The organism is Streptomyces sp. NPDC012466, assembly GCF_042955215.1.
Classification (GTDB): Bacteria; Actinomycetota; Actinomycetes; order Streptomycetales; family Streptomycetaceae; genus Streptomyces.
The window spans coordinates 505010-620352 of record NZ_JBIBEQ010000001.1 but is presented as its reverse complement, the minus strand read 5'-3'; the positions used below and the strand labels follow the sequence as shown (position 1 = coordinate 620352).

The 115343-nt window shown below is 72.0% G+C and carries 98 protein-coding genes and 2 pseudogenes (2 of these 100 running past the window's edge); 52 read left to right on the top strand and 48 right to left on the bottom strand.

What is annotated here, in order from left to right; genetic code table 11:
* Together ACFY9E_RS02810 and ACFY9E_RS02805 are read right to left on the bottom strand one after the other, a co-directional pair.
* Positions 1–399, bottom strand: partial view of a toxin-antitoxin system, toxin component gene (locus ACFY9E_RS02810; protein ID WP_390980263.1) — the 5' portion only. The gene continues 132 nt to the left of window position 1, outside the view; only the first 399 of its 531 coding nucleotides appear in the window; it begins with the start codon at positions 397–399; its stop codon lies off the left edge, out of view.
* A gap of 32 nt (positions 400–431) precedes the next feature.
* Positions 432–1091, bottom strand: a complete 660-nt coding sequence (locus ACFY9E_RS02805; protein WP_390978697.1) for a helix-turn-helix domain-containing protein — start codon at positions 1089–1091, stop codon at positions 432–434.
* 238 nt (positions 1092–1329) lie between these two features.
* Here ACFY9E_RS02805 and ACFY9E_RS02800 point away from each other — a divergent pair, with 238 nt between their 5' ends.
* The 7 genes from ACFY9E_RS02800 to ACFY9E_RS02770 all read left to right on the top strand — a co-directional run bounded on the left by ACFY9E_RS02800 (position 1330) and on the right by ACFY9E_RS02770 (position 7488).
* A complete protein-coding gene (locus ACFY9E_RS02800) occupies positions 1330–1989 on the top strand; it encodes a hypothetical protein (protein ID WP_390978695.1) in 660 nt (219 codons plus the stop codon).
* A gap of 70 nt (positions 1990–2059) precedes the next feature.
* A complete protein-coding gene (locus ACFY9E_RS02795) occupies positions 2060–3214 on the top strand; it encodes an FAD-dependent oxidoreductase (protein WP_390978693.1) in 1155 nt (384 codons plus the stop codon).
* Positions 3211–3537 (top strand): 2Fe-2S iron-sulfur cluster-binding protein, encoded by a 327-nt coding sequence (locus ACFY9E_RS02790; protein WP_390978691.1) that lies wholly within the window; start codon positions 3211–3213, stop codon positions 3535–3537. The genes ACFY9E_RS02795 and ACFY9E_RS02790 overlap by 4 nt, the downstream gene beginning before the upstream one ends.
* Positions 3516–4880 carry an FAD-dependent oxidoreductase gene (locus ACFY9E_RS02785; RefSeq protein ID WP_390978689.1) on the top strand — a complete coding sequence of 455 codons (1365 nt, stop codon included), beginning with the start codon at positions 3516–3518 and terminating at the stop codon, positions 4878–4880. Before ACFY9E_RS02790 ends, ACFY9E_RS02785 begins: the two co-directional genes overlap by 22 nt.
* Positions 4877–5767: a dihydrodipicolinate synthase family protein gene (locus ACFY9E_RS02780; protein WP_390978687.1), complete on the top strand. Its 891-nt coding sequence runs from the start codon at positions 4877–4879 to the stop codon at positions 5765–5767. Before ACFY9E_RS02785 ends, ACFY9E_RS02780 begins: the two co-directional genes overlap by 4 nt.
* A gap of 5 nt (positions 5768–5772) precedes the next feature.
* Entirely contained in the window at positions 5773–6774 is a 1002-nt protein-coding gene (locus tag ACFY9E_RS02775) for a proline racemase family protein (RefSeq protein ID WP_390978685.1), read from the top strand.
* Positions 6775–6816: 42 nt separating this feature from the next.
* Positions 6817–7488, top strand: coding sequence for an FCD domain-containing protein (locus ACFY9E_RS02770; protein ID WP_390978683.1), 672 nt, complete (start codon positions 6817–6819; stop codon positions 7486–7488).
* Positions 7489–7656: 168 nt separating this feature from the next.
* Here ACFY9E_RS02770 and ACFY9E_RS02765 read toward each other — a convergent pair whose 3' ends face one another.
* The 7 genes from ACFY9E_RS02765 to ACFY9E_RS02735 form a co-directional block, all read right to left on the bottom strand.
* Positions 7657–8463, bottom strand: a complete 807-nt coding sequence (locus ACFY9E_RS02765) for an ATP-binding cassette domain-containing protein (RefSeq protein ID WP_390978681.1) — start codon at positions 8461–8463, stop codon at positions 7657–7659.
* 20 nt (positions 8464–8483) lie between these two features.
* The gene (locus ACFY9E_RS02760) at positions 8484–9248 is read right to left on the bottom strand and encodes an ABC transporter permease subunit (RefSeq protein ID WP_390978679.1); all 765 of its coding nucleotides are present in this window, start codon (positions 9246–9248) and stop codon (positions 8484–8486) included.
* A 50-nt stretch (positions 9249–9298) separates the two neighbouring features.
* Positions 9299–10072: an ABC transporter permease subunit gene (locus ACFY9E_RS02755; protein WP_390978677.1), complete on the bottom strand. Its 774-nt coding sequence runs from the start codon at positions 10070–10072 to the stop codon at positions 9299–9301.
* The gene (locus ACFY9E_RS02750; RefSeq protein ID WP_390978675.1) at positions 10069–11034 is read right to left on the bottom strand and encodes an ABC transporter substrate-binding protein; all 966 of its coding nucleotides are present in this window, start codon (positions 11032–11034) and stop codon (positions 10069–10071) included. The genes ACFY9E_RS02755 and ACFY9E_RS02750 overlap by 4 nt, the downstream gene beginning before the upstream one ends.
* A 143-nt stretch (positions 11035–11177) precedes the next feature.
* On the bottom strand, positions 11178–12113 hold the full coding sequence (locus tag ACFY9E_RS02745; protein ID WP_390978673.1) for a 2Fe-2S iron-sulfur cluster-binding protein: 936 nt from the start codon (positions 12111–12113) through the stop codon (positions 11178–11180).
* A complete protein-coding gene (locus tag ACFY9E_RS02740) occupies positions 12110–12292 on the bottom strand; it encodes a hypothetical protein (RefSeq protein WP_390978671.1) in 183 nt (60 codons plus the stop codon). Before ACFY9E_RS02740 ends, ACFY9E_RS02745 begins: the two co-directional genes overlap by 4 nt.
* On the bottom strand, positions 12289–13359 hold the full coding sequence (locus ACFY9E_RS02735) for a Rieske 2Fe-2S domain-containing protein (protein WP_390978669.1): 1071 nt from the start codon (positions 13357–13359) through the stop codon (positions 12289–12291). The genes ACFY9E_RS02740 and ACFY9E_RS02735 overlap by 4 nt, the downstream gene beginning before the upstream one ends.
* 342 nt (positions 13360–13701) lie before the next feature.
* Between ACFY9E_RS02735 and ACFY9E_RS02730 the strand changes: the two genes are divergently transcribed.
* The 5 genes from ACFY9E_RS02730 to ACFY9E_RS02710 are packed head-to-tail and all read left to right on the top strand — an operon-like array spanning position 13702 to position 28490.
* Positions 13702–15153: a hypothetical protein gene (locus tag ACFY9E_RS02730; RefSeq protein WP_390978667.1), complete on the top strand. Its 1452-nt coding sequence runs from the start codon at positions 13702–13704 to the stop codon at positions 15151–15153.
* A 24-nt stretch (positions 15154–15177) separates the two neighbouring features.
* Positions 15178–19107, top strand: a complete 3930-nt coding sequence (locus ACFY9E_RS02725; protein ID WP_390978665.1) for a hypothetical protein — start codon at positions 15178–15180, stop codon at positions 19105–19107.
* A complete protein-coding gene (locus ACFY9E_RS02720; RefSeq protein ID WP_390978663.1) occupies positions 19100–22696 on the top strand; it encodes an AAA domain-containing protein in 3597 nt (1198 codons plus the stop codon). The genes ACFY9E_RS02725 and ACFY9E_RS02720 overlap by 8 nt, the downstream gene beginning before the upstream one ends.
* On the top strand, positions 22693–25911 hold the full coding sequence (locus ACFY9E_RS02715; RefSeq protein ID WP_390978662.1) for a hypothetical protein: 3219 nt from the start codon (positions 22693–22695) through the stop codon (positions 25909–25911). The genes ACFY9E_RS02720 and ACFY9E_RS02715 overlap by 4 nt, the downstream gene beginning before the upstream one ends.
* Positions 25908–28490, top strand: coding sequence for an ATP-binding protein (locus ACFY9E_RS02710; protein ID WP_390978660.1), 2583 nt, complete (start codon positions 25908–25910; stop codon positions 28488–28490). Before ACFY9E_RS02715 ends, ACFY9E_RS02710 begins: the two co-directional genes overlap by 4 nt.
* Before the next feature lies 1 nt (position 28491).
* Here ACFY9E_RS02710 and ACFY9E_RS02705 read toward each other — a convergent pair whose 3' ends face one another.
* The gene (locus tag ACFY9E_RS02705; RefSeq protein ID WP_390978658.1) at positions 28492–29775 is read right to left on the bottom strand and encodes an MFS transporter; all 1284 of its coding nucleotides are present in this window, start codon (positions 29773–29775) and stop codon (positions 28492–28494) included.
* A 169-nt stretch (positions 29776–29944) separates the two neighbouring features.
* Here ACFY9E_RS02705 and ACFY9E_RS02700 point away from each other — a divergent pair, with 169 nt between their 5' ends.
* A complete protein-coding gene (locus ACFY9E_RS02700; RefSeq protein WP_390978656.1) occupies positions 29945–31996 on the top strand; it encodes a phosphocholine-specific phospholipase C in 2052 nt (683 codons plus the stop codon).
* On the opposite strand, the gene ACFY9E_RS02695 is transcribed toward ACFY9E_RS02700, so the two are convergent.
* Both ACFY9E_RS02695 and ACFY9E_RS02690 read right to left on the bottom strand, forming a co-directional pair.
* Complete coding sequence (locus ACFY9E_RS02695) at positions 31986–32933, bottom strand: hypothetical protein (RefSeq protein WP_390978654.1); 948 nt, start codon at positions 32931–32933, stop codon at positions 31986–31988. The genes ACFY9E_RS02700 and ACFY9E_RS02695 overlap by 11 nt on opposite strands.
* On the bottom strand, positions 32930–33769 hold the full coding sequence (locus tag ACFY9E_RS02690) for a phosphatase PAP2 family protein (RefSeq protein ID WP_390978652.1): 840 nt from the start codon (positions 33767–33769) through the stop codon (positions 32930–32932). Before ACFY9E_RS02690 ends, ACFY9E_RS02695 begins: the two co-directional genes overlap by 4 nt.
* Before the next feature lie 167 nt (positions 33770–33936).
* Between ACFY9E_RS02690 and ACFY9E_RS02685 the strand changes: the two genes are divergently transcribed.
* The gene (locus ACFY9E_RS02685) at positions 33937–34545 is read left to right on the top strand and encodes a TetR/AcrR family transcriptional regulator C-terminal ligand-binding domain-containing protein (RefSeq protein WP_390978650.1); all 609 of its coding nucleotides are present in this window, start codon (positions 33937–33939) and stop codon (positions 34543–34545) included.
* Positions 34546–34706: 161 nt separating this feature from the next.
* Here ACFY9E_RS02685 and ACFY9E_RS02680 read toward each other — a convergent pair whose 3' ends face one another.
* From ACFY9E_RS02680 to ACFY9E_RS02665, 4 genes and pseudogenes are all read right to left on the bottom strand, one after another.
* Positions 34707–35924, bottom strand: coding sequence for a hypothetical protein (locus ACFY9E_RS02680; protein ID WP_390980262.1), 1218 nt, complete (start codon positions 35922–35924; stop codon positions 34707–34709).
* Between the two features lie 351 nt (positions 35925–36275).
* Positions 36276–36356 (bottom strand): annotated as a pseudogene (locus tag ACFY9E_RS02675) (DUF2510 domain-containing protein); the annotation flags it as partial.
* Positions 36357–36409: 53 nt separating this feature from the next.
* Positions 36410–37564, bottom strand: a complete 1155-nt coding sequence (locus tag ACFY9E_RS02670) for an anhydro-N-acetylmuramic acid kinase (protein WP_390978648.1) — start codon at positions 37562–37564, stop codon at positions 36410–36412.
* A 32-nt stretch (positions 37565–37596) separates the two neighbouring features.
* Positions 37597–38901: an MFS transporter gene (locus ACFY9E_RS02665; RefSeq protein WP_390978646.1), complete on the bottom strand. Its 1305-nt coding sequence runs from the start codon at positions 38899–38901 to the stop codon at positions 37597–37599.
* Between the two features lie 180 nt (positions 38902–39081).
* Here ACFY9E_RS02665 and ACFY9E_RS02660 point away from each other — a divergent pair, with 180 nt between their 5' ends.
* Positions 39082–41766, top strand: a complete 2685-nt coding sequence (locus ACFY9E_RS02660) for an AAA family ATPase (protein WP_390978644.1) — start codon at positions 39082–39084, stop codon at positions 41764–41766.
* A 1-nt stretch (position 41767) separates the two neighbouring features.
* On the opposite strand, the gene ACFY9E_RS02655 is transcribed toward ACFY9E_RS02660, so the two are convergent.
* The 8 genes from ACFY9E_RS02655 to ACFY9E_RS02620 all read right to left on the bottom strand — a co-directional run bounded on the left by ACFY9E_RS02655 (position 41768) and on the right by ACFY9E_RS02620 (position 48416).
* Positions 41768–41917 (bottom strand): hypothetical protein, encoded by a 150-nt coding sequence (locus ACFY9E_RS02655; protein ID WP_390978642.1) that lies wholly within the window; start codon positions 41915–41917, stop codon positions 41768–41770.
* 9 nt (positions 41918–41926) lie between these two features.
* Positions 41927–43042 (bottom strand): 3-oxoadipate enol-lactonase, encoded by a 1116-nt coding sequence (pcaD, locus tag ACFY9E_RS02650; RefSeq protein WP_390978640.1) that lies wholly within the window; start codon positions 43040–43042, stop codon positions 41927–41929.
* Positions 43039–44343: a 3-carboxy-cis,cis-muconate cycloisomerase gene (gene pcaB / locus ACFY9E_RS02645; protein ID WP_390978638.1), complete on the bottom strand. Its 1305-nt coding sequence runs from the start codon at positions 44341–44343 to the stop codon at positions 43039–43041. The genes pcaD and pcaB overlap by 4 nt, the downstream gene beginning before the upstream one ends.
* A complete protein-coding gene (pcaG, locus tag ACFY9E_RS02640) occupies positions 44340–44945 on the bottom strand; it encodes a protocatechuate 3,4-dioxygenase subunit alpha (RefSeq protein ID WP_390978636.1) in 606 nt (201 codons plus the stop codon). Before pcaG ends, pcaB begins: the two co-directional genes overlap by 4 nt.
* Positions 44946–44951: 6 nt before the next feature.
* Positions 44952–45725 carry a protocatechuate 3,4-dioxygenase subunit beta gene (gene pcaH / locus ACFY9E_RS02635; RefSeq protein WP_390978634.1) on the bottom strand — a complete coding sequence of 258 codons (774 nt, stop codon included), beginning with the start codon at positions 45723–45725 and terminating at the stop codon, positions 44952–44954.
* Between the two features lie 92 nt (positions 45726–45817).
* Positions 45818–47020: an acetyl-CoA C-acyltransferase gene (locus ACFY9E_RS02630; protein ID WP_390978632.1), complete on the bottom strand. Its 1203-nt coding sequence runs from the start codon at positions 47018–47020 to the stop codon at positions 45818–45820.
* Complete coding sequence (locus tag ACFY9E_RS02625; RefSeq protein ID WP_390978630.1) at positions 47017–47661, bottom strand: 3-oxoacid CoA-transferase subunit B; 645 nt, start codon at positions 47659–47661, stop codon at positions 47017–47019. The genes ACFY9E_RS02630 and ACFY9E_RS02625 overlap by 4 nt, the downstream gene beginning before the upstream one ends.
* Positions 47661–48416, bottom strand: coding sequence for a 3-oxoacid CoA-transferase subunit A (locus ACFY9E_RS02620; protein WP_390978628.1), 756 nt, complete (start codon positions 48414–48416; stop codon positions 47661–47663). Before ACFY9E_RS02620 ends, ACFY9E_RS02625 begins: the two co-directional genes overlap by 1 nt.
* Positions 48417–48622: 206 nt before the next feature.
* Here ACFY9E_RS02620 and ACFY9E_RS02615 point away from each other — a divergent pair, with 206 nt between their 5' ends.
* Positions 48623–49087, top strand: coding sequence for a MarR family transcriptional regulator (locus tag ACFY9E_RS02615; protein WP_390978626.1), 465 nt, complete (start codon positions 48623–48625; stop codon positions 49085–49087).
* Between the two features lie 23 nt (positions 49088–49110).
* Here the strand turns inward: ACFY9E_RS02615 and ACFY9E_RS02610 are convergent, their stop codons facing one another.
* Positions 49111–50091 carry a DUF3048 domain-containing protein gene (locus ACFY9E_RS02610; RefSeq protein ID WP_390978624.1) on the bottom strand — a complete coding sequence of 327 codons (981 nt, stop codon included), beginning with the start codon at positions 50089–50091 and terminating at the stop codon, positions 49111–49113.
* A gap of 204 nt (positions 50092–50295) precedes the next feature.
* Here ACFY9E_RS02610 and ACFY9E_RS02605 point away from each other — a divergent pair, with 204 nt between their 5' ends.
* Positions 50296–51486 carry an alcohol dehydrogenase catalytic domain-containing protein gene (locus tag ACFY9E_RS02605; RefSeq protein ID WP_390978622.1) on the top strand — a complete coding sequence of 397 codons (1191 nt, stop codon included), beginning with the start codon at positions 50296–50298 and terminating at the stop codon, positions 51484–51486.
* 13 nt (positions 51487–51499) lie between these two features.
* Here the strand turns inward: ACFY9E_RS02605 and ACFY9E_RS02600 are convergent, their stop codons facing one another.
* Positions 51500–52564, bottom strand: coding sequence for an ATP-dependent DNA ligase (locus ACFY9E_RS02600; RefSeq protein WP_390978620.1), 1065 nt, complete (start codon positions 52562–52564; stop codon positions 51500–51502).
* Between the two features lie 74 nt (positions 52565–52638).
* Between ACFY9E_RS02600 and ligD the strand changes: the two genes are divergently transcribed.
* Entirely contained in the window at positions 52639–53670 is a 1032-nt protein-coding gene (gene ligD, locus ACFY9E_RS02595; protein WP_390978617.1) for a non-homologous end-joining DNA ligase, read from the top strand.
* Here ligD and ACFY9E_RS02590 read toward each other — a convergent pair.
* A complete protein-coding gene (locus tag ACFY9E_RS02590; protein ID WP_390980260.1) occupies positions 53657–55804 on the bottom strand; it encodes an OmpL47-type beta-barrel domain-containing protein in 2148 nt (715 codons plus the stop codon). The two genes, ligD and ACFY9E_RS02590, sit on opposite strands and share 14 nt — an antisense overlap.
* Positions 55805–55845: 41 nt before the next feature.
* Complete coding sequence (locus ACFY9E_RS02585) at positions 55846–58326, bottom strand: ThuA domain-containing protein (protein ID WP_390980258.1); 2481 nt, start codon at positions 58324–58326, stop codon at positions 55846–55848.
* 188 nt (positions 58327–58514) lie between these two features.
* Here ACFY9E_RS02585 and ACFY9E_RS02580 point away from each other — a divergent pair, with 188 nt between their 5' ends.
* Together ACFY9E_RS02580 and ACFY9E_RS02575 are read left to right on the top strand one after the other, a co-directional pair.
* A complete protein-coding gene (locus ACFY9E_RS02580) occupies positions 58515–59492 on the top strand; it encodes a multicopper oxidase domain-containing protein (RefSeq protein ID WP_390978614.1) in 978 nt (325 codons plus the stop codon).
* A 95-nt stretch (positions 59493–59587) separates the two neighbouring features.
* Positions 59588–60625 (top strand): substrate-binding domain-containing protein, encoded by a 1038-nt coding sequence (locus tag ACFY9E_RS02575; protein ID WP_390978612.1) that lies wholly within the window; start codon positions 59588–59590, stop codon positions 60623–60625.
* 55 nt (positions 60626–60680) lie between these two features.
* On the opposite strand, the gene ACFY9E_RS02570 is transcribed toward ACFY9E_RS02575, so the two are convergent.
* The gene (locus ACFY9E_RS02570; protein ID WP_390978610.1) at positions 60681–61466 is read right to left on the bottom strand and encodes a VOC family protein; all 786 of its coding nucleotides are present in this window, start codon (positions 61464–61466) and stop codon (positions 60681–60683) included.
* 223 nt (positions 61467–61689) lie between these two features.
* On the opposite strand from ACFY9E_RS02570, the gene ACFY9E_RS02565 reads away from it, so the two are divergent.
* Positions 61690–61935 carry a WhiB family transcriptional regulator gene (locus ACFY9E_RS02565; RefSeq protein WP_390978608.1) on the top strand — a complete coding sequence of 82 codons (246 nt, stop codon included), beginning with the start codon at positions 61690–61692 and terminating at the stop codon, positions 61933–61935.
* A gap of 127 nt (positions 61936–62062) precedes the next feature.
* Here ACFY9E_RS02565 and ACFY9E_RS02560 read toward each other — a convergent pair whose 3' ends face one another.
* From ACFY9E_RS02560 to ACFY9E_RS02545, 4 genes are all read right to left on the bottom strand, one after another.
* A complete protein-coding gene (locus ACFY9E_RS02560) occupies positions 62063–63040 on the bottom strand; it encodes an acyl-ACP desaturase (protein WP_390978606.1) in 978 nt (325 codons plus the stop codon).
* Between the two features lie 190 nt (positions 63041–63230).
* On the bottom strand, positions 63231–64007 hold the full coding sequence (ddaH, locus tag ACFY9E_RS02555) for a dimethylargininase (protein WP_390978604.1): 777 nt from the start codon (positions 64005–64007) through the stop codon (positions 63231–63233).
* Between the two features lie 415 nt (positions 64008–64422).
* On the bottom strand, positions 64423–66711 hold the full coding sequence (locus ACFY9E_RS02550; RefSeq protein WP_390978602.1) for an ATP-binding cassette domain-containing protein: 2289 nt from the start codon (positions 66709–66711) through the stop codon (positions 64423–64425).
* 10 nt (positions 66712–66721) lie between these two features.
* Positions 66722–68347 (bottom strand): ATP-binding cassette domain-containing protein, encoded by a 1626-nt coding sequence (locus ACFY9E_RS02545; protein WP_390978600.1) that lies wholly within the window; start codon positions 68345–68347, stop codon positions 66722–66724.
* Positions 68348–68656: 309 nt separating this feature from the next.
* Between ACFY9E_RS02545 and ACFY9E_RS02540 the strand changes: the two genes are divergently transcribed.
* Both ACFY9E_RS02540 and ACFY9E_RS02535 read left to right on the top strand, forming a co-directional pair.
* The gene (locus ACFY9E_RS02540) at positions 68657–69316 is read left to right on the top strand and encodes a GPP34 family phosphoprotein (protein ID WP_390978598.1); all 660 of its coding nucleotides are present in this window, start codon (positions 68657–68659) and stop codon (positions 69314–69316) included.
* A 332-nt stretch (positions 69317–69648) separates the two neighbouring features.
* Entirely contained in the window at positions 69649–70479 is an 831-nt protein-coding gene (locus ACFY9E_RS02535) for an isocitrate lyase/phosphoenolpyruvate mutase family protein (RefSeq protein ID WP_390978596.1), read from the top strand.
* A gap of 1 nt (position 70480) precedes the next feature.
* On the opposite strand, the gene ACFY9E_RS02530 is transcribed toward ACFY9E_RS02535, so the two are convergent.
* On the bottom strand, positions 70481–70897 hold the full coding sequence (locus tag ACFY9E_RS02530; protein ID WP_031135075.1) for an SsgA family sporulation/cell division regulator: 417 nt from the start codon (positions 70895–70897) through the stop codon (positions 70481–70483).
* Between the two features lie 257 nt (positions 70898–71154).
* Between ACFY9E_RS02530 and ACFY9E_RS02525 the strand changes: the two genes are divergently transcribed.
* Positions 71155–72249: a WD40/YVTN/BNR-like repeat-containing protein gene (locus ACFY9E_RS02525; protein ID WP_390978594.1), complete on the top strand. Its 1095-nt coding sequence runs from the start codon at positions 71155–71157 to the stop codon at positions 72247–72249.
* A 70-nt stretch (positions 72250–72319) separates the two neighbouring features.
* Complete coding sequence (locus ACFY9E_RS02520) at positions 72320–72643, top strand: plasmid stabilization protein (RefSeq protein ID WP_390978592.1); 324 nt, start codon at positions 72320–72322, stop codon at positions 72641–72643.
* A gap of 10 nt (positions 72644–72653) precedes the next feature.
* On the opposite strand, the gene ACFY9E_RS02515 is transcribed toward ACFY9E_RS02520, so the two are convergent.
* Positions 72654–72947 carry a YciI family protein gene (locus ACFY9E_RS02515; protein ID WP_107453970.1) on the bottom strand — a complete coding sequence of 98 codons (294 nt, stop codon included), beginning with the start codon at positions 72945–72947 and terminating at the stop codon, positions 72654–72656.
* A gap of 61 nt (positions 72948–73008) precedes the next feature.
* On the opposite strand from ACFY9E_RS02515, the gene ACFY9E_RS02510 reads away from it, so the two are divergent.
* Together ACFY9E_RS02510 and mmpA are read left to right on the top strand one after the other, a co-directional pair.
* Entirely contained in the window at positions 73009–73701 is a 693-nt protein-coding gene (locus ACFY9E_RS02510) for an endonuclease V (protein WP_390978590.1), read from the top strand.
* Between the two features lie 104 nt (positions 73702–73805).
* A complete protein-coding gene (gene mmpA / locus ACFY9E_RS02505) occupies positions 73806–73952 on the top strand; it encodes a morphogenic membrane protein MmpA (protein WP_390978588.1) in 147 nt (48 codons plus the stop codon).
* 4 nt (positions 73953–73956) lie between these two features.
* Here the strand turns inward: mmpA and ACFY9E_RS02500 are convergent, their stop codons facing one another.
* Positions 73957–75135 carry a saccharopine dehydrogenase NADP-binding domain-containing protein gene (locus ACFY9E_RS02500; protein WP_390978586.1) on the bottom strand — a complete coding sequence of 393 codons (1179 nt, stop codon included), beginning with the start codon at positions 75133–75135 and terminating at the stop codon, positions 73957–73959.
* A gap of 91 nt (positions 75136–75226) precedes the next feature.
* On the opposite strand from ACFY9E_RS02500, the gene ACFY9E_RS02495 reads away from it, so the two are divergent.
* The 4 genes from ACFY9E_RS02495 (at position 75227) to ACFY9E_RS02480 (ending at position 80322) form a co-directional block, all read left to right on the top strand.
* Positions 75227–75607 carry an MmcQ/YjbR family DNA-binding protein gene (locus ACFY9E_RS02495; protein WP_390978584.1) on the top strand — a complete coding sequence of 127 codons (381 nt, stop codon included), beginning with the start codon at positions 75227–75229 and terminating at the stop codon, positions 75605–75607.
* A gap of 110 nt (positions 75608–75717) precedes the next feature.
* Entirely contained in the window at positions 75718–76863 is a 1146-nt protein-coding gene (locus ACFY9E_RS02490) for a CoA transferase (protein ID WP_390978582.1), read from the top strand.
* 11 nt (positions 76864–76874) lie between these two features.
* Complete coding sequence (locus tag ACFY9E_RS02485) at positions 76875–78089, top strand: acetyl-CoA C-acetyltransferase (protein ID WP_390978580.1); 1215 nt, start codon at positions 76875–76877, stop codon at positions 78087–78089.
* Positions 78090–78123: 34 nt separating this feature from the next.
* Complete coding sequence (locus ACFY9E_RS02480; protein WP_390978578.1) at positions 78124–80322, top strand: 3-hydroxyacyl-CoA dehydrogenase NAD-binding domain-containing protein; 2199 nt, start codon at positions 78124–78126, stop codon at positions 80320–80322.
* Here the strand turns inward: ACFY9E_RS02480 and ACFY9E_RS02475 are convergent.
* A complete protein-coding gene (locus tag ACFY9E_RS02475; RefSeq protein WP_390978576.1) occupies positions 80308–81030 on the bottom strand; it encodes a MerR family transcriptional regulator in 723 nt (240 codons plus the stop codon). The genes ACFY9E_RS02480 and ACFY9E_RS02475 overlap by 15 nt on opposite strands.
* A 218-nt stretch (positions 81031–81248) precedes the next feature.
* Here ACFY9E_RS02475 and ACFY9E_RS02470 point away from each other — a divergent pair, with 218 nt between their 5' ends.
* Both ACFY9E_RS02470 and ACFY9E_RS02465 read left to right on the top strand, forming a co-directional pair.
* On the top strand, positions 81249–82715 hold the full coding sequence (locus ACFY9E_RS02470; protein WP_390978574.1) for an amino acid permease: 1467 nt from the start codon (positions 81249–81251) through the stop codon (positions 82713–82715).
* A 42-nt stretch (positions 82716–82757) separates the two neighbouring features.
* Positions 82758–83237 (top strand): macro domain-containing protein, encoded by a 480-nt coding sequence (locus tag ACFY9E_RS02465; RefSeq protein WP_390978572.1) that lies wholly within the window; start codon positions 82758–82760, stop codon positions 83235–83237.
* A 21-nt stretch (positions 83238–83258) separates the two neighbouring features.
* Here ACFY9E_RS02465 and ACFY9E_RS02460 read toward each other — a convergent pair whose 3' ends face one another.
* Entirely contained in the window at positions 83259–84146 is an 888-nt protein-coding gene (locus tag ACFY9E_RS02460) for an arginase family protein (protein WP_390978570.1), read from the bottom strand.
* A 477-nt stretch (positions 84147–84623) separates the two neighbouring features.
* On the bottom strand, positions 84624–86156 hold the full coding sequence (locus ACFY9E_RS02455) for a M1 family aminopeptidase (RefSeq protein WP_390978568.1): 1533 nt from the start codon (positions 86154–86156) through the stop codon (positions 84624–84626).
* Between the two features lie 211 nt (positions 86157–86367).
* Between ACFY9E_RS02455 and ACFY9E_RS02450 the strand changes: the two genes are divergently transcribed.
* From ACFY9E_RS02450 to ACFY9E_RS02440, 3 genes and pseudogenes are all read left to right on the top strand, one after another.
* Positions 86368–88323 (top strand): Xaa-Pro dipeptidyl-peptidase, encoded by a 1956-nt coding sequence (locus ACFY9E_RS02450; RefSeq protein WP_390978566.1) that lies wholly within the window; start codon positions 86368–86370, stop codon positions 88321–88323.
* Positions 88320–89605, top strand: a pseudogene (locus ACFY9E_RS02445) (M14 family metallocarboxypeptidase). The gene ACFY9E_RS02450 and the pseudogene ACFY9E_RS02445 overlap by 4 nt, the downstream one beginning before the upstream one ends.
* Positions 89606–89690: 85 nt before the next feature.
* Positions 89691–91415, top strand: a complete 1725-nt coding sequence (locus tag ACFY9E_RS02440) for a BCCT family transporter (RefSeq protein ID WP_390978564.1) — start codon at positions 89691–89693, stop codon at positions 91413–91415.
* Positions 91416–91517: 102 nt separating this feature from the next.
* On the opposite strand, the gene ACFY9E_RS02435 is transcribed toward ACFY9E_RS02440, so the two are convergent.
* A complete protein-coding gene (locus tag ACFY9E_RS02435; RefSeq protein WP_390978562.1) occupies positions 91518–92468 on the bottom strand; it encodes an FAD-dependent oxidoreductase in 951 nt (316 codons plus the stop codon).
* Between the two features lie 66 nt (positions 92469–92534).
* Between ACFY9E_RS02435 and ACFY9E_RS02430 the strand changes: the two genes are divergently transcribed.
* Together ACFY9E_RS02430 and ACFY9E_RS02425 are read left to right on the top strand one after the other, a co-directional pair.
* Complete coding sequence (locus ACFY9E_RS02430; RefSeq protein ID WP_390978560.1) at positions 92535–93557, top strand: oxidoreductase; 1023 nt, start codon at positions 92535–92537, stop codon at positions 93555–93557.
* Between the two features lie 29 nt (positions 93558–93586).
* Positions 93587–95227 (top strand): ATP-binding cassette domain-containing protein, encoded by a 1641-nt coding sequence (locus ACFY9E_RS02425; RefSeq protein WP_390978558.1) that lies wholly within the window; start codon positions 93587–93589, stop codon positions 95225–95227.
* On the opposite strand, the gene ACFY9E_RS02420 is transcribed toward ACFY9E_RS02425, so the two are convergent.
* From ACFY9E_RS02420 to ACFY9E_RS02405, 4 genes are all read right to left on the bottom strand, one after another.
* Complete coding sequence (locus ACFY9E_RS02420) at positions 95224–95772, bottom strand: putative glycolipid-binding domain-containing protein (protein WP_390978557.1); 549 nt, start codon at positions 95770–95772, stop codon at positions 95224–95226. The two genes, ACFY9E_RS02425 and ACFY9E_RS02420, sit on opposite strands and share 4 nt — an antisense overlap.
* A gap of 107 nt (positions 95773–95879) precedes the next feature.
* Positions 95880–98303, bottom strand: a complete 2424-nt coding sequence (locus ACFY9E_RS02415) for a helix-hairpin-helix domain-containing protein (protein WP_390978555.1) — start codon at positions 98301–98303, stop codon at positions 95880–95882.
* Between the two features lie 99 nt (positions 98304–98402).
* Entirely contained in the window at positions 98403–98534 is a 132-nt protein-coding gene (locus ACFY9E_RS02410) for an LPFR motif small protein (RefSeq protein WP_252100478.1), read from the bottom strand.
* A 66-nt stretch (positions 98535–98600) separates the two neighbouring features.
* Positions 98601–99476, bottom strand: coding sequence for a hypothetical protein (locus tag ACFY9E_RS02405; RefSeq protein WP_390978553.1), 876 nt, complete (start codon positions 99474–99476; stop codon positions 98601–98603).
* A gap of 114 nt (positions 99477–99590) precedes the next feature.
* Here ACFY9E_RS02405 and ACFY9E_RS02400 point away from each other — a divergent pair, with 114 nt between their 5' ends.
* Positions 99591–100550, top strand: coding sequence for a DJ-1/PfpI family protein (locus tag ACFY9E_RS02400; RefSeq protein WP_390978551.1), 960 nt, complete (start codon positions 99591–99593; stop codon positions 100548–100550).
* Positions 100551–100585: 35 nt separating this feature from the next.
* Positions 100586–101221 carry a DJ-1/PfpI family protein gene (locus ACFY9E_RS02395; protein ID WP_390978549.1) on the top strand — a complete coding sequence of 212 codons (636 nt, stop codon included), beginning with the start codon at positions 100586–100588 and terminating at the stop codon, positions 101219–101221.
* On the opposite strand, the gene ACFY9E_RS02390 is transcribed toward ACFY9E_RS02395, so the two are convergent.
* Positions 101208–101963, bottom strand: a complete 756-nt coding sequence (locus tag ACFY9E_RS02390; protein ID WP_390978547.1) for an enoyl-CoA hydratase-related protein — start codon at positions 101961–101963, stop codon at positions 101208–101210. The two genes, ACFY9E_RS02395 and ACFY9E_RS02390, sit on opposite strands and share 14 nt — an antisense overlap.
* 218 nt (positions 101964–102181) lie before the next feature.
* Between ACFY9E_RS02390 and ACFY9E_RS02385 the strand changes: the two genes are divergently transcribed.
* Complete coding sequence (locus ACFY9E_RS02385; protein WP_390980256.1) at positions 102182–102688, top strand: ATP-binding protein; 507 nt, start codon at positions 102182–102184, stop codon at positions 102686–102688.
* Between the two features lie 21 nt (positions 102689–102709).
* Here ACFY9E_RS02385 and idi read toward each other — a convergent pair whose 3' ends face one another.
* From idi to galE, 3 genes are all read right to left on the bottom strand, one after another.
* Complete coding sequence (gene idi / locus ACFY9E_RS02380; protein ID WP_390978546.1) at positions 102710–103303, bottom strand: isopentenyl-diphosphate Delta-isomerase; 594 nt, start codon at positions 103301–103303, stop codon at positions 102710–102712.
* Between the two features lie 264 nt (positions 103304–103567).
* Positions 103568–104506 carry a cation diffusion facilitator family transporter gene (locus ACFY9E_RS02375; protein ID WP_390978544.1) on the bottom strand — a complete coding sequence of 313 codons (939 nt, stop codon included), beginning with the start codon at positions 104504–104506 and terminating at the stop codon, positions 103568–103570.
* Between the two features lie 148 nt (positions 104507–104654).
* The gene (gene galE / locus ACFY9E_RS02370; RefSeq protein ID WP_390978542.1) at positions 104655–105626 is read right to left on the bottom strand and encodes a UDP-glucose 4-epimerase GalE; all 972 of its coding nucleotides are present in this window, start codon (positions 105624–105626) and stop codon (positions 104655–104657) included.
* Positions 105627–105904: 278 nt separating this feature from the next.
* Between galE and ACFY9E_RS02365 the strand changes: the two genes are divergently transcribed.
* From ACFY9E_RS02365 to hpnE, 11 genes are all read left to right on the top strand, one after another.
* On the top strand, positions 105905–107719 hold the full coding sequence (locus ACFY9E_RS02365) for a DUF5941 domain-containing protein (protein WP_390978540.1): 1815 nt from the start codon (positions 105905–105907) through the stop codon (positions 107717–107719).
* The gene (locus tag ACFY9E_RS02360) at positions 107716–108468 is read left to right on the top strand and encodes a sugar phosphate nucleotidyltransferase (protein ID WP_390978538.1); all 753 of its coding nucleotides are present in this window, start codon (positions 107716–107718) and stop codon (positions 108466–108468) included. The genes ACFY9E_RS02365 and ACFY9E_RS02360 overlap by 4 nt, the downstream gene beginning before the upstream one ends.
* On the top strand, positions 108456–109517 hold the full coding sequence (locus tag ACFY9E_RS02355; RefSeq protein ID WP_390978536.1) for an iron-containing alcohol dehydrogenase: 1062 nt from the start codon (positions 108456–108458) through the stop codon (positions 109515–109517). Before ACFY9E_RS02360 ends, ACFY9E_RS02355 begins: the two co-directional genes overlap by 13 nt.
* Positions 109495–110274 carry a CDP-alcohol phosphatidyltransferase family protein gene (locus tag ACFY9E_RS02350; protein WP_390978534.1) on the top strand — a complete coding sequence of 260 codons (780 nt, stop codon included), beginning with the start codon at positions 109495–109497 and terminating at the stop codon, positions 110272–110274. Before ACFY9E_RS02355 ends, ACFY9E_RS02350 begins: the two co-directional genes overlap by 23 nt.
* 5 nt (positions 110275–110279) lie before the next feature.
* Entirely contained in the window at positions 110280–111152 is an 873-nt protein-coding gene (locus ACFY9E_RS02345; protein WP_390980254.1) for a glycosyltransferase, read from the top strand.
* A 106-nt stretch (positions 111153–111258) separates the two neighbouring features.
* Positions 111259–112188, top strand: coding sequence for an ABC transporter permease (locus tag ACFY9E_RS02340; RefSeq protein ID WP_390978532.1), 930 nt, complete (start codon positions 111259–111261; stop codon positions 112186–112188).
* Positions 112181–112960, top strand: a complete 780-nt coding sequence (locus tag ACFY9E_RS02335; RefSeq protein ID WP_390978530.1) for an ATP-binding cassette domain-containing protein — start codon at positions 112181–112183, stop codon at positions 112958–112960. The genes ACFY9E_RS02340 and ACFY9E_RS02335 overlap by 8 nt, the downstream gene beginning before the upstream one ends.
* A 359-nt stretch (positions 112961–113319) precedes the next feature.
* A complete protein-coding gene (hpnC, locus tag ACFY9E_RS02330) occupies positions 113320–114222 on the top strand; it encodes a squalene synthase HpnC (RefSeq protein ID WP_390978528.1) in 903 nt (300 codons plus the stop codon).
* Complete coding sequence (gene hpnD, locus ACFY9E_RS02325; RefSeq protein WP_390978526.1) at positions 114219–115169, top strand: presqualene diphosphate synthase HpnD; 951 nt, start codon at positions 114219–114221, stop codon at positions 115167–115169. The genes hpnC and hpnD overlap by 4 nt, the downstream gene beginning before the upstream one ends.
* Entirely contained in the window at positions 115166–115300 is a 135-nt protein-coding gene (locus tag ACFY9E_RS02320) for a DUF6380 family protein (RefSeq protein ID WP_390978524.1), read from the top strand. Before hpnD ends, ACFY9E_RS02320 begins: the two co-directional genes overlap by 4 nt.
* Positions 115297–115343: the beginning of a hydroxysqualene dehydroxylase HpnE gene (hpnE, locus tag ACFY9E_RS02315; RefSeq protein WP_390978522.1), read on the top strand. The gene runs 1366 nt beyond the window's last position; 47 of the gene's 1413 nt are visible here — the first part of the coding sequence; it begins with the start codon at positions 115297–115299; the stop codon falls past the right edge of the window. The genes ACFY9E_RS02320 and hpnE overlap by 4 nt, the downstream gene beginning before the upstream one ends.

Sequence of the window (115343 nt, the reverse complement as noted above, 5' to 3'; positions counted from 1 at the left end):
CTCGGCCTCCTTCTCGTCGTCGAGGTCGAAGCGGGTGCGCGCGGCGACCTTCAGCACGGTCGCCTGGAGGTCGGCCCCGTCGTCCAGCAGCCGGGCCGCGACGGCGGCGCCCCCGACGTGGTGGGAGCAGTGCCCGGCCTTCATGTGCCACAGCTCGTGGCCGAGGATCACCAACTGGTGTTCGGGAGCGGTGCGTTCCTCGATCACGACGAGGTCCTGCTCGGCCATGTCGAGCCAGAGCCCGCTGGCGGTCCCGGGCGGGAAGGCGGCCGTACGGAAGAGGACGGGGCGACCGCGGCGTCTGCTCATGCCGTCGCACAGGGCGGCGTACAGCTCGTCGGGCCGAGCCGGCGCGGGGAGGGTCAGCTCCGCGACCAGCTCGCCGCACAGGCGGCGCATTTCCTTACCGATGCCCACAGTTCTCCCCACGGTCACGACTCGGGCCGCTTGACGCTCTCCAGGAGCATGTCCAGCCACTCCGCGACCTTGTCGCGGTGCTGGTCGGTGGGCAGTTGCGCGGCCCGCCAGGCGATGCCGCGCACGCCGTGGTCCTGCAACAGCCGCTCCAGCGGGTCGTCCGCCGCCGCGGTCGCCTCCCGCTCGCGGTCGGCGAGCTTCTGCAGCAGCTCCTGCTCGGTGTGCTGGAGGGCGCTCACCAGCGCCTCGGGGTCCTCGGCCGTCAGGAAGCCGGCGTGCACCCGGAAGAACCGCTGGAGGGCGTCGCAGTGCTCCATGGTCGGCCGCCGGTCACCGTTGATGAGGGCGCCGGCCTGCTGGCGGGACATGCCCGCGCCGTCGGCGATCTCCTGCTGGGTGTACTTGCGGCCGTTGGGCTTGAGCCGGGTCCGGCGCAACAGGTCCAGGCGCTGCAGGAACCGGGCCTGCACATCGGGCTCGCCCGCGGGCCGGCCGCTGAGCAGGGCCTTGACCACCGGCTCCGGGACCCCGGAGGCGACGGACAGCCGGCCGGTGTCGAAGACCTCGGCGTGCGGCACGCCGAGCCGGTCGGCGAGCGCGGTGACACGGGAGACGACGGCCGGTAGCACGGCCGTACGCGTGGCGCTCGGACCCTCGACGAAGCCACCCGTCACCGACAGATCTCCTACGTATCTCACAGGCTTCTCACAAGTGGATGCCGTGACCTACCCCGGCGTGAACTTCCCGGAGCGTAGCCGGTGCTTCGAACTCACATCCAGGTCTCGCCACAACTGTGGCCAATTTCAGCCGTCAACAGGCATGAAATGCCACGATAGTTGACACGCCTCAGCTCGGGGCAGCAGGATCGGGGCGCCGCGTCAAGGCCGCACAGGCAAGAGGGGTGACCTCCCGATGGCATATCAGGCAGGAGGGCAGCGGCCGGCACCGCGGCCCGTCCCCGAGACTCCCGAGGCCCAGGCCTACCTGGACGACTACGCCGGGCTTCTCGAGGGTGTCCCCTTCCCGTCGCTCGTCGTCGACCACTGCTGGGACGTGCTGCTGACCAACGGCGCCTTCCGGTCACTTTTTCGCGAGGTCGGCCCCCACCCGACGGCCATGCCGGACGACAACTTCCTCAGGTTCGTGCTGTTCCACCCCGACGCCCCCACGGTGCTCGGCGAGCACGAGGCGAGCTGGTGCCTGCCGATGCTCGCGCACTTCGCACGGACCGTGGAGAGCCACGGCCCCGAGCACGGCCTGCAGGCCATCCGCCGCGACATCGCCCAGGACCCGATCATGGAGGCCGCCTACCGGCACGGCCTGCCGCACTGGATCCGCGCGGTCGGCGAGGACGCCGTCGAACAGGACGGTGCCGTACGGCCGCTGCTGCACCCCGATCCGCGCCGCGGTGCCACCGAATGCCGGGTCGTGGTCGAGACGTCCAGGACGCTCGAGGAACTGGGCTGCGCCCGGGTCACGTTCGTCCTGCGCGAGGCCCGCCGGGCTCCGGCCCGGGAGCGCCGCACCCGCCGTACCGCCTCTCACCTGAAGGTCGTCTCCGCGGTCGACTGACCTTCCCCGTGCGTCCGCCCGCCCTCGCGGCACCCTTCCCCGCTTCTGTGGTGTGTGACATAGTACTGACGTGAGCGAGTCGCTGACCTGCGATGTCGTGGTGGTCGGAGCCGGTGTGGTCGGCGCCGCCGCCGCACTGTACGCGGCCCGGTCGGGCCTGGACACCGTCGTGGTGGACCGGGGCCCGGTGGCCGGCGGGACGACCGGAGCGGGGGAGGGCAACCTCCTCGTCTCCGACAAGGAACCCGGACCGGAACTCGAACTGGCCCTCCTCTCCGCCCGGCTGTGGGCCGATCTGGCCCGGGAGGGGCTGGGAGATGCCGTCGAGTACGAGGCCAAGGGCGGTGTCGTCGTCGCCGCTACCGAGCGGGCACGGGCCGGGCTGGAGAAACTCGCCGCCGAGCAGCGCGCGGCCGGGGTCGAGGCGGTCCCGGTGCCGCCCGACCGGCTCACCGACCTGGAGCCGTACCTGACCCCCGGCCTCGCGGGCGGCGTGCACTACCCGCAGGACGCCCAGGTGATGCCCGCCCTCGCTGCGGCGCACCTGCTGCGCGCCTCGAAGGCCCGGGTGCTCACCGGGTGGGAGGTGACCGGGGTCCTGCGTGGAGCGGGCGGTGCGGTGCGCGGCGTGCGGACCGGCCGGGGCGACCTCCACGCGCCCGCCGTCGTCAACGCGGCCGGCACCTGGGGCGGCGAGGTGGCGGCCCGCGCCGGGGTGAGCCTGCCGGTGCTGCCCCGGCGGGGGTTCGTCCTGGTCACCGAACCGCTGCCGCCCCGCATCCGGCACAAGGTGTACGCCGCCGACTACGTGGCCGACGTCGCCAGCGACTCGGCGGCGCTGCAGACCTCCCCGGTGGTGGAGGGCACCCCGGCCGGGCCGGTCCTCATCGGCGCCAGCCGCGAACGGGTCGGCTTCGACCGGTCGCTGTCCCTCCCGGCGCTGCGCGCGCTGGCGGCGGGGGCGACAGGGCTCTTCCCCTTCCTCACCGGAGTCCGGGCCCTGCGGACGTACGCCGGCTTCCGGCCGTATCTGCCGGACCACCTGCCCGCGATCGGCGCCGACCCGAGGGCGCCCGGGCTCTTCCACGCCTGCGGGCACGAAGGCGCGGGCATCGGCCTGGCCACCGGCACCGGGCACCTCGTCGCGCAGGTGCTGACGGGACGGACCCCCGACCTGGACCTCGGCCCGTTCCGGCCCGACCGCTTCACCGAGGAGGCCGAGTGAACCCGCTGGAGCTGGCGGGGGCCAGGCCCGGCCCCGCCTTCACGGTCACCTTCGACGGGCGGCCGGTCGAGGCGCTGCCCGGGCAGACGGTCGCCGCCGTGCTGTGGACGGCGGGCGTCACCTCCTGGCGCACCACCAGGGGCGAGGGCCGTGCGCGCGGGGTGTTCTGCGGGATCGGCGTCTGCTTCGACTGCCTGGTGACCGTCAACGGCCGCCCGAATCAACGGGCCTGCCTGGTGCCGGTGCGGCCCGGGGACGTGATCGGCACGCAGGACGGAACGGGCCACGAGGAGGGGGGCACATGCCGACTGACCTCGCGGTGATCGGCGCCGGACCGGCCGGGCTCGCCGCCGCCCTGGCGGCCTCCGCGCGCGGCGTACGGGTCACGCTCGTCGACGCCGCGGCGCAGACCGGCGGACAGTTCTACCGGCAGCCCGCCGCCGGACTCGGCGCCGGGCGGCCCGAGGCGCTGCACCACCGGTGGCGGACCTGGGAGCGGTTGCGGGACGGGCTCGCCGCCGGCGCCGTACGCGTGCTGACGGATCACCACGTCTGGAGCGTGGAGCGCACCCCGGACGGCTTCACCGTGCACGCGCTGCTCGGGCCGGAGCAGGAGGAGCCGGCCGAGGTGCCCGCCCGCGCCGTGCTCCTGGCCACCGGCGGCTACGAGCAGGTGCTGCCCTTCCCCGGCTGGACCCTCCCCGGCGTCGTCACGGCCGGGGGAGCCCAGGCCATGCTCAAGGGCGGGCTCGTGGTGCCGGGACGCCGGGCGGTCGTGGCCGGCACCGGGCCGCTGCTGCTGCCCGTGGCGACCGGACTCGCGGCCGCCGGCGTCGAGGTCGCCGCCCTCGTCGAGTCGGCCGGCCCCGGACGCCTCGCCCGCCACGGCCGGGCCCTGGCCGGCAAACTCCCGGAAGGCGCCGGATACGCCGCCCGGCTGCTGCGCCACCGCGTGCCGGTCCTCACCCGCCACACCGCCGTCCGCGCCCACGGCGACGACCGGCTGACCGGTGTCACCGTCGCCGCCCTCGACGCCGACGGGCGCGTCCGGCCCGGCACCGAGCGACACCTGCCCTGCGACACCCTGGCCGCCGGCCACGGCATGCTCCCGCACACCGACCTCGCCGAGAGTCTCGGCTGCCACGTCGACGGGTTCGCCGTGGCCGTCGACACCGAGCAGCGCACCGACGTACCCGGCGTGTGGGCGGCCGGGGAGGCCACCGGCATCGGCGGCGCCGCCCTCGCCCTGGCCGAAGGCCACATCGCCGGCCGCTCCGCCGCCGCGCACCTGCGGGGCACCGTCCCCGACCCCGCTCCCGCCGCCCTCACCTCCCGCACCCGGCTCAGGCGTTGCGCCGCCGCCCTCGACGCCGCCTACACGCCACCCGCGCACTGGGCCGAGCAGATCACCGACGACACCGTGATCTGCCGCTGCGAGGAGGTCACCGCCGGGGCCGTGCGCGAGGCACTGCATCTCGGAGCGGGCGACGAACGCACCGTGAAGCTCCTGACCCGGGCCGGCATGGGCTGGTGCCAGGGCCGGATGTGCGGCACCGCCGTCGCCGGTCTCGCCGGCTGCGCCCCCACCCCGGCCAAGCGCCCGTTCGCCCGTCCCGTACCGCTCGGCGTCCTCGCGCGCCAACACCCCCAGGAGGGACTGTCATGACCGATCACCGCCCCTGGCGCGGCGTCCTCGTCGCCACCGCGCTCCCGCTGGACGACGGCCTCTCCGTCGACTACGACCGGTACGCCGAGCACTGCGCCTGGCTGGTCGAGAACGGCTGCGACGGTGTCGTACCGAACGGCTCCCTCGGCGAGTACCAGGTGCTCACACCCGAGGAGCGGGCCCGGGTCGTCGAGACGGCCGTCGCCGCGATCGGCGGGGAACGCGTGATGCCGGGCGTCGCCGCGTACGGATCCGCCGAGTCCCGCCGCTGGGCCGAGCAGGCCGGCGAGGCGGGCTGCCACGCGGTGATGCTGCTGCCACCGAACGCCTACCGCGCCGACGAGCGCTCCGTCGTCGCCCACTACGCCGAGGTCGCCGGGTCGGGCCTGCCGGTCGTCGCGTACAACAACCCGATCGACACCAAGGTCGACCTCGTGCCCGAACTGCTCGCCCGGCTGCACGGCGAGGGGCACATCCAGGGTGTGAAGGAGTTCTCCGGCGATGTCCGCCGGGCCTACCGGATCGCCGAACTCGCCCCCGAGCTGGACCTGCTGATCGGCGCGGACGACGTCCTGCTGGAGCTGGCCGTGGCGGGCGCCAAGGGCTGGGTGGCGGGCTACCCCAACGCGCTGCCCCGCGCCTGCGTCGAGCTGTACCGCGCCGCCGTCGGCGGCGACCTGGACACCGCGCTGCCCCTGTACCGGCAGCTGCACCCGCTGCTGCGCTGGGACTCGCGGGTGGAGTTCGTCCAGGCCATCAAGCTGTCCATGGACCTCGCCGGCCGCCACGGCGGGCCCTGCCGCCCGCCCCGCACGGCGCTGCCGCCCGAGCAGGAGGCGGCGGTGCGCGCCGCCACGGAGAAGGCCGTCGCGGCCGGATTGAGCTGAGGATCATGCGCAGCAGACTCGTCCTGCACGCCGTCGACTCTCACACCGAGGGCATGCCGACCCGGGTGGTGACCGGAGGCATCGGCACCATCCCCGGCGCCACCATGAACGAGCGGCGGCTGTGGTTCCGCGAACACCGCGACGACGTCAAACAGTTGCTGATGAACGAGCCGCGCGGTCACTCCGCCATGAGCGGCGCGATCCTCCAGCCGCCGACCCGGCCCGACTGCGACTGGGGCGTCGTCTACATCGAGGTCTCCGGCTATCTGCCGATGTGCGGGCACGGCACCGTCGGCGTGGCGACCGTGCTGGTCGAGACCGGCATGGTCGAGGTCGTCGAGCCGGTCACCACCATCCGGCTCGACACCCCGGCGGGCCAGGTCGTCGCCGAGGTGGCCGTCGAGGACGGGGCCGCCAAGGCGGTCACCCTCCGGAACGTGCCCTCCTTCGCCGTCGGCCTCGACCGCGAGGCCACCCTCGCCGACGGCCGGACGGTGACCTACGACCTGGCGTTCGGCGGCAACTTCTACGCCATCCTGCCGCTGGAGCGGTTCGGCCTGCCCTTCGACCGGTCCCGCAAGGACGAGATCCTCGCCGCGGGCCTGTCCCTCATGGCCGCCGTCAACGCCGAGGACCCGCCCGTCCACCCGGAGGACCCGTCCATCCACGGCCTCCATCACGTCTACCTGGCCGCCCCCGGCTCGACCGCCCGCCACTCCCGGCACGCCATGGCCATCCACCCCGGCTGGTTCGACCGCTCGCCCTGCGGCACCGGTACCAGCGCCCGCATGGCACAACTGCATGCACGCGGCGAACTCCCGCTGCACACCGAGTTCGTGAACGAGTCCTTCATCGGTACCCGGTTCACCGGCAGGCTGCTCGGCACGACCGAGGTCGCCGGCCGCCCGGCCGTGCTGCCCAGCTTCACCGGACGCGCCTGGATCACCGGCACCGCCCAGTACCTGCTCGACCCCGACGACCCGTTCCCGGCCGGCTTCGTCCTGTAGACCGGCCCGCGCACCCCGACCACGAGAGGAACCCCGACCGTCATGGCCCCGCAGCACACCCCCGCCCTGCCCGTGCTGGGCAGCAGGAAGCCCAGCCACCGGGAGCGGGTCGCGGACGCGCTGCGGGCCGCCCTGATCGCCGGCGAACTGCGGCCCGGCGAGGTCTACTCGGCCCCCGGTCTCGCCGCCCGCTTCGGCGTCTCCGCCACACCCGTGCGCGAGGCCATGCTCGACCTGGCCAAGGAGGGCCTGGTCGACACCGTGCCCAACAAGGGCTTCCGCGTCACCGCCGTCTCCGAGCAGCAGCTCGACGACTACACCCACATCCGGGCACTGATCGAGATCCCCACCACGGCCGAACTGGCCCGCACGGCCGACCCGGTGGCCCTGGAGGCGCTCCGCCCGGTCGCCCGGGAGATCGTCACCTCCGCCGCGGCCGGCGACCTCATCGCCTATGTGGAGGCCGACCTGCGCTTCCACCTCGGGCTGCTGGCGCTCGCGGGCAACGGCCATCTCGTCGACGTCGTACGCGACCTCAGACGCCGCTCCCGGCTCTACGGGCTGACGGCGCTGGTGGAACAGGGACGGCTGGAGGCGTCGGCCGAGGAACACCTGGAGATCCTCGACGCGCTGCTCGCCCGCGACGAGGAGGCCGTACGGGCCGTGATGAGCCGGCACCTCGGACATGTCCGGGGCCTGTGGGCCGCACCGTGACCGGTCCGAGGCAGGTCCGAGGGCAGGACCCGACCGGCTCTGCGCACGACCACCCAAGCCGCTTGCACTGTTTGCGCTACGTGTGGCACCGCGCCCCTGCCCGACGGCACCGGCCTGCGCCGCCCGCGGCTTCAGATGACGGGCAACACCGGTTGGTCTGGCGCCAGTTCAGCGAGGTGGAGGCGTATCCGTCCCGACCGCCTCGGACGCCCCGCGCTTCGCCACCTGGATCTGCTCGTACACCCGGGTCCGCAGCTCGGCGAAGCGCGGGGCCACGCGCGTGTGCACCTGGTCCCGCTCGGCCGGCAGATCGACCTTCAGCTGCTCCTGGACGACGGTGGGGGAGGCGGACAGCACGATCACCCGCTCACCCAGGTACACGGCCTCGTCGATGTCATGGGTGACGAACAGGATCGTGATCCCGCGCTCCCGCCACAACAGCCGTACGAGGTCCTCCAGATCGGCCCGGGTCTGGGCGTCCACCGCCGCGAACGGCTCGTCCATCAGCAGCACCTCCGGCTCGTACGCCAGCGCCCGCGCGATGGCCACCCGCTGCTGCATCCCGCCCGACAGCTGCCACGGATACGCCGTCGCGGCATCCGCGAGCCCCACCGACTCCAGCGCGTCCGCGACCAGCGCGCGCCGCCGCCCCCGGTCCAGCTTCTTCTGCTTCAGGGGCAGTTCGACGTTCTGCCCGACCCGCATCCACGGGAACAGGCTGCGGCCGTACTCCTGGAACACGAACGCCATGCCCCGCGGCGGCCCGTCCACCGTGCGGCCCGCGAGCCGCACCTCACCGGCCGTCGGGGCGAGCAGACCGCCGACGCACTTCAGCAGGGTCGTCTTGCCGCAGCCCGACGGTCCGACCAGGCAGACCAGTTCCCCCGCCGCCACGCTGAAGGTCAGGTCGCGCACCGCCTCCGTCCGCCGCCCCGCACCCTCGTAGACCTTGCGCAGGCCGTGTACGTCGAGCATGGACCGCCCTTTCGCGAGGTTCACGGGGACCGCCGGCCGGCCTCGCGCAAGCCGTGGTACCAGCCGAGCACCCGCCGCTCGGCCAGCCGGAAGAGGACCGAGAGGAGGAAGCCGAGCAGACCGAGGAGCAGGATCCCGGTCCACATGTCGGGGATGGCGAAGCCGCGCTGGAACTGCACGATGGTGAACCCGAGGCCGTTGCTGGCCGCGAACATCTCGCTGATCACCATGAGGATGATCCCGATCGACAGGGCCTGGCGCAGCCCCGCGAAGATCTGCGGGCTCGCCGAGCGCAGCACCACGTCCCGCAGCCGGGCCACGCCCGTGACGCCGTAGGAGCGGGCCGTCTCGGTCATCACCGGATCGACCGCGCGGACGCCCTCGACCGTGTTGAGCAGCACCGGCCACACACAACCGCTCGCGATCACCGCGACCTTCATCGCGTCGCCGATGCCGGCGAACAGCATGATGACCGGCACCAGCACCGGAGGCGGCACCGCCCGCAAAAACTCCAGCACCGGCTCGCACAGCGCCCGCACCCGCCGGCAGGAGCCGATGACCGTGCCGAGCGTCACCCCCACGACGGCCGCCGCGCCGTACCCCGCCGCGAGCCGCAGCACGCTGGGCACCACGTCGCCGCGCAGCCGCTCGCCCGTCCAGACGTCCGGGAAGGCGCCGAGGACCGTCCGCAACGGCGGCCAGTAGACATTCGTGCTGCCTGCCGACGCCACCCACCAGACAGCCACCAGCACAGCGGGCAGGGCGAGCGTGAACAGCACCCGCATCAGGGCCCTCCCCCAAGCTGTCGACATCGCTCGACCAGGGGGGACCCCCATCACACCGCCACCTCCCCGCGCACCGACTGGTGCCAGGCCAGCGCCCGCCGCTCCACCGCCCTCGCCCCCACGTTGATCAGCAGCCCGAGCACCCCCGTCACCACGATCAGCGCGTACATCTCCGGCACCGCCTGTGAGGTCTGTGCCACCGCGATGCGGGCGCCCAGCCCCGGGGCGCCGATGACCAGTTCGGCGGTGACGGCGAGGACCAACGCCACGGCCGCGGCCAGCCGCACTCCGGTCATGACGTACGGCAGCGCCGTCGGCCACAGCACGTGCCGGATCCGCGCCCAGGTGCCCAGGCCGTACGAGCGTGCCGTCTGCTCCGCGACCGGGTCGACGTCCCGCACGCCGTACAGGACCTGGATCAGCACCTGCCAGAACGAGGCGTACACGACGAGGAGCAGCACCGAGCGCAGTTCCGTGCCGTACAGCAGCACCGCCAGCGGGATCAGCGCGACCGACGGGATGGGCCGCAGGAACTCGATCGTCGAGGCCGTCGCCTCGCGCAGATACGGCACCACGGAGATCACCACGCCCGCGACGACACCCGCGCCCACCGCGACCGCCAGGCCCAGCGCCCAGCCGGTGAGGGTGTCACCGAGCGCCGACCAGAAGGCGCTGTCGGAGAGTTCCCGGCCGAGCGCCTCGGCGATGCGGGCGGCCGGCGGGAAGTAGTCCTCGTCGACCAGACCGAGCCGTGGCACCGCCTCGCCGAGGAGGAGGAACACCGCGAGCCCGGCCGCGCCGAGGGCCGCGTCGGCGCCCCTCACGGCAGCAGCTCGTCCAGGTCCGGTGCCTTCTCGAACAGGCCGTCCCGCTCACCGAGTTCGGCCAGCCGCTCGATCGACGGCCGGTCCGGTTCGGCCGGGTAGCGCGGCAGGGTCAGCTCCTTCAGCAAGGTGGCGGGGATCTTCGTGTAGGTGGTGAGGATCTGCCGGACCTCCTCCGGGTGGCTGTCGGCGTACCTCAGCGACTCCGCGGTCGCCTCCTGGAACCTCTTCACCAGGTCCGGGTTCTTCGCGGCGTACTGCTGGGAGGTGAAGTACATGGCCACGGTGAGGTCGGGTGACACGTCGTAGAAGTTCGACGCGATCTCCTTGCCGCCCGCGGCCTTGACGGTGGCCAGGGCGGGCTCCGGGGTGCAGGCCGCGTCGACCTGCCCGCCGTCCAGCGCGGCCGGCATCTGGTCGAAGGGCATCTCGACGAACTCGACCTTCGAGGGGTCGCCGCCGTCCTTGCGGACGGACTCCCTGATCGAGGTGTCGCAGATGTTGTTGAGGGTGTTGACCGCCGCCTTCCTGCCTCCCAGTTGCTTGGCGGAGGTGAGCGGTGAGCCCTTCTTCACGGTGATGGCGGCGAAGTCGGCGCCGCCCTCGCCCGTGGAGGCGGCACCGTTCGCCACGGCCTTCACGGGCATGTTCTTGGACCGGGCGACCAGCAGTGACGTGGTGTTGCTGAAGCCGAACTGGAACTGGCCGGACACGACCCCGGGCACGATCGCGGCCCCGCCCTGGGCCGGCGACAGCTCCAGCTCGATGCCGCGGTCGGCGTAGAAGCCCTGCTTCTCGCCCAGGTAGAGGGGGGCGACGTCCAGCACGGGGACGACTCCGACCTTGACGGTGGTGGGGCCGGACGAGCCGGCCTTGTCCTGCCCGCCGGAGTCGGACGAGCCGCAGGCGGTGACGGCGGCCAGGACGGACAAGGCCGTGAGGCCGACGAGCAGACGACGCATGGCTCCCCCGGTGGGACCGGCTGAGGTGCTCCGACAGGCTGTGCGCAGGCAGTACGGAAGTGCTCAGCCGGGAACCTAGGGCCCACCCGGAGCCATGGTCAATGCACGTGCGGTGAAGGCTTGTTGAAAGCGGCACCTTCGGGTCAGAGGTCCAGCACCAGCCGCCCGCCGCGGCAGCGGGACACACAGATGAGCATGGTCTCGCCCGCCGCGCGTTCCTCCTCGGTCAGCACCGAGTCGCGGTGGTCAGGCTCTCCCTCCAGGACGTCGGTCTCGCATGTGCCGCAGGTGCCCTCGGTGCAGGAGTACAGCACCTCGACCCCGGCGGCGCGCACCGCGTCCAGCACGGAAACGCCGGGCTCCACGGTCAACGCCCGTCCGCTGCGCGCGAGTTCCACCTCGAAGGCGGCGTCCTCGCCCGTCTCCCGTTCCTTCGGCCGGAATCGTTCGACCCGCAGCACCCCGGACGGGCAGCGGGCCTCGACGGCGTCCAGCAACGGCCCGGGGCCGCAGCAGTAGACGAGCGTGCCCTCGGGCAGGTCCTCCAGCACCGGCGCCAGGTCCAGCAGCCCCGTCTCGTCCTCGGGCGCGATCGTCACCCGGTCGCCGTAGCGGGACAGTTCCCCGCCGAACGCCATGGAACCGCGGGTGCGCCCGCCGTACAGCAGCGTCCACTCGGCGCCCGCCGCCTCGGCCGCCGCCAGCATCGGCAGGATCGGGGTGATGCCGATGCCCCCGGCGACGAAGCGGTAGCGAGGGGCGGGCTCCAGGCGGAAGTTGTTCCGCGGTCCGCGCACCCGGACTTTGGCGCCCGTGCCGAGCTGCTCGTGCACATGGGCCGAGCCGCCCCGCCCGGCGCTCTCGCGCAGCACCGCGATCCGCCAGGCCGACCGGTCCGCCGGATCGCCGCACAGCGAGTACTGCCGCTCCAGGCCGGGTGCGAGCACGATGTCGAGATGGGCGCCCGGCTCCCAGGCCGGAAGCGGCTCGCCCAGCGGATGGCGCAGGGTCAGGGCGAGCACCCCGTCGGCCGCGATCTCCCGCCGCTCGACGACGAGTTCGGCCTCGTAGACGCTCATGAGCTGTTCCCTCGCGGCTCGGCCCCGGTCACGTGCCCCTGCGGATGGGCGAGCATCCACTCCCACATCTCGACCGGGTCCTGCGCGGTGTGCTCACGGCCGCAGTGGCACGTGCCGTGCAGGACGTCGGTGCCGGGCAGCCAGGCGATGCGGTAGATCTCGCCGGTCGGAGCCGTCATCGGACCTTCTCCACGGGCTTCTCGCCCTGCTCCACCAGCCGGGCGAGGATACGGCGGGCGGCCAGGCCACCGGTGTCGATGTTGATGCTCAGCTCCTGGTAGCCGGTGCGTTCGGTGCCGAGCGTCTTCTGCAGCAGATTGAGCGCGGTGACGTCCTGCATCACCACGGTGTGGTTGTTGCCCCGCAGGAACTCGGTGACCTCGGCGTCCTCCGTCGCCCAGTCTCGCGACACCGCCCAGAAGTCGTACACCGTGCCGTCACCGGAGGGGGTGATCGCGTAGGTGATCTCGGTGTGGAAGCCGTGCGGATCGCTGCCGTCCGCCTCCGGCACCACACCGACCGGGGCGATACGGCTGTGCAGCAGATACAGACAGGGGGCGTGGTACTCGATGTCCTGCCAGCGGGTGATCCGGCCCTCGATGCCGGTGGACCTGGCGTAGAAGGGCGGGCACTCGGCGTCGTCCATGTGCCGGCTCACCCGGACGATCCCGGCGCCCTCGTCGACCTCCGTGGTGATCGGCGTCTCGGCGACCTCGGGGGTGCCGATGTAACCGCCGTGCAGGTACGTCTCGTGGGAGAGGTCGAGGAGGTTGTCGACGAGCAGGCCGTAGTCGCAGTCGATGGGCTCCATGCCGCGCACGGTGACCCAGCCGGGGGAGTCGAGATGCCGGGCCCGGGGAACGGCCTGCGGGTCGGCGAGCGCGGGGTCGCCGATCCACACCCAGATCAGCGAGTCCTGCTCGACGACGGGGTAGGAGGCGATCCGGGCGGTGCGCGGCACCCGTTTCTGCCCCGGCACGTACACGCACGTACCGGACGTGTCGTAGGTGAACCCGTGGTAGCCGCACACGATCCGGTCCCCGTCCAGCCGCGTCGGCGCCTCCGACAGCGGGTAGCGGCGGTGCACACACCGGTCGTGCAGGACGACCGGGGTGCCGGCCTCCTCGGTCCGGTACAGCACCAGCGTCTCACCGAGGATCGTCCGGCCGAGCAACTCCCGCCCGACCTCCTGACTGTAGGCGGCGACGTACCACTGGTTCCTGGCGAAGGCGGTCATGTGAGGCATGGGGGTTCCCGTCCCTGTCGGCGGGGCGCCGTCGCCCCGCGTGCCGTGGTTGGAATCAGGGTCGTGAGGCCCGGCACGGGGCGGCAAGCCCACTTCCGTGTGACGGAAGGCCGCCTGAATCCCGGGCCGGGGCAGCCGTGATCGACAGCGCTCAGACGTGGCCGACCGGAGCACTAGGGGCGCACGAGGGGCGCATATGCCAGCGGCTCTGCTTCCGATGGTGCTCCACCCGCTCTATGCGACAACTGCCCGTTTGTCACGGCTGTGCTAGCGTCCTCGTCCACCGCTGCGGAGGTGCGCAAGGGGGCGCAGTTGGTGGCGGTAGCACAGGGGGTGACGGGGATGACCGGGCAGCGTACGACGCAGCGGTTGCTTCACGATGCTGTGATCGTCGTACCGGGGATCATGGGTAGCGTGCTGCGGGACGTGAAGAGCGGCAAGCGGCTGTGGGGCGTGCGGAAACTCTTCCAGTACTCCGCCCGTACGCACGAGGATCGGATGCGGGCGCTTTCCGTGTCCGCCGAGGAACGCGCCGGTGACACGGGCAGAATCGAGGCGACGGGCCTGCTCGACATCGCGGAGTGGCTCCCCGGGCTCGGCGGAGCGCAGCCCTACAACCAGCTGGTGCGTGAGTTACGCCAGGCGGCTGTAGATCCCAAAGCCGTCCTTTCCTTTCCCTACGACTGGCGCCTGTCGGTCGAATACAACGGCGCTCTTCTGGCGGACGCCGCCCGCCGCCACCTCAAGGCCTGGCGCGACCACGCCGCACACCGCCATCACCTCGCCCGCCACCCCGAGGCCGGACCGGCGCGCATCCTCTTCGTCGCTCATTCCATGGGCGGACTCCTCGTCCGTGAACTGCTGTACCGCGGCGACCTCCGGCATGACATCCGGGCCGTGATGACCGTCGGCACACCGTTCAGCGGCTCGGTCAAGGCAGCGGTCATGCTCAACAGCGGCGAGGGGGGACCGCTCCTGCTGCCCCCGACGGTCCTGCGCGACGTGGCCCCCACGATGCCGGGCCTCTACGACCTGCTGCCCGGCTACCGCGCCCTCGACGACGGCCACGACACGCGCATACCCACCGTGGACGACATCGTGGGGCTCGGCGGTGTCCGCGAACTGGCCGACGCGACCGTGTCCTGGCGGACGACCCGGCAGGACACGCCCCTGCCCGGCCACGTCACGGTGGTCGGTCTCGGCAAGAAGACCCTCCAGAGCTACCGCATGCGTGCGGGCACGGCCGTCGGCCAGCGGTTCATGCCCGTGCGGGACCGCGGCGACGACCGCGTGCTGCTCGACGACGAGCGGCGCCGCAGGACCGAGGACGGCATGGGCGACGGGACCGTCTACCAGTTCGCCGCGCGCCCGACAGCCAGTGCCGCGGAGCCGATCACCGTGTTCCAGGACCACACCGCCCTCGTCCGCAGCCAGACCGTCATCGACCAGGCGCGCGGCATGCTGCGTGGTCTGAGCCGTCCCGACGAACTCGGTGCCGTGCTCGGCAACGGCACGTTCGCACTGGACGTTCCCGAGCGGGCCGAACCCGGCAAGCCCTTCCCCGTCGAGGTGTCCGGGTGGGACGGCTCCTCCGGTCTTCGGTGCACGGCCAGTGAGGTCAGTGGGCGCGACGAAGTCCTGTACCTCGACCTGACGCCGGTCCCCGGGGCGGAGGGGAAGCTGGTGGCGGCCTGTGCGGCCGGCCGGCCGGGGCTGTACGAGATCGAGGTGGTGGGTGGCAGCGAGCCGGTGATCCAGCTCGTGCTCGTCACGGCGGCGGAACAGCCCGCCTGAGCGGCGGCCCGGGAGCTCCACGCCATGGAACACGAGGCCGCCGAGACGTTTGCCGTACACGTGCTGCCGATGGGGCACGTGGCCGACTACGACGACGAGGACATGGCCGGCGAGGCCGACCTCGCCGCGGACGCACTACGGCGCATGGGCGGGCGCCGTGTCGACCCCGTCTTCCAGGGTGACGCCGTCCGGTCCCTCACCGAAGCCGACGCGGCACTGGCCCACTGGGCCGGGGAGCAAGGAGACGAGGAGCCCTGCTCGTCGGCGCTCCTGTGGTTCGGTCACGGCCGCGCGGCCGCCCTCGGTTCCGTGCTGCTCGTGCCCGACTCCGAGGAGCGCAATGCCCGGGTCACGCCCGACATGGTCGCGCACCACGTCCACACGGAGCAGCAGTCGCGGACGTACGGGGAAGGTCACTGGGCGCTCGTCGTGTTCGAGGCGTGCAACTCCGAGAACTTCGCCGAGGACGTCGCCCAGAGGTTCAACGGGACCGGGCAGCCGAGGGTGCGGTCGCTGCTGCTGATCGCCACGGGCAAGGCGGCGGCCCAGGGCTATCTGGGCACCTTCCGCCGTGTCCTGGAGAGTTTCGTGAACAGCAAGACTTCGCACGACGAGGTCTTCACCCTGCGCGACCTCCAACGTCACTTCGCCGACAGCGGTTGCTACGCGCGGCTCGTCGGAGACGACACGCACGCCGAGCTTCGTCTGCTCCTGCCCGACCACGTGCCGCTGGTCGGCGCCACGTCGGTTGCCGACCAGCGGCGCGAGCAGAGCCGTTTCGACCAGGAGCCCGGTGACCCGCCGCAGCGAAGAGCTCCGGACCGGGGCGGATTCCTCGAAGTGGTGCACGACTTCACCGGCAGGGCCAGGGAGCTGCAGTCGGTCGCCGACTGGCGCGATACCCCCGGGGCGCCGGCCGTGTTCGTGGTCACGGGCCCGCCCGGCACGGGGAAGTCGGCACTGCTCGGCGAGGCCGTGCAGCGGTGGATACACCGCGGGGGGCCCGGGCCAGAGGGCGCGGACGCGCAGCCGAGCCGGGCCGCGCACATCGGCAGCGGTGGCCCGGGCGAGGGGCCGAACTACGGAGAACTCCCGTACGTCGCTGCCGTGCTGGCACTCACCGGAAGCACGCCTGCCGATGTCCTCCGGCGCCTGGGCGTCGCGCTCGGAACGGCCGCCGACGGAGCCGACGGGGAGAGCTCCGGCGACGTAGCCCCGGCAGTCGAGGGCTTACGCCGCCGCCTCGGCGAACTGGCCGGCGCCGTCCCGGCCTCGTGGGCGCCGACCCGGGCACTGATCGTGGCCGACGCGCTCGACGAGGCCAGGGACCCGCTGCGCGTCGCCGCACTGTTGCGGGACCTCACCGCGATACCCGGCGTCCGGCTCCTGATCGGTACCCGCCCTTCCCCGTTCCCCTCGCTTTCCGGCAGCGGCCGGGCCGACCTGCTCGAAGTCCTCGGCGCCGGTACCGGAGACGCCGAAATCCTGAAGCTCGCACCCGACCCCACGGCCACCCGCGCCCGCACCGAACGCGGCGTACGCCAGATCCTCCTACTTCATCCGGCCGGAGACGCGGACTGGCAGGAGACGGTCGTCGGCAGGATCGGGCAGGCTGTCGCCTCGCACGTGGCCGACGGGTCCTGGCAGTTCCTCCAGGCCGCCCTGGTGCTCCAGGAGATCGAACAGCGCCCCGGCGTCCTGTCCGCCGACCCGCAGGCGCGCACCGCCCTGGACCACATGCTCGCCCGTGATCAGACGGGCCTCTTTCGCGCTGCCGTGGCGCGCATCACCGCGGGACTGCCGACGGCCCGCCCCCTGCTCCGCGCCCTCGCCTATGCCCACGGCCGCGGCCTGCCACTCGCGGACGGCATCTGGGCGCGGGCCGCCGCCGGTATCGCCGGGACCGGGAGCCGCGTCGACGACCAGCAAATGGAGTTGTTCCTGAACCGTGCGGCCGCCTACGTCCTCATCGACGGTGAGGACAGGCGCAGTGTGTACCGGCTGGCGCATCGCACCTACGCGGAGGAACTGCTCACCGACAGCGCACCGCACGACCGGCAGGCCATGCTCGCGGCCCTGTTGGACCTGGCGGCCGACCAGGCCCACGAGGGAAACCCGTTGAGCCCGCACCTCGCCGCGCGGCTCGCCGAGTACGCCGCCGACTGCGGCGCGGCAGGGTGGGCGGCACTGAGCCGGCGGCCCGCCGTGATCGATCGGCTGGACCCCGCTTCGTTGAGCACTCTGGCGCTCACCCCCGGCCCCGGCACCGGCACGATGCCCACCGAGCTGCCGGTCGAAGTGCTGGGGACGGTCGCATCGGCGCATTTGATCAAGGTGTCCCAGCTCGGCGACCGGCCGGCGCTGCGCCAGCTCGGCGGACTGCGGGCGGCCGGAGCACTGCACGAGGCGGGGCCCGACGCCGCTTGGGAAGTGTGCTGGGGGGAGCTGCTGCGGGTGCCCCTGCACCTGCGCCTCGGCGGCCCCGACGGTGTGGTGACGGCGCTGGCCGCGCGACCGGACGCCACCTGGCTGGTGACGGGCTCCCACGACGGCACGGTCGTGGTCTGGCAACCCTGGCGGGGCCACGTCCCGGTCCGGCTCCTACGGGGATGCGACAAGCCGGTGTCCGCACTCGCCGTACTCGCCGACGGGCCGGCCGGTCCGGGGCTGCTGGCCGTCGCTCACTGCAACCGGACGCTGCAGCTGTGGGACACCGGCGCCGAGCACCCCCGGCCGCGGGCTGTGGAGACCGACGAACTGGTCACGGTGATGACGGCCCTCCCGGACGGGACGCGCCGGTGCGTCGTCGCCGGCGAGGTCGGATTCCTGGCACTCCTCGGCCCGGACGGGTCGCTGCAGCGTGCCGAAACGCCCTTGGCCGCCACCGATGTGGTGGGCCTCGCTCCGGTGCCCGGCTCGGTCGGGCAGCAGCTCGTCGTAGCCGCGTATCAGTGCGGACTGCTGAGTGTGTGGGACACCGGCGGCCCCGTGCCGGTGCTGGTGCACCTGCGGCGCGCACGGACGGGGCTGTCGGGCTTGACCTGGGTCACGGACCCCACGGCGGGCCCGCGGATTGTCACCGTCTCGGACGACGGCCACCTCGGATACTGGCGGGTCGAAGCAGGCGACTGCGGGCCGGAGATCGTCGCGGATTGGCTCGGCTTCGGGACCGACGCGGAGTGCACCGGACCCCGGGTGCTGGCCACGCTGCCTGTGTCCGAGGAGAGCCGCGTGCCGGTGCTCGGAGACGAAAGGGGCCGTGTCCGGGTGGTCCTTCCGCCCACCGCGGACGCAGCTCCCGCAGGTGTCGAGATCTCGACGGGCACGAGCACGGGCACGATCACGACGATCGGTGCGTTGCGCGGACCGCACGGCCGGGCGGTGCTCGTGACGGCCGCCGAACGTGATTCCACCGTGCACTTCTGGGACCCGCAGGCCGTCGCACCCGACGGTATCGCCGCTTCGGTGGATGCGCCCTCCGCGGTCAGTGGGCTGCGACGCTACGTCCTCCCGGGCGGCAGGGAAGCCCTCGTCGTGGCCGAGCAGCGAGCGGGAGGCACCGTCGAGCGCGTGCTTGACGCGGCCGACGGAATGGAACTGACCGATGCCGCACCGCCCGCTGACGAAACCGGCGCTCGACCGGCACCCCTGCCCGGAGGCGCCGAGGACCTGCACGGACGTGTCATGGGGTGCGTCGACGTGGTCGGCCTCGACACCGCTCGCGGTGTCCGGGGGAGGGCCACGGCCGGACGGGACGGCACCGTGGTGCTGTGGCGCGAGGACGCTCACTGGCGGCCGGTCCGCACCCTTCGGCTGGGAGCACCCTGCCTCCGGCTGGCATCGCTCGGGGAGGGACGCCTCGCGGTCGCCATGGACGACGGGATCGCCGTACTCAAGATCAATCCTGTCGTGTGGGCCACCGATGGCAGGGGAACGGAGGACACGCATGCCTGACGAGTACATCAACGACCAGCTGCACAACCTGTTCACCGGCAACAATGCGGAGCACGGCCGCTACACACTCGTCGGCACGGTCGATGAGCTGATCAAAGGCCGGCTGCTGCACTTCGTGCTGCGGCGCAAGGACCACGGCACCGACGTCCGGGAGGTGGCGCTCTTCCTCAACGTCGACCTGGCGGGCGGCGACCTGTGGGACCACGAGGTGCGCAACCTGCTGCGGCTGAAAATGCTGGGCCATCCCGCCCTGCCGGACATCGTGGACGGCAGCTTCGACCGCAGGTCGAAGGTCGCCTTCATCATGACTCGACTGGAGGGCCAGCCGATCGCCCGGGACTGGCGCTCCGTGCTGGAGGGCTGGGCCAAAGCCCACCCCGTGGTGGCCTTCGAGCAGTTCAGCCTGCTGGCGGACGCTCTCAGCCAGCTGCACGGCACCCGGATCATGCATCGCAATCTGACGCTCGGCGCCGTGCGGATGAAGCAGCAGCCGGAGAACCCGTCGAGAGCGATCCTGTCGCTGGGCCGCTTCGAACTGAGCGCGCTCCTCAACAACTTGCTGCACTCGGTGCACGGCCCGAACGACAAGACGAAGTACGACGAAGCCGTGCAGGCTCTCTTCCTCACTCCGTCGGGAACCATGAGCAAGGCCCACCATCTGGCGTATCTGGCGCCGGAGAACCACCCCGCGGTGTTCTGCGACGTCCAACTGCGCCGCCTGGATCACGGCAGCACCGATGTCTTCGGGCTCGGTGTGCTCGGCTGGGAGTTGTTCGTCGGCCCTCTGGTCGACCGACTCCCCGAGGACTGTGCTGTGGTGGAGGCCGCCGAGGGCGACGAACTGCCCGCGGCCCTGGCCCGCCTGCACACCGCCATGCGGCGCGAGCTGAGCCTGGCGACGAAGCTGCCCCGCGTCCTGAAGTCGGCCCTGCTCGACATGCTCGACCCCTCGCCCACGGTCCGCAGTTCGTCCTTCGAGGCGTCGGCGGCGCTCCAGCGCGACTGGTCGGGCATTTGCAGCGCACTGGATCCGACCCCCAGGGACACCAGGCCCCGGCTGGTGGCGTTCATGCCCGAGAGGTCCGTCGTCACCATCTACGAACAGCGCAACTGGACGGACCACAGCCCCGACACCCAGCAGGGCTGTGACGAACTTCAGGCCTTCCTCGAGGAGGAACTGCGGGAGGCCGATCTGGTGCACTGCCAGGGCGGCGGGGTCGGATTCGTGGAGGGAGACGCCGCCTCGCTCGCCGAGGCCGAGTGGGTGCTTATCGGCCAACAGGCCGTGTGGTTCTGCTCGTTCCTCTATGACCGGAACTCGATGGGCGAGCGCATCACCACGCACACCGACACCCTGGTTATCAGGTATCTCGCGGACCGGCGCTTCGCCTCCGAGGTCGTGGCGATTCGGCCGAAACGCCGCGTCGGCAAGATCGACCTCGTGCCCTTCCAGACGGGCCACCCGCTCGACGACGTTCAACACGGCAGGCCGTCCTGGGAGGAGCTGACCAAGGCGGTACAGAACACGGGGCGGGGCGAACAGGACACACAGGTCCAGGAGATGCTGCGGGCCGTGTCCTTCATGCTGGACTACCAGAGCGCGGCGCTGCGCGCCCGGCAGTATCCGTTCTTCTTCCGCAAGGCGAATGACGGCCGTTTCGTCCTGACCTACGACAAGAGCCGCGACCGCAGATGGTTGCACGGCGACGAGCTGCTCACGGCGTATTGCGCCGATCCCAGGCGTCGGCCCCTGCTCGGCGACTTTGCTCGCGGCCTCCTCGCCGATGACGACGGCATGATCGCTGTGGGGCCCGACCGGCCCAACCCGCGCTTCAACGCCGAGACCCCCCGTTTCCGTGTCCTGGAGCGACTGGACGCCGATTCCATCGTCGTGGAACCCACGCGCGGCAGAGCGGAGCCGGAAGAGAGGGGCTGGCTCAGACCCTGGGGTGACCACGGCACCGACGTCCAGCTCCGCAGGGAGGTTCGTGGGCTGGCGGCACTGCGGCAGAAGGCCGGCCTGGCCCGGGTCCTGCACACGCCCAGCTCCATCGAGCTGCGCAGCCGGCGGGGAGCGACACTGGAGATCCCGCCGCGGCCCGGCGAGAAGCCGCTGCGCGGCAAGGCTCCGCAGATCATCGCCGACATGCTGCGACTGCACCCCTTCTACGCTCTTCAGGGCCCTCCCGGCACCGGCAAGAGCACCGTCGTCGCCCACGCCTTGCGGGAGTTCCTGCGAGCGGAGCACGGCGCCCGGGTGCTGGTGAGCGCGCAGTCCAACGACGCGCTGAACCAACTGGCTGTCAAGTGCGTCGAGTTGCTGCAACCGGTGATCGAGAATCAGTCCATTCTCATTCTGCGTGAACTGTCCCGTACCCAGGACGGTTCCGAGCTGCCGAAGGAACTTCGGGGCTTCACTGCCGAGGCGATCGCCGGAGATCTCGTCGACCGCATCGAGAAGCGGGTCGAGGACGGCAGTCAGGGGGCTCGCAACGCCGCCGAGGTGGCGCTGATGGCCCGATGGGGCGACGTCGCGCGGGAGAACCTGGTCGAGCTGACCGAGCGCATTCGGGCCGGCGCCGACATCGTGCTCGCCACCTGCTCGATCGCCGGCACCCTCACCGACGACGTCGGCGATCCCGTCTTCGACTGGGTCATCATCGAAGAGGCGGCCAAGGCCTGGCCCACCGAGATCATCATGCCGCTGGTCCGCGGTGTGCGATGGACTCTGGTCGGCGATCACCTGCAACTGGGCCCGCACCGCGCCCAGGATGTCTCGAGGTTTCTCGAGAGCCTCGGCAAGCACAGAGACGAGAGGATCAAATTGCACTACGCGGCGCGCGAGAAGTACACCAGCTTCATCCAGATGTTCGCCACGTTCTTCCGTGGGCGGGAGGCGAACCAGCGCGCCGATGCGGCCAACCCGGTGGACACCCTCGACACCCAGTTCCGGATGCACCCGGACATCGCTCTGCCCTTCGCCCGGGCCTTCTACCCCGGCACCACCGCCACCGGCACGTTCCTCGACCCCGACCCGCAGATCAAGGAAATCCACAAGGCCACCAAACCGGCCTATCTGAAGGGCGCGCCCCTCGTCTGGCTGGACACCTCCAACCACCCGAACTGTGGTGACAGGGGCTACTGGTGGAACGAGGGAGAGGCCGAACTCATCCGGGAACTCGCACGCGACCTCGGCCTCGCCGACGACCGCGATCCCAAGAAACTGGCGGTGCTCGCCCCTTATCGCCGGCAGGTGAGGGAGCTGGACCGCGGGTTTCTGGAGAAGAGGGTGCACACAGTGCACTCGTTCCAGGGCGGGCAGGCGAAGACCGTGATCGTCTCGTTGGTGCGTAGTACATCGAGAGGCCCTGGATCACGGCAGAACGTGGGACACACGGCCCAGCCCGACGTGGTCAACGTGATGCTGTCCCGGGCACAGCAACTGCTTGTCGTCGTGGGCAACCTGACGCATTTCGAACACCACGGCGGAAAGGACTGGCAGACGGTGATCGACACCTTCAGAGAAGTAGGCGCGATCGTCGACGCGGTGACAGGCGAGATCGTGAGCGGGCGGAGGGTCGCCCCGTGACCGGTACCGTCCTCGTCGCGATTCCCTGCCGCGTCGTCACGCTCCGGATGGAACTCGGCCCCGAGGACGGCGCCTCCACCCTGGAGGAGCTGGTGCTGCGGGCGGTGGCCGCCGGTCGGAGGACTGTCCGGGACCTCGGAGCGCTGTTCTCCCTTCCCAACCGGCTCGTTCTCGATGTGGTGCACGGTCTGTGGAGCAGCGGGCTCCTTGCCGTCGACTTCTCCACCAACACCCTGGTGAACACCCAGGCGGCCCAGTCGGTGCTCAGCGAGCATGACGGTGGCGGTGCGGCCGCCAGCACCCTGCTGTCCCGCAGGTTCCTCTTCGACCCCGTGACGGCTGCCGTGCTGCCGCACCGCGAGGGCATGGACCGGGTGCCGTACGGGGCCGTTGCGATGCCGCCCGCGCGGGGCATCTCGGAGACCGACATCCCGCAGGCGGATCTGCTGCGCGCGGTACGGGAAGCCGTCCGTACCGACCAGCGCCGGCACGGAGAGCGCCGACGGGTGCTGAACGTGTCGTTCGCCAATCCGCTGCTCGGCTCGCCGGAGGCGCTCCACTGGAGCACGGTGGAGGTCACGGTGAACCGAGACCCCACCACGGGCCTGGTGACCGCCACGCCGGAGCGGATGCCGCAGGGCTGGGGCAGACGTGCCGTGCAGCTCTTCCAGGCCAGGGTCGGCGAACTCGTCCGCAGCCGCCCGGACAGCAAGTTCGTCCAGCAACTGCTGTCCCGCGAGGTGCTGGCAGTCGTCCCGCCCGAAAGCCTGCGCTCCATGATCGTCGGCCTGGATCAGCGGGCAGAGGGCTTGACCACCATCCCGTTCGACCAGATGTCGGCCCGACACGAGGAGTTGAGCTCTCTCGCCAGCCGGGTGAACGAGCAACTGGCGGAAGCCCGGCGGGCCCGGTGTTCCGTCAGTGCGGTGGCCCCTGGGGCGGGTGTCGGCTGGGTGCTGACGCATCTGATCGAATCAACGGCGCAGCAGCTCGTCATGGCCCTGCCGCACATTACCTACGACGCGCTGCACCGGATCCTGCACTCGCTGGAGCTCGCCGCGAAACGGGGCGTCACGTTGGTTTTCCTGTGGGGCAGCCACCAGTCCGCCCAGCTGGAGGGCAAGGTCGCCACGGCCCTTTACGACCTGCACGCGCGATTCCCGGGTCATGTGCTGCTGGAAGAGCGCAGCAGCAGCAGTTCCGCCTCGGTGGTCATCAGCGACAACCGGTACGCCTACGTCGGATCCCATAGCGTTCTCGCCACCAACACCGGGGCCGGGGTGCTCGTGGAGCCGGCCGAGGGCAGCGACGAACCCCCGGACTGCATCACGGAGCTGCTGAGCTGGGCTCGACGGACCTACCCGTACTGGGAGGCGGCGAGCAATATTGCCCTCCTGCCCACCGACTTCGACCGGCGCCAGCGGGGCGTACGGCTGCCGTCGGCCACCGTCGGCCCGCGCCACGACGTTCCGCTGCCCACGCTGACGGAGACGTGGAAGGACGACGAGGTCGAGTCCCGCACGAAATGGTCGGCGGACTGGGGCCGGGCCCTGCGTGAACTCACCGACGCGGTGGAGGGGGTGTACCGTGGCGCCCCCGTGGTGCGCGCCGTCTGGGACGGCTTGTACGTCGACCTCGTGCACAACGCCATAGGCGGTGCCACCGAGTGTCTCGCCGTCACCGACGACTCCGCTGAGACCGAGGCGTGCACCGACGCTCTGGGCCGTCAGCTGCTGAGGCTCAGGGACAAGAACGTGACAGTCCACCTCCAGCACCCGCCGCTCAAGGACGGGCACCGTCCCGCCAAGGCCTACGCGGATCTGCTCACCCTGTTGTCCGCCGAACGGACGCTGCGTACAACCAAGGCCCGGGCCCGTGCGGTGCTCTCCGACTTCGAGACGATCGTCGGCAGCTACCGCCCGTTGGGTAACCGCTCCATCAACCCGACGCGGGGACAACCACCCACCGAGCTCGGGCTGCACATCATGAACTCGGACTTCGCCGCGGACTTCGCCAGGGAGCTGGGCATCCCCGACTGGTTCGGTGTCGCCGACACCGCCGGACCGCCCGCCTACCTGCCGCCCCTGCCATCGGTCTCCGCGGTGCCCGCCGACTACGACGACTGGACGCTGCTGGACGACCGGCTGAACGCCGACACGCCGCCCGAGCGACTGCGCAGGGAAGCCGCGGTCCTGCTCCGCCGCTCGCAGGATGGCGGGGAGCGCCGGCGAACGTGGGGCCTGTGGTTGCTGTACGACGCCTGGCAGCGGAACGCCTTCATGGAGGCGTACCTGCTGGCCTCGCTGCTCGGCGACGGTGAGGAGATGCCGGTGGATCTGGCGGCCGTGGCCGTGCCTCTCGAACACGGCCCTCTCGGCGAACAGCTCTACTTCAGCGCTCTGGAACTCGGCGAGGCCGGGCCCGGACACCGTACGGTCGCCGTGGTCGGCGCGGTCGCCGAAATGCTGCTGCACGGGGGGGACGTCGGCCTGTTGGTCTGGGAGGAGGTAATGTCCGGCCCCGGGCCCAAGGCCGCAGGCCCCCTGCCGTCCACATGGCGCCGCCTGGCACACCAGGCGGCGGCGTGCTTCCGTGAGACGCGGGCTCCCGTACCGCTGCCGGACATCAACGCCTGGGCGGACGCACAGGAGCGGTCTGCGGAGGTACGGCTGGGCTGGGAGCGACTGGCTGCCGGCGCCCGGGACTTCGAGCGGACCGACCACCGCTTCAAATTCCAGGACGGGCAGCGCATGCACCGGGCGATGTTCCGGCCGGGAGGCGTCTTCGCCGGCCTGCTGGACATGGCGAAAGGTAAGGCGACGACCGACTTCAGGACGCAGACCGCCGCTGAACTGCCCCGCACTTCTCTCGACGCCCGCGTTTACATGGACCAGCTCGCGACGGACCTGGGTCTGCGAAAGGTCGAGTGGAGCCACCACCTGAGCTACGCGCGACGAATCGCCGAGCTCATGGCGGAGGCGCATCGCCTCGCGCGGCTGTCGGCGGCCAGGGACGAGCGCGGCACGACCGGCTCAGGACCGGCGATGCTCCCGAGGCTTGAGACCGCGCAGCTCGAACTCGCCCGGTTCCTGGACCGCGAGTGGCACAACCTGCTCGACGAGGCGGACGGTCTGGGAAAGCCGGCGCTGTACCCGGCAAAAGCGCTGTTGAGTGAGCTCGCGTCGATGCCAGTGGTCGGAAGGGAGGACACGTGAACGGGGTCCCGAGAGATCTGCTGGAGACGTGGCCGAGCAGATTCCATTTCCCGGATGTGCTGATCGCCCTGGTGGCGCGTGGCCCGGACGGCACACAGCCCGCGGCCGGCCCGGCAACAGAGCTCGACGCCGGGATGCTCGCCGACGCCGTCCTCGCGCACATCGGTGGCCTGTCGCCGCGCGCGACGTTCGACACCCTGCTGGACCGGGGCGAGCACGACGCGGCCGAGCAACTGCTCAAGGATTGTGCGGACTTGCGGGAGCACGACGGCGAGCTGCTGAAACGGAGGCTGGAGTCGGCCAGGGCCGGCAGTGCGGAGGTGGTGCGGCAGCGCCTCGCAGCGCTGACGAGACGAGCGGAGGCCGCCGGTGTGCCGGTCGCCACGCTCGACACGACCGTGCTCGTCGAGCGCGCGCGGTCGCGGCTCACAGAAGCCGAAGAGGTGCTGAGCCCACTCGAGAGTGACCTCGGCCGACAGGTGGAGAAACTCGTCACGGAACTGGAAGAAACCATCGCGCGACAGGAGCGGGAGGCCGCCGGTCCCGCCGCCTCCGCGGAGCAGCCCGCCGGTGAGGGCCTCGCCACCGAGCGGGTGCGGTCGTTGCTGGCCGCGGGCGAACTGGTCAGCGCCCGCGCGTTGCTGAACAGGGAGCCCATTGGAGCGCCCGTCCCCGAGGCCGTGACACCGTTGCCCGTGTGGGAGGGGAAGTGGACCGAGGAAAACCTGCTGGAGTATCACCTGAACCGGGCGGTGCGCAGGCCGCCGGAGTTCCTCGCCTGGCAGGCTGCCGACGACGACGCCAAGCAATTGCTCGTCGCCTTCGACCACCTCTCCCGCCAGCCGTCCGCCGAGGCGGCGGAGGACTTCGCCAACGCGCTCGGACGATTCCTCGGCGCGCCTGGTGAGGGAGCCGTGGCACGGCGTATCGAGGGCGGCTGGTTCACCTTCTTCGACGGTCTCTTCGACAGTGAGCTGTTCGCCGGCTTGCATCCGACGGGGCGCGTCGATCTCTTTGTCGCCGACCCGGAGACGACGGTCGCACAGCCGACGCTCGCTGCGGATGGCCCCGTCGTCGCGGTTGGCCCAGGGTTGGTGGTCACCGGCTACACCGACCGTCAGGCCGTCGCCGTGCTCAGCTTGCGGGACGTGCTCAGGCTCGCCGTGTTGCGCGCCGACCGGGCGGCCGCTCTTCTGGGTGTCCTCGCGCGGCAGTGGCCCGTGGAAGTACTTATCGGCGACAACCGCGCGGCGCTGGACAAGATCCTCGGGGAAGACCCGGACACGGCTTGGCGTACCCTGCGCTGGATCACACGCCTGTCGCTGGGCGGGGGCGCCTCCGCGGTCCAGGTGATGGAGAACTGCACCGGCATGGACTCCGGGCTCCTGTGGGTGATGCTGCGCCACGCCCAGGGGTTGGACCTCAGAGCCTCTCGCGACGGGCTGTGGACGGCCCGGAGCGGTGGCTGGCGGAAGGACGAAGCCCTGCTGCACGCCATGAGGGCCGAGCTGCTGACCCGGTGCGGCGAGCCGGCGGCGCAGGCCGCCTGGTGGGCCGCCCTTACCGTCTGCGACGACCGGGACGGAGGCGTCACCCGAGGGGACGTGGCGGACTGTGCGGAGGTCTGCTCGACGTGGACGGCCGCCAGAGACCGGGTCATGACAGGGCTCCCGGCGCTGGAGGCGCGTGGTCTGCTCCTGCCCGTGCAGGATGCTGCAGAGCCCGGGAGCGGGTTCGCCGCGGCGGACGAGAACGGCACCAACCGGTTCCGGGTGCCGCTCAGCGGAGCTGTACGAGCGTTGATGCCCACTGCAGAGCGGGAGCTGACGGCTCTGCTGGAGGAGATGGAACGTGCCGAGAAACCCCGTCCGGGGGAGGTCGAGGCCGCCGGGAGCGCGGAAGACGGCGAGGCGGCGATGCCGGCCTGGACGGTCTGGCACCGCAACCGCTTCGCTCCGGTCCCTTCGTACGCCGCGTACATCGAGGCGGAGAAGCGGGGCGCGGGCGCGGACGAACTCGCGTCTCTCGCGGTCGCGGCCGATCGTGAACTGCGAGAAGCCTCCGCCGAGGAGCTGGTCGCCCGTGCGGAGCCGGAGGCCACGGACCTGAGCCGGGTCATGGCCACCCTGGCCGCCGAGTACCAGGTGCAGTACGGAACGGTCCGTCTGGACCTGCGCTGTCCGGCGTCGCTCTGGGTCGACGTGCCGGAACCCGTACTGCGCGCGGTGCTGTACGAAGTGTGGGACAACGCGGCGGAGGAAGTCGCAGACCGGGGCGACGGGATGGTGCAGGTGGTGGTGACGCTGGACAGCCCGGAGGTCCTTGTCAGGGTGCAGGACAACGGACCCGGACTGCCGGCCGAGGCCCGCGCCCGGAGGATCTTCCAGCCGGAGTGGACCAAGCGCGGAGCGGGCCGAGGGTGGGGCCTGCCCCGGGTGCGGAAGTTCCTGCGGTCACTCACCACCACGACGGTGGAGGCGGACGTGGAAGTCGTCAGCTCCTCGCATCCGGCCTTGACGGGTGCAGCCCTGCAACTCGTGCTGCCGGAACGGGAGGCCGCCTCCCAGGCCGGTCACTGATTCAGCGGCGCAGCTCCGTGAGCGCCGTCTCCGGCAGCCGCAGATACACCAGCGACGACACCAGGCAGATCACCGCCACGTACCAGGGGAACAGCCCCGAGTGCCCCTGCTCCTTGAACAGCGTGCCCACGTACGGGGCCGTGCCGCCGAAGAGGGCCACCGTCAGGGAGTAGGGGAAGCCGATGCCCGCCGCCCGGACCCGGGGCGGGAAGATCTCGGCGTTCACGGCCGCGCTGATGGAGGTGAACCCGGTCAGCAGCACCATGCCCGCGCACTGCACGAGCAGCAGCACGGCGAACGAGTCGCGCAGGGTGTGCAGCAGGGGCACCGCGAGCAGCGCGAAGCCCAGGCCGAAGAAGAGCAGCAGGGGACGGCGGCCGAAGCGGTCCGAGAGCAGGCCGCCGAGCGGTTGCAGCAGGGCGAAGAAGGCCAGTGAGATCGTGCCGGCGAGCAGGGCGTCCGCCTTCTCCACACCGGCGTTGAGTTCGGCGTACGTCGGCAGGTACGACGTCCACGTGTAGTAGGCGATGGTGCCGCCCGCCGTGATGCCGCCGATGAGGAGCGACTCGCGCGGGTGCCGCCGCAGCGCCTCGAAGAGGCCCGGGCGCGGCGCCTGCCGCTGCTCGGCGCTGCGGGTCTCCTGCGCGCCCTGCCGGATCCAGAAGCCGACCAGGCTCAGCAGGGCACCGAGCACGAACGGGACCCGCCAGCCCCAGCTGTTCATCTGCCCGTCGTTCAGCGTGTCCACCAGCAGCGTCGCGATGCCGGAGGCGACGAGTTGCCCCACCGTCGTCGACACGTACTGGAAGCTGGAGAAGAGACCGCGCCGGCCGGGGCCCGCCGACTCGACGAGGAAGGTCGTGGAGGCCGCGAACTCGCCGCCCACGGACAGGCCCTGGAGCAGCCGGGCGAGCACGAGGATCACCGGCGCGAGCACGCCGGCCGTGGCGTACGTCGGGGTCAGTCCGACCAGCAGGCTGCTGCCGCCCATGAGCAGGATGGTGACCGTCAGCGCGGCCCGCCGTCCGTGCCGGTCCGCGACCGCGCCCATCAGCAGTCCGCCGACGGGCCGCATGAAGAAGCCGACCGCGAACACCGCGAACGTGGACAGCAGCGGCACCAGCGAGTTGTCCGCGCTCCTGGGGAAGACCTGGCCGGCGATGTAGGTGGCCAGAAACGTGTAGGCGTACCAGTCGTACCACTCCACCGCGTTGCCCACGGAGGCGGCGAGGAGCTGGCGAACGGGCCGTTTCGTCGGCGGGGAAACCGTCTTCGTCTCTGTCACGCCCCTCACCCTCCCCTGGCAACGCCCCGGCACACCTGGCGTACCGGCGACTTTCACACGAGTGTCACGCGCCCCTTCCTTGTCGTTTGGTGTCCCTGAAACACTCCTTCCGCGCAGATTCCGTCACGTTCCGGCCATCCCGTACCTCAGGATGAGAGGTCTGTCCTTCATGTCCGAAGTCAACCGGCGCCGCTTTCTCCAACTCGCGGGTGCCACCACGGCGTTCAGTGCGCTGTCGGCCAGCATCCAGCGCGCCGCCGCCCTTCCGGCGAACCACCGCACCGGGTCGATCCGGGACGTCGAGCACATCGTCGTCCTCATGCAGGAGAACCGTTCCTTCGACCACTACTTCGGCACCCTGAGAGGAGTCCGCGGCTTCGGCGACCCGCGTCCGGTCACCCTCGGCAACGGCAAGCCGATCTGGCACCAGGAGAAGGACGGCAAGGAGATCCTGCCGTTCCACCCGGACGCCGACGACCTCGGCATGCAGTTCCTGGAGGGCCTGCCGCACTCCTGGCCCGACGGCCACCAGGCCTACAACGGCGGCTCGTACGACCGGTGGGTACCCGCCAAGGGCACCACGACCATGGCGTACCTGACCCGCGAGGACATCCCCTTCCACTACGCCCTCGCCGACTCCTTCACCGTCTGCGACGCCTACCACTGCTCGTTCATCGGCTCCACCGACCCGAACCGCTACTACATGTGGTCCGGCTGCACGGGCAACGACGGCACCGGAGGCGGCCCGGTCCTCGGCAACGACGAGCTCGGCTACGGCTGGACGACCTACCCCGAGCGCCTGGAGCAGGCCGGCGTCTCCTGGAAGATCTACCAGGACATCGGCGACGGCCTCGACGCCCAGGGCTCCTGGGGGTGGATCCAGGACGCCTACCGCGGCAACTACGGCGACAACTCGCTGCTGTACTTCGACAAGTACCGCACCGCCCAGCCCGGCGACCCGTGGTACGACAAGGCCCGCACCGGCACGAACGCCAAAGCCGGAGACGGCTACTTCGACCTGCTGCGCGCCGACGTCAAGGCCGGCAAGCTGCCCCAGATCTCCTGGATCGCCGCCCCCGAGGCCTTCTCCGAGCACTCCAACTGGCCCTCGAACTACGGCGCCTGGTACATCGCCCAGGTCCTGGACGCCCTCACCTCCAACCCGGAGGTCTGGTCGAAGACGGCCCTGTTCATCACGTACGACGAGAACGACGGCTTCTTCGACCACGTGGTGCCTCCGCTGCCGCCGAAGGACGCCTCCCGCGGCCTGTCCACGGTCGACGTCTCCCTCGACCTCTTCCCGGGGGACGGCAAGAACACGGCCGGCCCGTACGGCCTCGGCCCGCGGGTGCCGATGCTGGTCGTCTCGCCCTGGAGCAAGGGCGGCTACGTCTGCTCCGAGACACTCGACCACACCTCGATCCTGCGGTTCATGGAACGCCGCTTCGGTGTGCGCGAGCCCAACATCTCGCCCTGGCGCCGCGCCGTCTGCGGTGACCTGACGGCCGCGTTCGACTTCTCCCGCAAGGACCCCCGCCCGGCCCCGCTGCCCGGCACCGACGACTACGAGCCGCAGGACCGCGAACGGCACCCCGACTACCGGCCGACCCCGCCCGCCGACCCGCGCATGCCCCGGCAGGAACGCGGTCTGCGCCGCGCCCGGCCGCTCAAGTACGCCCCGCACGTGGACGCCTCGGTCGACGCGGCCGCCGGGAAGCTCACCCTCACCTTCGCCTCCGGCGCGAAGGCCGGCGCCGCCTTCCACATCACGTCCGGCAACCGCGCCGACGGCCCCTGGATGTACACCACCGAGGCCGGCAAGACGCTCTCCGACACCTGGAACTCGGCGTACTCCGCGGGCTCCTACGATCTGACCGTGCACGGCCCGAACGGCTTCGTGCGCGTCTTCAAGGGCTCGAACAGGACGGCCGGCTGCGAGGTCACCGCCCGCCACACCGGCGACGACATCGAGCTGACCTTCACCAACAAGGGCTCCGGCACGGCCCGTCTGAAGCTCTCCAGCGGCTACGGCGGCCGGCCCTCGACCGTCACCGTCCGCCCGGGCGCGAAGGTGCGCCGGACGGTGGAACTCGCCGCCAGCCGCCGCTGGTACGACCTGACCGTCACCGCCGAGGGCGACAAGGCGTTCCTGCGGCGGTTCGCGGGACACGTCGAGAACGGGCAGCCGGGGGTGAGCGACCCGGCGATCATCACCGCGTAGCCGCGGTGAGGTGCCCCGGATCGTGCGGCCGGGGCACCAGCGCCGGTTCGGCCGCGGCCGAACCGGGTTCCAGGGCCAGAACGGCGGCCACCGGATGGTCGTCGTCCACCGGAACGGCCGCCGGCGTCGCCCGGCTGAGCAGCACCACACCCCAGGTGGCCAGGCCCGCCCCGGCGAGCGCGAGCAGCACGCCCGCGGGCCCGCCCTGGAGGCGTTCGCCCAGCAGCGACAGGCCGATCACCGCCGCGGCCAGCGGGTTGGCCAGGGTGACCATCGCCAGCGGGCCGCCCAGACCGCCCCGGTACGCCGTCTGCGACAGCAGCAGCCCCCCGGCCGCGAAGGCCGCCACGAGCAGCGCCACCCCGATCACCTGGACGCTCAGCACCGGTCCGGTCCGGTCCGTCGCGGCCACCGTCACGGTCTGGGTGAGGGCGGAGGCGACGCCGGACGCGAGGCCGGACGCGGTCGCGTGCCGCAGTCCGGGACGGGCGCCGGGCCGGGACAGCCCTCCGATGAGCGCCGCGGTGGCGCCCGCCACCGCCAGCGCCTCGGGAACGCTCAGCACATCGTCCGGCGCCGGACCGGACGCCGTGACCAGGACCGCGCCCAGCCCCAGCAGCGTATGTGCGGTGCCCTTCCACTCGACCGCGCTCACCCGCCGTCCCGCCATCCGCGCCCCCATGGGCACCGCCGCGACCAGGGTGAGCGCGCCGAGCGGCTGGACCACGGTCAGCGGACCGTACCGGAGGGCGACGACGTGCAGCAGCGCGGCCGACGCGTTCAGCCCGACCGACCCCCACCATGCGCCGCTGCCCAGCAGCCGCAGCGAGCCCGCACCGGGGGAGCGGGAGGCGAGCCGCTCCTGGGCGACCGCCGCGGCCGCGTAGGCGACGGCGGAGACGAGGGACAGGGCGACGGCGATCAGGACGGCGTTCACCGGCCGGCTCCCACGAGCGTCCGCTCCTCGGCCTGCGCCGGCGCGGGCACGCGCGCGCCGTCCGCCGTGGCCGCCGTGCGGTGCGGCCGGCGAAGCGGGGCGGCAGTCCCCGCGGACGAAGTCCGGGGGGCGATCACGGCGAGCGCCAGGCCCAGCAGGGCACCCGCCACGATCGCGTCGAGCCAGTAGTGGTTCGCGGTGCCGATGATCACCAGCAGCGTCAGCACCGGATGGGCCAGCCACAGCCAACGCCACCGCGAGCGGGTCGCGACGATCAGGCCGATCGCCACCATCAGCGCCCAGCCGAAGTGCAGCGACGGCATCGCGGCGAACTGGTTCGACAGGGAGTCGCTCGCGGGATCGCCGTACACCGACGGTCCGTACAGACGCGCCGTGTCCACCAGGCCGGTCGCGGCCGGCATGCGCGGCGGGGCGAGCGGGAACAGCAGATGCAGCACCAGCGCGGCGGCGGTGAGCGCGGCCAGGACCCGGCGGGCCCAGACGTAGTGGGCCGGGCGGCGCAGATAGAGCCAGACCAGGAAGGCGGCGGTGGCCGGGAAGTGGACGCTCGCGTAGTAGGTGTTCACGACCTGCACCAGGCCGTCGCCGTGCAACAGCAGGGATTGCACCGCCCCCTCGTCGGGCAGGTGGACCGCTCGCTCGAAGTCCCACACGCGGTGTGCGTTGCGGAAGGCCTCGCCGGTGTGGCCCGTGGCCAGCTGCCGGCCGAACTTGTAGACGAGGAAGAGCCCTGCGACGAGCAGGAGCTCCCGGACGAGCGGCGGTCGCGCTATCGCGTCGGACCCCGCCGGCGCAGGCTCGGTGCGGGCATTCATCCCCCGGCCCCTTCGGTGACGGTGGTGCTGTTATCGGTACGGGAGCGTACCGATACGCCAGTGTACCGATACGGTCGCGTACCGGTACACTGGTGTATCGATAGACGTACGACACACCGCCGGCCGGGAATTTTCCGGCCGCCCGACGAGAGCCAGGAGCACCGCCCATGACGTCGCAGGCTGCGGACCGGCCCGAGCCGGTCGGTGTCACGCGCCGCTCCAAGATCACGCCCGAGCGTGAGCAGGAGTTCTACGACGCCGTGCTGGAACAACTGGGTGAATGCGGCTATGACTCCGTCACGATGGAGGGCGTCGCCGCCAGCACCCGGTGCAGCAAGTCCACGCTCTACCGCCAGTGGAAGACCAAGCCCCAGCTCGTGGCGGCGGCCCTGCGCTCCCACCGGCGTACGCGCTGCATCGACACCGGCTCGCTCGCCGAGGACCTGCGGGAGGCGGCCCGGGCGGCGGGCGAGCTGTCGGGCCGGGACACCAAGCTGCTCCAGGCGCTCGCCCACGCCGCCGGCCAGGACCCGGAGCTGCAGCGCGCGTTGCGTGAGGCGCTGGTCGAGCCGGAGATCGCCGCGCTGAAGGAGATCATCCGGCGCGGGGTCGAACGGGGAGAGGTGCCCGCCGATCATCCGGCGCTGGAGTACATCCCGGCACAGCTGCTCGGCGTCCTGCGGGTGCGGCCCGTCCTGGAGGGCGAGTGGGCCGACCCGGACTACCTGGTCCGATTCGTGGAGGCCGCCGTGCTGCCGGCACTGGACCTGACCTGAGACCCGGGCCGCCGTCCGCCGGATGACCGGACGGTGGACCGACCGCGCCGACCCGTGGGGACGGGGGCGGCGCGCACCCCCCGGCCGGGTGGGGTGCCCCTGTGAGCGGCTGAGCGGCAGGGGCGCCCCACCCGGCCGCTCGGTGTCCGGGGCGCCGGGCGTCAGACGTCCTGGCCGTTGCCACCGCCCTTCGACACCTTGATGCCCTTGGTGATCTCGTCGAGCACGGTCTCCTTCTGGTCCGCGTCGACGCCGAACCGCACGACGACCATCTGCTTCGGGTTCGCGGGGGAGGGGAACGCGAGCGACTCCACGATGCCGTCGGCGCCCTTGCTCGTCACCGCCTTCCAGCGGACGAAGTAGCCCTTCTGCCCGGCCACGGTCACGGCCTTGGAGTCCAGCACGTCGTGGGAGGTGATCCCGCCGTAGGACTTGCCCCCGTAGGACTCCTCGGCGTTCGCCGCGATGTCCGCCTTCGCGATCTCCTCGGCGGTGTCGCCCTTGGTGCCGAGGGCCAGGGCCGGTGCCGAGTAGGCCCCGCCCTTCATACAGGTCGAGGAGGTGTCGCCGGGGCACTTGTAGGAGGCGTCGGACGTCACCTGCGCGCCGGCGTTGGCCTGCTGGCCGTACCAGCCCTTCGGTATCGGCAGACTGATCCCGCTGAGCGCGTCGGTCACCGACCCGCTGCGGATCTTCGGCGGCTCGGACTGCTCGGGCTGCGGACTCTGCCCACCGGAGCCACCGCCACCGCCGGAGCCGCCGTCACCACCGGGGCCCCCGGACCCGCCGGAACCTCCGGATCCACCCGGCCCCCCGCCCTGGCCCCCGGGTGCGCCCGGCCCGCCCGGTCCCTGCGAGGTGGGCGAACCACCCCCGCCGCCGTTGTCCGTCAGCGCGTACACGCCCACACCGATGCAGGTGAGGACGACCACGGCCGCGGCGACGGCGGCACCTATGCGCAGCCGCCGCCCCTTTCCGCCGGGAGGCGCGGCGGGGTAGGCGGGATAGGCGGGATACCCGGCGGCCCCCGGGTACGCGCCACCGCTCGCCGGCCCACCGGCCCCGGGCTGCCCGACCGCCCCCGAAGCCCCGACGGCTCCAAAGCCCCAGACGCCTGCCGGCTGCCCGGGGCCGCTCGGCTGCCCGCCGCCAGCCGGGCCCCAGGCGCCTGCGGGCTGCCCGGGTCCGGTCTGCCCTGGCTGGCTCGGCTGCCCGGCGACACCCGGGCCCCAGGCGCCTGCCGACTGCCCGGGTCCGGCCTGCCCGGCTCCGCTCGGCTGCCCGGCGGCACTCAGGCCTTCGGAGCCTGCGGGCTGCCCGGGTCCGGCCTGCCCCGACCCGCTCGGCTGTCCGGCGGCGCCCAGGCCTTCGGCACCCATCGTCTGCCCGCCCGCAGCCGGGCCCCCGGCGCTCGTCAGGTGCCCTGTTCCCTGCCCCGCGGCGCGCGTCGGCTCAGCTCCCGGTGTCCTGGCGTCGGTCGGACCGGCTCCCGGCGTTTCGGGGCCAGTCGGCCTCCCGGCGTCGGTCGGTCCGCCTCCCGGCCCGTCGGCGGCAGCCGGATGCTCCGCCGGTGCCGGGGCCGCCGAGGGCGCCGTGTCGTCCGGTGCCGTCGATGCCCCGCCAGGGGGCGTCCGATCCGTCGGTGCGGTCCCGGCGGATGCCGGGGCCGTCGGGGGACCCCAGGTCGCGGGCGGCCGGGCCGGGCGGATGCGGTCCGTCCAGGCCTTGCCGTCCCACCAGCGCTCGGTGGCGGGCCCGTCACTTGTCTGTCCGGGGTCGGCGTACCACCCGGGAGGAGTCTCCTGCGTCATGCCCCCACCGTATGAGGCGTCGGTGAAAGAGGCATGAGAGGAGTCGGAACCGGCTATTCCAGGAGCAGCCGCGTGGGCTGCCGAGCCGCCGGTGGCGGGAGCCGCAGTCCGTCCCGCCCCGGTGTCACCGACCCCAGCACGCTGGGACGCCGGGCCCCCGTGCTCGCCGGTTCCGTGCCCGGCAGCCCGTGCAGGGTCAGAAACCCCAGCACGGCGAAGGCGTACGCCTCCTTCGCGTCCGACGGCAGCCCCAGCTCGTCCGACGTGCGCACCGGCACCCCGCGCAGCAGCTTGGCGAGCATCGCCATCAGCACCGGGTTGCGCGTCCCGCCGCCCGAGGCGATGACCTCCGTCGCCGCCACCGACCCCACCGCGTCCGCCACGGTCCGGGCCGTCAGCATGGTCAGCGTGGCGACGACGTCCTCGGCCGCCAGCGTCCCGAACCCCGCCAGCGCGTCCCGCAGATGACCGAGGTGGAACAGTTCCTTGCCCGTCGTCTTCGGCGGGGGCAGCGCGTAGTACGGCTCCTCCAGCAGCCGGTCCAGCAACGGCCCGTGCACCCGGCCCCGCGCGGCCAGCACCCCGTCGGTGTCGTGGGCGAGCGCCCCGCCGCTGAACCCCCGGGCCGCCGCGTCGATCAGCGCGCAGCCCGGCCCGGTGTCGAAGGCCGTCCCGTCGGGCGCGGTGAGGTTGGCGATCCCGCCGATGTTGAGCGCGACAGGCCTGCCCGGCCGGCCGCGCAGCCACAGCAGGTCGACGAGGCTGACCAGCGGCGCGCCCTGCCCGCCCGCGGCGATGTCACGCGGCCGGAAGTCGGCGACCACGGGCAGCCCGGTCGCCTCGGCGATCCAGGCCGGCTGCCCCAGCTGGAGCGTGCCGTGGACCTGTGCGCCGGCGACCCAGTGGTAGACGGTCTGCCCGTGCGAGGCCACCAGATGGGCCCGCCCCGCGCACAGTTCGCGGTCGGCCCGGACCGCGACCGCCGCGAAGGCCTGCCCGATCAGCGTGTCCAGCCGGCACACCTCGCCCAGCGTGGTGGTCCCCGGCGGCAGCGCGGCGGCCAGGGCCTCGCGCAGTTCGTCGTCGTACGGCCGGCTCACCATGCCGAGCGGCTTCAGCACCAGGCTGTCGCCGACGAGGTCCAGATCGGCCGCCGCCGCGTCGATCGCGTCGTACGACGTGCCGGACATGAGACCGATCACCCGCACACGATCACCCCGATCCCTTCATCCGCATCCGCTCAACCAGCCCCCTCCGACACCGTCTCCGGCGCCGCGGCCCGCCGCGCGGGCGGCAGCGTGAGCAGCGCCGGCACGCTCACCGCGCACGCTGCCGCCGCGTAATACGCGGGGACGTCCACGCTGCCCGTCCGCTCGATCGTCTCCGTGATGATGAGCCCGGCACAGCCCGAGAACACCGCATTGGACAGCGCGTAGGCGAGTCCCAGCCCCGTGTACCGCACCCGCGTCGGGAACATCTCCGACAGCATCGCCGGGCCCGGTCCCGCCATCAGCCCCACCACCGCGCCCGCACCGCACACCGCCACACCCTTCACGGTGTGCGAAACGCCGGGCGTCTGCAGAAGGTTGAGCAAGGGCACCGCGAGAACCACCACCAGCACGGCCCCCGTCAGCATCACCGCCCGCCGCCCGAGCCGGTCGCTGAGCAGCCCCGCCGGCACGATCGTCGCGGCGAACCCCAGATTGGCCAGTACGGTCGCCACCAGCGCCTGCTGGAACGTCGCGCCCAGCGAGCTCTGCAGATAGGACGGCAGCACCACGAGGAAGGTGTAACCGGCCGCGGCCCAGCCCATGATCCGTCCCGCACCCAGCGCGATGGCCCGGACCACCTCCCGCGCGGGGGGAGTCTCCTCGGACCGCTCTGCCACGAACGCCGGCGTCTCCTCCAGCCGCAGTCTCAGCCACAACGCCCCCAGCCCCAGGGGCAACGTCAGCAGGAACGGCAACCGCCAGCCCCACGCGCCCAGCTGCTGCTCCGTCAGCACGGTGGCGAGCAGCGCCGCGGCGCCCGCGCCGGCCAGCAGCCCCAGCGCCACCGTGAGCGACTGCAAGGATCCGTACAGCCCGCGCCTGCCCGGTGGAGCGAACTCCGTCATCACCGACACCGCACCGCCGAACTCCCCGCCCGCCGAAAGCCCTTGGAGCACCCGCAGGAGTGTGAGCAGCCAGGGCGCCAGGGCACCCGCCTGCGCGTAGGTGGGCAGTACGCCGATGAGTGCCGTCGCGACCGTCATCAGTGTGATCACCAGGACCAGCACCGGACGCCGCCCGACCCGGTCGCCCAGTCGGCCGAAAAGCGCCGCCCCGACGGGCCGGAAGAAGAACGCGAGCGCGAAGGACGCGTACGTCTTCACCAGAGCCTCGGCCTCGCCGCCGCCCTCCGGCGTGAAGAACCGCGCCGCGATGATCGTCGCGAAGTAACCGTAGACGCCGAACTCGTACCACTCGATGAGATTGCCCACCGACCCCGCGATCAGCGCCCGCCTGCCGCGCCGGGTGTCCCGTTGCCGCTGAATGAACGTCACCTCCCGTGACTTTGCCCGCCGTTGAACCCAAGGCGGCTGGTGACGGGCCGAGTGCGTCGCCCTGCCGCACCCGGTGTCACCCGTCACGGCAAGAGGTGCCCCGACCATCCTCCACTCAGGCAATCGGACGGCTACGCTCGACGTCTGTACGTCGTTCGGGCGACTTGGGGAGGTAGCGGGATGACGGAGGTACGGCCCACGGCCGCCGCCTCGGCTTCCCTGTGGGAGCGCGACGAGGAGGTCGCCACCGTCACGCGGGCGGTCGACGCCCTGTGCGCGGACCGCTCCTCGTCCGGCGGACTGCTGGTCTTCCGCGGCGAGGCCGGACTCGGCAAGACCGCGCTGCTGGCCGAAACCCGCCGCATCGCGGAGGCCCGCCACTGCACGGTCTGGTCGGCGCGCGGCGGCGAGACCCTCAGGTCGGTCCCCTTCAACGTGGTACGGCAGTTGCTGCAGCCGGCGCTGGTGTCGATGTTGCCGGAGGAGGCCCGCGAGTACCTCGGCGACTGGTACGACATCGCCGGCCCCGCCCTCGGCATAGTGGACCCCGGAGACCGGCAGGCCGACCCGCAGGGCGTGTGCGACGGCCTGGTCGCGGCCGTGCGCCGGCTCGCCCGCCGGGACTGGCCGCTGGTGCTGCTGATCGACGACGCCCACTGGGCCGACCAGGAGACCCTGCACTGGCTCGCGGGGCTCGCCGAACGCCTCGACGAGATGTCCGTCCTGGTCGTCGTCACCCGCCGCCCCGGGGAGGTCTCCGGCGCGAGCGCCCGCCACCTCGACACCGTCGCCGCCGCCGCGGACGGCCCCGCCACCACCCTGAGCGCCCTGACCCCGGACGCCACGGCCGGGCTCACCCGCGCCACCCTGGGCAAGCACGCCGACGCCGCGTTCTGCCGCGAGGTCTGGGCCGTCACCGCCGGAAACCCCTACGAGACCGTCGAACTCCTCGCCAAGGTGCGGGACAGCGAACTCGAACCGATCGAGGCCCGGGCCGGCGAACTGCGGGAACTGAACCGCTCGGCCCGCGGCGGCGGCCTCGTCGCCCGGCTGGAGGAACTCGGCATCGACGCCACCAGGTTCGCCTGGGCCGCCGCCATCCTCGGCACCAACATCTCCGTCGACCTGGTCGCCAAGCTCGCCACCCTGCGCCCGGACGACGCCCGCCGCTGCGCCGAACTGCTGCGCACCGCCCGCATCCTCACCGAACCCGATCCCGCGACCGGCCGCAGCGCCGACGGCGACCTGGAGTTCGTCCACCCGCTGATCGCCACCGACGTCTACAACTCCATCCCCGACGCCCTGCGCACCGCCATGCACGGCATCGCCGCCCGCATCGTCACCGACGAGGGGCACGGCGCCGCGGCCGCCGCCCGCCACCTCCTCGAAGTCCACCCGGACGACGACGAGGAACTCGTCGGGCAACTGCGCGAGGCCGCCCGCGAGCACCTCGCCGTCGGCGCCCCCGACGCCGCCCGCCGCTGCCTGGAACGGGCCCTGAAGGAGCCGCCCCGGCCCGAGTCCCACCCGCACGTGCTCTACGAACTGGCCGGGGCGACCTTCCTCACCGCGCCCGCCCGCACCATCGGCCATCTGCGGGCCGCGCTCGCCATGCCGGGGCTCGACGGCGACCAGCGGGTGGACGCCGTCTTCCGGCTCTCCCAGGCGCTGCTCCACAACGACCAGTTGGAAGAGGCCGTCCGCACCGTCGAGGCGGAGACCGCCCGGCTCCAGCCCGGTCCGGCCCGGATGCGACTGCAGGCCGCGCACTTCATGTGGGAGGGCCTGCACGCCGGCGAGGCCACCTCGCCCGGCCGCTCCGAGCGGCTCGCCGACCTCGCGAGCACCTGCACCGGCCGGGACAACTCCGAACGAGCCCTGCTCATCCTGCGCGGCTTCGACGCCCTGATGCACGGCGAGAACGCCGAGGAGGTCGCCGAGTTGTGCGACCGCGCCCTGGTGAACGGCCGGCTGGCCCCCGGACTCGGCTGGACCGACACCGAGTGGGGCATCGAACTGCTGCTGATGCTGGCCAACGCGTACGGCTTCACCGACCGCCTCGACCGCGCCGAAACCCTCTACAACGAAGCGCTGCGCGCCTACGAGACGGCCGGCTGGAGCGGCGGCCACCTCGCCCTGGCCCACGCCTACGTGGGGATCGGCCACCGCAGGCGGGGCCGGCTGAAGGAGGCGGAGGCGTCCCTGCGCGAGTCGCTGCGCCTCGCCGAGCGCGTCGGCCGCGGCCTGCCCCTGTACTGGTCCGCGACCTGCAGCCTCGTCGACACCCTGCTGGCCCGCGGCCATGTCGAGCAGGCCTGGGACGTCGCCGAACGCCACGGTTTCGCCCCGCCCTACCCGTCCACCATCGTCCTGCCCGACCCGCGCTCCGTGCGCGGCCGGCTGCTGCTGGCCGTGGGACGCACCAAGGACGGCATCAACGAACTGGAGGCCGCCGAGAAGGCGGCGGCAGCCCGCGGCCACCACAATCCGGTGCTCGTCCCCTGGGCGACCGACCTCGCCCGCGCCCTCAGCACCGAGGACCCGGACCGGGCCGCCCGGCTCGCCGTCGACGTCCGCCGCCAGGCCGAGCGCTTCGGCACGGACACGGCCATAGGAGAAGCCCTGCGCTGCGCCGCCGACCTGGAGACCGGCCAGCGGGCGGTCCGGCTCTACGCCCAGGCCGTCACGTACCTGGAGGCCTCGCCCTGCCAGTACGAGCACGCGGCGGCACGCATCGAGTACGGCATCGCCGCCCGCTCGGCGGCCGACCTGCGCCGCGGCCTGGACCTGGCGGTCTCGTGCGGGGCCGACGGACTGGCGGAGCGGGCCCGGGCAGCGCTCAGGGGCGGTGTCGGCCCGGCGTAGTTCACCCGCGCGGCAACTGGTCGGTCACCGCCGTCAGGCGCCCCCGCACTCCGGGGGCGTAGACCGCCTCGCCCGCTCGTGCGGGCCGGGTTCCGTCGAAGGAGCGGCCCGTGCCCAGGACCCGGGTGGCGGGCGCGATCGGCGCAGCCACCCTTCGGCCCTAGGTGCCCTCCTCTTCCGCCAGCACCCGTTGGGCCGTCGCGAACGCCGAGTTCGCCGCCGGTACCCCGCAGTACACCGCCGTCTGGAGCAGCACCGCGCCGATCTCCTCCGGGCTGAGCCCGTTGCGGCGCGCCGCGCGGACGTGCATGGCCAGCTCGTCGTAGTGGCCGTGTGCGACCAGCGCGGTGAGGGTGATCATGCTGCGTTCGCGGCGCGACAAGGTCGGGTCGGTCCAGATCTCGCCCCAGGCGTAGCGCGAGATGAAGTCCTGGAAGCGGGCGGTGAAGGGGGTCTGCCGGGTCTGCGCCCGGTCGACGTGCGCGTCGCCGAGCACCTCGCGCCGTACGGCCATGCCCCGTGGGGCCTCCTGGCCGAAGTGGGCGCGCAGCGCGGTCAGCACCGCCTGCGGGCACTGTGCGGGCGCCAGGTGCGAGGCGCCGGGCAGTTCCACGAGTGTCGCGCGCGGCACCGCGTCGGCGATCTCCCGCAGATGCGCGGGGGGTGTCGCCGGATCCTCGCGGCCGGCGACCAGCAGGGTCGGCACGGTGATGCCGTGCAGCCGGTCGCGCAGGTCGAACGCGGCGAGCGCGTCACAGCAGGCGGCGTAGGCCTCCGGGTCGGCGTCCCGGTGGTCCCGGACCAGGCGGGGCACGGTGAAGCCGCCGGTGAACCAGCGCGCGTCGGCGTTGTCCGCCAGCCCGGCCAGGCCCTCCCGTCGCACCAGCGCGGCCCGCTCCTCCCACGGCCCGGCACCGTTGAAGTGCGCCGACGAGCAGATCACGGCCAGGGACGACAGCCGCTCCGGGTGGTGCACCGCGAGATGCAGGCCCACGGCCCCGCCCAGCGACACACCCGCGTACGCGAACCGTTCGATGCCGAGCGAGTCGGCGAGCGCCAGCACCAGCCCGGCGAGGTCACCGACCGTCGCGCCCGCCCTGATGAGACCGGCCGCCGAACCGCCGTGCCCCGGCAGATCCCAGCGCACGACCCGGTGGGTGATCGACAGCTCGGGCGCGACCTCGTCCCACAGGGCGTACGAAGTGCCGAGCGAGGGGCCGAGCAGCAGCGGGGGAGCGGTGACGGGACCTTCGGTGTGGTGGTTCAGGAGTGTCAACGTCGCTCCAGAGCACGGTCGGTGAGGTTCCCGGCGGAACCCGTGTAGTGGGTGGGGTCGAGGTCGGAGTCCGCCAACTCCGGTGCTGCGGCCAGTGGTTGTCCCTCGGCGGCCAGCCGGGTGAGGAGCTCCTTGGCGCGGGCGCGGCCCAGCACCGGCGCCAGTTCGGCCGACAGCCGCTCGGAAACGATCAACCCATGGGTGAGGTCCAGGTGTTCGCGCATGGCCTCGGGCCTCACCCGCAGCCCCTCCGTCAGTTCGGCGGCGTCCCGGGCGGCTCCGCCGACCAGCCGCAGCAGCTCCCGCAACGGCTCCCACTCGGCGTGCCAGGCCCCGGCCGGACGCTCGTCCTCCGCGGCCATCGCGCCGTAGAGGGTGGCCGCGAGCTGGGGCGCCCGCCGCGCGGCGGAGGCGATCAGGGTGGACCGTACGGGGTTGGACTTGTGCGGCATGGCGGACGAACCGCCGCCACTGCCCTCCACGACCTCGGCGATCTCGGTGCGCGACAGGGTGAGGACGTCCACGGCGAGCTTGCCGAGCGCACCCGCCGTGAAGGCCAGGCACCCGGCGAGATCGCCGATCGGCGTCCGCAGGGTGTGCCAGGGCAGATCGGGCGCACGGAGGCCGAGCTCGCGGGCGTACGCCTCCGGCAGCCCGGCCGGATCGCTCGCGCCGTACGCCCCGAAGGCCGCCAGCGTGCCCGCCGCGCCGCCGAGTTGGGCGGGCAGCGACTCCCGGACGGCCCGCACCCGGTCCCGGGCGTCCAGTGCCAGCGACCGCCACCCGGCGGCCTTCAGTCCGAACGTGGTCGGCACGGCGTGCTGGGTGAGGGTCCGTCCCGGCATCGCGGTGTCGCGGTGCTCGGCGGCCAGCCGGGACAGCGCCTGCTCGGTACGGCCGAGGTCGGCGAGGACCGGGCCGAGGGTCCGCGCGGCGACCAGCATCGTCGCCGTGTCCATGATGTCCTGGCTGGTCGCGCCCCGGTGGACGTAGGGACCGTACGCCTCGCCCACGGCCTTCGTCAGATCCGCGACCAGGGGGATGACGGGATTGCCGCCGGCGCGGGCCCGTTCGGCGAGGGACCGCACGTCGAAGGCACCGGCCCGGGCAGCCTCCGTCACCGCCGTCACCGCCGTCGCCGCCTCGGCCGGGGCGATCCCCGTCGCGGCCTGGGCGCGGGTCAGCGCGGCCTCCGCGTCGAGCAGCGCCCGCAGATAGGCGTGGTCGCCGGTGGCGGCCGCGGCCGCCGAGTCGGCCCACCCGGGGGCGAGCAGCCCGGTGTCGCCGGAGGGAACTGTCACTGGAACTCCAGGAAGACCGTCTCGCCTTCGCCCTGAAGGCGGATGTCGAAACGGTACGTGCCGTTCCCCTCCTGCGCGGCGATCAGCGTGTCGCGGCGGGCGTCCTCCAGCCCGGACAGCAGCGGATCGGCGGCGAGCGCCGCCGTGTCGCCCGGCAGGTAGATCCGCGTGTACAGGTGCACGAGCAGCCCGCGCGCGAAGACGCACACGCTGATGTAGGGGGCGCTCCGCCCGCGTGCGCCGGGCCGCAGGGTGCGCGCGTACCAGTGGCCGTTCGCGTCGGTCTGGATGCGCCCCCAGCCGGTGAACTCCACGCCGTTGCGCCCGAGGAAGCCGCCCGAGGCCGGGTCGCGCCGCATGGAGCCGTCCACCCTCGGCAGGTTGCCGTCGGGGTCGGGACCCCACAGCTCGATCAGGGCGTCCGGCAGCGGCCCGCCCTCGCCGTCGGTGACGTAGCCGTGCACGGTGACCGTGTCGGGGTGGCCGAGGGGTGCGATGTCCTCACCGCCGCGGAACGGCAGGGCGTGGCCGTAGAACGGGCCGACGGTGTGCGAGGGGGTGGGCAGCACGCTCTCCGGCCGACTGGGGTCGATCTTCGTCATGGCTGGTCAGCGCCCCTCTTCGATCCAGGTGGCGTGCGGGCCGTCCAGCACGATGTCCCAGTGGTAGCCCATCGAGAACTCCGGCACGGACAGGCTGTGGTCGTACGTGGCGACCAGTCGCTGCCGGGCCGCGTCGTCCGTCACGGACTGGATGATCGGGTCGTAGGGGAACAGCGGGTCGCTCGGGAAGTACATCTGCGTCACGAGCCGCTGGGTGAACGCCGTGCCGAAGAGCGAGAAGTGGATGTGCGCCGGCCGCCAGGCGTTGAGGTGCTGGCGCCACGGGTACGGGCCCGGCTGGATGGTGGTGAACCGGTAGCGGCCCTCGTCGTCGGTGAGGGTGCGGCCCACGCCGGTGAAGTTCGGGTCCAGCGGGGCGTCGTGCTGCTCGCGCTGATGGGCGTACCGGCCCGCCGAGTTGGCCTGCCAGACCTCCACGAGCTGGCCGCGCACCGGGCGGCCGTCGCGGTCCAGCAGCCGCCCGGAGACGGTGATGCGCTCGCCGATCGGCTCGCCCTCGTGCTGCCGGGTGAGGTCGTTGTCGATCTCGGTGATGTCCCGCTCCCCGAAGGCGGGGGAGGACAGCTCCACCAGCTCCGGGTCCTTGCCGACGTCGATGGTGACCGGCGGCTGCTTGGGGTGCCGGAGCACGGAGGACCGGTACGGCGCGTAGTCGCGCCGCGGCTGATGCTCGACGGGCCCCCCGTCGGCGAGCCGCTTCTCGTACGCGGCGTGCTCGGCCGCGATCTCCTGATCGATGTCGTGCTGGGTGAGAGTCATGGGGTCCCCTGAAAGGTTCTTTCGGATCGCGCCCCAAAGGGCGCGGGGAACTGCGCGATCAGCGACAGGCGGGCTGCGGTTGCGCGGATCGCCTAGCGTTCCAGGACGAGGGCGAGTCCTTGGCCCACCCCGATACACAGCGTGGCGACCCCGACGCCGCTGCCCCGCCGGGCCAGCTGATGGGCCACCGTCCCGGCCAGCCGGGCCCCGGACGCCCCCAGCGGATGACCGAGGGCGATCGCGCCGCCCTGCGGGTTGAGGATCGCGGGATCGAACTCGGGCCACTCGGCCACACACCCCAGCACCTGCGCGGCGAACGCCTCGTTCAGCTCCAGCACGGACAGGTCGCCGAATCCCCTGCCCGCCTTGGCCAGCGCCCGGTTGACCGCCTCGACGGGCGCCAGCCCGAAGTAGTGCGGGTCGGTCGCGGAGACACCCGTCGCGCGGACGCGGGCCAGCGGCTCGCGGCCCGTCGCCTTCAACCCCTCGTCGTCGACGAGGAGCAGCGCCGCAGCGCCGTCGTTGAGCGGCGAGGCGTTGCCGGCCGTCACCGTGCCGCCCTCCTTGCGGAACGACGGCTTCAGCCCGGCCATCGCGGCCAGGGAGGCGTCCGGCCGGACGCACTCGTCGGCGGCGAAAACCACCGGCTCGCCCTTGCGCTGCGCAACCGCCACGGGCGCCAGCTCACCGTCGAACAGGCCCTCGGCCCGCGCCCGCGCCGCCTTCTCGTGGCTGCGCAGGGCGAACTCGTCCTGCTGTTCCCGGCCGATCTTGTGCTTGTCGGCGATGAGTTCGGCCGACTCGCCCAGCGGGATCGTCCACTGCGGCTCCATGCGCGGGTTGACCATCCGCCAGCCGAGGGTCGTCGAGTACAGCTCCGTGTGCCCGGCCGGGAAGGGCTTGTCGCTCTTCGGCAGGACGTACGGCGCCCGGGTCATGGACTCGACACCACCGGCCAGCACGACGGACGCGTCGCCGAGCGCGACGGCGCGTGCCGCCTGGATCACCGCCTCCAGCCCGGACGCGCACAGCCGGTTGACCGTCACCCCCGGGACGGACGTGGGCAGACCGGCGAGCAGTGCGGCCATCCGGCCGACGTTGCGGTTCTCCTCGCCGGCCCCGTTGGCGTTGCCGAAGTACACGTCCTCGATCCGCGCCGGATCCAACTCGGGGGTGCGGCCGAGGAGTTCGCGGACGGCATGCGCGGCCAGGTCGTCCGGGCGCACGCTCGCGAGGCCCCCGTTGTAGCGGCCGATCGGCGTGCGGACCGCGTCGACGATGTAGACGTCCTTCACTTCAGGCCCTCCGGAACGGTCAGACCGGCGCCGGTCCGGGCGACGATCTCGTCGGCGGTCACACCCGGCGCGGTCTCGACCAGGAGGAGACCGTCCTCGGTGACGTCGAGGACGCCGAGGTCGGTGATGATCCGGTTCACGCACCCCTTGCCGGTCAGCGGCAGGGCGCACTCGGTGAGGATCTTCGGCGAGCCGTCCTTGGCGGTGTGCGTCATGACGACCACGACCGTACGGGCGCCGTGCACCAGGTCCATCGCCCCGCCGATGCCGGTGACCAGCTTGCCCGGCACGGCCCAGTTGGCCAGGTCGCCCCGCTCGGACACCTGCATGGCGCCGAGCACGGCGACGTCGATGTGCCCGCCCCGGATCATCGAGAAGGACAGCGCGGAGTCGAAGAAGGAGGCGCCCGGCAGGACCGTCACCGTCTCCTTCCCGGCGTTGATCAGGTCCGGGTCCACGGCGTCCTCGGTGGGGTAGGGGCCGGTGCCCAGGATGCCGTTCTCCGATTCGAGGACGACCTCGACGCCCTCGGGGAGATGGTTCGGGATGAGGGTGGGCAGGCCGATGCCGAGATTGACGTACTGGCCGTCCCTCAGCTCCCGCGCCGCCCGCGCGGCCATCTCCTGGCGTGTCCAGGCCATCAGGACCTCACCGTCCGCTGCTCGATCTTCTTGTCCGCCGCCTGCTCCGGGGTGAGCGCGAGCACCCGCTGCACGAAGATGCCCGGCAGGTGCACCGCGTCCGGGTCGATCCCGCCGGGCTCCACCAGCTCCTCCACCTCGGCGATCGTGACCCGCCCGGCCATCGCGGCCAGCGGGTTGAAGTTGCGGGAGGACTTGTTGAAGACCAGGTTGCCGTGCCGGTCGCCCTTCCAGGCCCGGACCAGGGCGAAGTCGGTGCGGATGCCCCGCTCCAGCACGTACTCGGTGCCGTCGAACTCCCGGACCTCCTTCGGCGGCGAGGCCAGCGCGACCCCGCCCTCACCGTCGTAGCGCCAGGGCAGTCCGCCGTCGGCGACCTGCGTGCCCACGCCGGCCGGGGTGTAGAAGGCGGGGATCCCGGAGCCGCCGGCCCGCAGCCGCTCGGCCAGTGTGCCCTGCGGGATCAGCTCGACCTCCAGCTCCCCGGCCAGGTACTGCCGGGCGAACTCCTTGTTGGCGCCGATGTAGGAGCCCGTGACCCGGGCGATCCGGCCGGCGGCCAGCAGCACCGCCAGGCCCGACTCCATCGCCCCGCAGTTGTTGGAGACCACCGACAGCCCGGTCACGCCGCGCTCGTACAGCGCCTCGATCAGCGTGTTCGGCACACCGCTCAGCCCGAAACCGCCCACCGCGAGCGACGCGCCGTCCGGCACGTCGGCCACCGCCTCCAGGGCTGTGGCGACCACCTTGTCCATCCGAGAAGCCCCATCTCTTCCGAGCGACCCGACCAGATTAATCAGGGCACTGAGTATTTCTGCGAGCTGCCCTTCACGCTGCCATCGGCGCACCGGGGCGTCAAGACCTCGTCGCTTAGGCTCGTGATCCTTGGTGTGGACGGCAGACAGCGCTCGACGCGTTGAGTATTGTTCAGTGCACCGACGAAAACGACCGAGGGGTGCACATGGCTGCCGCGGACCTCACCACCCACCCCGGGCACCTGGCCCGGCGCCTCCAGCAGGCGCACTACCTGCTGTGGAACGCGATGGTCTCCGAGGAGATCACCTCGCCCCAGTTCGCGGTCCTCAACACGCTCGTCGCCGAACCGGGCCTGGATCAGCGCACGGTGGGGGAGCGGGTGGGGCTCGACCGCTCCACCATCGCCGAGGTGATCAGCCGGCTCAGCCGGCGCGGACTGCTCGACAAGGTCCGTGACCCCCAGGACGGGCGCCGTTCCCTGCTGCACCTCACGGACGAGGGGGCGCGCACGCATCGCAGGCTGACCGTGCGCACCGCCCGCATGAACCAGGTGTTCCTCGCCCCGCTGACCGCCGACGAGCGGACGGTGTTCTTCGACCTCATCCGCCGGGTCGCGGACGCGGCCGAGGGGCTCCGCAATCCCGAGGAGCCCCTGGTGGCGCCCCGCTGAGGGCCGCGGCCCGGGCGGGCCGGTCAGGACGCCTTGGCGAACACCACCCACACCTGGCCCTTCGCGAAGTTCACCGGCGCGCCGTCACCGGTGGTGAACGAGGTGCCGTCCGCGGCCTTCTCCCGCTTCCAGGTCACGTCCCAGGCCCGCCCGTCGCGCAGCACCTCCGCCTTCCCGGAGCCGACCGTCTCCGTGTACGGCGTGTTGTTGCCGAGGAAGTCCCGGAAGGCGGACTCGCGCACCTTCACGTACTGCACGACGACCGTCGCGGCCGTCATCCGCTCGCCGTCGGCCGTCGTCGCGGGCGCGCCGTCCATGCCGACCAGCCAGCGGTCACGGGAGTCCGACCAGGTGAAGGTGAAACGGGCCGCCGGGTAGCGCACCGTCCGGGAGTCCGTGGCGGTGCCGCCCGCGGGTGCCGAGCCGTAGCGGAAGCCGGTGGTCAGGGCCGTCTTGCCGGGGGCCTCGGGCACGATCCGCTCGGGCCGCAGGTAGAGGTTGTGCGGGGCGGGTCTGCCGGAGCCGCGGAAGTAGGCGTCGGCGGCGTTGTCCGGTGTCTCCGCTCGCAGCGGTGCCTTGTCGATCAGCGGCAGGAGCTTCTTCTGCGCGCCGGAGAAGGCGAGCGTGGGCCGGCCGAACTGGCGCAGCAGTTCCAGGTCCGACTCGCGTGCGCTGCGCACCGGCCCGACGGTCTGCGGCAGCCGCGTCGCGTACACGGCCATCAGCCGGCTCAGTCCGCCCTCGACCTGCTCGGCGTAGACCACGTCCGCGGCGTCGACCCCCGTGTGCGGGCGCGCCGGGACGGCGTTGTCGATCTTGACGACGAGGGCCGAGGGCCCCGCCTCCGAGGGGGAGGTCTCCTGCCGCGAGTCCTTCGGTGATCCGCGTCCGTCGTCGCCCGGTCCGCCCCCGCTCGTGCAGCCCGCCGCCAGGGCGGCCGTCATCGTCGCGGCCAGCAGCGCCGCCGTCGTCGCGGCACGCCGTCCGCGCGCCCCTCGTCCCATGCCCACCGTCGCCACCGCGCCTCATGTCATCGATGTGTCTTGATTGTGCGCTTATCTGAACATCGATGGCCATAGTCGATCGTTCCAGGCGGGGAAGTGTCTCCGACGCGTCCGTCGATCGGCTCAAGGTTCAGCGCGGGGCGGCCGGGTACTCGGGCCACGCCGTACGACCGACGCGCACGCTGACGGAGGGAGCGCGAGGCGATGAGGGCAGTGACCTGGCAGGGCAAGCGGGACGTGCGGGTGGAGAACGTGCCCGATCCGACGATCCAGGAGCCGACGGACGCGGTCATCCGCATCACCTCCACCGGGCTGTGCGGGTCCGACCTGCACCTGTACGAAGTGCTCACACCGTTCATGACCCCCGGTGACATCCTCGGCCACGAGCCCATGGGCATCGTCGAGGAGGTCGGCGCCGGCGTCCCGGACCTCCAGGTGGGGGACCGGGTCGTGGTGCCGTTCCAGATCGCCTGTGGCAACTGCTGGATGTGCCTCACCGGCCTGCCCACGCAGTGCGAGACCACCCAGGTGCAGGGCGAGGGCATGGGCGCAGCGCTGTTCGGCTACACCCGCCTGTACGGCTCGGTGCCGGGTGCCCAGGCCGAGTACCTGCGCGTCCCGCAGGCCCAGTTCGGCCCGATCAAGGTCCCCCAGGGGCCGCCCGACGACCGCTTCGTCTACCTCTCCGACGTCCTGCCCACCGCCTGGCAGGCGGTCGCCTACGCCGGCGTCCCGCAGGGCGGCAGCGTCGCCGTGCTGGGACTCGGCCCCATCGGCGACATGGCCTGCCGGGTCGCCCAGGTACAGGGCGCCGGACGGGTGTTCGGCGTGGACCTGGTCCCGGAGCGGCTGCGCCGGGCGAAGGCACGGGGCGTGGAGACCTTCGACCTCAGGTCCTTCGACGACGAGAAGGAACTCGTCGCCGCGATCCGCGACCAGACCGACGGCCGTGGCCCGGACGCCGTGATCGACGCCGTCGGCACCGAGGCCCACGGCAGCGCGGCCGCGCGCCTGGTGCAGAACACCGCGGCGATCCTGCCCCGCAAGCTGGGCGCCCCGATCGCCGAGCGCTTCAGCATCGACCGCCTCGCCGCGCTCTACACCGCCATCGACCTGGTGCGCCGCGGCGGCACCATCTCGCTGTCCGGTGTCTACGGCGGCATGGCGGACCCGCTGCCGCTGCTCACCCTGTTCGACAAGCAGATCCAGATGCGGATGGGCCAGGCCAACGTCCGCCGCTGGAGCGACGAGATCATCCCGTACCTGACCGACGAGGACCCCCTCGGCGTGGACGACTTCGCCACCCACCGGGTGCCGCTGTCGGAGGCCCCGCGTGCCTACGAGATGTTCCAGCGCAAGCAGGACGGCGCGGTCAAGGTCCTGATGCAGCCCTGAGCACCGCCAGAACCTAGACGCCGAGGATCTCCGCCAGGTCGTAGCGGACCGGCTCCTCCAGCTGGGCGTAGGTGCAGCTCTCGGGGGTCCGGTCCGGGCGCCAGCGGCGGAAACGGGCAGTGTGCCGGAAACGCTGCCCGTTCTCCATGTGGTCGTACGCCACCTCGGCCACGCGATCCGGCCGCAGCGGCACCCACGACAGGTCCTTGCGGCCCGACCAGCGGCTCGGCGCCCCCGGCAGCCGGGCCTTGTCATGGGCGGACTCCTCGGACCAGGCCGCCCACGGATGCCCCGACACCTCGTCCATGCGCAGCGGCTCCAGCTCCTCCACCAGCTCGGCGCGCCGCTTCATCGTGAACGCGGCGGACACCCCCACGTGCTGGAGCGTGCCTCCCTCGTCATACAGACCGAGCAGCAGCGATCCCACGACCGGGCCGCTCTTGTGCAGGCGGTACCCGGCGACCACGACGTCCGCCGTCCGCTCGTGCTTGATCTTGAACATGGCGCGCTCGTCCGGCCGGTAGCGCACCGACAGCGGCTTGGCGACGACCCCGTCGAGACCGGCCCCCTCGTACTCCTCGAACCACTGCCGTGCCACCTCGATGTCGGTGGTCGCGGGTGCCAGGTGCACCGGCGCCGCCACCCCGGACAGCTCTGCGGCCAGCCGCTCGCGCCGCTCGGTCAGCGGCACGTCCATCAGCGACTCGTCACCCAGCGCGAGCACATCGAACACGACCAGCGAGGCAGGCGTCCGCTCGGCCAGCGTCCGCACCCGCGAGTCCGCCGGATGGATCCGCTCGGTCAGCGCGTCGAAGTCCAGATGCCCCTCCCGCGCGATCACGATCTCCCCGTCCACCACACACCGCTCGGGCAACCGCTCCCGCACGGCCGTCACCAGCTCGGGAAAATACCTGGTCAGAGGCTTCCCGGTGCGGCTGCCCAACTCGACCTCGTCGCCGTCGCGGAACACGATCGCCCGGAACCCGTCCCACTTCGCCTCGTACTGCATGCCCGCGGGGATCGCCGCCACCGACTTGGCGAGCATCGGCAGGACGGGGGGCATCACCGGCAGATCCATGGATCGATTCTGCGCCGACGTGCCCATGAGTGCCCGATGTGCGAGGTATGCGGGCGACGCCTACCGTGGCGAGCATGGGTGACGCGGTGGAACTGGAGGTCGGCGGCCGGACCGTACGGCTGTCCAGCCCGGACAGGATCTTCTTCCCCGAGCGTGGCTTCACCAAGCTGGACCTCGCCCGCTACTACATCGCCGTCGGCCCCGGCATCCTGCGCGCCCTGCGCGACCGGCCGACCACCCTGGAGCGCTACCCCGAGGGCGTGAACGGCGAGAACTTCTTCCAGAAGCGGGCGCCGAAGAACATGCCCGACTGGATCCCGACCGCGCACATCACCTTCCCCAGCGGCCGCAGCGCCGACGAGATGTGCCCCACCGAGGCGGGAGCGGTGGTGTGGGCCGCCCAGTTCGGCACGCTTACCTTCCACCCCTGGCCGGTACGCCGCGACGACGTCGACCACCCGGACGAGCTGCGCATCGACCTCGACCCGCAGCCCGGCACCGACTACGACGACGCCGCCCGAGCCGCCCACGAACTTCGGGCGGTCCTCGACGAGTTCGGCGGCCTGAAGGGCTTCCCCAAGACCTCCGGCGGCCGGGGCCTGCACGTCTTCGTGCCCATCGAGCCGCGCTGGACCTTCACCCAGGTCCGCCGCGCCGCCATCGCCGTCGGCCGGGAGATGGAACGGCGGATGCCGGAGCAGGTCACCATCAAGTGGTGGAAGGAGGAGCGGGGCCGGCGGATCTTCATCGACTACAACCAGACGGCCCGCGACCGCACGATCGCCTCCGCCTACTCGGTGCGCCCCCGCCCGCACGCCCCCGTCTCCGCGCCCCTGCGCTGGGACGAGGTCGGCATCGCCCACCCCCAGGACTTCGACCTCGCGACCATGCCCGCGCGCTTCGCCGAACTCGGCGACGTGCACGCGGACATGGACGAGCACCGCTTCTCCCTGGAAGCCCTGCTCGATCTCGCCCGCCGCGACGAACACGACCACGGGCTGGGCGACCTGCCGTACCCGCCCGAGTATCCGAAGATGCCGGGGGAGCCCAGACGGGTACAGCCGAGCAGGGCCCGCAAGGAGAAGCAGCCTCCTACAGCTCCTTGATCCGGACGTCCCGGAACGAGACCACATCCGTCGTGCCGTGCACCTGGAGCCCGATGTAGCCGGAGGCGAAGCGCCGCCCGTCCGTGCCCGGGTCGTCCGAGCGGGGCGGGCTGAACTCCTGGCCGCCGGTGTTGTCGAACTCGTTGATCAGCACACCGTTGCGGAACACCGAGTAGTGCTGGCCCTCCACGCGGATCTCGTAGTCGTTCCAGGTGCCCTTCTGCGTCACGCCCGCACCGGCCAGGCCCACGCGGTCGAAGCCGTAGACCGAGCCGGTCTTGTACATGTCGCCGTCGGGCCGGTCGAGCACCTGCACCTCGTGCCCGTACTTGATGGCGACCCACTCCGGGCGGGACTCCTCCGGGTGGTCGTGGACCCACGGGAAGCGCACGAACACACCGGAGTTGGCGTTGCCCGTGCCCGGGGCGTCGTCACGCCACTGGAGCTTCAGCGAGAAGTCGCCGTACTTGCGCTGCGGGAACCACAGCATGCCCATCCCGGGCGTCGTGGTGCCGGAGGTGATCGTCCCGTCCGGGTTCAGCCCGAACGAACCGCCGCCCACCTGCTGCCACTTGGCGAGGGACTCCGCGGTGCCGTCGAAGAGCGCGCGGTATCCCTCGGTCTGCCCCGGCGTGCCGATGCCCGACTGCCGGGCGGCCTTCCGGATCGCCTTGGACTCCCGCTGGTCGATGACCCCTTCCTTCAGCAGCGCGTCCAGGACCGCGTTCACGTGCTTGAGGAACAGCGCCTGGGACGTCCACTCCTTCTCGTCCTCGATCAGCTCGCCGATCCGGCACCGGTTGTCGGTGACCCGGTTGCGCACGCCGGAGTCGACCGTGCCGACGATCACCGTCGACCGCTCGTCGTACTCGGGGCAGTTCGGCGCCGGGACCTGCCCGGAGACGACCGTGAAGGTCACCGTGCGGGCCGCCGCCGTGTTGCCGGCCTTGTCCGTCGCCCGGTAGGCCACGGTGTGCGCGCCCGCCCGGTCGACCACCACCGGCGCCGTGTACGCGAGGTAGGGCCCGCCGTCGAGCGAGTACTCGATCCTCTCGACGCCCGAGCCGTGCGCGTCGGTCGCCGTGACGGTCACCCGGGCACTGTTGACGTACGCCCCGGCGGAGTTCCTCGTGCCCTCCACACTCACGCCCGTCACCGGCGCAGTGGTGTCCTGGGGCGGCGCGGCGACGACCGTGAACCGCACGTTCTTCTCGGCCGCCACGTTGCCCGCCTTGTCGGTGGCCCGGTAGCGGACGGTGTGCGTGCCCACCTGGTGCACCATCACGGGCGCGGTGTAGGGCTGCCAGGCGCCCGAGCCGATCGCGTACTCGATCGTGTTGACGCCGGATCCGGTGTCGGAGGCCGAGACGGTGACCGTCGCCATGTCGATGTACGCACCGTCGGCGTCGCGCTCACCGCTCACCGTCGCCGAGGTCTCCGGCGCGGTGGTGTCGTCCGACTGCGGCGCCACGACCGTGAACTCGGCGCTCTTCTCGGCGGACACGTTCCCCGCCTTGTCGAACGCCCGGTAGCGGACCTTGTGGCTGCCGACCTGGTCGACGACGACCGGCGTGGTGTACGGCTGCCAGGCGCCCGTGTCGCCGATCGCGTACTCGATCCTCTCGACGCCGGAGCCGCCCTCGTCGGTGGCGTGCAGTGCCACGCTCGCCGACCCGACGTACGCGCCCTGCGTGTTCTGCGTGCCGCTGACGTGCGCCGACGCCTCGGGCGCCGTGGTGTCCTCGCCGGTGCCCTCGGTCACCGTGAGGATGCCCTGCATCTGGCCGTGGCCGGGGATCGTGCAGTGGTAGAAGTACCGGCCGGGCGTGAGCGTGACCTGCGCGGTGTGCTTGCCGCCCTGGGCGTCGTTCGGGTTGGCCAGGATGTTGAGCTGCACGTCGCTGTTGAACTCGGGATCGCTGGTCACGAACGTCAGCGTGTGCGGCATGCCCGTGGTGTTGCCGGTGGCCGTGCTGTTCTCGAAGACGATCGTGGCCGTCCCGGCGACCGCGGTCTTCGGGGCCGAGAGGTACTTGTCGATGTCGTTGCCGGCCGTCCAGGTGAGCACCTGGTCGGCGGCCGCCTTCCCGGGCTGCCCGGCGGCGGGCAGTGCCTGCACGCCGAGCATCATCATCAGGGCGGCCAGCAGCGCGGCCCAGATTCTTCGTTGCCGGATCACTCGCTCCCCCTCGCCAGCTGACCGGCGGCCGGAGTCGGCCCGCCGCCCTTGTAGGTGACCCGCCACAGGGCCGACTTGGAGTCCGAGGTGAAGAAACCGCGCCCGTAGTCGAGGACGTACAGCGCGCCGTCCGGACCGAACTTCCAGTCCATGAGGTTCTTGATGCCGTCGTTGCCGATCGGCACGATCTTCTTCAGCGACTCCGAGTGCACCGGCAGACCGCCGTCGCCCTGGGTCCTCGGGTCCATGAGCACGGCGTTGCGCGGCTGGTCGGCGTCGTAGAAGTCACCGACGAACCACTTGCCGTCCCAGTAGGCCGGCCACTTGACGGTGCTGTCGGCCGCGACCGTGCCGTACCGGTAGACCGGCCCGTTCATCGCGGCCTGCCCGCCGCCCTTCAGCCAGGGCAGCCGGTAGGTGGCCTCCGACGGCTTGTACGACGGGACCCCGTTCGCGTCCCGCGGGTAGTCCGGCGCGCCGCCCGAGGGCGAGTACCAGATGTTGTTGCCGGTCACCGGCGGCAGGTTGACCAGGCCGTCGTTGTTCGGCGACTCGTTCTTCGGGTGGTCGCAGTCGTACCAGCCCAGCGGCTTGGACGGGTCCGGCAGATTGCGGTCCCGGTAGGGCTGCTTGTTGCCCATGCAGTACGGCCAGCCGCGGTTGCCCGCCTCGGTGATGACGGCGAACGTGTCGTACTTCGCCGGACCCCAGGTCGTCGAGGGGGCGCTCGCGTCCGGGCCGACCCAGCCCGCGTACAGCACGTCGGTCGACGTGTCGACGGAGATGCGCGCCGGGTTCCGCACGCCCATCACATAGATCTCGCCGCGGGTCTTGCCGCCGCCCTCGGCGGTCTCTTTCCCGGTGAAGAGGTTGCCCTGGGGCAGCGTGTACGTCCCGTCCGGCTCCGGGTGGATGCGCAGGATCTTGCCGTTGAGGTTGTTGGTGTTGCCCGCGGTGCGGCGTGCGTCCGCGAAGGAGACGCCCTTGTAGTTCGGTTGCGGGTTGTTGCCCGAGTATCCGTCGCTGAAGCCGCTGGAGTTGTTGTCACCGGTGGCGATGTACAGGTTGCCCTTGGAGTCCCAGGCCATCCCGCCGCCCGCGTGACAGCAACTGTGGATCTGCACGGGCCACTTCAGCAGTACCTTCTCGCTGGACAGGTCCAGCTTGTTCGTGGCCTGGTCGAGTGTGAACCGGGAGACCCGCCGTTCCGCCATCCGCGTCTCGCGGTTGATCCGCTCGTGCGGTGTGTAGTGCAGGTACACCCAGCCGTTCCGTGCGAACCTCGGGTCCAGCTCGATGCCGAGCAGCCCTTCCTCGACCTTGACCAGCTCGTCGCCGCCGCCCTTGTTGCCGAAGACGGTCAGAGCACCGGCCAGGGTGACCTGCTTGGTCTTCGGGTCGTAGACGTGGATCTCGCCCTTGCCCTTGCCGATGTCGGGGTTGTTCCAGTCCGTGATCACGGGCTGCGAGGAGTCGGCGCCGCCCCGGCCGATGGAGAACACCCGGCCGTCGGGCGCGGTGACCATCCCGTGCGGCTCGCCGATCTGGTCGTTCCGCCCGGGCTGGTTGGGCTTGGTCAGCCGCTCCGCCGCGTAGTTGGCGTTGATGGTCGCCTTGCAGTCGGCCTGTTCCAGACGGGTCGTCCACATCAGCGCACCGCGCAGATGATCGCGGAAGTCGGTCTCGTCGTACGACGACACCGTCCCGCCCATCCCGGTGTAGAAGGACCGGCCGCCGTCGTAGTCACGGCACCAGCTGACCGGGTGGTCCCAGCCGTTGGAGCCCGTGCCCGGCTGGTACGTCGACTCGCGGACCCGGGCGACCGTGTGCACCTCGCCCGAGGGGTTCTTCACCCAGTTGAGCCACCGGTCCGGACGTTTCCACTGCACCGGCAGGTCCTTGGTGGCGGGGTGCCCGCGGTCGCCGACCTCGACGGTCGCCCGCTGCGCGGCCGTGGGGCTCGACGCGGCCGGACGGGCGCCCACCAGTCCGGTGAACCAGTCCGAGTACGGTTCCGCGCGCGCCGCGTCATGGATGCCGACGAACCCGCCGCCGGCCTCCATGTACGCCTCCAGGCCCGCTTCCTGCTCCGCGTCGAGGACGTCGCCCCCGCCGGTCAGGAACACGATCGCGTTGAAGCGGCCGAGCCTCGTCCCGTCGGTGAACACCGAGGCGTCGCCGGTGGCCTGGACCTTGAAGCGGCGGTTCTCCGGGCCCGTCAGGCCGATGTCCTCGATGGCCTCGATCCCGGCGTTCACCACCGGCGATTCCTCACCGGCCGCCGCGGAACCGTGGAAGATCAGCACCCGTACGTTGGCGCCGCCCGGCGGCGACTTGATCGACATCGTTGTCAGCGTGGGTTCGGGATAAGGACGCGCGTTCGCGGCCGGGCCGGACAGCAGCCCGGCCGTCACGACTCCGGCGGCGACGGACGCCGCCCAGACGCGTCTTGACTTGCTCAACCCTCGTAAGTGCATGGGCACCTCCTCGGTCACAGCGACACCCGAAGGAAGCTAAACCCCTTTGCGTGTCTCGCCAATACCTATGACCGGGACGGCACCAACTTTGTCTTGAGTGTGGATAAACGGGAGTGCGGCCGGTACCGTCGCACAGGTTCATCACAGGTACGCCTCCGTAAAAGCCTTACCAGGGTGGGGAGTTCCGCATGGACAGACGCAGCTTCAACCGGCGGGTCCTGCTGGGCGGCGCGGCCGTCGCGACATCGTTGTCCGTGGCACCCGAGGCCGTGAGCGCCGCCGGAGCGGCGAGGACGGCGCCCGCCGGGGGCGAGGTGAAGCGCATCAAGCTGTATGCCGAGAAACTGCCCGACGGCCAGATGGGCTACGGGCTGGAGAAGGGCAAGGCGAGCATCCCGGGGCCGCTGATCGAACTCAACGAGGGCGACACGCTGCACGTCGAGTTCGAGAACACCATGGACGTGGAGGTGAGCCTGCACGTCCACGGCCTGGACTACGAGATCACCAGCGACGGCACGAAACTGAACCGCAGTCATGTCGAGCCGGGCGGAACCCGCACCTACACCTGGCGCACCCACGCCCCCGGCCGCCGCAAGGACGGCACCTGGCGCTCGGGCAGCGCGGGCTACTGGCACTACCACGACCACGTCGTCGGCACGGAACACGGAACGCAGGGGCTGCAGAAGGGCCTGTTCGGCCCGGTCATCGTCCGCCGCAAGGGCGACGTCCTGCCGGACCGGACGCACACGGTCGTCTTCAACGACATGCGCATCAACAACAAGCCGCCGCACTCCGGGCCGAACTTCGAGGCCACGGTGGGTGATCGCGTCGAGTTCATCGTGATCACGCACGGCGAGTTCTATCACACGTTCCACATGCACGGTCATCGCTGGGCGGACAACCGCACCGGCATGCTGACCGGCCCCGACGACCCCAGCCAGGTCATCGACAACAAGATCACGGGGCCCGCCGACTCCTTCGGCTTCCAGGTGATCGCGGGAGAAGGCGTCGGCGCGGGCGCCTGGATGTACCACTGCCACGTGCAGAGCCACTCCGACATGGGGATGGTGGGGCTGTTCCTGGTGAAGAAGCCGGACGGGACGATTCCGGGGTACGAGCCGCACGAGCACGGGCAGGAGCCGCCGGGAGGCGGGCACGAGCACTGACGGGCCGCTGCTGCCCGCGGTGTGCGAGAGCGCTCTCACCACGCTGTGTCCCCGGGGCTATCCTGATCCGCAGCCGCAGGTGAGGAGCCCCCGAAGTGACCGACACAGCGCCGCGTCCCACCCTGGAGGCCGTGGCCGCCCGGGCGGGTGTCTCGCGGGCCACCGTGTCCCGCGTGGTCAACGGTGGGGACGGGGTGCGGGACATCCTCGTGGAGCGGGTCCGCAAGGCCGTGGACGAGCTCGGCTACGTGCCCAACCAGGCCGCCCGCTCGCTGGTGACCCGGCGGCACGACGCGGTCGCGGTCGTCGTCGCCGAGCCGGAGACCCGGGTGTTCGCCGACCCGTTCTTCGCGCTCCAGCTGCGCGGCATCAGCAAGGAGCTCACCGCCCACGACAACCAGCTCGTGCTGCTGCTGACCGAGGGCCGGGACGACCACGCCCGGGTCGGCCGGTACCTCGCCGGCGGGCATGTCGACGGGGCCCTCGTCTTCTCCCTGCACCTCGACGACCCGCTGCCGGAGCTGATCCAGCGGGCCGGTGTCCCCACCGTCTTCGGCGGCCGGCCCGGCTGGAGCGGCGACCGGCGGGACGTGGTCTACGTCGACAGCGACAACCGCGGCGGCGCCCGCGACGCCGTGCGCCACCTGGCCGGCCTCGGCCGCACCCGGATCGCGCACATCACCGGCGCCCTCGACCAGACCTCCGCCGCGGACCGCCTCGACGGCTACCGGGACGTCATGGTGGACGCCGACCCGCGGCTGATCGCCGAGGCCGACTTCACACCCGCCGGCGGTGAACGGGCGATGAGCGAGCTCCTGGAGCGCTGCCCGGACGTCGACGGGGTGTTCGCCGCCAACGACCTCATGGCCTCCGGGGCCCTGCGCGTCCTGCGCGAGTCCGGCCGCCGGGTCCCCGGCGACGTCGCCGTGATCGGCTTCGACGACATGCGGCCCGTGGCGGAACAGACCGACCCGCCGCTCACCACGGTCCGTCAGGACATCGAGGAGATGGGCCGCCTGATGGCCCGCCTGCTGCTGCGCGGCCTCGACCGGGACGCCCCGAAGGAGGGCGTCGGGGCGACGCCGTCGAGCGTGGTGCTGCCGACGACACTGGTACGGCGCGGCTCCGCGTAGGGCCCGGTCACGGCCGGTCGCGGCCTGTCGTTCCCGCGCCCCGCCCCGGGCGGCCTCAGTCCTGCCGGGGCTCGCTGCGGATCACCGCGAAGCGGGCGCCGTACGGGTCGGTGAGCTTGGCCAGGCGGCCGACGGACGGGACGTCCGTGGCGGGGAGGCGGACCGTGCCGCCCAGCTCCCGGGCCCTGGCGACGGTGGCGTCCGTGTCGGTGACCTCGAAGTACGGGAGCCAGTACGCCTCCTGCTCATCCGGGTCGTCGGCCAAGGGCACGACACCGCCGAACATGGCGTCCTCGCTCTCCCCGGCGGGGTGGAACGTGGTGTACGCGCCGCCCGCGAAGTCGGCGCCGTAGGTCTCCAGACCGAGCACGGAGTGGTAGAAGGCCGCCGCGGCCGGGACGTCCGCCGTGTACAGCTCGACCCAGCACAGCGAGCCGGGTTCCTGGACGACCTCCAGGCCCTTGTTGCGGCCCGGCTGCCACAGGCCGAAGGACACCCCGGCCCGGTCGGCGAGGATCGCCATCCGGCCCAGGTCCTGGACGTCCATCGGCTGCACCGCCACCGAGCCCCGTGCCTGCTCGGCCGCCCGGGCCGTGGTGTCCGCGTCCGGCGCCTGGAAGTACACCGTCCAGGACGGCGGGCCCTGCTCCGGCGTGGTCTGCACGCCCCCGGCGGCCGTCCTGCCGCCCAGCTGGAAGAGGCCGTACCCCCCGACCTCCGGGCCGCCCGGCCGGAACCGCCAGTCGAACAGCCCGCCGTAGAAGGCGGCGGCGCCGTCGATGTCGGAGGTGCCGAGATCGATCCAGTTCGGAGCGCCGGTGACATAACGGGTGGTGAGCATGGTCCACTCCTCGCACAGGGTCCCGTTCTCTGCACTGCCGAGTCTGGCACCGCCGGGTGGCGACCGCCGCCCAGGCGCCGCCGGGGCCCGGTTCCGGTGTTTCCGCGCGCCGCCGTGCGCCGACCCCTCCGGCGGGCGACCATCGAAGCGGCCGAAGGCCCGTGAACGCCGTGTTGATCCCGCGTTGATCGGATGTTTTTCGCTGCCCGCGACGCTTCCGCTCATGCACATCGACACGATCACCTCGCCCGAAAACACCTGGCAGCAGGAGGCGTTGTGCGCGCAGACGGGAGCGGACTTCTTCTTCCCCGAGCCGGGCAGTTCGGTGCGGGAGGCGAAGCGGATCTGCGGTATGTGCCCGATCCGCACGGCCTGCCTCGAGTACGCGCTGGACAACGACGAGCGCTTCGGAGTCTGGGGCGGCCTGTCGGAGAAGGAGCGGCTGGAACTGCGGCGGATGTCCCGGTAGCCAGGGCACCCCGGAACAGGCCTGCCCGGGCCGGACTTGGCCATCGCGCCGAAGACCGTCCGGTAGCGCACAGGACCCCGGCCGCTCGTGGCGGCCGGGGCCCTGTGTCCGTGGGTGCGGGGCGGCGTCAGGCGCCGGCGCGGGCCGCCATGCGTGCCTTGCGGGCGGCCAGCTTCTCGTCGAACTTCGACGCCTCCGAGTCCAGACCGCCCATGAACAGGCCGAGCTCCTCCTGCGCCTTGCGGCCCTCGGGGCCCAGGCCGTCGATCTCCATGACCTTCAGGAAGCGCAGCACGGGCTGGAGCACGTCGTCGTGGTGGATGCGCATGTTGTAGATCTCGCCGATCGCCATCTGCGCGGCGGCCCGCTCGAAGCCGGGCATGCCGTGGCCGGGCATCCGGAAGTTCACGATGACGTCGCGCACCGCCTGCATCGTCAGGTCGGGCGCCAGCTCGAAGGCCGCCTTCAGCAGGTTCCGGTAGAAGACCATGTGCAGGTTCTCGTCGGTGGCGATGCGCGCCAGCATGCGGTCGCAGACGGGGTCCCCGGACTGATGGCCGGTGTTGCGGTGCGAGACGCGGGTCGCGAGCTCCTGGAAGGCCACGTAGGCGACCGAGTGCAGCATCGAGTGCCGGTTGTCCGACTCGAAGCCCTCGGCCATGTGGGCCATGCGGAACTGCTCCAGCTTGTCCGGGTCGACCGCGCGCGAGGTGAGCAGGTAGTCGCGCATCACGATGCCGTGCCGGCCCTCCTCGGCGGTCCAGCGGTGCACCCAGGTGCCCCAGGCGCCGTCGCGGCCGAACAGCGAGGCGATCTCGTGGTGGTAGCTGGGCAGGTTGTCCTCGGTCAGGAGGTTGACGACGAGCGCGATGCGCCCGATCTCGGTGACCTTGGACTGCTCCTTCTCCCAGGCCTCGCCGTCCTCGAAGAGCCCGGGGAAGTTGCGCCCGTCGCTCCACGGAACGTACTCGTGCGGCATCCAGTCCTTGGCGACCTGCAGATGCCGGTTGAGCTCCTGCTCGACCACTTCCTCCAGGGCATACAGCAGCTGAGCGTCGGTCCAGGCGCCGGCGGGGCTGCCGAGGTGGGGAGTGGTGATCGTCATGGACTCTCCAGGGGGACAAGCGTACGAGCGGTGATCATTGAACCTACGGCATCGTAGGCTACGTATCCGTAGGTTACGATGCCGTAGGTTAAGAGTGCTGTAAAGGACGCTGGTCTGCGGGGTCGCCCGTTCGCGCGTCCACGCCCCGGAGGCGCAGGCCGAGGGGCTGCGCCATGAGGTGCGCGACCGGTCAGGCGTACAGCTCCCGCAGCCGCACCGAGAGGCACGTCACACAACCCTCGAGCTTCTCGAACTCGCTGATGTCCACCACGACCGGTTCGTACCCGAGGTCGGCGAACAGCTCGGCGGTCTTCGGCGCACTCGCCGCCATCAGCAGCTTGGCGCCGCCGAGCAGCACGACATGCGCCCCGGCTTCCTCGGGGACCGGCAGGAAGCGCGCGAACAGCGACGGCGCGTCCATCTTCGGGATGTGCCCGATGACCGTACCGTCCGGCAGCGCCGTGACCGCCGACTTCAGGTGCAGCACCTTGCTCACCGGTACGGCGACGACCCGTGCGCCGAGCGGCTCGAACGCGGCGCGCAACTGCTGGACGCCGGCCGCGTTGGTGCGGCCGCCCCGGCCCACGTAGACCGTGTCGCCGATCTTCAGGACGTCTCCGCCCTCCAGCGTGCCCGGCTCCCAGATCCAGTTCACCGAGCAGCCCAGACCGGCCACGGCCTCCTCGACCCCGGCGGTCTCCGCACGGCGTGAGTCGGCGCCCGGGCGGGCGATCAGCGCCACGTTGCGGTACATCACGACCGTGTCCTCGACGAACACCGAGTCCGGGCAGTCGTCGGCCGGGTCCACCTCGATGGTCTCCCAGCCGTGCGTGCGCAGGGCCTCCACGTACGCCTCCCACTGCTCGACGGCGAGGTCGGCGTCGACCTGCTCCGGCTCGATGTGCGTCACCAGCCCTTCGGCGAGACGCGGGCTGGGGCGGCGGACGAGGGCCTTCTTGCTGGGCACGAGCGTGACTCCGTATCGGGTGGGACGTGTCGGGACCGCACGACGAGAGCCTCCGGGGTCGACCGGAACCCGTCGGGCGTCGGCCGACCATCATGCAGGGCGAACCGAGGAGAGGACAGCCCTGGGGGAGGGGCGGAGGGGGCGAAGGCGCAGCGAGGGGCCACCCGTGGGCCGGTCATCACCGGTGGCCCCCGTCCGTCGCGGACGACCCCACCGACCGGGCGGCCGTCGGGCAGGCCCTCGCCGGCACCCGCCTCGACACCATGCCGGGCGCCCCCGGACCCGGGGCCGGCGCCCGGCATCGCCCTCCCTCCGCTCGTCGGCGGGCAGTGGCACCACGGTCCCCACGGCCCCCGCCCCCGCCTCGCCGTCGTCGGCAACAGCGCTCACCCGGTCGTGCCGCGCACCGGGGAGCTCACGCCGGCGCGATGACGTCCGCCCGGACCGCCCGTCGCAGATGCTCCCCGGTGAACGACCCCTCCGTCTCCAGGAGCCGGCGTGGTGTTCCCTCGAAGACGATCTCGCCGCCGTCCCGGCCGCCGTCCGGGCCGAGGTCGATCACCCAGTCGGCCCGGGCGACCACGTCGAGGTTGTGTTCGACGACCACGACCGTGTTGCCCGCGTCGACCAGCCGGTCCAGCAGGGCGACGAGGCCCTCCACGTCCGCCATGTGCAGGCCGGTCGTCGGTTCGTCGAGCACGTAGACCGCGCCCGTGCGGTGCAGGCGCGTGGCCAGCTTGATGCGCTGCCGCTCGCCGCCCGAGAGCGTGGAGAGGGGCTGGCCGAGCGTCAGATAGGTGAGGCCGACGTCCCGCAGGGCGCGCAGCCGGCGCCGTACGCCCGTGTCGTCGAAGAAGCCGAGTGCCTGCTCGGCCGTCATCTCCAGGACGTCGGCGATGGAACTGCCTTTCACCGTCAGCCGCAGCACCTCCTCCTTGAAGCGCCGCCCCTCGCAGTCGTGGCAGGTGGTCGTCACCGGGTCCATGAAGGCGAGGTCGGTGTAGATGATGCCCCGCCCCTCGCAGGTGCCGCAGGCCCCGGTGGAGTTGAAGCTGAACAGACCCGCCTCGGTCCCCGTCTCACGGGCGAAGATCTTCCGGACCGTGTCCATGATCCCCAGGTACGTCGCCGGGGTGGAGCGGCCCGAGATGCCGATCGCCGACTGATCGACGACCACGGCCTCGTCGTGCGCGGCGGTGAACTCCCCGACCAGGGTGCTCTTGCCGGACCCGGCGACCCCGGTCACCGCCGTGAGCACACCGGCCGGGAACCGTACGGTCAGGTCCCGCAGGTTGTGCCGGTCGGCGCCCTTGACCCACAGCTCACCCGTCGGCTGCCGCACCTCGTCCTTGACCGCCGTACGGGTGTGCAGGCAGCGCCCGGTGAGCGTGCCGGACACGGCCAGCTCCCGCGGCGTTCCCTCGAACACCACCGTGCCGCCCCCGGTGCCGGCCCCCGGCCCCATGTCGACGACGTGGTCGGCCAGCGCGATCACGTCCGGGTCGTGCTCGACGACCAGCACGGTGTTGCCCTTGTCGCGCAGCCGCAGCAGCAGCTCTCCGAGGCGGCCCACGTCCCGCGGGTGCAGTCCGACGCTCGGCTCGTCGAAGATGTACGTCATCCCGGTCAGGCTGGAGCCGAGGTGCCGCACCGTCTTCAGCCGCTGCCCCTCCCCGCCGCTGAGCGTGGCCGTCTCCCGGTCGAGGCTGAGGTAGCCGAGACCGATCGCCTCGATGCGCTCCAGCGCCGCGACGGCGGCCGAGGCGATCGGCGCGGCCACCGGGTCGTCGATCTCCTTGAGTACGGCGATCAGGTCCGTGACCTGCATGCGGGTGCAGTCGGCGATCGACCGGCCGTTGATCCGGGTCGCGAGCGCCGCCGCGTTCAGACGTGCTCCGCGGCAGCGGGGGCAGGGGCCCTCCACCAGGAAAGCGCGGACGAGGTCCCGGGTCCTCTGGCTCATGGCCGACAGGTCCCGCTTCAGGTACAGCCGCTCGAAACGGACGGCCAGCCCCTCGTACTCGGTGGTCCAGGTGCCGCCGGTGCCGTTGACGGTGACCTTGCTGCCGGGCCGTCCGCGCATCAGGAACTCACGCTCGGAGGGGGTGAACCGGCCCACCGGCTTGTGCGGGTCGAGGTCGTCGCTGTTCGTGTACGCCTGTCCCTGCCAGGTCCCGGCGGCGAACGGCGGGAAGCGGACCGCGCCGTCCGCGAGGGAGCGGTCCGGGTCGAGGATGCGGTCCCAGTCGGGCCGTACCGTCCGGCCGAGGCCGTCGCACTCGGGGCACATGCCCGACGGGTCGTTGAACGAGTACGCCGTCGCGGGTCCGGCGCTCGGGGTGCCGTGCCGGGAGAACAGCACCCGGATCACCGAGTAGACGTCCGTCATGGTGCCCACGGTCGACCGGGAGTGGCCGCCGACCTGCCGCTGGTCCACGACGATCGCGGGCGTGAGGTGCTCCAGGCCGTCCGCGTGCGGCCGCTCGAACTTGGGCAGCCGGTTGCGGACGAACCACGGATACGTCTCGTTCAGCTGGCGCTGCGACTCCACGGCGATCGTGTCGAAGACCACGGACGACTTCCCCGACCCCGAAACACCGGTGAACACGGTCAGCCGGCCTTTCGGGATGCGCAGGGTGACGTCCTTGAGGTTGTTCTCGCGTGCTCCGGTCAGGGTGATGGCATGGTGCGTGGCGTCGGTCATGCCACCGACGCTAGGAGGAAAACCCGACAGCCTCTGGCGTGATTTCCCTCAGTTCTCCCTCCTCCAGCAGCAGCCAGCGCGTGATGCCGACCGACTCCAGGAACGGCAGGTCGTGACTGGCCACGAGCAGCGCCCCCTCGTACGACTCCAGGGCCGTGGTGAGCTGCCGGACGCTCGCCATGTCGAGGTTGTTGGTCGGCTCGTCCAGCATGAGCAGCTGCGGTGCGGGCTCCGCAAGCATCAGCGCCGCCAGCGCGGCCCGGAAGCGTTCGCCGCCGGACAGCGTCGCCGCCTTCTGGTCGGCACGGGCGCCCCGGAACAGGAAGCGCGCCAGCCGCGCCCTGATCCGGTTGTTGGTGGCGCCCGGCGCGAACCGGGCCACGTTCTCGGCGACGGTCCGCTCCCCGTCGAGGACGTCGAGCCGCTGCGGCAGGAACCGCAGCGGAACGTGCGCCTGCACCTCGCCCGACTCCGGGGCGAGCTCGCCGGTGATCGTGCGCAGCAGGGTCGTCTTGCCCGCGCCGTTGCGCCCGATCAACGCCACCCGCTCCGGCCCGCGCAGCTCGAAACCGCCCCGCACCCGGGCGCCGTACCGGAGCCCGAGATCCTGGAGGGTGAGGACCGTGCGCCCCGGTGGCACGGCCGTGTACGGCAGGTCGACGCGGATCTCGTCGTCGTCCCGTACGGCCTCCACCGCCTCGTCGAGCCGCTCCTTTGCCTCGGTGAGCTTCTCCTCGTGCATGATCCGGTGCTTGCCCGCGGACTCCTGCGCCGCGCGCTTGCGCGCCCCCATGACGATCTTGGGCTCGCGCTTCTGGTCCCACATCTTCTGCCCGTACCGCTTCCGGCGGGCCAGCTTGACCTGGGCGTCGGCCAGTTCGCGCTTCTGTTTGCGGAAGTCGGACTCGGCGACGCGCACCATGCGCTCGGCCGCCTCCTGTTCGATCTCCAAGGCCTCCTCGTAGTCGGAGTAGTTGCCGCCGTACCAGGTGATCTCCCCGGAGCGCAGATCGGCGATCTGGTCGACCAGGTCCAGCAGTTCACGGTCGTGGCTGACGACGATCATCACGCCCGGCCAGGACTGGACGGCCGCGTACAGCCGTCTGCGGGCGTACAGGTCGAGGTTGTTGGTCGGCTCGTCCAGCAGCAGCACGTCGGGGCGGCGCAGCAGCAGTGCGGCCAGGCGCAGCAGGACGGACTCGCCGCCCGACACCTCACCGATGGTGCGGTCCAGATCGACGTGCCCGAGGCCGAGTTCGCCGAGGGTGGCGAGGGCGCGCTCCTCGACGTCCCAGTCGTCGCCGACGGTCTCGAAGTGCGCCTCGGCGACGTCGCCCGCCTCGATGGCGTGCAGCGCGGCGCGCCGGCCGGCGATGCCGAGGGCCTCGTCGACGCGCAGCGTGGTGTCGAGCGTGACGTTCTGCGGGAGGTATCCGACCTCGCCGGCCACCCGGACGGTGCCGTCGGCCGGTGCGAGTTCACCGGCGATCAACTTCAACAGGGTCGACTTTCCCGACCCGTTGACACCGACCAGGCCGGTGCGGCCGGGGCCGAACGCGACGTCCAGACCCTCGAAGACGGGGCTGCCGTCGGGCCAGGTGAACGACAGGGACGTGACGGTGATGGAAGCAGACATGGGGGCCTCACTCGCGGTTGCTCGAAGCGGTCAGGGGCAAACGCGTGTCGAGACACCTGCGACCAGGGGAGGAGGAGGCTCCATGGCACATCCCGGACATGAAAAATGCCCTGCACCGGAGGACGGCTCGAACGCCGAGGTCGCACGCAGCGCACACCAGTGGGGTGTGACGCGGTGTCTCAGGACCTCAGACGAGCAACGTCCTTCTCCAATCGGCGGCAACAGGGACGCTTTACACCGTAGGAGGGCGCTCTGAGCCTGTCAACGGATTAACGTGCGACTCGATCTTCCCGCTCCCTAGGAGGCCCCGTGCCCAACGGCCCGCTCACGCTGCCGGCCCGGCTCTGTCTGCTGGCCTGGGACGCCGCGCGGCCTGCGGCCGGCGGCACCGCCCACCGGCCGGACCTGGTGCGGGCCGGCGCCCTCGTCGAGCTGGCCCAGCGCGGTCTGCTCACCGACGAGGACGGCATCGCCACACCGGTCGACCTGGACGCGAGCGCGGGTGACGCGGTCCTCGACGGACTGCTGGACCTCGTCCGCGAGTCGTGCCCGCACTCCTGGCGGACCTGGGTGACGCTGCGGGCGCGGCTGACCTTCGACGCCGTGCGCGAACAGCTGGTGGCCGAGGGGTACCTGCGGGCGGAGAAGCGCAGGGTGCTCGGCATGTTCCCCTCCGTGGAGTACACGCTGGAGCGGCTCGCGGTCGTGGAGGCGCTGCGGGAGGAGGTGCGGGACGTCCTGCGGGGCGAGGGCGCCGAGGTCTCCGGGCGGGACGCGGCGGTCGTCGCGCTCGCCGCCGTGGCGGGGCTGCTGCCGGACCAGGAGGTGCGCGTCCACGAGCGGCGGCTCGAGGACCTGCTCGAACGGGCCGGGGCGGCGGGGCCCGGGCCGCGGAGGGTGGTCCGCGAGGTGAGTACGGCGGTGACCACGACGACCAGGTCCGCCCCCGCACCGACGGCAGGCGGCTGAGCGCGCGGACCGGTACCCGCTCCCCGTCTGTGCCGGGCCCACGGCCCGGCGCCTGCCCCGCCGTCACGCGGATGCTGTGGCCCGGCGCCCGCGCTGCTGTCACGTGGATGCTGTGGCCGGGTGCCCGCGTCGCTGTCACGTGGATGCTGTGGCCGGGTGCCCGCGTCGCTGTCACGTGGATGCTGCGGTCCGGCGCCCGCGCTGCCGTCACGCCGATCCTGCGGCCCCGATGCCCGCCCCGCCGTCACGCCGATCCCGAGGCCCGGCGCCCGCCCCGCCGTTACGTCGGATTTCTGCCGGACCCGCCGCCCGCCCGCTGGTTCAGTTGCCCCATGACCCAGCAGAGCGACCTCGCCTCGGCCTTCCGCGCCCTTCACATCCCCGGGACCCCGCTGGTCCTGCCCAACGTCTGGGACGCCGTGAGCGCCCGGCTCGTCGAGGACGCGGGGGCCGCCGCCGTGGCGACGACCAGCGCCGGGCTGGTCTGGGCGCTCGGCGCGCCGGACGGCGAGCGGGTGGGCCGGGACGCGGCCCTCGCCGCCGTCGCCCGGATCGCCCACGCCGTGACCGTTCCCGTGACCGCGGACATCGAGAGCGGCTACGCCGAGGACGCGGAGGGCGTCGCCGACACGGTCCGGGCCGTCCTCGACGCGGGAGCGGTCGGGGTGAACATCGAGGACGCCCGGTACGGCGCGGGGGCCGACGGCCCGCTGCGGGACGTCGCCGAGCAGGCCGAACGAATCACCGCCGCGCGCGAGGCGGCCGACGCGGCGGGTGTGCCGCTGTTCGTCAACGCCCGCATCGACACCTTCCTCCGCGGCGCCGGGGGAGTGGACCTCACCCTGGAGCGGGCGGCCGCCTTCCGCGCCGCCGGCGCCGACGGGGTCTTCGTCCCCGGGGCCGTCGACCCGGGGACGGTGAAGGAACTGGTGAGCGGCGTAGACGGGCCGCTGAACGTCATGGCCGGCCCCGGCGCGCCCCCGGTCGCCGAACTGGCCGCCCTGGGCGTCGCCCGGATCAGCGTCGGCTCGGGCATCGCCCAGGCCGTCCACGCCCTGGTCCGCCGGGCCGCGCGGGAACTGCTGGACCGGGGGACCTACGGGGCCCTGGCCGACGCGCTCGACTACGGCGAGGTCAACACCCTCCTGGCGCGGGTCCGTTAGCTCAGCACGCGTCGCGCATCAGCTCGGCGAGACCGTGGTCCAGGTCCAGCTGGAGGTGCTCCAGGCCGACGGGCACGAGTTCGCTCGTGGCCTCCAGGAACCGGCGGATCTCGCTCGAGCGGACGTGGACGACGGCGGTGCCCTCGGGAGCGTGGAACTCCAGTACCGTGCGGTCGTAGCCGTAGGGCCGCACCCGTACGTCGCCGTGCCCCTCGGCGTTCTTCTGGCCCGCGGCGAGCAGCTCACGGGAGAAGGTCCAGCAGACCTCGACGCCCTCCAGCGTGGCCGGGGCGGGGAAGGTCATGCGGACGGCGAAAGGATCACGCCGGTCGTAGTGCAGCGTCGCGGGAATGCTCGGCATACGCGGCGCGGCGGCGACGAGGCGGGCCTCCACGGGCTGCTCGATGACGATGGACAACGCCTTGCTCCCTTGTGACGGCTGGACGGACACGTCCGGGCGGATGAGGCCGGGCACTGGAAGAGACGACGGAATCAGCCAATCCGTGCACACGAAGTGCGAGTGACCTCTGTCACCGCGTTCATGCACCAGAGTGACGTGGCTCTCCTCGTGTGCCCGGAAGGGCACTTGTGGCACCCGCCGCACCAACCGGGGCGGCCGCTAGGCCATCTGGACGGCACCCGGGCGGTGGGCTAGCTTCCCCGGCCATGAGGCGCATGGGGAGCACGCGACGCACGGGACGAACTCGGGGCAGGGCGACCGCGCTGGCGGTCTGCGCGGCGGCACTGGCGGCCCTGACCGCCGTACCGGCGCAGGCGCAGGGGCCGGAGCGCCGGGCGCCGCACTGGGAACTCAAGGACACCGGCGCCCCGGAGGCACGCTTCCGGGGCCTCGCGGCGGTCAGCCGGAGCACCGCGTGGGTCGCCGGGACCGGGGGCACCGTGCTGCGCACCACCGACGGCGGAGCGACCTGGCGGAACGTCTCGCCGCCCGGCGCGGGGGAGTTGCAGTTCCGGGACGTCGAGGCGTTCGACGCGCGCCGGGCCGTGGTCCTGGCCATCGGCGAGGGCGAGGCGTCCCGCCTCTACCGCACCGACGACGGCGGAGCGACTTGGACGGAGTCCTTCCGCAACACCGACCCGAAGGCCTTCTACGACTGCGTCGCCTTCTTCGACCACCGCCACGGCCTCGCGATGAGCGACCCGGTGAACGGCAAGTTCCGCATCCTGTCGACCGGCGACGGCGGCCGGACCTGGAAGGTGCTGCCGGACCAGGGCATGCCGGCCGCGCAGGAGGGCGAGGCCGGATTCGCGGCGAGCGGCCAGTGCCTGGTGACGTCCGGGCCGAAGGACGTCTGGCTCGCCACCGGCGGGGCGGCCCGCGCGCGGGTGCTGCACTCAGCCGACCGGGGACGCACCTGGACGGCCGCCGACACCCCCCTCCCGGCGGGCGACCCGGCCCGCGGCGTCTTCGCGCTCGCCTTCCGCGACCGCGCCCGCGGTCTCGCCGTCGGCGGCGACTTCCGCCCCGACCAGACCTCACCGCGCGCCGCCGCGCGCACCTCCGACGGCGGCCGCACCTGGCGCCCGGCCGCCACCTCCCCGCCCGCCTACCGCTCCGGCGTCGCCTGGCTCCCGCACAGCCGCACCGCCGCCCTGGCCGTGGGCCCCACGGGCACCGACCTCACCACGGACGCCGGACGAACCTGGCGGACCGTCGACACGGGCTCCTACGACACCGTCGACTGCACCCCGGACCACGGGTGCTGGGCCGCGGGCGAGAAGGGCCGGGTTGCCCGCCTGGAGCACTGAGCATGCGGGGTGCCCTGATCGTTGGCAGTGTGGGTACTCGTTCACTGATCGTGAAAGGAAGTGAGCGAGAATGCCACGCGGTTCGAGCTCCAAGCGGGAGCGTCAGTACGAGCACATCAAGGAAAGCGCGGAGGACCGGGGCGAAAGCACCGGCCGCGCCAAGGAGATCGCCGCTCGGACGGTGAACAAGGAACGCGCCCGCTCCGGCGAGTCGAAGACGGCCAGCCGCACCTCCACCAAGGACATGTCCTCCGGCAAGCGGGGCGGGCAGCGGTCGGGGCAGGGCTCCCAGGGGCCCACGTACGACCAGCTGTACCAGGAGGCCAAGCGCCGTGGTGTCGAAGGCCGTTCCAGCATGAACAAGAGCCAGTTGCAGCGCGCACTGGGCAAGTGAGGCCGATGCCTCAGAGGGTCTCCCGGTAGGCCTCCAGCGCGGGTGCCGTCTTCGTCGCCGTGAACTCGGTGACGCGGTAGGCGCACACGCCCGCGGTGACGAACGGGTCCTCCGCGGTGATCTCCTCGATCCGCGCGCGATCCCCCGCGACGGCGATGATCACCCCGCCGTCGCGGGGGTTCTTGCGCCCGGACGCGAGGAAGACCCCCTGCCGGTACTGCTCGTCGAGCCAGACCACATGCTCTTCGAGCACGGCGTCGACGGCTTCCAGCGGGGCGGTGTAGGTCAGTTCCAGCACGAACATGATCGGCAGCGTACCCCCGGGCGCCCGTCAGGCCGCCGGGCGGCCGTAGGCTCTGAGCACCATGACGACCGTACGCATCCCCGAGGGCTGGCCCACCACCGAGGAGCAGGCCCGCGCCGTCCAGGACGCACTGCGCGCACGCGTGATCCTCGACGAACCCGGACCGCCGCCCGGCACGGGACACGTGACGGGGGTCGACGTCGCGTACGACGACGAACGGGACGCCGTCGCGGCCGCGGCGGTGGTGCTCGACGCGTCGAGTCTCGACGTGGTAGCGGAGGCCACCGCGGTGGGCCGGATCTCCTTTCCCTACGTGCCGGGGCTGCTCGCCTTCCGCGAGCTCCCCACGGTCCTCGCCGCCCTCACCGCCCTGCCCTGCCCGCCCGGCCTGGTGGTCTGCGACGGCTACGGCCTCGCCCACCCTCGCCGCTTCGGCCTCGCCAGCCACCTCGGCGTCCTGACCGGCCTGCCCACGATCGGCGTCGCCAAGAACCCGTTCACCTTCACCCACGACGACCCGGACACCCCGCGCGGCAGCACCTCGCCGCTGCTCGCCGGGTCCGAGGAGGTCGGCCGGGCCCTTCGCACCCGGGACGCCGTCAAGCCGGTCTTCGTCTCCGTGGGCCATCGGGTGACACTGGACCAGGCCTGCGCGCACACCCTCGCGCTGACCCCCGCCTACCGCCTCCCGGAGACCACCCGCCGGGCGGACGCGCTGTGCCGCGAGGCGCTGCGGGAGGCGGGCCCCGCCTGACGGACCGCACGCCCCCGGCGGTGAGGCGAGCGGCACGATCTGAGTACCGGGGCTGAGTACCCGTACGGATGCCCGGCCGCGGCCCCGGCGGCAGGCTGGGGCGCATGACAACGCACCGCGCCCCCAAGCCCGTCGCCGGCCCGACCCAGAGCGTCGAGCGGGCCGTCACCATAGGTCTGATCCTCGCCGTGCTGGCGGGGCTCGGCTGGATCGCCGGGATGATCTACACCCTCGCCGAGTGGCCGCTGTAGGACCTCAGCGGGCGGCCGCGACACGGAAGCGGATGCCCGCCGCGCGCAGCCGGTCGATCAGCGCGTTGCCCATCGCCACGGCCGTGGTCACCTGGCCCGCCGTGCCGGGAAGGTCGTCCAGGGCCAGGCACAGTGCCGACTCGGCGAGCATCTTGGCCGTCTCGTCGTAACCGGGATCGCCGCCCGAGACCTCCGTGTACACCCGCCTGCCGCCGCCTTCACCCACGAAACGCACGGAGAACCAGCTCTTCGCCCGCTTCTCGGCGCTCGGTCCGTCGCCGGGCTTGAGCCGGTCCGACAGCCAGCGCCGCGCGGGCGGCACCTGGGCCGCCGCGACCATAGCGCCGACGGCCGCCACCCCGCCCACCGCGACGGGCAGATGCCGCACGGCCGCGTACTGCCGGTAGCGGAAGTCGGGCCCGTACCGGTCGAGGGCCGCCGCCGAGCGCCGCACGATCTGCGGGTCGATGGTCGGCATCGGCAGCGCCCACGCACCGACCTCCTTGGCGAACCGCGGCGCGCCGAGCGGCGCCGACACCCGCCGGCCCACCAGCCGCGGCTCGTGCCGCCGCCGGTCCCGTACGGCCGCCGCCATCTCCCGCTGCCGCGCGAACTGGTTGAGGGCCGAGGCGAAGGTCCCGCCGGAGAACGCAGCGTCGGCGGTCACGAAACCCTCGATGTCCAGCGGCACGTCCTTCGGCAGTTGCTGCACGGTGAAGTACGCGCCCAGGTCGTGCGGGATCGAGTCGAACCCGGCGGCGTGCACCAGCCGCGCCCCGGTCTCCCGCGCGCGTGCGTCGTGCCGGACGTACATCAGGTCCACGAACTCGGGTTCGCCGGACAGGTCCAGGTAGTCGGTGCCGGTCTCGGCGCAGGCGGCGACGAGCTCCTCGCCGTACGTCACGTACGGGCCGACCGTCGTCGCCACCACGCGCGCACGCTCCGCGAGGGCGCGCAGCGAGGCCGGGTCGCGGACGTCCGCCCGCTCCACCCCCACCTCGGCGTCGGCGGGCAGCCGTTCCCTCAGCCGCTCCAGCTTCTCGGCGTTGCGGCCCGCGATCGCCCAGCGTAGTCCCTCGGGCGCGTGCGCGGCCAGGTACCGCGCGGTGAGCGCCCCGGCGAAACTGGTCGCTCCGAAGAGCACGATGTCGTACGGACGGTCCGTCCTGCTTTGCCTGCTCATGACACCCCTCGGTCGTGCAGCCCGTGCCGCTGTCGGTGGCCGAGGCTAGCGTGAGAGGTGCGGAGCCCGACGACGAGCCCGGAGGACGACGATGGCCGTGCCCAGGAATGCCCTGAAGAAGTGGGAGAAAGTGCGCGCGTTCGCGCTGGGGCTGCCGGATGCCGTCGAGGAGTTCCCCTGGGGCGAGTCCGTCGCGAAGGTCAACAAGAAGGTGTTCGTCTTCCTCGGGGTCCAGGACGGCAGTTACCCCCTGGGGGTGACGGTGAAGCTCACGGACGAGACGGCGCACGCGCACGCGCTGGCCTGTCCCGGCACCGAGCCCGCCGGATACGGCCTGGGCAAGGCGGGCTGGGTGAGCATCCCCCTGGAGCGGCAGGGCGCCCCGACCGCGGAGGTGCTCTGCGACTGGGTGGAGGAGAGCTACCGGGTGATCGCCCCGAAGCGGCTGATAGTCGAGCTGGACGGGGGCTGACCTCGTCCGGCAGATTGCTAAGCGCTTGCTCGTTCAGGTCTTGTGCCGAGTGGAACACGTTCTTAGCATCACTGGTGTTACATCAGATGTGTCACAGCACTGGGGGCTGGATGACCACGGCAAGGACGCCAGGACACGGCCCGCTCACCGGCGTGCGCGTGGTCGAGCTGGCGGGTATCGGGCCCGGCCCCTTCGCCGCCATGCTCCTGGCCGACCTCGGGGCCGACGTGGTGCGCGTGGACCGCCCGGGCGGCCCCGTACTCGCGATCGATCCGGCGTACGACGTCACCAATCGCAACAAGCGCTCGGTGGTCGTCGACCTGAAGGCCCCGGACGGCCCGGACCAGGTGCTCGGCCTCGCCGCCCGCGCCGACGTCCTCGTCGAGGGCTACCGGCCCGGCGTCGCCGAACGCCTCGGCGTCGGACCCGAGGCCTGCCTCGCCCGCAACCCGCGCCTCGTCTACGGCCGGATGACCGGCTGGGGCCAGGACGGCCCGCTCGCCCAGCGCGCCGGACACGACATCGCGTACATCGCCCCCACCGGCACCCTCGGCATGATCGGCCGTCCGGACGAGCCGCCGGCCGCCCCCGCCAACCTCCTCGGCGACTACGCGGGCGGCTCCCTGTACCTGGTCGTCGGCGTCCTCGCCGCCCTCCACCACGCGCGCGCGAGCGGCACCGGCCAGGTCGTGGACGCCGCGATCGTCGACGGCACCGCCCATCTCGCCACGATGATCCACGGCATGCTCGCCGCCGGTGGCTGGCAGGACCGCCGCGGCGCCAACCTCCTGGACGGCGGCTGCCCCTACTACGGCACGTACGAGACGGCAGACGGCCGCTACATGGCCGTCGGCGCCCTGGAGCCGCAGTTCTACGCGGAGTTCCTCGCCCTCCTCGGCCTCGGCGACCGCACCGGGGCCCGCAAGGACGTCGCCCGCTGGGACGAACTGCGCGAAGAGGTCGCCGCCCGCTTCAAGAGCCGCACCAGGGACGAGTGGACGGCCGTCTTCGACGGTACCGACGCGTGCGTGGCGCCCGTGCTGTCGCTGCGCGAGGCCCCGCATCACCCGCACCTGGCCGCCCGCGGCACCTTCACCGACCACGGCGGCATCACCCAGCCCGCCCCGGCCCCCCGCTTCTCCGCGACCCCGACCTCCGTCCGCACCGGCCCGGCCCGGCCGGGCGCCGACACCGCGGACGTCGCCCGGGACTGGGACGTCCCCGGGCTGCTCCCGTCGTCCCGCAACCCTCAGTGAAAGGCCTCCTCGTGAGCACCGAAGCGTACGTGTACGACGCGATCCGCACCCCGCGCGGGCGCGGCAAGGCAGGCGGCGCCCTGCACGGCACCAAGCCCATCGACCTGGTCGTCGGACTCATCCACGAGATCCGCGCCCGCTTCCCCGACCTCGACCCGGCCGCCGTCGACGACATCGTGCTCGGCGTCGTCGGCCCGGTCGGCGACCAGGGCTCCGACATCGCGCGGATCGCGGCGATCGCGGCCGGACTGCCCGACACGGTGGCCGGTGTGCAGGAGAACCGCTTCTGTGCCTCGGGCCTGGAGGCCGTCAACCTGGCCGCCGCGAAGGTCCGTTCCGGCTGGGAGGACCTCGTCCTGGCGGGCGGCGTCGAGTCGATGTCCCGGGTGCCGATGGCCTCCGACGGCGGCGCCTGGTTCAACGACCCGATGACCAACCTCCAGGTCAACTTCGTACCGCAGGGCATCGGCGCCGACCTCATCGCCACCATCGAGGGCTTCTCCCGGCGCGACGTCGACGAGTACGCCGCCCTCTCCCAGGAGCGGGCCGCAACCGCCATGAAGGACGGCCGCTTCGACAGGTCCGTCGTCCCGGTGAAGGACCGCAGCGGCCTGGTCGTCCTCGACCACGACGAGTTCCCGCGCCCGGGCACCACCGCCGACTCCCTCGCCAAGCTGAAGCCGTCCTTCGCGGACATCGGCGAACTCGGCGGCTTCGACGCGGTGGCCCTCCAGCAGTACCACTGGGTGGAGAAGATCGACCACGTCCACCACGCGGGCAACTCCTCCGGCATCGTCGACGGCGCCTCGCTCGTCGCGATCGGCTCCAAGGAGGTCGGCGAGCGCTACGGCCTCACGCCGCGCGCGCGGATCGTCTCCGCCGCCGTCTCCGGCTCCGAACCCACCATCATGCTCACCGGCCCCGCCCCCGCCACCCGCAAGGCCCTCGCCAAGGCCGGACTGACCATCGACGACATCGACCTCGTCGAGATCAACGAGGCGTTCGCGGCGGTCGTGCTGCGCTTCGTACGGGACATGGGCCTGTCCCTGGACAAGGTCAACGTCAACGGCGGCGCGATCGCGCTCGGCCATCCCCTCGGCGCCACCGGCGCGATGATCCTCGGCACCCTCGTCGACGAACTCGAGCGCCAGGACAAGCGCTACGGCCTCGCCACGCTGTGCGTCGGCGGCGGCATGGGCGTCGCCACCATCGTCGAGCGCATCTGACCCCCTCCCGACGGATCACACGGAGCACCTCCACATGAGCACTGAGCCCACCACCATCCGCTGGGAACAGGACCGCACCGGCCTCGTCACCCTCGTCATCGACGACCCGAACCAGTCCGCGAACACCATGAACCAGGCGTTCCGCGACTCGCTCGCCGCCGTCACCGACCGCCTGGAGGCCGAGAAGGACTCCATCCGGGGTGTCATCATCACCTCCGCGAAGAAGACCTTCTTCGCCGGCGGCGACCTGCGCGACCTCATCCGCGTCACGCCCGAGACGGCCCAGGAGCTGTTCGACGGCGGCATGGCGATCAAGCGGAACCTGCGCCGCATCGAGACCCTCGGCAAGCCGGTCGTCGCCGCCCTCAACGGCGCGGCCCTCGGCGGCGGTTACGAGATCGCCCTGGCCTGCCACCACCGCGTCGCCCTCGACGCGCCCGGCTCCAAGATCGGCTGCCCCGAGGTCACCCTCGGCCTGCTCCCCGGAGGCGGCGGCGTCGTCCGCACCGTCCGCATGCTGGGAATCGCCGACGCCCTGCTGAAGGTCCTCCTCCAGGGCACCCAGTACAGCCCGCGCCGCGCCCTGGAGAACGGCCTCGTCGACGACGTGGCCGCCACCCAGGAGGAACTGCTCGCCAAGGCCCGCGCCTTCATCGACGCCAACCCCGAGTCACAGCAGCCCTGGGACAAGCCCGGCTACCGGATCCCGGGCGGCACACCGGCCAACCCCAAGTTCGCCGCGAACCTGCCCGCCTTCCCGGCCAGCCTGCGCAAGCAGACGAACGGCGCCCCCTACCCGGCGCCGCGCAACATCCTCGCCGCCGCCGTCGAGGGCTCCCAGGTCGACTTCGAGACCGCCCAGGTCATCGAAGCCCGCTACTTCGTGGACCTCGCGGCCGGCCAGACGTCGAAGAACATGATCCAGGCCTTCTTCTTCGACCTCCAGGCCGTCAACTCCGGCGCCAACCGCCCCCAGGGCATCGAGCCCCGCAAGGTCCGCAAGGTCGCCGTCCTCGGCGCCGGCATGATGGGCGCGGGCATCGCCTACTCCTGCGCCCGCGCCGGCATCGACGTCGTCCTGAAGGACGTCTCCCTGGAGGCGGCCCTCAAGGGCAAGGCCTACTCCGAGAAACTGTGCGCCAAGGCCGTCGCCAAGGCCGTCGCCAAGGGCCGCACGACCCAGGAGAAGGCCGACGCGCTGCTCGGCCGCGTCACGCCCACCGCCGAGGTCCAGGACCTGGCCGGCTGCGACGCCGTCATCGAGGCGGTCTTCGAGGACACGTCCCTCAAGCACAAGGTGTTCCAGGAGATCCAGCACGTCGTCGCGCCCGACGCGCTGCTGTGCTCCAACACCTCCACCCTGCCCATCACGGCGCTCGCCGAGGGCGTGGAGCGCCAGGGCGACTTCATCGGCCTGCACTTCTTCTCGCCCGTCGACAAGATGCCGCTCGTCGAGATCATCAAGGGCGAGCGCACCGGCGAGGAGGCACTGGCCCGCGCCTTCGACCTGGTCCGTCAGATCAACAAGACACCGATCGTCGTCAACGACTCGCGCGGCTTCTTCACCTCCCGGGTCATCGGCCACTTCATCAACGAGGGCGTCGCCATGGTCGGCGAGGGCATCGAGCCCGCCTCGGTCGAACAGGCCGCCGCCCAGGCCGGCTACCCGGCCAAGGTGCTGTCGCTGATGGACGAGCTGACGCTGACGCTGCCCCGCAAGATCCGGGCCGAGTCGAAGCGGGCGGTCGAGGAGGCGGGCGGCACCTGGACGGCCCACCCGGCCGAGGCCGTCATCGACCGCATGGTCGACGAGTTCGGCCGCACGGGCCGCAGCGGTGGCGCCGGCTTCTACGACTACGGCGACGACGGCAAGCGCACCCGCATCTGGCCCGGACTGCGCGAGCACTTCACCAAGCCGGGGCACCGGATCCCGTTCCGGGACATGCAGGAACGCATGCTGTTCTCCGAGGCGCTGGACACCGTCCGGCTGCTGGAGGAGGGCGTGCTGACCTCGGTCGCCGACGCCAACATCGGCTCCATCTTCGGCATCGGCTTCCCCGGCTGGACCGGCGGCGTGCTCCAGTACATCAACGGCTACGAGGGCGGCCTGCCCGGCTTCGTGGCACGCGCGCGTGAACTCGCCGAGCAGTACGGGGAGCGCTTCGCCCCGCCCGCCCTGCTGGTGGAGAAGGCGGAGAAGGGGGAGCGGTTCGGCGACTCAGCCCGCGTCTGAGCCGCCGGAGCCCGAAGGCCCGGTGAGCCACTGGCCCAGCTCCTCCTTCAGTGACCGCTGGAAGGCGGTGAGGAGCGCCTGCACCACCAGAGGGTGCATGTGCGCCGACAGGGACCGCACGTCCCGCGCGTCACGCTCCGCCACCTCACCGCGGAAGAGCTGGGACAGCTCCCGGGCCGCGGCGCGGGCGTGTTCGATGAGAACCGTGCGCGCCGCGAAGATCGCATCCTGGGAGAGCGGCACGTCCAGCAGCCCGGCGCCGAGCCGGAGCAGACCGAGGTCGGCCTCGTACCCGCCGTCCGCGGGCCGGACCACGCCCATGGCGACGAGCCGCTCGACGTCCTCGTCGCCCAGCGGCCGTCCGGCCCGCCGCTCCAGCTCCGCGCGCGTCACCGACTCGACGGACTCCGGGGCCCAGGAGGCCACCACGGCCCGGTGGATGGCGAGGTCGTGCGCGCTCAGATCCGGCGGCAGCTGCCGCAGGTAGCGCTCGATGCCGGCCAGCGTCATGCCCTGCTGCTGCAACTCCTCGATCAAGGCCAGCCGGGCCAGATGCTCGCGCCCGTACTGCCCCACCCGCCGGGGACCGAGCACCGGCGGGGGCAGCAGCCCCTTCGTGCCGTAGAAACGGACCGTGCGCACCGTGACACCGGCCCGGGCGGCCAACTCGTCGATCGTGAGGGTCGGCTCCTCGGTGTCGGTCGTCATGTGCAGCAGTATCGCTGTCTCACCAGTGCTGTGAAACCTCCGGCGCCGAACGTGAAGGCCGTGTGAGAAGTAGCGCTCTGTGACGTGTGCCATCGCGTGAGCCGCGCAGGGCGGGGGAAGGTGGCCCCTTGGTCTGTGCCCTGACAGAGGGCCCAGGCCTTATGTACGTCCGGAAGCCGAGCGTGACCCGCTCGGGCGCACCAGAGAGTGGATCCACCGTGAGCAAGGACGCCGTGAACACGGCTGCGGCCACGCCGCGTACCGATGCGGCCGCAGTGCCCGCGGACGCGGGCGACGCCGGCTACAGCAAGGACCTCAAGGCCCGCCACGTCAACATGATCGCCATCGGGGGCGCGATCGGCACCGGACTCTTCCTGGGCGCGGGCGGCCGCCTCCACAACGCGGGCCCGGCCCTGGCGATCGCCTACCTGGTCTGCGGCATCTTCGCCTTCTTCGTGGTCCGCGCCCTCGGCGAGCTCGTGCTCTACCGCCCCTCGTCGGGCTCCTTCGTGTCGTACGCGCGCGAGTTCCTCGGCGAGAAGGGCGCGTACGTCGCCGGCTGGATGTACTTCCTGAACTGGTCGACCACCGGCATCGCGGACATCACCGCGATCGCGCTCTACACGCACTACTGGAGCCTGTTCACCGACATCCCGCAGTGGGTGCTCGCGCTGGTCGCCCTCGCGGTGGTGCTGGCCGTGAACCTGATCTCGGTGAAGTACTTCGGCGAGATGGAGTTCTGGTTCGCGATCATCAAGGTCGCGACGCTCGTCGGCTTCATGTTCGTCGGCATCTTCCTGCTCGCCACGCAGCACGAGGTGGGCGGCCAGACGCCCGGCCTGGGCGTCATCACCGACAACGGCGGCGTCTTCCCGCACGGCATGATGCCCGTGGTCCTGGTCATGCAGGGCGTGATCTTCGCGTACGCCGCACTGGAGCTGGTCGGTGTCGCCGCGGGCGAGACCGCCGAGCCCGAGAAGGTCGTCCCGCGCGCGGTGAACTCGATCATGTGGCGCGTCGGCCTCTTCTACGTCGGCTCGGTCGTCCTGTTGGCCCTGCTCCTGCCGGGTTCGCTCTACTCGGCCGACCAGAGCCCCTTCGTCACGGTGCTGTCAAAGATCGGCGTCCCGGCCGCGGGTGACGTGATGAACCTGGTCGTCCTGACGGCCGCCATGTCCTCCCTGAACTCCGGCCTGTACTCCACGGGCCGCATCCTGCGCTCCATGGCGATGGCGGGCTCCGCCCCCAAGTTCACCGCCCGGATGAACCGCAGCCAGGTCCCCTACGGCGGCATCCTGCTGACCTGCGGGGTGTGCGTGCTCGGTGTCGGCCTGAACTTCCTCGTGCCGGCCCAGGCCTTCGAGATCGTGCTGAACGTGGCCTCCCTCGGCATCATCAGCACCTGGGTGATCATCATGATCTGCCACCTGGTCTTCGTCCGCCGCGCCAAGGCCGGCCAGGTCACCCGCCCCTCCTTCCGTCTCCCCGCCAGCCCGGTCACGGAGATCGCCACGATCGTCTTCCTGCTGGCCTGCCTCGGCATGATGTGGAAGGACCCCGAGGTCGGCCGCAAGACCCTCCTGCTCATCCCGCTGATCGCGGCCATGCTGGTCGCGGGCTGGTTCGGCGTCCGCCGCCGGGTCTCGCGGACGGCGGACCAGGAGCTGTCGCAGCTGACGAAGTAGCAGGCCGGGGCCACTGTCAGTGGCAGGGCCTACGGTGGCGTCATGCCGGGGATCAGATACGTCCGGGGTGACGCCACCGCTCCGTCGGTGAAGGGCGTCAAGGTCATCGTCCATGTCTGCAACGACCTCGGGGGCTGGGGCAAGGGCTTCGTCCTGGCGCTGTCGCGCCGCTGGCCCGAACCGGAGGCGGCGTACCGGGCCTGGCACCGAGGCCGCGCGACGAACGACTTCGGGCTCGGCGCGGTGCAGTTCGTCCAGGTCGAGCCGTACGTGTGGGTGGCCAACATGATCGGCCAGCGCGGCACCAGGACCGGCAGCAAGGGCGTCCCCGTCCGCTACGAGGCGATCGACACGGCGCTGGAGACGGTGGCCGAAAGGGCCGGCGAACTGGGCGCGACCGTCCACATGCCCCGCATCGGCTGCGGTCTCGCCGGCGGCAAGTGGTCCCGGATCGAGCCGCTGGTCGAGGAGCGGCTGGTCCGGCGGGGGATACAGGTGACGGTGTACGACCACGGGGAGTGACCCTCCGCCCGGACCGTCGGCTCAGCCCTGGCTGTCGAAGGCCCGCACCAGACAGCCGGCGAGGTCCCGCGCGAGGGAGCCGTCGGGGTCCAGCCGGGGATTGAAGATCGCGACGGTGAGACCGACGGCACCGCCGCCTGACAACGCCGTGCGCAGGACGGTCTCCAGTTCCTGCCAGGTCAGTCCGTCCGGCTGCCGGTAGTCGACGGCGGGCATGACCGCGTCGTCCAGCACGTCGACGTCGAGATGGACCCAGTACCCGGCGCCAGCCCGGTCCTCGTCCAGCAGCCGGACGGCGCGCCGGGCCGCCTCGGCCGCCCCCAGCGCGCGCACGACGTCCAGCTCCATCGCGTGCAGTGCGGACGGCAGCGGCTGCATCCCGTACGCCGCGGACTCCTCCGCGTCCCGGAACCCCAGCGCGACGACGTCCTCGTCCCGCACGAGCGGGCCCCGGCCCTCCAGGTCGGCCAGCACGCGCGGGCCGCGCCCGGTGGCCAGGGCGAGTTCCATGGAGGCCACCTCGCCGGCCGGCTCCGCCGACGGCTGGTAGAAGTCGCTGTGCCCGTCGAGGAAGATCAGTCCGTGCCGGTCACGGCGGCGCAGCGCGAGCAGGGTGCCGAGCAGCACACTGCAGTCACCGCCGAGCACGACGGGGAACCGTCCCTGGCCGAGGACCTCGCCCACGGCGTCGGCCAGCGCCACGGAGTACGCGGCGATGCCGCCCCCGTTCAGGACCCCGGTCTCCGGATCCCGCTCGGGGTCGTACGGCGGCGGCTCCACCCGCCCCGCCCGCGCCGCCCCGAGCCCTTCGGCCAGCCCGGCCCCGAGCAGCGCGCCCGGCAGTTCCTCCACACCGGTCGGACGCAGCCCGAGGACGGACGGTGCCTCGACGATCACGACATCCCGCACGTCCGGCTCCTCGGTCAGCCCGACAACGCCGCCGGACCGACAGGCCCGGCGCACGGACCCACCGTAGTCCGAGGGCAGGACGCAAGCGCGCCCGCGCGTGCGATGCGCGACACGGCGGAGCTGGTGCCGGGGCGCCGCGCCACCCGGTGCGTCGGCCGGGGGCTGTGGTACGCACACCCGCTCCGCCCCGGCCGCACGCACACCCACGAGCCGAGCGCCCTGTCAGCCCGGGCTGTTCGACGCGAGCGGGGCCGGGACCCGTCGAGCGGGCCCGGCCGTCTGCGGCAGTGCGCCGCACCGCCCGCACCGCCCGCACCGCCCGCGGCCCCGCGGCAGCGGTCCGCCGGGCGCGAACGAGGCCGGGTCCGGGGGGCTGGGTGGGACGGGGCTCGGGCGGCTCGTGGAACAGGCCGCTCGGCGTCGCGCGACCCGGCGCCGCCCCGGCGCCGGAAACCCGCCTGACCCGGACCCGTTCCGTCAGCGTCCGTGCTCGTGCCCGCGCTCATGCTCCGCGTGGCCGTGTCCGTGCACCCCGTTCGTAGAAGCGATCCTCTTCCACGACCTGGGCTGCGCGACGCCCTTCGCCGACTTGGCGACCGCCGCGGCGCGAGCCGCCGGCACACCCGGCTTCGACGGCTCGAACAGCCAGGTGTCGAAGAGCGCGGCCAAGGGCTTGCCCGAGACCTCCTCCGCGTACCGCCGGAAGTCCGCCACCGACGCGTTGCCGTGAGCGTACTTCGAGGGCCAGCCCTTCAGGACGGCGAAGAAGGCCTCGTCGCCGACGGCGTTGCGCAGCGCCTGCACGGCCAGCGCGCCCCGGTCGTAGACCGCGGTGTGGAACTGGTTGTCCGGGCCGGGATCCCCGGGCTTCACCGTCCAGAACGGGTCGTCGGCGGGATGCGAGGCGTACACGTAGTCGGCGAGCTCCTGCGCCGTGCCCTCGCCCTCGTGCTCGGACCACAGCCACTGCGCGTAGCGGGCGAACCCCTCGTTGATCCAGATGTCCTTCCAGCCCTTGAGCGACACCTCGTCGCCGTACCACTGGTGGGCCAGCTCATGGACGACGACGGACACGTTCGACCCGTTCGCGAACTGCCGCGGGCTGTAGAACGGCCGGGTCTGAGTCTCCAGCGCGTACCCGGTGTTCGTGTTCGGCACGTACCCGCCGAGCGCGTTGTAGGGGTACGGCCCGAAGTACCCGGCCAGCCAGTCCGCGATCTCCCCGGTCCGTTCGATGCTCGCCCGCGCCGCGCCGGCGTGCTCGCCCAAGTCCTTGCTGTAGGCGTTGAGGACGGGAATGCCGTTCTCGGTCGTGCCGGTCGTGATGTCGAACTTCCCGACCGCCAGCGTGGCCAGGTACGTGGTCTGCGGTTTGCTGGACCGCCAGTTCCACCGGGTCCAGCCGAGGCGTGAACTCGTCGACTGGAGCGTGCCGTTGGAGATGGCCTGGGTGCCGTCCGGGACCAGCACGGACACGTCGTAGGTCGCCTTGTCGAGGGGGTGGTCGTTGCTCGGGAACCACCACGCCGCCGCCTCGGGCTCGTTCGCCGCGACGCCCCCGTCAGGCGTGCGGTGCCAGCTGGTGAAACCGTAGGCCTGTTTCGACGACGGCACCCCGCGGTAGCGCACGACGACCGTGACGGACGTGCCCTTGGCGAGCGGGCTCTTCGGGGTGATCACCAGCTCGTGCTCGCCCGAGGTCCGGAACGACGCGGTCGCGCCGTTGACGCGCACCTCGTCGACGTCCAGCAGGAAGTCCAGGTCGAAGCTCGACAGGTCCTGCGTGGTGCGGGCCACGAGGGTCGCCGTACCCTCCAGTTCGTCCGTGGCCGGCTGGTACTTCAGCCGGAGGTCGTAGTGGGAGACGTCGTATCCGCCGTTGCCATGGGCCGGGTAGTAGGGGTCGCCGATACCCGGCGCGCCGGGGGAGTGGGGGGCCGCCGATGCCGGGATCGCCAGCAGGAGAACGGCCGCTGCCAGGGCTCCCGGCGCGATGATTCTGCGGTGCACGCAAGGCTCCAAGTCGTAGGGTCCCGAGGTGTTCCGGAGTCTGTGAGGAGCCTATTGACTCCCTGTGCCCCTGATCATGTCCATGGCCCCTGCTGTCACACGATCGCCATTCGGCCGACATGAGACACCCGCCCCAAAGGCTCGTCCCGGACACGCCGGACCGTCAGCTGCCCTCTTCTGAACAGGAGTTCACCGATGTAGCGTCCGGCGCATGCCGAAACGCACGCGCTTCACGACCTGGAGACCGCTCGCGACGGCGGCCACCGCCGCCCTCTTGGCCACCCTGCTCACCCCGGTGGCCGCACAGGCCGCCCCCCGCGGGAGCGAACCCGTGTACTCGTACGGGAACGCCATCCGCGAGGCCGTCTGGGTGGACACCGGACTCGACGGCGACCGGGACGGAAAGACCGACCGGGTCGCCGTCGACATCGTCCGCCCCCGCGAAACCGCCCGGCAGGGCCGCAAGGTCCCCGTCATCATGGACGCCAGCCCGTACTACTCCTGCTGCGGGCGGGGCAACGAGAGCCAGAAGAAGACGTACGACGCGCAGGGCCGTGTCGCACAGATGCCGCTGTACTACGACAACTACTTCGTCCCGCGCGGTTACGCCTTCGTCGGCGTGGACCTGGCCGGAACCAATCGATCCGACGGCTGCGTCGACGTCGGCGGCCGCTCCGACGTCCAGTCCGCGAAAGCGGTCGTCGACTGGCTGAACGGCCGTGCCAAGGCCTACACGAGCCGCACCGGCACCACCCGCGCCCAGGCGGGCTGGACCAACGGCCGCACCGGCATGATCGGCAAGAGCTGGGACGGCACCATCGCCAACGGCGTCGCCGCGACCGGCGTCAAGGGCCTGAAGACCATCGTCCCGATCAGTGCCATCTCCTCCTGGTACGACTACTACTTCCAGCAGGGCGCCCCCCTCTACGACTCCGGCCCCGAGTGGCTGTCGGACTACGTCGACAGCCCCGACGCCCGCGCCAAGTGCGGTGCCGTCCAGCAGAAGCTCGTCGACGGGGCCCCGCGCACCGGCGACTGGACCCCGCTGTGGAGCGAGCGCGACTACGTGAAGGCCGCGCGCAAGGTGAAGGCCAGCGTCTTCCTGGTCCATGGCATGCAGGACCTCAACGTCCGCATGAAGCACGTCGGCCAGTGGTGGGACGCCCTCGCGAAGAACGGCGTCGACCGCAAGATCTGGCTGTCGCAGACCGGCCACGTCGACCCCTTCGACTTCCGGCGCGCCACGTGGGTCGAGACGCTGCACCGCTGGTTCGACCACGAACTCATGGGCTACGACAACGGCATCGACCGCGAGCCCATGGCCGACATCGAGCGCGCCCCCGATCAGTGGGCGACCTCCGCGGTCTGGCCGCCGAGCGGCACCCGGGCCACCACCCTGCGCCCCGGCCCGGGCACCCGGCCCGGCGTCGGCACCCTCGGACTGCACCGCGGCCACGGCACCGAGAACTTCACCGACGACCCGGCGCGGAGCGAGATCGACTGGGCCGCGCAGATCGACCAGCCGACACCGGAGAAGGCCGGGTTCGTCACCGGGCCGCTCACCCGCGACCTGCGTCTGTCCGGCTCCTCCGAGGTCACCGTCACCGCGACGCCCTCCACCCCGACGGCCCACCTCTCCGCCGTCCTCGTGGACATCGGCCCCGCCACCATCCGCGACTACGCCGACGGGGGCGAGGGCATCACCACCCTCACGGACCGCACCTGCTGGGGCGCGAGCACCGCCGGCGACAGCTCCTGCTTCAAGGGGACGAAGGCGAAGACCACCGACGTGGACTACACGGTCGTCAGCCGCGGCTGGGCCGACCTCGGCAACCACGCCTCCGACCACAAGGGCTCCCCGCTCACCCCGGGCAAGCGGTACACGATCACCCTCGACCTCGCGGCGACCGACCACGTCGTCCCGAAGGGCCACCGCCTGGCACTGATCGTCGCGGGCACCGACAAGGACCTCATCGACCCTCCCGCGGACACGCCCGAGCTGACCCTCGACCTGTCCCGCAGCTCGGCGCGCGTCCCCTTCGTCGGCGGAGCCACCGCCTTCGCCCGCGCCACCACGGGCCCCGCGTACGCCACCCCCGACGCCACCGTCCTGGACGGCGTACGGGAGCCGCGCACCGCGCACCGCGTCCCGGAGGCAAGCCAGTGACCCGAGCCGCCACCCGCGTCCGCGCCCTGATCCTGACCACCGCGGCCCTCACGGCCTCCCTGGCCGCCGCACCGGCCCACGCGGCCACCGGCTCCCCGCCGCGCACCGGCTTCGAGCAGTCGAACGGCGCCCGCTGGACCACCCAGCCCGAGGAGCAGGACTTCCTGGAGGCCGTCGACCGGTCCGGTGGCCGCGTCTCCATGACCCGCATCGGGACGACGAAGCAGGACCGCCCGCTCCACCTGCTGCGGATCGGCAACCGCCCGAGCCCCAGCAAGGTGCTGCTCGTCTGCAGCCAGCACGGCGACGAACCCTCCGGCCGCGAGGCCTGCCTGACCACCGTCCGCGACCTCGCGTACGCCCGCGACAGCCGCACCCGGCGCTTCCTGGACCGCACCACCGTCCTGGTCGTGCCCACCGCCAACCCCGACGGCCGGGCGGCCGACACCCGGGGCAACAGCGACGGCGTCGACATCAACCGCGACCACCTCGCCCTGAAGACCGCCGAGGCCCGCGCCCTGGCCGCCGTCATCCGCGACCAGCGCCCCGACATCGTCTACGACCTGCACGAGTACGGCGCCACACCCCGGTTCTACGACAAGGACCTCTTCGACCTGTGGCCGCGCAACCTCAACACCCACGAGGCGGTCCACGACGAGGCGCGGACCCTCTCCGAGGCGTACGTCCGCCCCGCCGCCCGGCGGGCCGGCCACTCGACGGCACCTACGGCATCTGGACCGATCCGGAGACCGGTGAGCCGGTCAAACAGGTCGCCGGGGACGGACAGGAGCGCATCCTGCGCAACATGTCCGGGGTGAAGCACTCCGTCGGGCTGCTCATCGAGAGCCGCGTGGACCCGCTCACCGACGCGGAGAAGGCGGACGAAGCCCTGAACAACCGCCGCCGGGTCACCTCCCAACTGGCCGCCCTCAAGGGTCAGTTCGACTACACCGACCAGCGCCGCGGCCGCATCGGGACGGCGACGGACAGGGCCCGGCTCGCGGGCTACGCCGCCACCGGCCCGGTCTACGTCGGCGGCGCCGACAACGAGCCGCCCGAACCGGCCGACATCATCGAGAACCCGCCCTGCGGCTACCGCCTCACCGCCGCCCAGTACGCCGAGGTGGGCGACGAACTCGCACTGCACGGGGTGCGCGTGCGCCGGGACGCCGAGGGCGTGCTCGTCCCCCTGCGCCAGCCCCTGCGGGCACTGGTGCCCCTGCTGCTCGACGACCGGGCCGAGTACCACCTGACCGGAGGTTCATCCGAAACCGCATGCTGAGAGGGGTGAAATTCCGCCACACGTGGTAGCAGCGTTTACGGAGGGCCTACGTCCTCCCCAGCTGTCCCGATGAAAGGTGCCGCCTGTGACGCAAGAACGACCAAGCGACAAGGACTCCCCGGAGGGAGCCGCGCTGCCGGGGTCGGAAGCGGGCCTGCCCGGTCAGGACCGGCCGCGGACCGACCGCATCGTCTTCGGCGTCACGGCGGCGCTCACCCTCGCCTTCGTGGTCTGGGGCGCGGCGGCGACCGACTCGCTCGAAGACGTCTCCACCAGCATGCTCGGCGGGCTGCTCCACAACGGCGGCTGGGCTTTCATGCTCGCGGCCTCCGGCTTCGTCGTCTTCGCCCTCTGGCTCGCGATCAGCCGCTACGGCCGTATCCACCTGGGTGCGGAGGGCGAGGAGCCCGAGTTCCGCACGGTGTCCTGGGTCGCGATGATGTTCAGCGCGGGCATGGGCATCGGCCTGATGTTCTACGGCGTGAGCGAGCCGCTGTCGCACTACGGCACGCCCCCGCCGGGCACGAACCCGGCCGACTCCGGCGAACGCATGGAGACGGCCATGGCCACCACCCTGTTCCACTGGACGCTCCACCCCTGGGCGATCTACGCCGTGGTGGGCCTCGCCATCGCCTACAGCACCTTCCGCAGGCGGCGCCGGCAGACCATCAGCGCCGTCTTCACCCCGCTGATCGGCAAGAAGAACGCCAACGGTGGCGTCGGGCGGGCCATCGACATCCTCGCGATCATCGCGACCGTCTTCGGCTCGGCCGCCTCCCTGGGACTCGGCGCGCTCCAGATCGGCTCCGGTGTGCAGGAGCTGAAGTGGATGGACAAGGTGAGCACCGGGCTGCTCGTCACGATCATCGCGGTGCTGACCCTGGCCTTCGTCGCGTCCGCGATCTCCGGTGTGGAGAAGGGCATCCAGTGGCTGTCCAACACCAACATGGTGCTGGCACTGGTGCTCGCCCTGTTCGTGTTCGTGGCCGGCCCGACCATCATCGTCCTGGACCTGCTGCCCACGTCCGTCTTCGCCTACCTCGGCGACCTGCCCCAGCTGGCCGGCCGGACCGAGGCGAGCGGTGGCGAGGGCGTCGCCGACTGGCTGGGCAGCTGGACGGTCTTCTACTGGGCGTGGTGGATCTCCTGGACGCCGTTCGTCGGCATGTTCATCGCCCGTATCAGCCGGGGCCGCACGATCCGCCAGTTCGTCGGTGGTGTCATCCTCGTGCCCAGCACGGTCAGCCTGATCTGGTTCGCGGTCTTCGGCGGCTCGGCGATGAAGATGCAGGAGCAGGGGCAGCTCGGCAAGGAGGCGACCCCGGAGGGCCAGCTCTTCGGCGTGCTCCAGCAGTTCCCCATCGCCACGGCCACGAGCCTGCTCGTGATGGTCCTCGTCGGCATCTTCTTCGTCTCGGGCGCCGACGCGGCCTCCATCGTCATGGGCACCCTGTCCCAGAAGGGCGCGCTCGAACCGGGCCGGTTCGTGGTGGTGTTCTGGGGCGTGGTGACCGGTGCGGTGGCCGCGATCATGCTCCTGGTCGGCAGCGGCCAGGGCGACGCGCTGACCGGTCTGCAGAACCTCACGATCCTCGCGGCGGCGCCGTTCGTCGTCGTGATGATCTTCATGTGCGTCGCCCTCATGCGCGACCTGCGCCGCGATCCGGTGATCGTGCGTGAGCAGATGGGCTCGGAGGCCGTCGAGATGGCCGTCATGGAAGGCCACAAGAAGTACGACGGCGAGTTCGAGTTCCAGGTCGGCCCGGGCCGCGGTCCGGACACCGAGGGAGACCCGATCGGCAAGCACTGATCCGTGAGGCGGGGGTGGCCCGGGTTCCGCGGTCCGGGGCGCCCCCGCTTTCGGGTTCCGCGGCCCGGGCCGCTCTCGCGGTTCGGGCGGAGGTGCGCGCCGTCAGCCGGAGACCAGCCGGGCCGCCTCCTCCGCACACCCCCAGGCCACGGTGACGCCCGCGCCGCCGTGACCGTAGTTGTGCACCAGGAGCCGGCCGTCCGGCAGGGCCGCGCGCTCCAGGCGGACCGCCGGCCGGGTGGGCCGCAGCCCGACCCGGTGCCCCAGCACCCGGGCCCCGGCGATCTCCGGCCGCAGGGCCGCACAGCGGCGGACGATCGCCTCGGCCGTCGCGGGGTCGGGCTCCAGCGACCACACGTCCTCCTCGGACGTCCCGCCGAGGACGAGCCCGCCCGGCTGCGGGAACAGGTACGTGTGCTCCCCGGCCGCGTCGGTGGAGACCAGCCAGGTGTCGATCCCCGGGTTCTCCACGACGACCAGTTGCCCGCGCACGGGCCGTACGGAGGGATCCGGCACGAGGTCCCGCGCGGCGAGTCCCGTGCAGTTGACCACGACCGGGGCGTCCACCTCCGCGAAGGCGGACACCGTACGTGTCTCGAGCACCCCGCCCGCCGCCACGAACCGCTCCCGCAGCCACGGCAGATGAGCCGGCATGTCGATCAGCGGCAGCCGGGCCCGGACGCCCGTCCCCGCGTACTCCCGGGCCGTGGCCGCCCGCAGCCCCGGCACCCGCCCCGCCAGCCACCCCTCGGCCTCGTCGAGACGGGTCTCGCCCTGTACCCCTTCGACCATGCGTACGCCGGTGAGCTCGGGCCGCGCCGCCAGGTCCTCGTACACCTCCAGCGACCGCAGCGCCCACACGCGCGCCGCCGCGACCGGCTCGATCCGGTACGGCCACCACAGCGCGCCCGCAACGGCTGAGGTGGTCGCCTCGACGGCGTCCCGCGTCCACACCCGTACCCGTCGGCCCTGCTCCGTGAGAACCAGCGCGGTCGTCAGCCCCGCCACCCCGCCGCCGACCACCACGATCTCGCCACTCGCCTCGCTCCGCATGCCCGGACCGTAGCGGAATCTGTCATGCCGTGCTCACATCACCCGCAGTGTGGGGATACTCACCGTATGTGTGCCGAGTACGCGACCTTCGGCCTGGCACCCGCGATGCGGGCCGGGGGAGTCCTCAACGACGGTGGTTACCAGGTTCACCGGGACTTCGTGGACTTCATCGTCGACGGACGCCCCCTGCTGTTCCAGCTCTCCGACCTCGACGCGGTCTCCCCGCTCGCCTCCGACGTCCCACCCGCGATCTTCACCGCGCAGGTCCGCAGCCTGCTCCTGGAGAGCGCGGCCCCGTTACCGGGCGGCCGGTACGTCGTCTACGGCTGCCCCGAGTGCGAGGACCTGGCCTGCGGTGCCGTCACCGCGGTCATCCGGAGCGACGGCGAGGACTTCATCTGGCAGGACTTCGCCTGGCAGACCGACGAACACGCCGACCTGGAGCGCAACGGCTACCACGGCATCGGCCCGTTCCGCTTCCGCGGCGCCGAGTACCGGACGGCGCTCGGCGCCCTGCTCAACGGCTCCGGGCCCGACCCCCGGCGCCGCGTCCTGCTGATCGGCGCCCGCGTCGCCGCCCTCGCCAAACTCGCCGCGGCCCTGCGCACCATCGGCGTCGGCGCCGACATCGCCCACGACGCCCACCGCGTGTCTCCGGACGAACTGCGCGGTTACGGCGCCGTCGCCTTCGCTCACGCGGCGGGCGAGCAGGAACGTGCCGCCGTCCGGCGCGCCTTCGAAAACGCCGGGGCCACGGTCGCCTACGTCGACGGCCTCGCCCCGATCGTCCCGCTCCTCGTCGCCCAGATCGAACACGCCCTGGACCGCAGCCCCGTCGCGCAGCGCCGCCTCACCGGCCTCACCGCCACCGACGGCGGGGCGGACCTGGAGGTCACCTCCGCCTGCCGCGTCACCCTCACCGCCTACCGCCTCGACCGGTTCTCCCGCACCCACCTCCACGAGATCTTCGACGGCGTCCTCCCGGCGGGCCGCCACCGCGTCGCCCTCGACGCGAAAGCGGTCAGGGGCCAGGCGTTCGTCGTGGCGCGCACCTCCGGAAGCGTCCTGGTGACGGCCGTGAACCACTGAGCGGCCCGGCCGTTAGGATCGGCGCTCTGATGACTGCCACTCTCGTCGCCAAGAACCTCGCCGCCGGCCACGGCGACCGCGCCCTGTTCACCGGCCTCGACCTCGTCGTCGCGCCCGGCGATGTGATCGGCCTGGTCGGGGCCAACGGCGCGGGCAAGTCCACCCTGCTCAGGATGCTCGCCGGACTCACCGCACCCGAGCAGGGCGACCTGCGCCTGTCCCCGCCGGCGGCCACCGTCGGGCACCTCCCGCAGGAGCCCGACCGCCGGCCCGGCGAGACCGTTCGGGCGTTCCTCGCCCGCCGCACCGGCGTCGCCGAGGCCCAGCGGACCATGGACGAGGCGACCCAGGCCCTGGTCGACGGGGCACCCGGCGCCGACGACGCCTACGCCACGAGCCTGGAGCGCTGGCTCGGCCTCGGCGGCGCCGACCTCGACGAACGCGCCGAGGAGGTCGCCGACTCCCTCGGCCTCGCGGTCGACCTGGACCAGCCGATGACGGCCCTGTCCGGCGGTCAGGCGGCCCGCGCCGGCCTCGCCTCCCTGCTGCTGTCCCGCTACGACGTCTTCCTCCTCGACGAGCCGACCAACGACCTCGACCTGGACGGCCTGGAGCGCCTGGAACGCTTCGTCGGCGGCCTGCGCGCCGGCACGGTGGTCGTCAGCCACGACCGCGAGTTCCTCGCCCGCACCGTCACCAAGGTCCTCGAACTCGACTTGGCTCAGCGGCAGATCAACCTCTTCGGCGGTGGCTACGAGGCCTACCTGGAGGAGCGGGAGGTCGCCCGCCGGCACGCCCGCGACGAGTTCGAGGAGTACGCGGACAAGAAGACGGCCCTCCAGGACCGTGCCCAGACGCAGCGCTCCTGGATGGACAAGGGCGTGAAGAACGCGCGCCGCAAGGCGGGAAACGACAACGACAAGATCGGCCGCAAGTTCCGCAGTGAGGCCAGCGAGAAGCAGGCCGCCAAGGCCCGCCAGACCCAGCGCATGATCGAGCGCCTGGAGGTGGTCGAGGAGCCCCGCAAGGAGTGGGAGCTGCGTATGGAGATCGCGTCGGCCCCGCGTTCGGGAGCCGTCGTCGCGACTCTGCGGGACGCCGAGGTGCGCCGCGGCGGTTTCGTCCTCGGTCCCGTCTCCCTGCAGATCGACTGGGCGGACCGGGTGGCGGTGACGGGCGCGAACGGCGCCGGCAAGTCCACGCTGCTGGGCGCCCTCCTCGGCCGGGTCCCGCTGGACGCCGGGCACGCCGCGCTCGGCTCGGGCGTCCTGCTCGGCGAGGTCGACCAGGCCCGCAAGCTGTTCCACGGCGAGGAGGCCCTGCTCGACGCCTTCCGCACGGCCGTCCCGGACACCGAACCGGTCGAGATCCGTACGCTGTTGGCCAAGTTCGGCCTCAAGACGGACCACGTCCTGCGCCCCGCGGGAAGCCTCTCCCCGGGTGAGCGCACCCGGGCCGCCCTGGCGCTGCTCCAGGGCCGGGGTGTCAATCTCCTGGTCCTCGACGAGCCGACCAACCATCTCGACCTGCCGGCCATCGAGCAGCTGGAGTCCGCCCTCGACGCCTATGAGGGCACCCTCCTGCTGGTCACCCACGACCGCCGCATGCTGGACGCCGTGCACGTCACCCGCCGCCTGGAGGTGGCGGACGGCAAGGTGACCGAGCGCTAACGGGCCGTCAGGCGCCGGGCCAGTCGCGGATAGTCGACGACAAACCCGTCCGCGTCGAACTCCAGGTCGCTGCGGAAGTCGCCGGAGGAGTAGCGGACGCGCCCGGGTCCCAGATGCGTGTACGTCTGCCGTGACGGCCGCACGGTCAGGTCCGGCACCGACACCCAGGCCATCACGAAGTCCCGCTCGCCGGGCGTCCGGTGGAGCCCGTGCCGGAGCACCGGCATGGTGTTGGTGAGCGGGCACAGCCCGAGGTCGCAGTCGAGGGCTCCCTCGACGTCCGGGAGCGGCTCGCCGTTCGCGGTCCAGTCGCCCTCGCCGTCGTGGAGCAGATCGAGCGTGCGGACCCCGTCGGCGGACTCGGCGGTCACCCGGAGCCGACGGGTCACGAAGCGGTCGGCTGTGTCGAGTTCGTACGTGACCCAGTAGGGCTCGGGTGCGGTCCCGACGGCGCGTCCCCGCGCCCGCAGCGCGCCTTCTCCCAGTTCGGGCCAGGCGGTCTCGAACCCCCTGCTCGCGGACACTTCCCAGGTGATGGCAGACATGCCCTCACTCTAGGTTCCGGAAGCGAAGCTCCCCATGGAGGGGCGCGGGGAACTGCGCGCCGGCCACGACGGACCCGCAGCTCCCCATGGCCACCCCGGCGCAGCCGTCAGCGGCGCCCCTTCTTCGGATCGGCCAGACCCGCCCGGCGCAGCGCGTCGGCCATCGCGCTGTTGGCCGGCGGCGGAGCCTGCCGCTGCTGACCGCCGCGACCGCCGCCCTGACCGCCGCGACCGCCGCCCTGACCGCCGCGACCGCCGCCCTGCCGCTGCTGCGGCGGACGCCCGCCGCGCTGCCGGCGCTCGCCGGGACCGGCGTCCTGCCCCTGCGGGGCCGCCTCGTCGTCCAGCCGCAGCGTCAGCGAGATCCGCTTGCGCGGGATGTCGACGTCGAGGACTTTCACCTTCACGATGTCGCCGGGCTTGGCCACGTCGCGCGGGTCCTTCACGAAGGTCTTCGACATCGCCGAGACGTGCACCAGACCGTCCTGGTGGACACCGATGTCCACGAACGCCCCGAACGCGGCGACGTTCGTCACGACGCCCTCCAGCACCATCCCGGACGACAGGTCGGAGATCTTCTCCACGCCGTCCTTGAAGGCGGCGGTCTTGAAGCCCGGCCGCGGGTCGCGGCCGGGCTTCTCCAGCTCCTTCAGGATGTCGGTGACCGTCGGCAGACCGAACGTCTCGTCCACGAAGTCCTGTGGCTTCAGCGAGCGCAGCACCCCGGTGTTGCCGATGAGCGAGGCGACCTCCTGCCCGGCGGTCTTCACCATGCGCCGGACCACCGGATACGCCTCCGGGTGCACGCTCGACGCGTCCAGCGGATCGGCGCCGCCGCGGATCCGCAGGAAGCCCGCGCACTGCTCGTACGCCTTCGGGCCGAGCCGCGCCACCTTCTTCAGCTCACCGCGGGACTTGAACGGCCCGTTCTGGTCGCGGTGCGCCACGATGTTCTCGGCGAGCCCGGAGGTGATCCCGGAGACCCGGGCGAGCAGCGGTGCGGAGGCCGTGTTGACGTCCACGCCCACACCGTTCACACAGTCCTCCACCACCGCGTCCAGCGAACGCGACAGCTTCACCTCGGACAGGTCGTGCTGATACTGGCCGACGCCGATCGACTTCGGGTCGATCTTCACCAGCTCGGCCAGCGGGTCCTGGAGCCGGCGGGCGATCGACACGGCGCCGCGCAGCGACACGTCCATGTCGGGCAGCTCCTGCGAGGCGAAGGCGGACGCCGAGTACACGGACGCGCCGGCTTCCGACACCATCACCTTCGTGAGGTTCAACTCCGGGTGCTTGGCGATCAGTTCACCGGCGAGCTTGTCGGTCTCGCGGGACGCGGTACCGTTGCCGATCGCGATCAGCTCGACCGCGTGCTCCTTGGCGAGCCGGGCCAGCTTGGCGATGGCCTCGTCCCACCGGTTGGCCGGGACGTGCGGGTGGATGACGTCCGTGGCGACGACCTTGCCGGTCGCGTCGACCACGGCGACCTTCACACCCGTGCGGAAGCCGGGGTCGAGGCCGAGCGTCGCGCGGGTGCCCGCCGGGGCGGCGAGCAGCAGGTCGCGCAGATTCGCGGCGAAGACCCGCACCGCCTCGTCCTCGGCGGCCGTGCGCAGCCGCAGCCGCAGGTCGATGCCGAGATGGACGAGGACGCGGGTGCGCCAGGCCCAGCGGACCGTGTCCTTCAGCCACTTGTCGCCGGGGCGGCCCCGGTCGGCGATCCCGAACTTGTGCGCGATGATCCCCTCGTACGAGGAGGGGCCGTCCGTGGCCTCCTCGGGCTCCAGGACGAGGTCGAGGACCTCCTCCTTCTCGCCGCGCAGCATCGCGAGGACCCGGTGCGAGGGCAGCTCCGTGAACGGCTCGGCGAAGTCGAAGTAGTCGGCGAACTTCGCGCCCGCCTCCTCCTTGCCCTCCCGGACCTTGGCGGCGAGCCGCCCGCGCACCCACATGCGTTCGCGCAGTTCACCGATCAGGTCGGCGTCCTCCGAGAACCGCTCGGTGAGGATGGCCCGGGCGCCGTCCAGGGCGGCCTGCGGATCGGCCACGCCCTTGTCGGCGTCGACGAACGCGGCGGCCGCGGCGAGGGGCTCGACGGAAGGATCGCCGAGCAGCCCCTCCGCCAGCGGCTCGAGTCCCGCCTCGCGGGCGATCTGCGCCTTGGTGCGCCGCTTGGGCTTGTACGGGAGGTAGATGTCCTCCAGGCGCGCCTTCGTCTCGGCACCCCGGATGCTGGCCTGAAGCTCCTCGGTGAGCTTGCCCTGCTCGCGCACCGACTCCAGGATCGCCGTCCGCCGCTCCTCCAGCTCCCGCAGATAGCGCAGCCGCTCCTCGAGGGTGCGCAGCTGCGCATCGTCGAGCATCTCGGTCGCTTCCTTGCGGTAGCGGGCGATGAAGGGCACCGTAGAACCGCCGTCGAGCAGTTCCACGGCGGCCCTGACCTGCCGCTCCCGTACGCCGAGTTCCTCGGCGATCCTGCCTTCGATGGACCCTACGCTGATGGACCCGTTGGACCCGGGTGTCGTCACGATCCCGTACCGCCTTCTCCACTGAGGTTGCGCGGCAATTGTGGCAGGTGGCACGGACACTCGGGGATCAGGGCGGCACCCGGCAGGTCGGAATCCCGGTCAGGCCCTGCGGCTGCGGGTGGAGGACGAGGCCCCGCCGAAGAGCCGGGCAAGCGCCCGGAAGGGCAGCGTCACGACGGTGGCGATGGCCCCGCCGATCTGGCGCAGCACGTCTGCGATAGCACGGAACACGGAATTCCCCTTTCTCACTACCGGCCGCGACGGCCGGTGGAGAGCGGGTACCTCACCAACGCGTCACTATGCGTCACCCTTGCCGATCAGATCCGCCGGGAACGCCCCCGCCACGAGCGCCGCGTGCGCGAACGCCCCGCCCAGCTCGGTCAGCCGGGCCACTCCCTCAGGCCCCAGGTGCTCGTACGGGGCACGGTCCAGGCGGTCCGTCCCGTGCTCGATCTCCCGGCGCAGGGCGACACCCTGTTCGGTGAGTTCGCCGGACGCCTCCAGCAGCCCGCGCTCCCGCAGCCGGTCCGTCGCCGCGTCCCACTCCTCCCGGCTCCAGCCCCGAGTGGCGAAGACCCACTTCGGGGTCATGCCCTTGCCCGTCGCCGTGTGGGTCACCATCGCCTCCAGCCCGTCCAGGCCCGCGGACATCAGGACGGCCAGGTGCCCGTCGCCCCGGTGCTCGCGCAGCAGGGTGGCCGCGTGCCAGTAGGCGAGGTGCGGCTCTTCGGGGACGGGCAGGTCGGCGTGCGCGGAGTACAGCGGCCGTGCCTCGCGCGAGCAGGCCTCGGCGGCGCGCAGGGCGAGCCGCGCGGCCTCGGACATCTCCGCCGACGCGAGGGCCTCCTCGCCGAGCAGGCGGCGCAGCGTCGCGTCGACCGCACGCGCGCGTGCCGCCAGCACCTGCCCGGGTGCGGCGGTCTCCCACACCGCCGGCACGTGCCGGGCCACGAGTTCGTACTTGTAGTTGTAGAAGGCGGCCGTCACGGTCCCGGCCCCGACCGGCCCGAGGGCGGCGGACCGCACGGCGAAGTTCACGGCCCGCGGATCGGTGACCCCTACGGCGCCCAGCTCGCGCCCGAGGTCGGGCGAGAAGTAGTGCGTCGAGTGCAGCGAGTTGAGCATGTTGTGGCAGCGTCGGCCGGCGCGCGGCTCCAGGGCGGCAGTCGTCATGCCCGGCAGGTTACCAACCGCTTGGTATGTCCTCCATGGCCGGCCGTCCCATGGCAGGAAAGGTGGGGTACTCGTCATTGCGGCCACCCTCCGCCCCCGCGAACAATCGACGGCATGACCCAGCGCACGGTTCTCGTCGTCCTCTTCGACGGCCTGCAGAGTCTCGACGTCACCGGGCCCGTGGAGGTCTTCGCGGGCGCGGAGCTGCTCTCCCCGGGCGCCTACCGGATTCGCACGGCGTCCTTGGACGGCGCGCCCGTGCGGAGCACCAGCGGCCTGACCCTCGTCCCCGACGAGTCCCTGGCCACCGCGCCCGACCCGGACATCCTCCTGGTCCCCGGCGGAACGGGCAGTCTGCGGCCCGATCCGCGTCTGGTCGACTGGGTGCGCGAACACGGGCCGCGTGCCGCGCGCCTGATGTCCGTGTGCACCGGCGCGGCCGTGCTCGCCGAGGCCGGCCTCCTGGACGGCCGCCGCGCCACGACCCACTGGGCGTACTGCGACCGGATCGCCCGCGCCCACCCGGCCGTCGAGATCGACCCCGACCCCGTCTACGTACGCGACGGGAACATCGCCACCTCGGCCGGTGTCACCGCCGGGATCGACCTCGCCCTCGCCCTGGTCGAGGAGGACCTGGGCCGGGACGCCGCCCTCACCATCGCCCGCCATCTGGTGGTGTTCCTGCGCCGCCCCGGGAACCAGACCCAGTTCAGCGCCCAGCTCGCCGCCCAGACCGCACAGCGCGAACCCCTGCGCGACGTCCAGCAGTGGATCACCGACCACCCCGACGCGGACCTGTCCGTCGAGGCCCTCGCCGCCCGGGCCCGCCTCTCGCCCCGCCACTTCGCGCGCGCCTTCCGCGCCGAGACGGGCATGACACCGGGCCGCTACGTGGACCGCGTCCGCCTCGAACACGCCCGGCGCCTCCTGGAGGACACCGCCGGCGGCATCGAGGAGATCGCCCGCGGCAGCGGCTACGGCACGCCCGAAGGGATGCGCCGGGCCTTCGTCAGGACCCTGGGAACGCCCCCGGCCGAGTACCGCCGCCGCTTCCGCCCCGCCACCACACCCTGACCCACCTCGACATCAGCCGAAGGGAAGAGACCTTCATGCAGGTCGCCATCGTCCTCTACGACCGCTTCACCGCCCTCGACGCCGTGGGCCCCTACGAGACCCTCGGCCGGCTCCCGGGCGCGGAGACCGTCTTCGTCGCCGAGGAGCCCGGCCCCGTACGGAACGACTCGGGGAACCTCGCGCTCACCGCCGACCGTGGGCTGGCCGACGTGCCCCGCCCCGACATCATCGTGGTCCCCGGCGGCCCGGGTCCCCTCCCGCTGGCGGCGGACGGCCCCCTGCTCACCTGGCTGCGCACCGCCGACGAGACCAGCACCTGGACGACGTCCGTGTGCACCGGCTCCCTGCTCCTCGCCGCCGCCGGACTCCTCCGGGGCCGCCGCGCCACGTCCCACTGGCTGGCCCTGGAGGAGCTGAAGCGCCATGGCGCCGAGCCGACGGGGGAGCGGGTCGTCACCGACGGCAAGTACGTCACCGCGGCCGGCGTCTCCTCCGGCATCGACATGGGACTGACCCTGCTCGGCCGCATCGCGGGCGACGACCACGCCCGGATCGTCCAGCTCGCCACCGAGTACGACCCGCAGCCGCCCTACGACGCCGGATCGCCCGAGAAGGCCCCCGCCCACCTCGTCGAACTGGTCCGCACGCACTCCGGCGTCATCCTGACGTAGGCACGCTCCAGCCGAACCGCGGCTGCCGGCGCTCCAGGAACGCGGCGACGCCCTCCGCGGTGTCGCCGCTCCCGCGCGCCTGCCCCGCCCAGTGCGCGTCCCGGTCGGTACGCCCGTCCGCGAACTCCTTGGCCGCCGCCTGCGTCAGCTGCGAACGCGACACCAGGATCCGGGTGAACTCGGCGACCCGCTTGACGAGTTCGCCCTCGGGCAGCACCTCGTCCACCAGCCCGGTGCGCAGGGCCCGCGGCGCGTCGATCAGCTCACCCGAGAACAGCAGGTACTTCGCGGTGGCCGGCCCGACCAGGGACACCAGCCGCCGGGTCGAGGACGCCGGGTACACGATGCCGAGCTTCGCGGGCGTCACACCGAACAACGCCCCTTCCTCGGCGAACCGCAGATCACAGGCCGCCGCCAACTGAGCCCCGCCGCCCACGCAGTGACCCCGGACCGCGGCCAGCGTCGGCTTCGGGAACGCGGCCAGTGCCTCCTCGGCCCGCACGGCCAGCCCCTGCGCCTCCTCGGGCGAGCCTCGCAGTGTCGAGATGTCGGCCCCGGCGCAGAACGTCCCGCCCTCACCGGTCAGCACCAGCGCCTGCACGGCCGGATCCCCCGCAGGCTCCTCCAGCAGCGTGGGCAGGGAGCGCCACATCGCGGCCGTCATGGCGTTGCGCTTCTCGGGATGACGGATGACGACCGTCGCGACCGAGTCGGTCACGCGGTACTCCAGTTGCGGCTCCATGCGCCGGATGCTATCCGGATGCCAAACCCGTACAACCCGAATAGTTCGCCGAGACGGCACAACAGGGACAGGACCAGTCCCACAACTGACCGTGTCATACGCCAACGGTCAGAAGTGCTCGATAGTTGCTGACTTCTGTTCAGTCCCGGGGTGGGAGGCGCATCGTTACCAACACTCGACGTGTGGCGACAATCGAGCGCGAGGGTGGCGACCGGACGATGGACGACGACGGGCGTGGGTTCGGCCCTCGCCCAGAAGGCGGCGCGGCGCCCCTCGGCCCCGGGCCCGCGGATCCGCTGCCGTACGAAGGGGTCTGGAGGTTCACCGCGCCGGCGGTCGACGCCTCGGTCCCCCAGGCACGGCACGCCGTACGGGACCTGCTGCTGCGTCAGGGGGTGCCGGTCGCGGACGATCTGGCCCAGGGGCTGCTGCTGATCGTCTCGGAGCTGGTGACGAACGCCGTCAAGCACGCGGCGGTGCTGTCGCCGACGATCGCCGTCGAACTGGCCGTCGGCGCCGAGTGGCTCCGGGTGTCCGTGGAGGACAACCACCCGTACCGGCCCACCGCCCTGGAGACGGACCACGCCCGGACCGGTGGGCGCGGGCTGCTCCTGGTGCGCGAGATCACCCGGGAGGCCGGCGGGGTGTGCGAGGTGGACTACACGGCGAGCGGCGGCAAGGTGATCTGGGCCGCCCTGCCGCTCAAACCCGCGCGCTTCTCCTGAACCCCGCCGCCGGGGCCGGACTCACCAGCCCGCCGACGGACCCGTCAGCTCCCTGATCGCCGGCCGGGCCGCGTCCAGGACGGTCATGAACCAGGACGAGAAGGTGTCCTTGGCGTGCCGCTCCGCGAGCTCCGGCGGGGTCACGAAGACCGTCGACGCCACCTCCTGCGGGTCCGGCCGCACCACGGCCTGCACCATGCCGACGAAGAGGTGGTTGTACTCCTGCTCCACCAGTCCGGACTCCGGGTCCGGGTGGTTGTAGCGGACCGTGCCCGCCTCGGCCAGCAGGGACGGGGAGGCGCCGAGCTCCTCGAACGTGCGCCGTGCCGCCGCCGCGAAGGGCGCCTCACCGGGGTAGGGGTGGCCGCAGCAGGTGTTGGACCACACACCGGGGGAGTGGTACTTGCCCAGCGCGCGCTGCTGGAGCAGCAGCCGGCCGTACTCGTCGAAGAGGAACACCGAGAACGCGCGGTGCAGCTGCCCGGGCGGCTGGTGGGCGGCGAGCTTCTCCGCGGTGCCGATCGTCACGCCGTCCTCGTCGACCAGTTCCAGCAAAATCGCGTCTGCGGTGCCGTTCGACGGGTTGTGCGTCGCGGTGGCAGGTGTGATCGGCATACCCATCCTTCACATCGGTCTTCGCGCCCCAAGTCTGCCGTACGAATCCGGCACTCCCGGCACTTCGCGGCACGCCCGCATGTCCCGCGCGGTCGCGCGGACCGCGGCCGGCACCGGTCGGACGCCGGGGAAAGGGACCCGGTAGATGATCGTGCCCGGCCGGGGAGGCGGAAAATCGTCCCCCACCGGAGCTGTGGGGCTCAGGACGCGGGCGCGCGGCGGAGGGTTGCGTTCACCGGCGCACTCGCAGTGGAGTGCGCCCCCTCAGTGGCAGAGCCGCGCCTCGTGCTCCGCGTGACCGCTCGGTTCCAGCTGGAACGTGCAGTGCTCCACGTCGAAGTGGTCGCCGAGACAACCCTGGAGCTCGTGGAGCATCTTCTCGTGGCCTATCCCGTTCAGGGCCTCCGAGCTGACGACCACGTGCGCCGACAGCACCGGCATGCCGGAGGTGATCGTCCAGGCGTGCAGGTCGTGGACGTCCTCCACACCGTCCGTGGCGAGGATGTGCGAGCGCACCTCCGCCATGTCGACGCCCTTGGGAGCGGCCTCCAGCAGCACGGAGAGCGTCTCGCTCAGCAGCTTCCACGTCCGGGGCGCGATCATCAGCGCGATGACGAGCGAGGCGATCGGGTCGGCGGCCTGCCAGCCCGTGAGCATGATCACCGAAGACGAGACGATCACCGTGACCGAACCCAGGGCGTCCGCCGCCACCTCCAGGAAGGCGCCCCGCACGTTCAGGCTCTCCTTCTGCCCGCGCATCAGCAGCGACAGCGACACCAGGTTCGCCACCAGGCCGATCACGCCGAACAGCAGCGCCAGCCGGCCCTCGGTCTGGGCCGGCGCGATGAAGCGCTGGACCGACTCGTACACGACGTACCCGCCCACGCCGAGCAGCAGCAGGCAGTTGGCCAGGGCGGCGAGGATCTCGGCCCGGGCGTAACCGAAGGTGGCCCGCTCGCTCGGCGGCCGGTTCGCGAAGTGGATCGCGAGCAGCGCCATGCCGAGACCCAGGGCGTCCGTCGCCATGTGGGCCGAGTCCGCGACGAGGGCGAGCGAGTCGGCGAGGGCACCACCGACGATCTGCACGACCACGATGCCGAGCGTGATCGCCAGCGCCATGCGCAGCCTGCCGCGGTACGCCGAGGTCGCCGTACCGCCGGCCGCCGCGCCGTGCGCGTGCCCGTGATCGTGCCCAGCCCCCATGAGAAGTCAGCCTCCCTGTGTCCGCCTGATCGTGCTCGGGCACCCCAGTGAACTACGGGGAGGGGGTATGTGCAACGCGGCATTGAACACCGTTGTCATGTGCCCTGACCTGCGCAAACGATGCGCAGGTCAGGGTGCCTGCAGAGGGTCAGGAGCCGTGGTGGAGCCGCCAGCCCCGCCAGGCCGACTCGGTCATCTCGCGCACCCCGCGCCGGGCCGTCCAGCCGAGCTCCTCGGCGGCCCGGGCGGCCGACGCCACCGCCCGTGGGGCGTCACCGGGGCGCCGGTCCTCGACGAGCGGGGGCCGTCGGTCGCCGGTGACCTCGCCGATGACCGTGATGAGCTCGCGGACCGAGACGCCCTCGCCGCGGCCGATGTTGACCGTCAGGTCACCCGTGAGGCCGCCCTCGGCCAGCCGCCGGGCCGCCGCCAGATGGGCCTCGGCCAGGTCGGCCACGTGGATGTAGTCACGGACGCAGGTGCCGTCCGGGGTCGGGTAGTCGTCGCCGAAGATCCTGGGCGCCTCGTCGCGCGTCAGCCGGTCGAAGACCATCGGAACGATGTTGAAGACACCCGTGTCCGCCAGTTCGGGCGCGGCCGCGCCCGCCACGTTGAAATAGCGCAGGCATACGGTGGAGATCCCGTGCGCCTGTCCCGCCGCCCGCACCAGCCACTCCCCGGCGAGCTTGGTCTCGCCGTACGGGTTCACCGGCGCGCACGGGGTGTCCTCCGTGATGAGGTCCACCCCCGGGTCGCCGTAGACGGCGGCCGACGAGGAGAACACGAAACGCTCGATCCCGGCTTCGGCCACCGCGTCCAGCAGCGTCACCAGGCCGCCGACGTTCTCCCGGTAGTAGCGCGTGGGCTGTGCCACGGACTCGGCGACCTGCTTGCGCGCCGCGAGATGCACCACACCCGTCACACCGTGCTCGGCGAGGATCCGCTTCAGCAGCTCCCCGTCCAGCGACGAGCCCCGCACGAGCGGGACGCCGGCCGGGAGCCGGGCGGGCACCCCGGCCGAGAGGTCGTCCAGGGCGAGGACACGCTCCCCGGCCTCGGTCATGGCCCTGGCCACATGGGCTCCGATATAGCCGGCACCGCCGGTGATCAGCCAAGTCATGGTCGCCCACCCTATGCGGCACCGGCCGGGCGCCACACAATGTCCCCGATGTCCGCTCTGGCACGCGCGGTTTGTGGGGCGGGCCCCGGATCCACGATGATGATCGCGGCAGGGGCTTGTGCGAACCACGTCGATCCATCCGCCGAACGGCCGGTGAACGTGGCCTTCCCGGCATCCGATAGCCTCTGCCGACATGCCGCCCGGGAGCCACCGGAGAAGGCGCCCCCACCATGTACGTCACCGGCGCGGACGCGTCGGTACCCAGGGAGTGAATTCGGTTGTCGACCGCCATCCTCACCGGCCAGCCGGTCCCCGGATCGTCGATCGAGGCCGACCTGCGGTCCCTCGGGTTCGACCTCCGGACCGCGACCGACGCCGCCGAGGCCGAGACCCTCCTCGCCGAGGTACCGGGCGACGAACGGGTCGCGCTGGTGGACGCCCGGTTCGTGGGGCACGTGCACGCGCTGCGCCTCGGTCTCACCGACCCCCGCTTCCCGCTCGCCGCGATCCCCGGCGCCGTCACCGCTCAGCCCGCCGGCCGTCAGGCACTGACCCGGGCGATGGCCCGCGAGAACTCGGCCGGCGGCGGCACCACCCTGGTCGACAGCCTCGCCGACCGCATCCTCACCGCTCTCGACGCCGACGGCACCGACGTGCACCGCCCCGAGCTGGGCACCCTGGTCGCCGCCGTCCCCGCCGACCCGCAGGCCCGCAACGAGGCACGGCAGGCGGTCGCGGACGTCGACGACGAGGCCGTACGCCTGAAGTCGGCCGTCAAGGCCCGCGACGGCTTCTTCACCACCTTCTGCATCAGCCCGTACTCCCGCTACATCGCCCGCTGGTGCGCCCGCCGGGGCCTCACCCCGAACCAGGTCACCACCGCCTCGCTGCTCACCGCCCTCATAGCGGCGGCCTGCGCGGCCACCGGCACCCGCGGCGGCTTCGTCGCGGCCGGCGTCCTGCTGATCGCGTCCTTCGTGCTGGACTGCACCGACGGCCAGCTCGCCCGCTTCTCCCTGCAGTACTCCACGCTCGGCGCCTGGCTGGACGCCACCTTCGACCGGGCCAAGGAGTACGCCTACTACGCCGGCCTCGCGCTCGGCGCCGCCCGCGGCGGCGACGACGTGTGGGCCCTGGCCCTGGGCGCCATGGTCCTGCAGACCTGCCGGCACGTCGTGGACTTCTCCTTCAACGAGGCCAACCACGACGCCACCGCCAACACCAGCCCCACCGCCGCCCTCTCCGACAAGCTCGACAGCGTCGGCTGGACGGTCTGGGTCCGGCGGATGATCGTGCTGCCCATCGGTGAGCGCTGGGCGATGATCGCGGTCCTGACGGCGGCCACGACTCCCCGCATCACCTTCTACGCGCTCCTCGTCGGCTGCGCCTTCGCCGCGACCTACACCACGGCCGGACGGGTGCTGCGGTCGCTGACGCGCAAGGCCAAGCGGACCGACCGCGCGGCCGGCGCCCTGGCCGACCTCGCCGACAGCGGCCCGCTCGCGCAGGGCTTCGCCGAGGCGTTCAAGAAGGCCGCCCGCAAGCTGCCGGGCTTCACCGCCCCCGCCGTCGCCCTGCTCGGCGGTCTCGCCGTCGTCCTCACCGCGGCGCTGACGGACTTCGGCGGCCCCTGGCCGGTCGTCGCGGCCCTCGGCTACGCCCTGACCTCCGGCCTCGCCGTCGCCCGCCCTCTCAAGGGCGCCCTCGACTGGCTCGTCCCGCCGTTCCTGCGCGCCGCCGAGTACGGCACCGTCCTGGTCCTGGCCGCCGAGGCGGACGTGAACGGGGCCCTGCCCGCGGCTTTCGGGCTGGTGGCCGCGGTCGCCTACCATCACTACGACACGGTCTACCGCATCCGCGGCGACGCCGGAGCGCCCCCGGCCTGGCTGGTGCGCTCCATCGGGGGGCACGAAGGACGGACGCTGCTCGTCACCGTCCTCGCCGCGCTGCTCACCGCCTCGCAGTTCAAGGTCGCGCTCACGGCACTGGCCGTGGCCGTCGCCCTGGTGGTGCTCGTCGAGAGCATCCGCTTCTGGGTCGCCGCCCACCGGGGTGGCGCACCCGCCGTACACGATGAAGGAGAACCCGCATGATCGGCCTCGTGCTCGCGGCCGGCGCCGGACGGCGTCTGCGCCCCTACACCGACAGCCTCCCCAAGGCACTGGTGCCGGTGGGCCCCGCGGGCATAGAAGGCGAACCCACGGTTCTCGACCTGACCCTCGGCAACTTCGCCGAGATCGGTCTCACCGAGGTCGCGGTCATCGTCGGCTACCGCAAGGAGGCCGTGTACGCGCGCAAGGAAGCCCTTGAGCGGAAGTACGGCCTCAAGCTCACCCTCATCGACAACGACAAGGCCGAGGAGTGGAACAACGCCTACTCCCTGTGGTGCGGGCGTGACGCCCTCAAGGACGGTGTGATCCTCGCCAACGGCGACACCGTCCACCCGGTCTCCGTCGAGAAGACGCTGCTCGCCGCCCGCGGCGACGGCAAGAAGATCATCCTCGCGCTGGACACCGTGAAGGACCTGGCCGACGAGGAGATGAAGGTCGTCGTCGACGCCGAGAAGGGCATGACGAAGATCACCAAGCTGATGGACCCCGCCGAGGCCACGGGCGAGTACATCGGCGTCACGCTGATCGAGGGCGACGCCGCCCCCGAGCTGGCCGACGCGCTCAAGACCGTGTGGGAGACCGACCCGCAGCAGTTCTACGAGCACGGCTACCAGGAGCTGGTCAACCGCGGCTTCCGCATCGACGTGGCGCCGATCGGCGACGTCAAGTGGGTGGAGATCGACAACCACGACGACCTCGCCCGCGGACGGGAGATCGCGTGCCAGTACTGACCCGCCTCATCCCCTCGCCGCTCGTCGTCGACATCCGCCCGGGTGCCCTCGACGACCTGGCGTGCGTCCTCGCCGACGAGCGCATCTCGCACTCCGGCCGCCTCGCCGTCGCCGTCAGCGGCGGCTCGGGCGCCAAGCTGCGCGAGCGCATCTCGCCGAGCATGCCCGGCGCCACCTGGTACGAGGTCGGCGGCGGCACCCTCGACGACGCGGTCCGGCTGGCGAGCGACATAAAGGCCGGCCACTTCGACGCGGTCGTCGGCCTCGGCGGCGGCAAGATCATCGACTGCGCCAAGTTCGCCGCGGCACGCGTCGGCCTGCCCCTGGTCGCCGTACCGACGAACCTCGCGCACGACGGCCTGTGCTCGCCGGTCGCCACCCTCGACAACGACGCGGGCCGCGGCTCCTACGGTGTGCCGAACCCGATCGCGGTCGTCATCGACCTGGACGTCATCCGTGAGGCCCCGGTCCGTTACGTCCGCGCCGGCATCGGCGACGCCGTCTCCAACATCTCCGCGATCGCGGACTGGGAGCTGGCCAACCGCGTCAAGGGCGAGCGGATCGACGGCCTCGCCGCGGCCATGGCCCGCCAGGCCGGCGAAGCCGTGCTCCGGCACCCGGGCGGCATCGGGGACAACGACTTCCTCCAGGTGCTGGCCGAGGCGCTGGTCCTCAGCGGCATCGCCATGTCGGTGTCGGGCGACTCGCGGCCCTCCTCCGGGGCGTGCCACGAGATCAACCACGCCTTCGACCTGCTCTACCCGAAGCGGGCCGCCGCCCACGGCGAGCAGTGCGGTCTCGGCGCGGCCTTCGCGATGTGGCTGCGCGGGGCGCACGAGGCCTCGGCGTACATGGCCGAGGTGCTGCGCCGGCACGGCCTGCCCGTGCTGCCGGACGAGATCGGCTTCACGACGGACGAGTTCGTCAAGGCCGTCGAGTTCGCCCCGGAGACCCGCCCCGGCCGCTACACCATCCTCGAACACCTCGACCTGAACACCGAACAGATCAAGGACACCTACGCCGACTATGTCAAGGCCATCGGTAGCTGAACTCCGCCCCGTCGTCCACCCCCCAGGGGTGAAGGACAGGCGCAGCGGTGAGCACTGGATGGGACGCCTCTACATGCGCGAGGTGTCCCTGCGGGTCGACCGCTACCTGGTCAACACCAGGGTCACGCCCAACCAGCTCACGTACCTGATGACCGTCTTCGGTGTGCTCGCGGCCCCGGCACTGCTCGTGCCGGGGATCGGGGGCGCCGTTCTCGGTGTGGTGTGCGTCCAGATGTACCTGTTGCTGGACTGCGTCGACGGCGAGATAGCGCGCTGGAAGAAGCAGTACTCGCTCAACGGCGTCTACCTGGACCGCGTCGGCGCCTACCTCACCGACGCCGCGGTGCTCACCGGCTTCGGCCTGCGCGCCGCCGACCCGTGGGGCAGCGGCCGCATCGACTGGCTGTGGGCCTTCCTCGGCACCCTGGCCGCGCTCGGCGCCATCCTGATCAAGGCCGAGACCGACCTCGTCGGCGTCGCCCGGCACCAGGCCGGCAAGCCGCCGGTCAAGGAAGCCGCCGCCGAGATGCGCTCCTCCGGCATGGCGCTGGCCCGCAAGGCCGCGGCCGCCCTGAAGTTCCACCGGCTGATCCTCGGCATCGAGGCCTCCCTGCTGATCCTCGTGCTGGCGATCGTCGACCAGGCCCGGGGCGACCTGTTCTTCACGCGCCTCGGCGTGGCGGTGATGGCCGGCATCGCGCTGGTGCAGACCCTGCTGCACCTCGTGTCCATCCTGGCCTCGAGCAGGCTGAAGTGAGCGGCATGAAGGTCGGCGCCGTCATCATCACCATGGGCAACCGGCCCGAGGAACTGCGCGCCCTCCTCGATTCCGTCGCCAAGCAGGACGGCGACCCGGTCGAGGTGGTCGTGGTCGGCAACGGCTCGCCCGTGCCGGACGTCCCCGAAGGCGTCCGCACGATCGAACTGTCCGAGAACCTCGGCATCCCCGGCGGCCGCAACGTCGGCATCGAGGCCTTCGGCCCGGCCGGCCGGGACGTCGACATCCTGCTCTTCCTGGACGACGACGGGCTGCTCGCGGGCCACGACACCGCCGAGCTGTGCCGCAAGGCGTTCGAGGCCGACCCGAAGCTCGGCATCGTGAGTTTCCGCATAGCCGACCCGGAGACCGGCGTCACCCAGCGCCGCCACGTCCCCCGGCTGCGCGCCGCCGACCCGATGCGCTCCTCCCGGGTCACCACCTTCCTCGGCGGCGCCAACGCCGTCCGCACCCGGGTCTTCGCCGACGTCGGCGGACTCCCGGACGAGTTCTTCTACGCCCACGAGGAAACCGACCTGGCGTGGCGGGCCCTCGACGCGGGCTGGATGATCGACTACCGGTCCGACATGGTGCTGTACCACCCGACGACCGCACCCTCACGGCACGCGGTCTACCACCGCATGGTCGCCCGCAACCGCGTCTGGCTGGCCCGCCGCAACCTCCCCGCGCCGCTCGTCCCCGTCTACCTCGGCGTGTGGCTGCTGCTCACTCTCCTGCGCCGTCCCTCCCGCAGTGCGCTGCGGGCCTGGTTCGGCGGATTCCGCGAGGGCTGGACCAGCTCGTGCGGGCCCCGCCGGCCCATGAAGTGGCGTACGGTGTGGCGGCTGACCCGGCTGGGCCGGCCCCCCGTCATCTGACAAGCTCGTATCCGGGAACCCCCAGGAGCCCCCCGGGCCGTACCCTGGCCCCGGTTCATGCCAGGCCGGCACAGGCCGAGCATCTCGAAGACGAAAGTTTCCACTAGTGAGTGAGACAACGCACGACGCCACGGTCGCGGTGAGCGCGCCCGCGGCGCCCGACGAGGGCCTCACGGCGAGGGAACTCGCCGCCAAGCACGGGCTGACCGTGAGCGGCGCCCGTCCGTCCCTCATCGAGTACGTCCGTCAGCTCTGGGACCGGCGGCACTTCATCCTCGCCTTCTCCCGGGCGAAGCTGACCGCGCAGTACAGCCAGGCCAAGCTCGGTCAGCTGTGGCAGGTGGCCACGCCGCTGCTGAACGCCGCCGTGTACTTCTTCATCTTCGGCCTGCTCCTGGAGGCCGACCGGGGCCTGCCCCGCGAGGTGTACATCCCGTTCCTCGTCACGGGCGTGTTCGTGTTCACCTTCACGCAGAGCTCGGTGATGGCGGGCGTGCGCGCGATCTCCGGCAACCTCGGCCTGGTCCGCGCCCTGCACTTCCCGCGGGCCTCGCTGCCGATCTCCTTCGCGCTGCAGCAGCTCCAGCAGCTGCTGTTCTCGATGATCGTGCTGTTCGCCATCGCGGTCGGCTTCGGCCACTACCCGGATCTGTCCTGGCTGCTGATCGTGCCGGTGCTGGTTCTTCAGTTCTGCTTCAACACCGGTCTCGCGCTGATCATGGCCCGGGCCGGGGCCAAGACCCCCGACCTCGCGCAGTTGATGCCGTTCGTGATGCGGACGTGGATGTACGCGTCCGGGGTGATGTTCTCCATCCCGATCTTCCTCGCTGACAAGCCGGGGTGGATCGCGAACGTGCTGCAGTGGAACCCCGCCGCGATCTACATGGACCTGATGCGCTTCGCGCTGATCGACGACTACGGCTCCCAGTACCTGCCCGACCACGTGTGGGCGGCCGCGGGCGGCTGGGCCGTGCTGTTCGCCCTCGGCGGTTTCGTGTACTTCTGGAAGGCGGAGGAGAGGTACGGCCGTGGCTGAGCAGCACCAGGACGCGCGGATCCCCACCGTCATCGCGGATGATCTGCACATCGTCTACCGCGTCAACGGCGCCAAGTCCGGCAAGGGCAGCGCCACCGCCGCCCTCAGCCGCATCCTCAAGCGCGGCGAGGAGCGCGGCGTGCGCAAGGTGCACGCCGTGCGCGGCGTCTCCTTCGTCGCCTACCGCGGCGAGGCCGTCGGCCTGATCGGCTCCAACGGCTCCGGCAAGTCGACCCTGCTGCGGGCCATCGCCGGGCTGCTCCCCGCCGAGCAGGGCAAGGTCTACACCGACGGCCAGCCCTCGCTGCTCGGCGTCAACGCGGCCCTGATGAACGACCTCACCGGCGAACGGAACGTCATATTGGGCGGGCTCGCCATGGGCATGTCCCGTGAGGAGATCAAGGAGCGTTACCAGGACATCGTCGACTTCTCCGGCATCAACGAGAAGGGCGACTTCATCACCCTGCCCATGCGCACCTACTCCTCCGGCATGGCGGCCCGGCTCCGCTTCTCCATCGCCGCGGCCAAGGACCACGACGTCCTGATGATCGACGAGGCCCTGGCGACCGGTGACCGGAAGTTCCAGAAGCGCTCCGAGGACCGCATCCGGGAGCTGCGCAAGGAAGCCGGCACGGTGTTCCTGGTCAGCCACAACAACAAGTCCATCCGCGACACCTGCAACCGCGTCCTGTGGCTGGAGCGCGGCGAGCTGCGCATGGACGGCCCCACGGACGAGGTGCTCAAGGAGTACGAGAAGTTCACGGGCAAGTAGCCGGGCTCGGTCAGGGCCCCGCCGGAACTGCTCCGGCGGGGCCCCGCGTCTGCAAAGGAAACGTCAACTCCGGCCCATCTCAGGAATCTTGGGGCCAATCGGTGTGTTGTCGTGATGCGCAGGACACCCTGACGAACCGTGTCGCGTTGTACAACGTAAGCTGTACCGGTCCCGAAACACGGCAATCAGGGCAATAATGCGCGGCACCGCCCGTCGGGCCACCGTGCGGGCGGGTGGGCGGCGTGTCCGAAATAGTGTGTATTGGGTCGGCAGTGTAGAACGGGAGATGTGACGGCGATGGCTACGGAAACTCCCCAGCTCCACGCAGCACGTGCCGTCCCCGCGCCGGGCAGCCGGCGGTGACGGGAACCGGCACGGTGCGCGCCCTCGATCCGGAGCGCGCCACGCTCGACAAGGCCGCCGGTGAGAACTTCCCGGTGGCCCCCTTCTTCCTGCCCCGGGCCTGGCGCACCGACCTCATGGCCGTCTACGGGTTCGCCCGTCTGGTGGACGACATCGGCGACGGCGATCTGGCCCCCGGCGGCGCCGACGCCCGCCTGCTCGGCGTCTCCCCCGAGGAGGCCGAGGACCGGCTGGTACTGCTGGACGCCTTCGAGGCCGATCTGCGCAGGGTCTTCGACTCGACTCCCCGTCACCCCCTGCTGCGCCGACTCCAGCCGACGGTGCGCCGCTGCTCGCTGACCCCGGAGCCGTTCCTCGGCCTGATCGCCGCCAACCGTCAGGACCAGCTGGTCGGCCGCTACGAGACCTACGACGACCTGCTCGCCTACTGCGAGCTGTCCGCCAATCCCGTCGGCCGTCTCGTCCTCGCCGTCACCGGCACCTCGACACCCGAGCGGATCCGCCGCTCGGACATGATCTGCACGGCTCTCCAGATCGTCGAGCACCTCCAGGACGTGGCGGAGGACCTCGCCCGCGACCGCATCTACCTGCCGGCCGCCGACATGAAACGCTTCCACGTCCGGGAAGCGGATCTCGCCACGAAATCCGCCGGAGCGTCGGTGCGTGCGCTGATCGCGTACGAGACGCAAAGGGCCCGGGATCTGCTGAATGAAGGCGCCCCCCTGGTGGGTAGCGTCCACGGCAGGCTGAAGCTGCTGCTCGCGGGGTTCGTGGCGGGGGGAAGGGCGGCCGTCCACGCGATCGCCGCCGCCGAGTTCGACGTTCTTCCCGGCCCGCCCAAGCCCGGCAAGGTCCGGTTGCTGCGTGAGGTGGGCGTGACTCTGCGAGGAGAGGGGTGATCCGGACCGTGGAGTCGGAACCACACGCGTCACCGCCGGTACTCGCCGCCTACAGCTACTGCGAGGCCGTCACCGGGCGGCAGGCCCGCAACTTCGCCTACGGCATCCGGCTGCTGCCGGCGCCTCAGCGCCGTGCGATGTCGGCGCTGTACGCGTTCTCGCGGCGGGTCGACGACATCGGCGACGGCGCGCTCGCCGACGACGTCAAGGTGGCCAGGCTCGAGGAGACCCGGACGCTGCTCACCCGGATCCGCGAGGACGGGGTCGACGAGGACGACACCGACCCGGTCGCCGTCGCCCTCGCGCACGCAGCCGGCCGGTTCCCGATCCCGCTCGGCGGCCTGGACGAACTCATCGACGGTGTCCAGATGGACGTCCGCGGTGAGACGTACGAGACCTGGGACGACCTGAAGGTCTACTGCCGCTGTGTGGCGGGTGCGATCGGGCGTCTCTCGCTCGGCGTGTTCGGCACGGAACCGGGGGCGCGCGGAGTGGACCGCGCGCCGGAGTATGCCGACACGCTCGGGCTCGCGCTTCAGCTCACCAACATCCTCAGAGACGTCCGCGAGGACGCGGTCGACGGGCGGACCTACCTTCCCGCCGACGATCTCGCCAAGTTCGGCTGCTCGGCCGGCTTCAGCGGGCCGCGGCCGCCGGAGGGCTCCGACTTCGCGGGCCTCGTGCACTTCGAAGTGCGACGGGCCCGCGCTCTGTTCGCCGAGGGCTACCGGCTGCTCCCCATGCTCGACCGGCGCAGCGGCGCCTGTGTCGCCGCCATGGCCGGCATCTACCGCCGCCTCCTCGACCGCATCGAGCGCGACCCGGAGGCCGTGCTGCGCGGCCGGGTCTCGCTGCCGGGACGCGAGAAGGCCTACGTCGCCGTGCGCGGTCTGTCCGGCCTGGACGCCCGGCACGTGACCCGGCGGACCGTCAGGAGGCGTGCGTGACGAATACAGGCGCCGCCGTCGGCGTGAAGCGGCGGGCAACCCTCCGGCCTGGGACCGCGTCCCTGACGGAGACGGCCGGTCGTGCACCGTTCGAACAGCACGCCCGGGCCGCGGAGGAGGGTGCGCGATGAGCCACGGAACACGGCCCCAGGGGCCGGTGGCGCAGGGGCGGCA

What these genes read in the sequence shown, in the direction of transcription:
- ACFY9E_RS02800 (WP_390978695.1), top strand. Translation starts at nt 1,330, where the DNA reads ATGGCATATCAGGCAGGAGGGCAGCGGCCGGCACCGCGGCCCGTCCCC.
- ACFY9E_RS02785 (WP_390978689.1), top strand. Translation starts at nt 3,516, where the DNA reads ATGCCGACTGACCTCGCGGTGATCGGCGCCGGACCGGCCGGGCTCGCC.
- ACFY9E_RS02780 (WP_390978687.1), top strand. Translation starts at nt 4,877, where the DNA reads ATGACCGATCACCGCCCCTGGCGCGGCGTCCTCGTCGCCACCGCGCTC.
- ACFY9E_RS02775 (WP_390978685.1), top strand. Translation starts at nt 5,773, where the DNA reads ATGCGCAGCAGACTCGTCCTGCACGCCGTCGACTCTCACACCGAGGGC.
- ACFY9E_RS02770 (WP_390978683.1), top strand. Translation starts at nt 6,817, where the DNA reads ATGGCCCCGCAGCACACCCCCGCCCTGCCCGTGCTGGGCAGCAGGAAG.
- ACFY9E_RS02765 (WP_390978681.1), bottom strand. Translation starts at nt 8,463, where the DNA reads ATGCTCGACGTACACGGCCTGCGCAAGGTCTACGAGGGTGCGGGGCGG.
- ACFY9E_RS02760 (WP_390978679.1), bottom strand. Translation starts at nt 9,248, where the DNA reads ATGCGGGTGCTGTTCACGCTCGCCCTGCCCGCTGTGCTGGTGGCTGTC.
- ACFY9E_RS02750 (WP_390978675.1), bottom strand. Translation starts at nt 11,034, where the DNA reads ATGCGTCGTCTGCTCGTCGGCCTCACGGCCTTGTCCGTCCTGGCCGCC.
- ACFY9E_RS02745 (WP_390978673.1), bottom strand. Translation starts at nt 12,113, where the DNA reads ATGAGCGTCTACGAGGCCGAACTCGTCGTCGAGCGGCGGGAGATCGCG.
- ACFY9E_RS02740 (WP_390978671.1), bottom strand. Translation starts at nt 12,292, where the DNA reads ATGACGGCTCCGACCGGCGAGATCTACCGCATCGCCTGGCTGCCCGGC.
- ACFY9E_RS02735 (WP_390978669.1), bottom strand. Translation starts at nt 13,359, where the DNA reads ATGCCTCACATGACCGCCTTCGCCAGGAACCAGTGGTACGTCGCCGCC.
- ACFY9E_RS02730 (WP_390978667.1), top strand. Translation starts at nt 13,702, where the DNA reads ATGACCGGGCAGCGTACGACGCAGCGGTTGCTTCACGATGCTGTGATC.
- ACFY9E_RS02725 (WP_390978665.1), top strand. Translation starts at nt 15,178, where the DNA reads ATGGAACACGAGGCCGCCGAGACGTTTGCCGTACACGTGCTGCCGATG.
- ACFY9E_RS02720 (WP_390978663.1), top strand. Translation starts at nt 19,100, where the DNA reads ATGCCTGACGAGTACATCAACGACCAGCTGCACAACCTGTTCACCGGC.
- ACFY9E_RS02700 (WP_390978656.1), top strand. Translation starts at nt 29,945, where the DNA reads ATGTCCGAAGTCAACCGGCGCCGCTTTCTCCAACTCGCGGGTGCCACC.
- ACFY9E_RS02690 (WP_390978652.1), bottom strand. Translation starts at nt 33,769, where the DNA reads ATGAATGCCCGCACCGAGCCTGCGCCGGCGGGGTCCGACGCGATAGCG.
- ACFY9E_RS02685 (WP_390978650.1), top strand. Translation starts at nt 33,937, where the DNA reads ATGACGTCGCAGGCTGCGGACCGGCCCGAGCCGGTCGGTGTCACGCGC.
- ACFY9E_RS02680 (WP_390980262.1), bottom strand. Translation starts at nt 35,924, where the DNA reads ATGGGTGCCGAAGGCCTGGGCGCCGCCGGACAGCCGAGCGGGTCGGGG.
- ACFY9E_RS02660 (WP_390978644.1), top strand. Translation starts at nt 39,082, where the DNA reads ATGACGGAGGTACGGCCCACGGCCGCCGCCTCGGCTTCCCTGTGGGAG.
- pcaG (WP_390978636.1), bottom strand. Translation starts at nt 44,945, where the DNA reads ATGACGAAGATCGACCCCAGTCGGCCGGAGAGCGTGCTGCCCACCCCC.
- pcaH (WP_390978634.1), bottom strand. Translation starts at nt 45,725, where the DNA reads ATGACTCTCACCCAGCACGACATCGATCAGGAGATCGCGGCCGAGCAC.
- ACFY9E_RS02625 (WP_390978630.1), bottom strand. Translation starts at nt 47,661, where the DNA reads ATGGCCTGGACACGCCAGGAGATGGCCGCGCGGGCGGCGCGGGAGCTG.
- ACFY9E_RS02620 (WP_390978628.1), bottom strand. Translation starts at nt 48,416, where the DNA reads ATGGACAAGGTGGTCGCCACAGCCCTGGAGGCGGTGGCCGACGTGCCG.
- ACFY9E_RS02615 (WP_390978626.1), top strand. Translation starts at nt 48,623, where the DNA reads ATGGCTGCCGCGGACCTCACCACCCACCCCGGGCACCTGGCCCGGCGC.
- ACFY9E_RS02610 (WP_390978624.1), bottom strand. Translation starts at nt 50,091, where the DNA reads ATGGGACGAGGGGCGCGCGGACGGCGTGCCGCGACGACGGCGGCGCTG.
- ACFY9E_RS02605 (WP_390978622.1), top strand. Translation starts at nt 50,296, where the DNA reads ATGAGGGCAGTGACCTGGCAGGGCAAGCGGGACGTGCGGGTGGAGAAC.
- ACFY9E_RS02600 (WP_390978620.1), bottom strand. Translation starts at nt 52,564, where the DNA reads ATGGATCTGCCGGTGATGCCCCCCGTCCTGCCGATGCTCGCCAAGTCG.
- ligD (WP_390978617.1), top strand. Translation starts at nt 52,639, where the DNA reads ATGGGTGACGCGGTGGAACTGGAGGTCGGCGGCCGGACCGTACGGCTG.
- ACFY9E_RS02590 (WP_390980260.1), bottom strand. Translation starts at nt 55,804, where the DNA reads ATGATGATGCTCGGCGTGCAGGCACTGCCCGCCGCCGGGCAGCCCGGG.
- ACFY9E_RS02585 (WP_390980258.1), bottom strand. Translation starts at nt 58,326, where the DNA reads ATGCACTTACGAGGGTTGAGCAAGTCAAGACGCGTCTGGGCGGCGTCC.
- ACFY9E_RS02580 (WP_390978614.1), top strand. Translation starts at nt 58,515, where the DNA reads ATGGACAGACGCAGCTTCAACCGGCGGGTCCTGCTGGGCGGCGCGGCC.
- ACFY9E_RS02570 (WP_390978610.1), bottom strand. Translation starts at nt 61,466, where the DNA reads ATGCTCACCACCCGTTATGTCACCGGCGCTCCGAACTGGATCGATCTC.
- ACFY9E_RS02565 (WP_390978608.1), top strand. Translation starts at nt 61,690, where the DNA reads ATGCACATCGACACGATCACCTCGCCCGAAAACACCTGGCAGCAGGAG.
- ACFY9E_RS02560 (WP_390978606.1), bottom strand. Translation starts at nt 63,040, where the DNA reads ATGACGATCACCACTCCCCACCTCGGCAGCCCCGCCGGCGCCTGGACC.
- ACFY9E_RS02550 (WP_390978602.1), bottom strand. Translation starts at nt 66,711, where the DNA reads ATGACCGACGCCACGCACCATGCCATCACCCTGACCGGAGCACGCGAG.
- ACFY9E_RS02545 (WP_390978600.1), bottom strand. Translation starts at nt 68,347, where the DNA reads ATGTCTGCTTCCATCACCGTCACGTCCCTGTCGTTCACCTGGCCCGAC.
- ACFY9E_RS02535 (WP_390978596.1), top strand. Translation starts at nt 69,649, where the DNA reads ATGACCCAGCAGAGCGACCTCGCCTCGGCCTTCCGCGCCCTTCACATC.
- ACFY9E_RS02525 (WP_390978594.1), top strand. Translation starts at nt 71,155, where the DNA reads ATGGGGAGCACGCGACGCACGGGACGAACTCGGGGCAGGGCGACCGCG.
- ACFY9E_RS02520 (WP_390978592.1), top strand. Translation starts at nt 72,320, where the DNA reads ATGCCACGCGGTTCGAGCTCCAAGCGGGAGCGTCAGTACGAGCACATC.
- ACFY9E_RS02515 (WP_107453970.1), bottom strand. Translation starts at nt 72,947, where the DNA reads ATGTTCGTGCTGGAACTGACCTACACCGCCCCGCTGGAAGCCGTCGAC.
- ACFY9E_RS02510 (WP_390978590.1), top strand. Translation starts at nt 73,009, where the DNA reads ATGACGACCGTACGCATCCCCGAGGGCTGGCCCACCACCGAGGAGCAG.
- mmpA (WP_390978588.1), top strand. Translation starts at nt 73,806, where the DNA reads ATGACAACGCACCGCGCCCCCAAGCCCGTCGCCGGCCCGACCCAGAGC.
- ACFY9E_RS02500 (WP_390978586.1), bottom strand. Translation starts at nt 75,135, where the DNA reads ATGAGCAGGCAAAGCAGGACGGACCGTCCGTACGACATCGTGCTCTTC.
- ACFY9E_RS02495 (WP_390978584.1), top strand. Translation starts at nt 75,227, where the DNA reads ATGGCCGTGCCCAGGAATGCCCTGAAGAAGTGGGAGAAAGTGCGCGCG.
- ACFY9E_RS02490 (WP_390978582.1), top strand. Translation starts at nt 75,718, where the DNA reads ATGACCACGGCAAGGACGCCAGGACACGGCCCGCTCACCGGCGTGCGC.
- ACFY9E_RS02480 (WP_390978578.1), top strand. Translation starts at nt 78,124, where the DNA reads ATGAGCACTGAGCCCACCACCATCCGCTGGGAACAGGACCGCACCGGC.
- ACFY9E_RS02475 (WP_390978576.1), bottom strand. Translation starts at nt 81,030, where the DNA reads ATGACGACCGACACCGAGGAGCCGACCCTCACGATCGACGAGTTGGCC.
- ACFY9E_RS02465 (WP_390978572.1), top strand. Translation starts at nt 82,758, where the DNA reads ATGCCGGGGATCAGATACGTCCGGGGTGACGCCACCGCTCCGTCGGTG.
- ACFY9E_RS02450 (WP_390978566.1), top strand. Translation starts at nt 86,368, where the DNA reads ATGCCGAAACGCACGCGCTTCACGACCTGGAGACCGCTCGCGACGGCG.
- ACFY9E_RS02435 (WP_390978562.1), bottom strand. Translation starts at nt 92,468, where the DNA reads ATGCGGAGCGAGGCGAGTGGCGAGATCGTGGTGGTCGGCGGCGGGGTG.
- ACFY9E_RS02430 (WP_390978560.1), top strand. Translation starts at nt 92,535, where the DNA reads ATGTGTGCCGAGTACGCGACCTTCGGCCTGGCACCCGCGATGCGGGCC.
- ACFY9E_RS02425 (WP_390978558.1), top strand. Translation starts at nt 93,587, where the DNA reads ATGACTGCCACTCTCGTCGCCAAGAACCTCGCCGCCGGCCACGGCGAC.
- ACFY9E_RS02420 (WP_390978557.1), bottom strand. Translation starts at nt 95,772, where the DNA reads ATGTCTGCCATCACCTGGGAAGTGTCCGCGAGCAGGGGGTTCGAGACC.
- ACFY9E_RS02405 (WP_390978553.1), bottom strand. Translation starts at nt 99,476, where the DNA reads ATGACGACTGCCGCCCTGGAGCCGCGCGCCGGCCGACGCTGCCACAAC.
- ACFY9E_RS02400 (WP_390978551.1), top strand. Translation starts at nt 99,591, where the DNA reads ATGACCCAGCGCACGGTTCTCGTCGTCCTCTTCGACGGCCTGCAGAGT.
- ACFY9E_RS02395 (WP_390978549.1), top strand. Translation starts at nt 100,586, where the DNA reads ATGCAGGTCGCCATCGTCCTCTACGACCGCTTCACCGCCCTCGACGCC.
- ACFY9E_RS02390 (WP_390978547.1), bottom strand. Translation starts at nt 101,963, where the DNA reads ATGGAGCCGCAACTGGAGTACCGCGTGACCGACTCGGTCGCGACGGTC.
- ACFY9E_RS02385 (WP_390980256.1), top strand. Translation starts at nt 102,182, where the DNA reads ATGGACGACGACGGGCGTGGGTTCGGCCCTCGCCCAGAAGGCGGCGCG.
- idi (WP_390978546.1), bottom strand. Translation starts at nt 103,303, where the DNA reads ATGCCGATCACACCTGCCACCGCGACGCACAACCCGTCGAACGGCACC.
- ACFY9E_RS02375 (WP_390978544.1), bottom strand. Translation starts at nt 104,506, where the DNA reads ATGGGGGCTGGGCACGATCACGGGCACGCGCACGGCGCGGCGGCCGGC.
- galE (WP_390978542.1), bottom strand. Translation starts at nt 105,626, where the DNA reads ATGACTTGGCTGATCACCGGCGGTGCCGGCTATATCGGAGCCCATGTG.
- ACFY9E_RS02360 (WP_390978538.1), top strand. Translation starts at nt 107,716, where the DNA reads ATGATCGGCCTCGTGCTCGCGGCCGGCGCCGGACGGCGTCTGCGCCCC.
- ACFY9E_RS02350 (WP_390978534.1), top strand. Translation starts at nt 109,495, where the DNA reads ATGTCAAGGCCATCGGTAGCTGAACTCCGCCCCGTCGTCCACCCCCCA.
- ACFY9E_RS02345 (WP_390980254.1), top strand. Translation starts at nt 110,280, where the DNA reads ATGAAGGTCGGCGCCGTCATCATCACCATGGGCAACCGGCCCGAGGAA.